General features: G+C 67.9%; 116 protein-coding genes (1 of these 116 running past the window's edge). 54 read left to right on the forward strand and 62 right to left on the reverse strand.

Annotation, left to right across the window (positions count from 1 at the left end; translation table 11 throughout):
- Positions 1–53 precede the first annotated feature (53 nt).
- From AC0IYU_RS22805 to zwf, 6 genes are all read left to right on the forward strand, one after another.
- Entirely contained in the window at positions 54–1,334 is a 1,281-nt protein-coding gene (locus tag AC0IYU_RS22805; protein WP_472121377.1) for an MFS transporter, read from the forward strand.
- The gene (locus AC0IYU_RS22810; protein WP_472121380.1) at positions 1,331–2,494 is read left to right on the forward strand and encodes an SLC13 family permease; all 1,164 of its coding nucleotides are present in this window, start codon (positions 1,331–1,333) and stop codon (positions 2,492–2,494) included. Before AC0IYU_RS22805 ends, AC0IYU_RS22810 begins: the two co-directional genes overlap by 4 nt.
- A gap of 50 nt (positions 2,495–2,544) precedes the next feature.
- Entirely contained in the window at positions 2,545–3,105 is a 561-nt protein-coding gene (locus AC0IYU_RS22815; RefSeq protein ID WP_472121382.1) for a hypothetical protein, read from the forward strand.
- Positions 3,106–3,355: 250 nt separating this feature from the next.
- Entirely contained in the window at positions 3,356–4,195 is an 840-nt protein-coding gene (locus AC0IYU_RS22820; RefSeq protein WP_472121384.1) for a DMT family transporter, read from the forward strand.
- Between the two features lie 75 nt (positions 4,196–4,270).
- Complete coding sequence (locus AC0IYU_RS22825) at positions 4,271–4,588, forward strand: hypothetical protein (protein ID WP_435437688.1); 318 nt, start codon at positions 4,271–4,273, stop codon at positions 4,586–4,588.
- 72 nt (positions 4,589–4,660) lie between these two features.
- Entirely contained in the window at positions 4,661–6,124 is a 1,464-nt protein-coding gene (gene zwf, locus AC0IYU_RS22830; RefSeq protein WP_472121387.1) for a glucose-6-phosphate dehydrogenase, read from the forward strand.
- 10 nt (positions 6,125–6,134) lie between these two features.
- On the opposite strand, the gene AC0IYU_RS22835 is transcribed toward zwf, so the two are convergent.
- From AC0IYU_RS22835 to AC0IYU_RS22880, 10 genes are all read right to left on the reverse strand, one after another.
- Complete coding sequence (locus tag AC0IYU_RS22835; protein ID WP_472121390.1) at positions 6,135–7,178, reverse strand: NADP-dependent oxidoreductase; 1,044 nt, start codon at positions 7,176–7,178, stop codon at positions 6,135–6,137.
- A 100-nt stretch (positions 7,179–7,278) separates the two neighbouring features.
- A complete protein-coding gene (locus AC0IYU_RS22840; RefSeq protein WP_472121393.1) occupies positions 7,279–8,700 on the reverse strand; it encodes a HAMP domain-containing sensor histidine kinase in 1,422 nt (473 codons plus the stop codon).
- 126 nt (positions 8,701–8,826) lie between these two features.
- Positions 8,827–9,519, reverse strand: a complete 693-nt coding sequence (locus tag AC0IYU_RS22845) for a response regulator transcription factor (protein WP_472121396.1) — start codon at positions 9,517–9,519, stop codon at positions 8,827–8,829.
- Positions 9,520–9,658: 139 nt separating this feature from the next.
- Positions 9,659–10,057, reverse strand: a complete 399-nt coding sequence (locus tag AC0IYU_RS22850; RefSeq protein ID WP_435437683.1) for a DUF4260 domain-containing protein — start codon at positions 10,055–10,057, stop codon at positions 9,659–9,661.
- Between the two features lie 94 nt (positions 10,058–10,151).
- Positions 10,152–10,616 carry a Spy/CpxP family protein refolding chaperone gene (locus AC0IYU_RS22855; RefSeq protein ID WP_435487322.1) on the reverse strand — a complete coding sequence of 155 codons (465 nt, stop codon included), beginning with the start codon at positions 10,614–10,616 and terminating at the stop codon, positions 10,152–10,154.
- Between the two features lie 130 nt (positions 10,617–10,746).
- On the reverse strand, positions 10,747–11,133 hold the full coding sequence (locus tag AC0IYU_RS22860) for a DUF4148 domain-containing protein (RefSeq protein ID WP_472121399.1): 387 nt from the start codon (positions 11,131–11,133) through the stop codon (positions 10,747–10,749).
- Positions 11,134–11,263: 130 nt separating this feature from the next.
- A complete protein-coding gene (gene ptsP, locus AC0IYU_RS22865) occupies positions 11,264–13,066 on the reverse strand; it encodes a phosphoenolpyruvate--protein phosphotransferase (protein WP_472121401.1) in 1,803 nt (600 codons plus the stop codon).
- 10 nt (positions 13,067–13,076) lie between these two features.
- Complete coding sequence (locus tag AC0IYU_RS22870) at positions 13,077–13,346, reverse strand: HPr family phosphocarrier protein (protein ID WP_472121404.1); 270 nt, start codon at positions 13,344–13,346, stop codon at positions 13,077–13,079.
- Entirely contained in the window at positions 13,315–13,770 is a 456-nt protein-coding gene (locus tag AC0IYU_RS22875; protein WP_435437679.1) for a PTS sugar transporter subunit IIA, read from the reverse strand. Before AC0IYU_RS22875 ends, AC0IYU_RS22870 begins: the two co-directional genes overlap by 32 nt.
- 121 nt (positions 13,771–13,891) lie before the next feature.
- Positions 13,892–14,431 (reverse strand): hypothetical protein, encoded by a 540-nt coding sequence (locus AC0IYU_RS22880; protein ID WP_472121408.1) that lies wholly within the window; start codon positions 14,429–14,431, stop codon positions 13,892–13,894.
- A gap of 110 nt (positions 14,432–14,541) precedes the next feature.
- On the opposite strand from AC0IYU_RS22880, the gene AC0IYU_RS22885 reads away from it, so the two are divergent.
- Both AC0IYU_RS22885 and AC0IYU_RS22890 read left to right on the forward strand, forming a co-directional pair.
- Positions 14,542–15,039, forward strand: a complete 498-nt coding sequence (locus tag AC0IYU_RS22885; protein WP_435437677.1) for a TlpA disulfide reductase family protein — start codon at positions 14,542–14,544, stop codon at positions 15,037–15,039.
- Between the two features lie 148 nt (positions 15,040–15,187).
- Positions 15,188–15,775: a GNAT family N-acetyltransferase gene (locus AC0IYU_RS22890; protein WP_435487318.1), complete on the forward strand. Its 588-nt coding sequence runs from the start codon at positions 15,188–15,190 to the stop codon at positions 15,773–15,775.
- 6 nt (positions 15,776–15,781) lie between these two features.
- Here AC0IYU_RS22890 and AC0IYU_RS22895 read toward each other — a convergent pair whose 3' ends face one another.
- The 23 genes from AC0IYU_RS22895 to AC0IYU_RS23005 all read right to left on the reverse strand — a co-directional run bounded on the left by AC0IYU_RS22895 (position 15,782) and on the right by AC0IYU_RS23005 (position 32,873).
- Entirely contained in the window at positions 15,782–16,288 is a 507-nt protein-coding gene (locus AC0IYU_RS22895; protein ID WP_435487317.1) for a peroxiredoxin, read from the reverse strand.
- 81 nt (positions 16,289–16,369) lie between these two features.
- Entirely contained in the window at positions 16,370–16,639 is a 270-nt protein-coding gene (gene rpsQ, locus AC0IYU_RS22900) for a 30S ribosomal protein S17 (protein WP_435437674.1), read from the reverse strand.
- 9 nt (positions 16,640–16,648) lie between these two features.
- The gene (gene rpmC / locus AC0IYU_RS22905; RefSeq protein WP_435437713.1) at positions 16,649–16,858 is read right to left on the reverse strand and encodes a 50S ribosomal protein L29; all 210 of its coding nucleotides are present in this window, start codon (positions 16,856–16,858) and stop codon (positions 16,649–16,651) included.
- 55 nt (positions 16,859–16,913) lie between these two features.
- Positions 16,914–17,330 carry a 50S ribosomal protein L16 gene (gene rplP, locus AC0IYU_RS22910; RefSeq protein ID WP_093136308.1) on the reverse strand — a complete coding sequence of 139 codons (417 nt, stop codon included), beginning with the start codon at positions 17,328–17,330 and terminating at the stop codon, positions 16,914–16,916.
- 52 nt (positions 17,331–17,382) lie between these two features.
- A complete protein-coding gene (rpsC, locus tag AC0IYU_RS22915; protein WP_435437673.1) occupies positions 17,383–18,297 on the reverse strand; it encodes a 30S ribosomal protein S3 in 915 nt (304 codons plus the stop codon).
- A gap of 17 nt (positions 18,298–18,314) precedes the next feature.
- The gene (rplV, locus tag AC0IYU_RS22920) at positions 18,315–18,647 is read right to left on the reverse strand and encodes a 50S ribosomal protein L22 (RefSeq protein WP_007838134.1); all 333 of its coding nucleotides are present in this window, start codon (positions 18,645–18,647) and stop codon (positions 18,315–18,317) included.
- Between the two features lie 9 nt (positions 18,648–18,656).
- The gene (gene rpsS, locus AC0IYU_RS22925) at positions 18,657–18,935 is read right to left on the reverse strand and encodes a 30S ribosomal protein S19 (RefSeq protein ID WP_007838132.1); all 279 of its coding nucleotides are present in this window, start codon (positions 18,933–18,935) and stop codon (positions 18,657–18,659) included.
- Between the two features lie 10 nt (positions 18,936–18,945).
- Positions 18,946–19,770: a 50S ribosomal protein L2 gene (rplB, locus tag AC0IYU_RS22930; protein ID WP_093057772.1), complete on the reverse strand. Its 825-nt coding sequence runs from the start codon at positions 19,768–19,770 to the stop codon at positions 18,946–18,948.
- A 2-nt stretch (positions 19,771–19,772) separates the two neighbouring features.
- Positions 19,773–20,108, reverse strand: a complete 336-nt coding sequence (gene rplW / locus AC0IYU_RS22935) for a 50S ribosomal protein L23 (RefSeq protein ID WP_007838129.1) — start codon at positions 20,106–20,108, stop codon at positions 19,773–19,775.
- On the reverse strand, positions 20,105–20,725 hold the full coding sequence (gene rplD, locus AC0IYU_RS22940) for a 50S ribosomal protein L4 (protein ID WP_093218836.1): 621 nt from the start codon (positions 20,723–20,725) through the stop codon (positions 20,105–20,107). Before rplD ends, rplW begins: the two co-directional genes overlap by 4 nt.
- The gene (rplC, locus tag AC0IYU_RS22945) at positions 20,725–21,405 is read right to left on the reverse strand and encodes a 50S ribosomal protein L3 (protein WP_116913568.1); all 681 of its coding nucleotides are present in this window, start codon (positions 21,403–21,405) and stop codon (positions 20,725–20,727) included. Before rplC ends, rplD begins: the two co-directional genes overlap by 1 nt.
- 225 nt (positions 21,406–21,630) lie before the next feature.
- Positions 21,631–22,197, reverse strand: coding sequence for a hypothetical protein (locus AC0IYU_RS22950; RefSeq protein ID WP_472121410.1), 567 nt, complete (start codon positions 22,195–22,197; stop codon positions 21,631–21,633).
- Between the two features lie 14 nt (positions 22,198–22,211).
- Positions 22,212–23,801 (reverse strand): hypothetical protein, encoded by a 1,590-nt coding sequence (locus AC0IYU_RS22955; RefSeq protein ID WP_472121413.1) that lies wholly within the window; start codon positions 23,799–23,801, stop codon positions 22,212–22,214.
- Positions 23,802–23,943: 142 nt separating this feature from the next.
- The gene (rpsJ, locus tag AC0IYU_RS22960) at positions 23,944–24,258 is read right to left on the reverse strand and encodes a 30S ribosomal protein S10 (RefSeq protein ID WP_007838118.1); all 315 of its coding nucleotides are present in this window, start codon (positions 24,256–24,258) and stop codon (positions 23,944–23,946) included.
- Positions 24,259–24,279: 21 nt separating this feature from the next.
- Positions 24,280–25,473, reverse strand: a complete 1,194-nt coding sequence (gene tuf / locus AC0IYU_RS22965; protein WP_472120489.1) for an elongation factor Tu — start codon at positions 25,471–25,473, stop codon at positions 24,280–24,282.
- A gap of 141 nt (positions 25,474–25,614) precedes the next feature.
- The gene (gene fusA, locus AC0IYU_RS22970; RefSeq protein ID WP_435437669.1) at positions 25,615–27,714 is read right to left on the reverse strand and encodes an elongation factor G; all 2,100 of its coding nucleotides are present in this window, start codon (positions 27,712–27,714) and stop codon (positions 25,615–25,617) included.
- A 96-nt stretch (positions 27,715–27,810) separates the two neighbouring features.
- On the reverse strand, positions 27,811–28,284 hold the full coding sequence (gene rpsG, locus AC0IYU_RS22975; protein ID WP_101491328.1) for a 30S ribosomal protein S7: 474 nt from the start codon (positions 28,282–28,284) through the stop codon (positions 27,811–27,813).
- 146 nt (positions 28,285–28,430) lie between these two features.
- Positions 28,431–28,808: a 30S ribosomal protein S12 gene (gene rpsL / locus AC0IYU_RS22980; protein WP_013543948.1), complete on the reverse strand. Its 378-nt coding sequence runs from the start codon at positions 28,806–28,808 to the stop codon at positions 28,431–28,433.
- 194 nt (positions 28,809–29,002) lie between these two features.
- Positions 29,003–30,172: a D-alanyl-D-alanine carboxypeptidase family protein gene (locus tag AC0IYU_RS22985; RefSeq protein ID WP_472121416.1), complete on the reverse strand. Its 1,170-nt coding sequence runs from the start codon at positions 30,170–30,172 to the stop codon at positions 29,003–29,005.
- A 36-nt stretch (positions 30,173–30,208) separates the two neighbouring features.
- Complete coding sequence (locus tag AC0IYU_RS22990; protein WP_472121419.1) at positions 30,209–30,841, reverse strand: alpha/beta hydrolase; 633 nt, start codon at positions 30,839–30,841, stop codon at positions 30,209–30,211.
- Positions 30,842–30,886: 45 nt separating this feature from the next.
- The gene (locus AC0IYU_RS22995; RefSeq protein WP_472121422.1) at positions 30,887–31,240 is read right to left on the reverse strand and encodes a (2Fe-2S) ferredoxin domain-containing protein; all 354 of its coding nucleotides are present in this window, start codon (positions 31,238–31,240) and stop codon (positions 30,887–30,889) included.
- A gap of 62 nt (positions 31,241–31,302) precedes the next feature.
- Positions 31,303–32,430, reverse strand: a complete 1,128-nt coding sequence (locus tag AC0IYU_RS23000; protein WP_472121425.1) for a VanZ family protein — start codon at positions 32,428–32,430, stop codon at positions 31,303–31,305.
- Between the two features lie 14 nt (positions 32,431–32,444).
- Positions 32,445–32,873, reverse strand: a complete 429-nt coding sequence (locus tag AC0IYU_RS23005) for a CopD family protein (protein WP_435437664.1) — start codon at positions 32,871–32,873, stop codon at positions 32,445–32,447.
- A 369-nt stretch (positions 32,874–33,242) separates the two neighbouring features.
- On the opposite strand from AC0IYU_RS23005, the gene hemB reads away from it, so the two are divergent.
- Positions 33,243–34,229, forward strand: a complete 987-nt coding sequence (gene hemB / locus AC0IYU_RS23010) for a porphobilinogen synthase (RefSeq protein WP_472121428.1) — start codon at positions 33,243–33,245, stop codon at positions 34,227–34,229.
- A gap of 18 nt (positions 34,230–34,247) precedes the next feature.
- Positions 34,248–35,408 carry a magnesium transporter CorA family protein gene (locus tag AC0IYU_RS23015; RefSeq protein WP_472121431.1) on the forward strand — a complete coding sequence of 387 codons (1,161 nt, stop codon included), beginning with the start codon at positions 34,248–34,250 and terminating at the stop codon, positions 35,406–35,408.
- A 92-nt stretch (positions 35,409–35,500) separates the two neighbouring features.
- Here AC0IYU_RS23015 and AC0IYU_RS23020 read toward each other — a convergent pair whose 3' ends face one another.
- Together AC0IYU_RS23020 and AC0IYU_RS23025 are read right to left on the reverse strand one after the other, a co-directional pair.
- Complete coding sequence (locus AC0IYU_RS23020; RefSeq protein ID WP_472121434.1) at positions 35,501–35,869, reverse strand: DUF4148 domain-containing protein; 369 nt, start codon at positions 35,867–35,869, stop codon at positions 35,501–35,503.
- Positions 35,870–36,083: 214 nt separating this feature from the next.
- Positions 36,084–36,410 (reverse strand): alpha/beta hydrolase, encoded by a 327-nt coding sequence (locus tag AC0IYU_RS23025; protein ID WP_472121437.1) that lies wholly within the window; start codon positions 36,408–36,410, stop codon positions 36,084–36,086.
- A 136-nt stretch (positions 36,411–36,546) separates the two neighbouring features.
- Between AC0IYU_RS23025 and AC0IYU_RS23030 the strand changes: the two genes are divergently transcribed.
- The gene (locus AC0IYU_RS23030) at positions 36,547–37,461 is read left to right on the forward strand and encodes a LysR family transcriptional regulator (RefSeq protein ID WP_435445377.1); all 915 of its coding nucleotides are present in this window, start codon (positions 36,547–36,549) and stop codon (positions 37,459–37,461) included.
- A gap of 42 nt (positions 37,462–37,503) precedes the next feature.
- Here the strand turns inward: AC0IYU_RS23030 and AC0IYU_RS23035 are convergent, their stop codons facing one another.
- Complete coding sequence (locus tag AC0IYU_RS23035) at positions 37,504–38,187, reverse strand: dienelactone hydrolase family protein (RefSeq protein WP_472121439.1); 684 nt, start codon at positions 38,185–38,187, stop codon at positions 37,504–37,506.
- Between the two features lie 52 nt (positions 38,188–38,239).
- Complete coding sequence (locus tag AC0IYU_RS23040; RefSeq protein WP_472121442.1) at positions 38,240–38,845, reverse strand: DsbA family protein; 606 nt, start codon at positions 38,843–38,845, stop codon at positions 38,240–38,242.
- A gap of 72 nt (positions 38,846–38,917) precedes the next feature.
- Here AC0IYU_RS23040 and AC0IYU_RS23045 point away from each other — a divergent pair, with 72 nt between their 5' ends.
- Both AC0IYU_RS23045 and AC0IYU_RS23050 read left to right on the forward strand, forming a co-directional pair.
- Positions 38,918–39,664, forward strand: a complete 747-nt coding sequence (locus tag AC0IYU_RS23045) for an SDR family oxidoreductase (protein WP_435488087.1) — start codon at positions 38,918–38,920, stop codon at positions 39,662–39,664.
- 4 nt (positions 39,665–39,668) lie between these two features.
- Positions 39,669–40,322: a MarC family protein gene (locus AC0IYU_RS23050; RefSeq protein WP_435488086.1), complete on the forward strand. Its 654-nt coding sequence runs from the start codon at positions 39,669–39,671 to the stop codon at positions 40,320–40,322.
- A gap of 2 nt (positions 40,323–40,324) precedes the next feature.
- On the opposite strand, the gene AC0IYU_RS23055 is transcribed toward AC0IYU_RS23050, so the two are convergent.
- Positions 40,325–41,278: a LysR family transcriptional regulator gene (locus AC0IYU_RS23055; RefSeq protein WP_472121444.1), complete on the reverse strand. Its 954-nt coding sequence runs from the start codon at positions 41,276–41,278 to the stop codon at positions 40,325–40,327.
- A 144-nt stretch (positions 41,279–41,422) separates the two neighbouring features.
- Between AC0IYU_RS23055 and AC0IYU_RS23060 the strand changes: the two genes are divergently transcribed.
- From AC0IYU_RS23060 to AC0IYU_RS23070, 3 genes are read left to right on the forward strand one after another with little or no spacing between them, the layout of a single operon-like run.
- On the forward strand, positions 41,423–42,628 hold the full coding sequence (locus tag AC0IYU_RS23060) for a pyridoxal phosphate-dependent aminotransferase (protein WP_472121447.1): 1,206 nt from the start codon (positions 41,423–41,425) through the stop codon (positions 42,626–42,628).
- Between the two features lie 38 nt (positions 42,629–42,666).
- Positions 42,667–43,650 carry a Bug family tripartite tricarboxylate transporter substrate binding protein gene (locus tag AC0IYU_RS23065; protein ID WP_472121450.1) on the forward strand — a complete coding sequence of 328 codons (984 nt, stop codon included), beginning with the start codon at positions 42,667–42,669 and terminating at the stop codon, positions 43,648–43,650.
- A gap of 2 nt (positions 43,651–43,652) precedes the next feature.
- Positions 43,653–44,345 (forward strand): RraA family protein, encoded by a 693-nt coding sequence (locus tag AC0IYU_RS23070; protein WP_472121453.1) that lies wholly within the window; start codon positions 43,653–43,655, stop codon positions 44,343–44,345.
- Positions 44,346–44,378: 33 nt separating this feature from the next.
- On the opposite strand, the gene AC0IYU_RS23075 is transcribed toward AC0IYU_RS23070, so the two are convergent.
- The 10 genes from AC0IYU_RS23075 to purT all read right to left on the reverse strand — a co-directional run bounded on the left by AC0IYU_RS23075 (position 44,379) and on the right by purT (position 55,256).
- A complete protein-coding gene (locus AC0IYU_RS23075) occupies positions 44,379–44,852 on the reverse strand; it encodes an EVE domain-containing protein (RefSeq protein WP_472121456.1) in 474 nt (157 codons plus the stop codon).
- A gap of 7 nt (positions 44,853–44,859) precedes the next feature.
- Positions 44,860–46,023: an ABC transporter substrate-binding protein gene (locus tag AC0IYU_RS23080; RefSeq protein WP_472121458.1), complete on the reverse strand. Its 1,164-nt coding sequence runs from the start codon at positions 46,021–46,023 to the stop codon at positions 44,860–44,862.
- Positions 46,024–46,066: 43 nt separating this feature from the next.
- Positions 46,067–47,923 carry an AMP-dependent synthetase/ligase gene (locus AC0IYU_RS23085; RefSeq protein WP_472121461.1) on the reverse strand — a complete coding sequence of 619 codons (1,857 nt, stop codon included), beginning with the start codon at positions 47,921–47,923 and terminating at the stop codon, positions 46,067–46,069.
- A 5-nt stretch (positions 47,924–47,928) separates the two neighbouring features.
- A complete protein-coding gene (locus AC0IYU_RS23090; protein WP_435437651.1) occupies positions 47,929–48,702 on the reverse strand; it encodes an ABC transporter ATP-binding protein in 774 nt (257 codons plus the stop codon).
- Positions 48,703–49,159: 457 nt separating this feature from the next.
- Complete coding sequence (locus tag AC0IYU_RS23095) at positions 49,160–49,978, reverse strand: ABC transporter ATP-binding protein (protein ID WP_472121464.1); 819 nt, start codon at positions 49,976–49,978, stop codon at positions 49,160–49,162.
- On the reverse strand, positions 49,975–51,051 hold the full coding sequence (locus tag AC0IYU_RS23100; protein ID WP_472121467.1) for a branched-chain amino acid ABC transporter permease: 1,077 nt from the start codon (positions 51,049–51,051) through the stop codon (positions 49,975–49,977). Before AC0IYU_RS23100 ends, AC0IYU_RS23095 begins: the two co-directional genes overlap by 4 nt.
- A 92-nt stretch (positions 51,052–51,143) precedes the next feature.
- Positions 51,144–52,019: a branched-chain amino acid ABC transporter permease gene (locus tag AC0IYU_RS23105; protein WP_435437648.1), complete on the reverse strand. Its 876-nt coding sequence runs from the start codon at positions 52,017–52,019 to the stop codon at positions 51,144–51,146.
- Between the two features lie 19 nt (positions 52,020–52,038).
- Positions 52,039–52,869, reverse strand: a complete 831-nt coding sequence (locus tag AC0IYU_RS23110; protein WP_472121470.1) for a helix-turn-helix domain-containing protein — start codon at positions 52,867–52,869, stop codon at positions 52,039–52,041.
- A gap of 109 nt (positions 52,870–52,978) precedes the next feature.
- Positions 52,979–53,920: an alpha/beta hydrolase gene (locus tag AC0IYU_RS23115; RefSeq protein ID WP_472121473.1), complete on the reverse strand. Its 942-nt coding sequence runs from the start codon at positions 53,918–53,920 to the stop codon at positions 52,979–52,981.
- A 133-nt stretch (positions 53,921–54,053) separates the two neighbouring features.
- On the reverse strand, positions 54,054–55,256 hold the full coding sequence (gene purT, locus AC0IYU_RS23120) for a formate-dependent phosphoribosylglycinamide formyltransferase (RefSeq protein WP_472121476.1): 1,203 nt from the start codon (positions 55,254–55,256) through the stop codon (positions 54,054–54,056).
- A 184-nt stretch (positions 55,257–55,440) separates the two neighbouring features.
- On the opposite strand from purT, the gene AC0IYU_RS23125 reads away from it, so the two are divergent.
- The 3 genes from AC0IYU_RS23125 to AC0IYU_RS23135 are packed head-to-tail and all read left to right on the forward strand — an operon-like array spanning position 55,441 to position 58,501.
- Positions 55,441–56,289 carry a 3-hydroxybutyryl-CoA dehydrogenase gene (locus tag AC0IYU_RS23125; RefSeq protein WP_435488074.1) on the forward strand — a complete coding sequence of 283 codons (849 nt, stop codon included), beginning with the start codon at positions 55,441–55,443 and terminating at the stop codon, positions 56,287–56,289.
- Between the two features lie 47 nt (positions 56,290–56,336).
- On the forward strand, positions 56,337–57,152 hold the full coding sequence (locus AC0IYU_RS23130; RefSeq protein WP_435488073.1) for a crotonase/enoyl-CoA hydratase family protein: 816 nt from the start codon (positions 56,337–56,339) through the stop codon (positions 57,150–57,152).
- A gap of 20 nt (positions 57,153–57,172) precedes the next feature.
- Complete coding sequence (locus AC0IYU_RS23135; RefSeq protein WP_472121479.1) at positions 57,173–58,501, forward strand: serine hydrolase domain-containing protein; 1,329 nt, start codon at positions 57,173–57,175, stop codon at positions 58,499–58,501.
- Between the two features lie 12 nt (positions 58,502–58,513).
- On the opposite strand, the gene AC0IYU_RS23140 is transcribed toward AC0IYU_RS23135, so the two are convergent.
- On the reverse strand, positions 58,514–59,299 hold the full coding sequence (locus tag AC0IYU_RS23140) for a type III pantothenate kinase (RefSeq protein ID WP_472121482.1): 786 nt from the start codon (positions 59,297–59,299) through the stop codon (positions 58,514–58,516).
- Positions 59,300–59,448: 149 nt separating this feature from the next.
- On the opposite strand from AC0IYU_RS23140, the gene lysM reads away from it, so the two are divergent.
- The 3 genes from lysM (at position 59,449) to AC0IYU_RS23155 (ending at position 61,150) form a co-directional block, all read left to right on the forward strand.
- Complete coding sequence (lysM, locus tag AC0IYU_RS23145) at positions 59,449–59,922, forward strand: peptidoglycan-binding protein LysM (protein WP_472121485.1); 474 nt, start codon at positions 59,449–59,451, stop codon at positions 59,920–59,922.
- 222 nt (positions 59,923–60,144) lie between these two features.
- A complete protein-coding gene (locus AC0IYU_RS23150) occupies positions 60,145–60,753 on the forward strand; it encodes a nucleotidyltransferase domain-containing protein (RefSeq protein WP_472121488.1) in 609 nt (202 codons plus the stop codon).
- Positions 60,701–61,150 carry a DNA-binding protein gene (locus AC0IYU_RS23155; RefSeq protein WP_435488069.1) on the forward strand — a complete coding sequence of 150 codons (450 nt, stop codon included), beginning with the start codon at positions 60,701–60,703 and terminating at the stop codon, positions 61,148–61,150. Before AC0IYU_RS23150 ends, AC0IYU_RS23155 begins: the two co-directional genes overlap by 53 nt.
- A gap of 117 nt (positions 61,151–61,267) precedes the next feature.
- Here AC0IYU_RS23155 and AC0IYU_RS23160 read toward each other — a convergent pair whose 3' ends face one another.
- The 3 genes from AC0IYU_RS23160 to AC0IYU_RS23170 form a co-directional block, all read right to left on the reverse strand.
- Positions 61,268–61,678, reverse strand: coding sequence for a rhodanese-like domain-containing protein (locus tag AC0IYU_RS23160; protein ID WP_435488068.1), 411 nt, complete (start codon positions 61,676–61,678; stop codon positions 61,268–61,270).
- 73 nt (positions 61,679–61,751) lie between these two features.
- Positions 61,752–62,165: a hypothetical protein gene (locus tag AC0IYU_RS23165; protein WP_472121490.1), complete on the reverse strand. Its 414-nt coding sequence runs from the start codon at positions 62,163–62,165 to the stop codon at positions 61,752–61,754.
- 202 nt (positions 62,166–62,367) lie between these two features.
- Positions 62,368–64,413: a PEP/pyruvate-binding domain-containing protein gene (locus AC0IYU_RS23170; protein ID WP_472121492.1), complete on the reverse strand. Its 2,046-nt coding sequence runs from the start codon at positions 64,411–64,413 to the stop codon at positions 62,368–62,370.
- Between the two features lie 148 nt (positions 64,414–64,561).
- Here AC0IYU_RS23170 and gorA point away from each other — a divergent pair, with 148 nt between their 5' ends.
- Positions 64,562–65,923, forward strand: coding sequence for a glutathione-disulfide reductase (gene gorA, locus AC0IYU_RS23175; protein WP_472121495.1), 1,362 nt, complete (start codon positions 64,562–64,564; stop codon positions 65,921–65,923).
- Here the strand turns inward: gorA and AC0IYU_RS23180 are convergent.
- Positions 65,920–66,828: a ketopantoate reductase family protein gene (locus AC0IYU_RS23180; protein WP_472121498.1), complete on the reverse strand. Its 909-nt coding sequence runs from the start codon at positions 66,826–66,828 to the stop codon at positions 65,920–65,922. The two genes, gorA and AC0IYU_RS23180, sit on opposite strands and share 4 nt — an antisense overlap.
- 28 nt (positions 66,829–66,856) lie before the next feature.
- A complete protein-coding gene (locus AC0IYU_RS23185; RefSeq protein ID WP_435437634.1) occupies positions 66,857–67,771 on the reverse strand; it encodes a LysR substrate-binding domain-containing protein in 915 nt (304 codons plus the stop codon).
- A gap of 187 nt (positions 67,772–67,958) precedes the next feature.
- Between AC0IYU_RS23185 and AC0IYU_RS23190 the strand changes: the two genes are divergently transcribed.
- The 8 genes from AC0IYU_RS23190 to AC0IYU_RS23225 all read left to right on the forward strand — a co-directional run bounded on the left by AC0IYU_RS23190 (position 67,959) and on the right by AC0IYU_RS23225 (position 76,042).
- The gene (locus tag AC0IYU_RS23190) at positions 67,959–68,726 is read left to right on the forward strand and encodes an ABC transporter permease (protein ID WP_435488063.1); all 768 of its coding nucleotides are present in this window, start codon (positions 67,959–67,961) and stop codon (positions 68,724–68,726) included.
- 7 nt (positions 68,727–68,733) lie between these two features.
- Positions 68,734–69,762 carry an ABC transporter ATP-binding protein gene (locus tag AC0IYU_RS23195; protein ID WP_472121501.1) on the forward strand — a complete coding sequence of 343 codons (1,029 nt, stop codon included), beginning with the start codon at positions 68,734–68,736 and terminating at the stop codon, positions 69,760–69,762.
- A gap of 36 nt (positions 69,763–69,798) precedes the next feature.
- Positions 69,799–70,878 (forward strand): extracellular solute-binding protein, encoded by a 1,080-nt coding sequence (locus tag AC0IYU_RS23200; RefSeq protein WP_472121503.1) that lies wholly within the window; start codon positions 69,799–69,801, stop codon positions 70,876–70,878.
- Between the two features lie 19 nt (positions 70,879–70,897).
- Positions 70,898–71,719 carry an ABC transporter permease gene (locus AC0IYU_RS23205; RefSeq protein WP_472121506.1) on the forward strand — a complete coding sequence of 274 codons (822 nt, stop codon included), beginning with the start codon at positions 70,898–70,900 and terminating at the stop codon, positions 71,717–71,719.
- The gene (locus AC0IYU_RS23210; RefSeq protein WP_472121509.1) at positions 71,670–72,218 is read left to right on the forward strand and encodes a TIGR00725 family protein; all 549 of its coding nucleotides are present in this window, start codon (positions 71,670–71,672) and stop codon (positions 72,216–72,218) included. Before AC0IYU_RS23205 ends, AC0IYU_RS23210 begins: the two co-directional genes overlap by 50 nt.
- Before the next feature lie 34 nt (positions 72,219–72,252).
- Positions 72,253–73,770 carry an AMP nucleosidase gene (locus AC0IYU_RS23215; protein ID WP_472121512.1) on the forward strand — a complete coding sequence of 506 codons (1,518 nt, stop codon included), beginning with the start codon at positions 72,253–72,255 and terminating at the stop codon, positions 73,768–73,770.
- Positions 73,771–73,898: 128 nt separating this feature from the next.
- Complete coding sequence (locus AC0IYU_RS23220) at positions 73,899–74,909, forward strand: Bug family tripartite tricarboxylate transporter substrate binding protein (protein WP_472121515.1); 1,011 nt, start codon at positions 73,899–73,901, stop codon at positions 74,907–74,909.
- Positions 74,910–75,046: 137 nt separating this feature from the next.
- Positions 75,047–76,042 (forward strand): Bug family tripartite tricarboxylate transporter substrate binding protein, encoded by a 996-nt coding sequence (locus tag AC0IYU_RS23225; RefSeq protein WP_472121517.1) that lies wholly within the window; start codon positions 75,047–75,049, stop codon positions 76,040–76,042.
- Positions 76,043–76,063: 21 nt separating this feature from the next.
- Here the strand turns inward: AC0IYU_RS23225 and AC0IYU_RS23230 are convergent, their stop codons facing one another.
- Positions 76,064–76,765: an ArsR/SmtB family transcription factor gene (locus AC0IYU_RS23230; RefSeq protein WP_435488057.1), complete on the reverse strand. Its 702-nt coding sequence runs from the start codon at positions 76,763–76,765 to the stop codon at positions 76,064–76,066.
- Positions 76,766–76,847: 82 nt separating this feature from the next.
- Here AC0IYU_RS23230 and AC0IYU_RS23235 point away from each other — a divergent pair, with 82 nt between their 5' ends.
- Positions 76,848–78,002 carry a cytochrome P450 gene (locus tag AC0IYU_RS23235; RefSeq protein WP_472121520.1) on the forward strand — a complete coding sequence of 385 codons (1,155 nt, stop codon included), beginning with the start codon at positions 76,848–76,850 and terminating at the stop codon, positions 78,000–78,002.
- Here the strand turns inward: AC0IYU_RS23235 and AC0IYU_RS23240 are convergent.
- Positions 77,960–78,958, reverse strand: coding sequence for a flavin-nucleotide-binding protein (locus tag AC0IYU_RS23240; RefSeq protein WP_472121523.1), 999 nt, complete (start codon positions 78,956–78,958; stop codon positions 77,960–77,962). The two genes, AC0IYU_RS23235 and AC0IYU_RS23240, sit on opposite strands and share 43 nt — an antisense overlap.
- The gene (locus tag AC0IYU_RS23245) at positions 78,955–79,611 is read right to left on the reverse strand and encodes a glutathione S-transferase family protein (protein ID WP_472121526.1); all 657 of its coding nucleotides are present in this window, start codon (positions 79,609–79,611) and stop codon (positions 78,955–78,957) included. Before AC0IYU_RS23245 ends, AC0IYU_RS23240 begins: the two co-directional genes overlap by 4 nt.
- Before the next feature lie 122 nt (positions 79,612–79,733).
- On the opposite strand from AC0IYU_RS23245, the gene AC0IYU_RS23250 reads away from it, so the two are divergent.
- The gene (locus AC0IYU_RS23250) at positions 79,734–80,624 is read left to right on the forward strand and encodes a LysR family transcriptional regulator (RefSeq protein WP_472121529.1); all 891 of its coding nucleotides are present in this window, start codon (positions 79,734–79,736) and stop codon (positions 80,622–80,624) included.
- Here AC0IYU_RS23250 and AC0IYU_RS23255 read toward each other — a convergent pair.
- The 3 genes from AC0IYU_RS23255 to AC0IYU_RS23265 are packed head-to-tail and all read right to left on the reverse strand — an operon-like array spanning position 80,621 to position 82,751.
- Positions 80,621–81,244 carry a hypothetical protein gene (locus AC0IYU_RS23255; protein WP_472121532.1) on the reverse strand — a complete coding sequence of 208 codons (624 nt, stop codon included), beginning with the start codon at positions 81,242–81,244 and terminating at the stop codon, positions 80,621–80,623. The two genes, AC0IYU_RS23250 and AC0IYU_RS23255, sit on opposite strands and share 4 nt — an antisense overlap.
- Entirely contained in the window at positions 81,241–81,888 is a 648-nt protein-coding gene (locus AC0IYU_RS23260; protein WP_472121534.1) for a hypothetical protein, read from the reverse strand. Before AC0IYU_RS23260 ends, AC0IYU_RS23255 begins: the two co-directional genes overlap by 4 nt.
- Before the next feature lie 20 nt (positions 81,889–81,908).
- Complete coding sequence (locus tag AC0IYU_RS23265; protein ID WP_472121536.1) at positions 81,909–82,751, reverse strand: hypothetical protein; 843 nt, start codon at positions 82,749–82,751, stop codon at positions 81,909–81,911.
- 82 nt (positions 82,752–82,833) lie between these two features.
- Here AC0IYU_RS23265 and AC0IYU_RS23270 point away from each other — a divergent pair, with 82 nt between their 5' ends.
- The 10 genes from AC0IYU_RS23270 (at position 82,834) to AC0IYU_RS23315 (ending at position 92,745) form a co-directional block, all read left to right on the forward strand.
- The gene (locus AC0IYU_RS23270) at positions 82,834–83,829 is read left to right on the forward strand and encodes an ATP-binding cassette domain-containing protein (protein WP_472121539.1); all 996 of its coding nucleotides are present in this window, start codon (positions 82,834–82,836) and stop codon (positions 83,827–83,829) included.
- 3 nt (positions 83,830–83,832) lie between these two features.
- A complete protein-coding gene (locus AC0IYU_RS23275; RefSeq protein WP_472121542.1) occupies positions 83,833–84,660 on the forward strand; it encodes an ABC transporter permease in 828 nt (275 codons plus the stop codon).
- Positions 84,661–84,772: 112 nt separating this feature from the next.
- Positions 84,773–85,507: a DUF3348 domain-containing protein gene (locus AC0IYU_RS23280; RefSeq protein WP_472121545.1), complete on the forward strand. Its 735-nt coding sequence runs from the start codon at positions 84,773–84,775 to the stop codon at positions 85,505–85,507.
- Positions 85,504–88,074, forward strand: a complete 2,571-nt coding sequence (locus tag AC0IYU_RS23285) for a DUF802 domain-containing protein (protein WP_472121548.1) — start codon at positions 85,504–85,506, stop codon at positions 88,072–88,074. Before AC0IYU_RS23280 ends, AC0IYU_RS23285 begins: the two co-directional genes overlap by 4 nt.
- Positions 88,074–88,745, forward strand: a complete 672-nt coding sequence (locus tag AC0IYU_RS23290) for an OmpA family protein (protein WP_435437614.1) — start codon at positions 88,074–88,076, stop codon at positions 88,743–88,745. The genes AC0IYU_RS23285 and AC0IYU_RS23290 overlap by 1 nt, the downstream gene beginning before the upstream one ends.
- Positions 88,738–89,382, forward strand: a complete 645-nt coding sequence (locus AC0IYU_RS23295) for a DUF2894 domain-containing protein (protein WP_472121551.1) — start codon at positions 88,738–88,740, stop codon at positions 89,380–89,382. The genes AC0IYU_RS23290 and AC0IYU_RS23295 overlap by 8 nt, the downstream gene beginning before the upstream one ends.
- Positions 89,383–89,461: 79 nt before the next feature.
- Positions 89,462–89,917: a MarR family winged helix-turn-helix transcriptional regulator gene (locus AC0IYU_RS23300; RefSeq protein ID WP_435437612.1), complete on the forward strand. Its 456-nt coding sequence runs from the start codon at positions 89,462–89,464 to the stop codon at positions 89,915–89,917.
- 63 nt (positions 89,918–89,980) lie between these two features.
- Positions 89,981–90,406: an organic hydroperoxide resistance protein gene (locus AC0IYU_RS23305; RefSeq protein ID WP_435437611.1), complete on the forward strand. Its 426-nt coding sequence runs from the start codon at positions 89,981–89,983 to the stop codon at positions 90,404–90,406.
- Between the two features lie 155 nt (positions 90,407–90,561).
- On the forward strand, positions 90,562–91,677 hold the full coding sequence (locus AC0IYU_RS23310; RefSeq protein ID WP_472121553.1) for a DUF2855 family protein: 1,116 nt from the start codon (positions 90,562–90,564) through the stop codon (positions 91,675–91,677).
- 33 nt (positions 91,678–91,710) lie between these two features.
- Positions 91,711–92,745 carry a serine/threonine protein kinase gene (locus AC0IYU_RS23315; RefSeq protein WP_472121556.1) on the forward strand — a complete coding sequence of 345 codons (1,035 nt, stop codon included), beginning with the start codon at positions 91,711–91,713 and terminating at the stop codon, positions 92,743–92,745.
- Here AC0IYU_RS23315 and AC0IYU_RS23320 read toward each other — a convergent pair.
- Positions 92,736–93,638, reverse strand: a complete 903-nt coding sequence (locus tag AC0IYU_RS23320) for a LysR family transcriptional regulator (RefSeq protein ID WP_472121559.1) — start codon at positions 93,636–93,638, stop codon at positions 92,736–92,738. The two genes, AC0IYU_RS23315 and AC0IYU_RS23320, sit on opposite strands and share 10 nt — an antisense overlap.
- A gap of 92 nt (positions 93,639–93,730) precedes the next feature.
- Between AC0IYU_RS23320 and AC0IYU_RS23325 the strand changes: the two genes are divergently transcribed.
- The 3 genes from AC0IYU_RS23325 to AC0IYU_RS23335 are packed head-to-tail and all read left to right on the forward strand — an operon-like array spanning position 93,731 to position 97,646.
- On the forward strand, positions 93,731–95,467 hold the full coding sequence (locus tag AC0IYU_RS23325) for an acyl-CoA dehydrogenase family protein (RefSeq protein WP_472121562.1): 1,737 nt from the start codon (positions 93,731–93,733) through the stop codon (positions 95,465–95,467).
- 33 nt (positions 95,468–95,500) lie between these two features.
- Entirely contained in the window at positions 95,501–96,481 is a 981-nt protein-coding gene (locus tag AC0IYU_RS23330) for a Bug family tripartite tricarboxylate transporter substrate binding protein (RefSeq protein ID WP_472121565.1), read from the forward strand.
- 28 nt (positions 96,482–96,509) lie between these two features.
- Positions 96,510–97,646 carry a CaiB/BaiF CoA transferase family protein gene (locus tag AC0IYU_RS23335; RefSeq protein ID WP_472121568.1) on the forward strand — a complete coding sequence of 379 codons (1,137 nt, stop codon included), beginning with the start codon at positions 96,510–96,512 and terminating at the stop codon, positions 97,644–97,646.
- Here AC0IYU_RS23335 and AC0IYU_RS23340 read toward each other — a convergent pair whose 3' ends face one another.
- Positions 97,647–98,987 (reverse strand): UDP-glucose dehydrogenase family protein, encoded by a 1,341-nt coding sequence (locus AC0IYU_RS23340; protein ID WP_472121571.1) that lies wholly within the window; start codon positions 98,985–98,987, stop codon positions 97,647–97,649.
- Positions 98,988–99,083: 96 nt separating this feature from the next.
- On the opposite strand from AC0IYU_RS23340, the gene AC0IYU_RS23345 reads away from it, so the two are divergent.
- The 8 genes from AC0IYU_RS23345 to AC0IYU_RS23380 form a co-directional block, all read left to right on the forward strand.
- Positions 99,084–100,109 (forward strand): glycosyltransferase family 2 protein, encoded by a 1,026-nt coding sequence (locus AC0IYU_RS23345; RefSeq protein ID WP_472121575.1) that lies wholly within the window; start codon positions 99,084–99,086, stop codon positions 100,107–100,109.
- 40 nt (positions 100,110–100,149) lie between these two features.
- A complete protein-coding gene (locus AC0IYU_RS23350; RefSeq protein ID WP_472121578.1) occupies positions 100,150–101,196 on the forward strand; it encodes a hypothetical protein in 1,047 nt (348 codons plus the stop codon).
- A complete protein-coding gene (locus AC0IYU_RS23355) occupies positions 101,186–101,947 on the forward strand; it encodes a hypothetical protein (RefSeq protein WP_472121581.1) in 762 nt (253 codons plus the stop codon). The genes AC0IYU_RS23350 and AC0IYU_RS23355 overlap by 11 nt, the downstream gene beginning before the upstream one ends.
- 3 nt (positions 101,948–101,950) lie before the next feature.
- Positions 101,951–103,072 (forward strand): glycosyltransferase family protein, encoded by a 1,122-nt coding sequence (locus AC0IYU_RS23360; protein ID WP_472121584.1) that lies wholly within the window; start codon positions 101,951–101,953, stop codon positions 103,070–103,072.
- Positions 103,073–103,425: 353 nt separating this feature from the next.
- Positions 103,426–106,506: a T6SS effector BTH_I2691 family protein gene (locus AC0IYU_RS23365; RefSeq protein ID WP_472121587.1), complete on the forward strand. Its 3,081-nt coding sequence runs from the start codon at positions 103,426–103,428 to the stop codon at positions 106,504–106,506.
- Positions 106,503–107,489, forward strand: coding sequence for a DUF6708 domain-containing protein (locus tag AC0IYU_RS23370; RefSeq protein WP_472121589.1), 987 nt, complete (start codon positions 106,503–106,505; stop codon positions 107,487–107,489). The genes AC0IYU_RS23365 and AC0IYU_RS23370 overlap by 4 nt, the downstream gene beginning before the upstream one ends.
- Before the next feature lie 18 nt (positions 107,490–107,507).
- The gene (locus AC0IYU_RS23375) at positions 107,508–108,491 is read left to right on the forward strand and encodes a DUF6708 domain-containing protein (protein ID WP_472121592.1); all 984 of its coding nucleotides are present in this window, start codon (positions 107,508–107,510) and stop codon (positions 108,489–108,491) included.
- An 18-nt stretch (positions 108,492–108,509) separates the two neighbouring features.
- A protein-coding gene (locus tag AC0IYU_RS23380; RefSeq protein WP_472121595.1) for a DUF6708 domain-containing protein crosses the window boundary here: on the forward strand, positions 108,510–109,178 show its 5' portion. The gene runs 351 nt beyond the window's last position; 669 of the gene's 1,020 nt are visible here — the first part of the coding sequence; its start codon is at positions 108,510–108,512; its stop codon lies beyond the right edge, outside the window.

Consider the following 109,178-nt stretch of genomic DNA (forward strand, 5'->3'; position numbering starts at 1 on the left):
GATGGCGCCCCCGGCCCCGCTGCCGGCGTCCTGATCCGCCAGGCCCGCCCGCCATGACCACCGACGCCGCCACCCCCGCACCGTCGCGCCGCAGCCTGCGCGCGCTCGACGCACTGGCCTTCTTCGCGCCCGACATCCAGGGCGGCGTCGGGCCGTTCCTGATCGTCTTCATGGCCGGCACGCTGGCCTGGGACCCGCAACGCATCGGCACCGTGATGTTCGTCTCGGCGCTGGTGGGCCTGGTGGTGCAGGCGCCGGCCGGCGCGCTGATCGACAGCGTGCGTCACAAGCCGCGCTGGATCGCGGGGGCCATCGCGCTCATCGCGGCGTGCCTGGTGGTCATGGCGAACTGGCCGGGCTACGGCGTGATCCTGGCGGGCCAGTCGCTCATCGGCGCGGCGGGCACGCTGGTGGCGCCCGCCATCGCGGCCACCAGCCTGGGCATGGTGGGGCGCGCCGGGCTGGACGCGCGCGTCGGCCGCAACGCGGCCATCACCGCGGGCGGCACGGTGCTGTGGGCGCTGGGCACCGGCTGGGTCGGCCACGCCTTCGGTCCGCATGCGATGTTCTTCTACGCGGTGGCGATGGCGCTGCCGACGGTGGTGGCTGCCATGCTGATCCGCCAGCGCGACGTCGATCCGCGGCTGGCGCGCGGCGCCGATGCCGATGCCGATGCCGACCGCGAGGCCGGCGCCGCGCCATCCACCGCCCGCTGGTACGACCGCCGCCTGGTCGTGCTGCTGGTCTGCGCCTTCCTGTTCCACCTGGCCAACGCCGCCATGCTCACGCTGGTGGCGCAGAAGGTCGGCAGCCGGGCCGGCACCTCGGCCACGCTGTGGCTGTCGGGCGGCGTGATCGTCACGCAGCTGGTCACCATTCCGATCGCGCTGGCGGTCGGGCGCTGGGCGCCGCGGCTGGCGCGCAAGCCGCTCTTTCTCGTCGGCTTCGCGGTGCTGCCGGTGCGCGGGCTGCTCTACCTGCTGGCCGACAGCCCGGCCGCGCTGCTGTCGCTGCAGGTGCTCGACGGCATCGGCGCGGGCATCTTCGGCGTGATGCTGACCCTGATGATCGGGGACCTCACGCGCGGCAGCGGCCACTTCAACCTTGCGCTGGGCATCGGTGCGGCCTGCGTGGGGCTGGGCGCGGCGCTCAGCAACCTGGTGGCGGGCACGGTGGCGCACCTGGCCGGCTACGGCACGGCCTTCGTGATGCTGGCGGGCGTCGCGGCCTGTGCGCTGACGCTGTTCGCACTGGCCATGCCGGAAACTCGCGACCGGCGCCGTTCGATCGCGAACGCGCCCACCGACTCCGCACTGACCCCCGCCGCTCCATGACCAAAGACACCGTGTCCGCCCTGCCCCCTTCTTCCTCATCTGCCCTTGCGGACAGCCAGAGCCCGCCGCCCCACGAAGGCGGCGGCAACGGCCTGCTCTGGGTGCTGGTGGCGGTCGCCGTGCTGTTCGCCTTCCTGCGACCGCGCGCGCCGATGGACTGGCTGAAGCTGGTCGACTGGCAGACCGTGGGCGCGCTGGCCGGGCTGCTCGCCATCACGCAGGGCGTGGAGAAGAGCGGCATGCTGCAGGCGGCCGCCCAGCGCCTGCTGGCGCGCACCACCAACCTGCGCCAGCTCGCGCTGCTGCTCACCGCCACCGCCGCCGTGCTGTCGGCGCTGGTCACCAACGACGTGAGCCTGTTCCTGCTGGTGCCGCTCACGCGCGTGCTGGCCACCCAAGCGCACCTGCCGCTGGCGCGGCTGGTGGTGCTGCAGGCCCTGGCGGTGAACGCGGGCTCGGCGCTCACGCCCATCGGCAATCCGCAGAACCTGTACCTGTGGCACCGCACCGGCGAGAGCTTCGGCGGCTTCATGGCCATGATGGCGCCCACCGTGCTGGTCATGCTGTTCTGGCTGTTCGTGGCCGTGTGGCTGCTGGTGCCGCGCACGGCCATCGCGCTCAAGCCCTCTGCCGAGGCCGCGCCGGTGCAGCCGCGCCTGCTGGCGCTGTCCGGCGTGCTGTTCGTGGGTTTCGTCGTCGCGCTCGACCGGCACTGGCTGCTGGCGGGCCTGGCGGTGGTGTTCGTCGCCTACCTGCTGTTCCAGCGCCGCGTGCTGCTGGGCGTGGACTGGGCGCTGCTGGCCATCATCGCGCTGATGTTCGTGGACCTGCGCCAGCTGGCGGAGCTGCCGTCGGTGGCCGCGCTGGTGGGGCAGTGGCCCATTGCCGAAGGCTGGCGCGCGTACCTGGCGGCCATCGTCACCTCGCAGTTCATCAGCAACGTGCCGGCCACCATCCTGCTGGACCGCTACGTGCACGACCTGCCCGCGCTGGCGGCAGGCGTGAGCGTGGGCGGCTTCGGCTGCGTGCTGGGCTCGCTCGCGAACCTCATCGCGCTGCGGCTGGCCAAGGTGCCGCACGGGCTGCGCGAGTTTCACCGCATCAGCATTCCTTTCCTGATCGTGTGCGCGGCGTCTGCGGTGCTGCTGCGGCTCGGTTGAAACGCGCTTTTTCCTGTTCCACAACCACTCTCACAAGGGACTTTCATTCCATGCCACATCCTCACGAAACCCATGACACCCTGGACGTCTGGTCGGTCGAAGGCCGTTTCCAGCACCTGGTGTACAGCCCCAAGGGCGGCGTCGAAGGCGTGCTGATCGACACCGACGGCGTGCTCACGCAGTTCGTGTTCGACCGCCACGACGAAGGCGCCGCGTCCGCCTTCGCGGGCCTGCAGGCCGGCCAGGCGCTGGTGATCGAGGGCACCGAAGAAGGCCCCTCCCCCAAGGGCGAGGCCGGGCACACGGTCTACCGCTTCGAGCGGCTCGCCTCGGTCGACGGCCAGGCACCGCGCCACACGGACGCCGAAGCGGACATCGCGGGCACGGTGGCACGCTTCAACTACGCGCGCCATGGCGAGGCCAACGGCGTGGTGCTGGACACCGGCGACTTCGTCCACACCCGGCCCGACGGCTTCGCGCGGCTGGGCCTGAAGGTCGGCGACAAGGTGCGCGCCGAGGGCCATGCCCAGCCGCTGGCCGCGGGCGAGGGGCGCGTGGTCGAGGCCGTGAAGGTCAACGGCCGGCCGGTGCGGGACGCAGAAAAGGGCTGAAGCGCTTGTCTTTGTCTTTCTCCCTCCCCTCCCGGGGGAGGGCTGGGGTGGGGGCACGACGGCCTCTGAACAAGCGCGGCGCCTGATCGAAGGCTTGCCCCCATCCCAGCCTTCCCCCGGGAGGGGAAGGAGCAAAACCGGTCGCGCGCCGTCCGCTGTGTATTTCTCCCTCCCCTCCCGGAAGAGCGCCGGGGTGGGCGCACGGCGGCCTCCGAAAAAGCGCGGACCGGATCGCGTAGTCTCGCGGCCCATGTCATCTACCGTCTATGCCCTGCTCGCCATCGCGCTCTGGACCACCCTCGCCTCGCTGGGCACCGCCCTGTCGCACCTGCCGCCGTTCCTGCTCACCGGGCTGGCGCTGGTCATCGGCAGCGTGCCGAGCTGGCCGCTCGTGCTGCGCGACCGCCGCGCCTGGACGGTGCCGCCGCGCACGCTGGCGCTGGGCGTGTACGGCCTGTTCGGCTACCACTTCCTGCTGTTCATCGCGTTGCGCTACGCGCCGCCGGTCGAGGCCAACCTGGTCAACTACCTCTGGCCGCTGCTCATGGTGGTGCTGGCGCCGGCGCTGCTGCCGGGCGTGACACTGCGCCCGCTGCACCTGGTGGCGGGACTGCTGGGGTTCGCGGGCGCGGCCGCCGCGATCCTCGGCGCGGGCGGCGGCGCGGCCACTTCCACAGGCTACTGGGGCTTCCTGCCGGCGCTGGCCTCGGCCTTCGTGTGGGCCAGCTACTCGCTCGGCACGAAACGCGTCGCACCCTTCCCGACCTCGGCCATCGGCCTGTTCGGGCTGGTCTCGGGCGTGCTGTCGCTGGCCTGCCACGCAGTGCTCGAGCCCTCGGTGGCGTTGTCGGGGCGCGACGGGCTGTTGCTCCTGGTGTGCGGGCTGGGCCCGCTGGGCGCGGCCTTCTTCGCGTGGGACGCGGCACTCAAGCGCGGCGACGCGCGCCAGATCGGCATCCTGAGCTACCTCACGCCGCTGGGCTCGACCGCGCTGCTGCTGCTGGTGACCGGCCGGCCGCTGACCTGGACCATTGCGCTCGCGGCGTTGCTCATCATCTCGGCGGCGATCATGGGCACGCGCGCACGCTGAATCAGGCTGTATCCGACGAGCCCGGCCGTTTTTTGTGGCTAGAGTGGAGGCTCAGGAAAAAAAGGAGCCACACCCATGCAAAACAAGAACGAGGATTTCGAGATCACGCCCAAGCTGGTGTTCGACCTGAACCTGGCGCTGTACCTCGACCTGGTGGCCGCGTTGGAGAGCGCGGGCGCCGTCACCTACCGCCAGATGGCGGCGCGGGTGCTGAACGTGAGCATGGACGCCCGTGCCGACGGCGAAGTCGGCCTGTCGACGGTGCTCGAAGGCGTCGCCAAGGGCTTTGCCGGCCAGAGCGACGGCATGTCGATCGAACTGCTGAAGGCCGCGCACGGCCTGCGCGACGACGAGGCGCTGGGCGACGTGCCCATGCGGCCCGCCACCGACTGACCCGCACCGCCGGCGCCAGGGCTGGCACCGAAATCGCTTGGGGCCCGGGTACAACAGCTCCAAGGTGACAACATGGCGAAGATCCCTCCCGGTGTCGGTCCGCGTTTTCCGCAGGTGGTGGTCCTGGTGGGCGCCACCGGCGACCTGGCAAGGCGAAAACTTCTGCCGGGGCTGTTCCACCTGTGCAGCGCCGGCTTCATTCCGGGCTGCCGCGTCATCGGCGTGTCCCTCGATGAACTCGACGTCGACGGCTTTCGCGCCGCCGCCCGCGCGGCCCTCGACGAGTTCGGCAGCCGCAAGACCCAGCCCGCCGACTGGGAAGCCTTCGCCGCCACGCTCGACTACGTGCCCCTGTCGGCCGGCGCCGCCGCATTGCGCGCCGCGGTCGACCGCGCCGAAGCCTCGCTGGGCACCGAGTGCCGGCGCCTGCACTACCTGAGCGTGCCGCCCAGCGCGGCGCTGACCGTGGTGCGCACCCTGGGCGAGGCCGGGCTGGTGGAGCGCTCGCGCATCGTCATGGAAAAGCCCTTCGGCACCGACCTGGCCAGCGCCGTCGCGCTCAACGGCAAGCTGCACGAGGTGTTCCAGGAAGAGCAGATCTTTCGCATCGACCACTTCCTGGGCAAGGAGCCGGCGCAGAACATCCTGGCCTTCCGCTTCGCCAACGGGCTGTTCGAGCCCATCTGGAACCGCAACTTCATCGACCACGTGCAGATCGACGTGCCCGAAACACTGGGCCTGGGCAAGCGCGCGGGCTTCTACGAACAGACCGGCGCCTACCGCGACATGGTGGTCACGCACCTGTTCCAGATCCTGGCCTTCATGGCCATGGAGCCGCCCACCGCGCTGGAGCCCGCGCCCATCAGCGAGGAAAAGAACAAGGTCTTTCGCAGCATGGAGCCGATCCGGCCCGCCGACGTGGTGCGCGGCCAGTACAGCGGCTACCGCGCCGAGGAAGGCGTGGACCCCGACTCCGACACCGAGACCTTCATTGCGCTGAAGTGCCACATCGACAACTGGCGCTGGGCCGGCGTGCCCTTCTATTTGCGCACCGGCAAGCGCATGGCCGAGGGCCAGCGCATCATTTCCATCGCGTTCCGCGAGCCGCCCAAGAGCATGTTTCCACCGGGCTCGGGCGTGGGCGCGCAGGGGCCCGACCACCTGACCTTCGACCTGGCGGACGCTTCGAAGATGTCGCTGTCCTTCTACGGCAAGCGCCCCGGCCCCGGCATGCGGCTGGACAAGCTGAGCCTGCAGTTCGCCATGCGCGACACCGGCATGGCCGGCGAGGTGCTGGAGGCCTACGAGCGCTTGATACTCGACGCGATGCGCGGCGACCGCACGCTGTTCACCACGGCCGAGGGCATCGAGCGGCTGTGGGAGGTGTCGACCGCGCTGCTCGAATCGCCGCCGCCGGTGCGGCTCTACGAGCAGGGCTCATGGGGGCCGAAGCCGGTGCACCAGCTGATTGCGCCGCATGCGTGGCGGCTGCCGTTCGAGCGCGCCTGGCGCGATCCGAACAAGACCGGCAACTGAAAGACGCCGCTCAGGCCTGCGCCACCTCCAGCACCAGCTTGCCGAAGTTCTCTCCCGCGAACAGCTTGTTGAGCGACTCGGGGAAGGTGTCGAGCCCCTTCACCACGTCTTCCTTGCTCTTCATGCGGCCGTCCTTCAGGTAGCCGGCCATCTCGGCGATGGCGATGTGATAGCGGTCGGCGTAGTCGAACACCACGATGCCTTCCATGCGCGCGCGGTTCACCAGCAGGCTCAGGTAGTTGCGCGGGCCGGCCGAGGGCATGCTGTTCGCGTTGTTGTACTGGCTGATGGCGCCGCAGATGATGATGCGGGCCTTGCGCGCCAGCTTGGCCAGCACGTGGTCGAGGATCTCGCCGCCGACGTTGTCGAAGTACACGTCCACGCCCTTGGGGCAGTGCTCCTTCAGGCCCGCGCGCACCGCGCCCTCGCCGGCCTTGTAGTCGATGCAGGCGTCGAAGCCCAGCTCCTTCACCACCCACTCGCACTTGGCCGCGCCGCCCGCGATGCCGACCACGCGGCAGCCCTTGAGCTTGGCGAGCTGGCCCACGGTCTGGCCCACGGCGCCGGCCGCGCCCGACACCACCACGGTCTCGCCGGGTTGGGGCTGGCCCACGTCCATCAGGCCGAAGTAGCCGGTCATGCCCGGCATGCCGAGCACGTTGAGCCACTGGCCGATGGTGCCGACGTTCAGGTCGATCTTCACCAGGCCGTTGCGCTTCAGGTCTTCCTGCGCGATGAGGATGTATTCCTGCACGCCCAGCGTGCCGTACACCGTGTCGCCCACCGCGAACCCGGGGTTCTTCGAGGCGACGACGCGGCCGACGCCGCCGGCGCGCATCACCTCGTCGATGGCCACCGGCGGGATGTAGCTCCTGGCGTCGTTGAGCCAGCCGCGCATGGCGGGGTCCAGCGACAGCGACAGCGTCTTGACCAGCACGCCGCCCTCGGCCGGCTCGCCGACGGGCTCGGTGGTGAACTTCCAGTTCTCGCGGGTGGCGGCGCCTTCGGGGCGCTTGGCGAGTCGGACCTGGTGGTTGGTGAGGGGGCTGCTCATGGTGTCTCCTTGATGGGCCGATGCGGGCTGGGAGGCGCATCGTAGCCGCGCCCCCCGTCACGGCTGGTAGCGCAGGCGACAGCCCCCGCCGCCCGATCGCTCAAGCCAGCCGGACGATGATCTGCAGCCCCGGCCCGGCGTTGCGCACAGTCAGCTCGCCGCCGTGCGCCTCGGCGATCAGCCGGCACAGGTACATGCCCAGGCCCACGCCGCCGGTGGCGCGCGCGCGCGCGCCGTCGGTGCGATAGAAGGGCTCGGTCAGCCGCTCGAGCTGCTCTTCGCCTACGCCGGGGCCGTGGTCTCGCACCTCGATCTCCACGCCCTGCTTCCTGCCGTCGAGCACCGCGCGCAGCGACACGCAGGGCGGCCGAGGTGCGTCGGTGCTGTAGCGCAGCGCGTTGTCCAGCAGGTTGCGCACCAGCAGGCGGATGCGCATGCGGTCGACGGCATGCGGGGGCAGGCCTTCGGCCAGGTCGAGGTGCACGTGCTGCGCATCGGGCATCTCGGCCACCGTCTCGCGGATCAGCACGGACAGGTCGACCGGCTCGCGCAGCAGCGCCACGTGCGGGCTTGCCAGGCGCTCGCTTTCGAGCAGGTCGCTGATGAGGTCGCGCATCTCGTTCAGGTCGCGCAGCAGCGCCTCGCGCTCGGGCTGGCCTTCGGGCGTGGCCGGCAGCAGCTCGGCATTGAGCCGGGCGCGGGTGAGCGGCGAGCGCAGCTCGTGGCTCAGTGCGAGCAGCAGGCCGCGCTTGGCGTCGAGCATGGCCTGGATGTCGTCGGCCATGGTGTTGATGCGCTCCGCGAGGTCGCCCAGGTCGTCGTTGCGCCGCACGGGAATGGGCTGTGCGAACTCGCCGCGGCCGAAGCGCTGCGCGCCTTCGCGGATGTCGATCAGCGGGCGCAGCAGCCGGTTCACGTAGGCATAGGCCAGCAGCACGCACGACAGCAGCAGGGCGAGCGTGGCCCAGCCGATGACGCGCGGCGCCAGCTGCCACAGCTTGGGCGCCCAGCCGAAGATCACGCGGTGGCCGTCGGCCGTGGAGCGGATGAACCACTTGTCGCCGCCGAAGACGTCGTCGCGGTCGTGCATCCAGCCGCCGGGGCCGTTCGCGCCGCCAGGGTTGGAGTCCCAGTTGACCGTGGGGCCGACGATGCGGATGGTGATGGGCAGCCGGGCCACCAGCGCCTGCGCCCGCGCCACGTCGGGCGGCGTGCCGATCTCGGCCACCAGGCGGTCGGTGTAGTCGGTGAGCATGGGCTTGGCGGCCTCGGCCCAGCCGGTGGAGAACGACTTCTTCATGCCGCCCATGAACACCGCCGCCATCACCAGCGCGAGCATCACGAACATCAGCACCAGCCGCACGCGCAGCGAGCGGCGCCAGCGGCGCTTGCCCTGCACCTTCTCGTTCCAGCGGGCGTGCCACTGCGTGCGCCATTCCTCGCGTGACATGTCCTCGCGGCAGGCCATGCGCTGCCGCATCTCGCGCATCACCGCACGGTGGTCCCTGCGGTTCAAGCTCATCGGAAGACCTCCGCGCTACGCGCTGCGGTGCGAGCTTGCTTGGGGCGGCCCGGCGCGGCGCTCATCGGAGAACCTCCGCGCTACGCGCTGCGGTGCGAGCTTGCTTGGGGCGGCCCGGCGCGGCGCTCATGCAGGCTCGCTGCGCGCAACGGCCAGCGCGTAGCCCGCATTGCGCAGCGTCTTGATGCAGTCCAGCGGCTCCAGCTTCTTGCGCAGGCGGCTCACCACGATGTCGACCGCGCGCGTATAGAGCTCGGCCTCGTGGCCGCGCAGGCGGTTGAGGATGTCGTCGCGGCTGAACACCTTGCCGGGCTCGGCCGCCAGCAGCGCCAGCAGCTCGAACTCGGTGCCGGTGAGCTCCACGCGCTCGCCGTGGCGCAGCACCTGGCGCCGGTCGAGGTCGATCGACAGGCCGTCGAACACACGCTGCTGCGTGCCGGCGGCCGCGGGCGGTGCGCTGCGCTGGCGCCGCAAGATGGTCTGCACGCGCGCCACCAGTTCGCGCGGCTCGAAGGGCTTGGGCACGTAGTCGTCGGCGCCCAGTTCGAGGCCGACCACGCGGTCCATCACCTCGCCGCGGGCGGTGAGCATGACGATGGGAATGTCGCTTTCCTTGCGGATCTCGCGGCACAGCGCAAAGCCATCCATCTCGGGGAGCATCACGTCGAGGATGGCGGCGTCGTAATGGCCGGCGCGCAGCTTGGCGAGACCTTCGCTCGGGCGCACCGCGCTGTCGAGCGTGCAGCCGAAGCGTGCGAAGTAGGTGGTCAGCGGCGCGGCGAGGTGTTCGTCGTCGTCGATCAGCAGGATGCGCGGCATGGCGGGATTGTGCCTCCTGGCAAGGAAATGGCGGATGACTTCGCTGACCATCAGACCGGGTGGCATCGCACGGCCCAGGTGATGACAGCCGCCGGGTGCACCGTGCGCGGCCGCGAAGGAAACACAGGCATCGCGCGCTTCACCATGGATCGGCCCGGCCGATGCGCCCGAGGTGCGTGAAGGCGAAGCCCGCGGCGTACTTCAGCCCGTAGCCCAGTGCGCGGTCCAGCCCGATGTGGGTCAGCCAGATGAGGCCGCCGGCCACCGCCCACGGCAGGGCCGCGAACACGCCGAGCGCCAGCAGCAGCACCGGCCCGACGTACGAATGCGCCGCGTTGTAGAGCGCCGCGCCCACGCGCGGGCCCGCGAGGTAGCCCAGCAGCGAGAGGTCGGGCGCCAGCAGCCAGAGCGCGAACACGCCCCAGCCCGCGCCGAACTGGGCGTAGGCAGCAAGGGCCACGCCGAGCACCACGGTGCCTTCGAGCCGCAGCAGCCCCCGCACGCCGCCCGCGGCGCCGAGGCTCTGTTCGCGAGACACCGTGGAACCGGCTTCGCCGGGCCACGGGTGTCGCCCCCTGGAAGAGGGTTGGCGAAGCGACACGAAGTGCGCGAAGACCGAGGGTGAATCAAGGTCAGCCACGATGGCTCCAGCGGCGTCCGCCGCGGTCCATGAAGTCGCGCACCTTCTGCTGCTGGGCGGCATTCAGGTGGTCGTAGAAGTCTGCCGCGGCCGCGATGATCTCGGGGCTGCCGTTGCGCACGGCGGCGGTCTTCTCGTCGACCAGTCGCGTGGCGCCGGCCTGGTCGAGCTTGTTGCCCGCGAACAGCGCCTTGAACTGCGAGCGCGGGTCGCCCGAGCCGCCTGCGCCGCGCATCGCTTCGCGCTGTGCCTGCAGCTTCTCGGCCAGCACGGTGAGCTTCTGCTTCTGGCTGGCGTCGAGCTCGAGCTTGCTGCCCACGCGCTCGACCATCTTCGCGCGGAACTCGGCGCTGTCGCCGCTCCAGCCGTGGCGTTGGCCGGCACAGCCGGCGATGCTGCCGGCCACCATGGCGGCGCCTGCAAAACCGAAGAGAGTGCGTTTGATCCAGTGCTTCATATCAAGTCCTTGATGTTGTGTGGTGAGGAGGAAGCTCGATGGTGCGAGGTGCGCCGAGCCAAGTCCTCTCGCCGGGGTATCGGCGTGTTTCGTTTGATTGCGACGGGCGTGGCAACCGCGCAGGGGCTGCTTACAGCCGGCTGCTCTTGGCGTTGATGGCCGCGGCGCGTGCGTCGACGGGGTTCTGCAGGGTCGAGATGACCTTGCTGTTCACGCGCGAGCCGGAGGACACGTTCTGGTCGGGCGCGGCGGCGGCACGCACGGCTTCGGCGACGACGCGGTCGCGCTCCATCGACACGGCCATGGTCTCCGGGCCGCGCGAGCCGCGCACCACGTTCTGGTTGGGTGCCGACGCGGTGCGCACGGCTTCGGCGTTCACATCGGCACGGCTCTTGGCCGACACGGCGGGTTGCACGCCCTTGTAGCTTTCGGCCTTGGCGCCCGCAGCGGCGAGCATGGCGAACGAGCTGATCGCGATGATCTGGGAGAAGGAGACGGAGGTGGAGACGAACTTCATGATGCAGGCCTTTCTTTCGGGGTTGGAAGAGAAGACCTGATCGTGCTTGCGGGCGCCCCGCAAGTCCTTTCGCCGCGGTTGCGGCATGTATCGATTCTTTTCACTCGCCCGCCAGGGCGAGTGAAAACGTTCAGCCCGCCATGGTGGCGGCGGGGTCGTCGGACTCGAGCACGCGCTGGGCCCAGGCCTCGAGCTTGCTGGTGTCGGCACGCAGCACTTCCTGCTTGACCGCGAGGATGCGCGAGGGATGCATCGAGAAGCTGCGCAGGCCCAGCCCCAGCAGCAGCCGTGTGAAGGCCACGTCGCCGGCCATCTCGCCGCACACCGACACGCCCTTGCCCTGGCGGCGGCACTCGGTGATGGTGTCTGCCACGAGGCGCAGCACGGCCGGGTGCGCGGGGTCGTACAAATGCGCCACCGATTCGTCGGCACGGTCGATGGCCAGCGTGTACTGGATCAGGTCGTTGGTGCCGATCGACAGGAAGTCGAAGTGCTTCAGGAAGATGCGCAGCGTGAGCGCAGCTGCCGGAATCTCGATCATGGCGCCGAGCTTCACCTGGCCGTACACCGCGCCGCGGTTGTCGAGCTCGGTGCGCGCGAAGTCGATCAGCGACAGCGTCTGGCGGATCTCGCTGGCGTGCGCGAGCATGGGAATCAGCAGGTGGATCTCGCCGTGCGCGGCCGCGCGAAGAATGGCGCGCAGCTGCGTGAGGAACATGGCCGGGTCAGCCAGGCTCCAGCGGATGGCGCGCAGGCCGAGCGCGGGGTTCAGGTGCTCCTGCTTGTTGGACGACTTGCTGTCCAGCGGCTTGTCTGCCCCCACGTCGATGGTGCGGATGGTCACGGGCATGCCCTGCATGCCCTCGACCGCCCGCTTGTAGGCCTGGTACTGCTCTTCCTCGTCGGGCAGGCGCGTCTGGCGCGTGGACGACTCGCGGCCCATGAAAAGGAACTCGCTGCGGAAAAGGCCCACGCCCACGGCGCCGGCCTTGACGGCGCCCACGGTGTCTTCCGGCATCTCGATGTTGGCGAGCAGCTCGACACGCTGGCCGTCGAGCGTGACGGCGGGCTTGTGGCGCAGCCGCGCGAGCCGGCCGCGTTCGAGGTCGCCCTGGCGCTGCTTGAAGCCGTACTCGGCCAGGATGATCGGCGACGGGTCGACGATCACCACGCCGGCATCGCCGTCGATGATGACCCAGTCGTCCTGGCGCACCAGCTGGCTGGCGGTGCGCGCGCCGACCACGGCCGGAATGTCCATGCTGCGCGCGACGATGGCGGTGTGCGAGGTGCGCCCGCCCACGTCGGTCACGAACCCGGCGAACACGCTCTTCTTGAACTGCAGCATGTCGGCCGGAGACAGGTCGTGCGCGATGAGCACCAGGGGCACGTCGATGCCGTCACCCGCAGTGGGGTCGTCCGCGTCGTCGTCCGTGGCGGCGGCGCGCTTGCGCCGCGGCGGGCTCGGCGCGAGCACGGCGGCCGTGCCCTTCATGCGGTGCAGCAGGCGCTCGACCACCTGTTCGAGGTCGGCCTTGCGTTCGCGCAAGTAGGCGTCTTCCATTTCGTCGAACTGGCGCGCGATGATTTCCAGCTGCGTGGTCAGCGCCCATTCGGCGTTGTAGAGCCGCTCGCTGATCCAGTGCTTCACGCCGGTGCTGAGGGCCTCGTCCTGCAGCAGCATCTGGTGCACCTCGAGCAGCGCGGACAGTTCGTGCGGCGCGTCGTTCGGGCCCATCAGCGCGACATTGGCCTGCAGCTTGATGAGCTCGTCGGCCACCGCGTTGCGCGCGGTGCGCACGCGGTCGATCTCGGTCTCGATTTCTTCGGGCTTGATGAAGTAGTGGGCCACGTCGATGCGGCTCGACACCACCAGCACCGCGCGCCCGATGGCAATGCCACGGGCAACGGGAAGGCCGTGGACTGCGAAGGTCATGGCAGGGTCCTTACTCGCCTTCGCCGAACTTGTCGTCCATGAGGTGGACGATGGCGTTCATCGCTTCTTCTTCCTGCGGGCCGTTGGTTTCGACCTCCACCGTGGAGCCGAGCCCGGCGGCCAGCATCATCACGCCCATGATGCTCTTGGCGTTGATGCGGCGGTCGCCGCGCGAGAGCCACACCTCGCAGGGAAAGCTGCCTGCGAGCTTGGTCAGCTTGGCCGATGCGCGTGCGTGCAGGCCCAGCTTATTGCTGATGGTCACGGATTTCTTGATCACTGTGCTTTCTCTTCGCCTGGTTCTGGGGAGCCGCCACCGCCACCTGCATGACGCCCGCGGTGCCGCCCGCAAGGGCGCGCTGCACCAGCGTCTCCAGCGGCTCGTGCCGGTAGGTGACGGCGCGCAGCAGCATCGGCAGGTTGACCCCCGCCACCAGCCGCGAACGGGCGCCGTCCACGAGTTTTTGCGCCACGTTGCAGGGCGTGGCGCCGAACACGTCGGCCAGCACCAGCACCTGCGAGCGCGGTGCGCGCAACTGCTGCTCGAGCGTGATGCGCGCGGCGGCCAGCGTTTCCTCGGGCGACACGTTGGGCAACACGTCGAGCGCGACGATGGCGTGTTCGCAATCGGGGAACACATGCAGCGCACACTGCCGCAGCGCATGGGCAAACGGTGAGTGGGCGATGATGAGAATGCTGTTCATGCGGGACGGAGGACGACGCGTCGATTATGCGGGGCCGCCCAGGGTAAGTAGATATGTGACACAACGCGGCAGCCCGGAAAAGCGGCCAGTGTTGCGCCCGTACCCACGCAAAGCGCCGCCCTCATGGCAGGCGCAGGCCCTCGAAGAAGGTTCTGGACGCCTCGCCCGAGGAGGGCGTCCCCAGCACGGTGGCCTGGTAGAGCGCCACGGTGCCGTCCTTTTGCGACTGGGCGAACCAGAGGATCTGCACGGGTGCGGCACCCTGCTTGCGCCCGTCGAGCCGCAGCGGAGCAGGCGTGGCTGTTGCGCGTTGAAGCGCCGCGGGCGTTTCCGTCACCTGCACCTCACCGGCTCCCTCCAGTTGGCCGCGGGTGGCGGTGCGCCAGGCGTTGAGCCAAGCCTCGGCCTGCACCGGGCCGTTGGCCGACGCATGAGCGATGGCGAAGGTGGCGCCACCGGCGTCACAGCCCGTCATGTCGACCTGTACCGATTCGGCGCCCAGCGGCAGCGCGCGGTTCGCGCGGTCGGCCTTGCAGGGCAGCAGCGCGATCAGGCCGGCTTCGGCTATGGGCACCTCGCGCCAGTTGAAGGTGGGGCTGCAGGCGGCAACCAGGGCTGCAATGGCCAGCGCGAGCCAGGGGCGGGGGACGGACGACGGCATGGGGGAGGAATTATCGAGCCGCGATGCGCTGCCGAGGGGCACCGTGGCGCCGCCAGCACGAATCGGGCGGGCGGAACTAAAATCGCGCCGCCCTTCTCATCTGTAAAGCCATGAAGAAATACATCGCCGCTGCCTCCGTCGTCCTCGCGCTGGCCGTCGGCGTGGGCGTGTACTTCGGCTCCGGCGCCACCGCTGCGCCGGCCTCGACTTTCGTGCTGCTCGACGGCACGCAAAAGAGCACCGCGGACCTGAAGGGCAAGGTCACCCTGGTCAACTTCTGGGCCACGAGCTGCGTGACCTGTGTTGGCGAAATGCCCAAGGTGATCGCCACCTACGACAAGTACAAGGCGCAGGGTTACGACACCCTGGCCGTGGCCATGAGCTACGACCCGCCGAGCTACGTGGTCAACTTCGCCGAAACACGCAAGCTGCCGTTCAAGGTGGCGATCGACAACACCGGCAGCGTGGCGCAGGCCTGGGGCGACGTGAAGCTCACGCCCACCACCTACCTGGTCAACAAGCGCGGCGAGATCGTGAAGCGCTATGTGGGCGAGCCGGACTTTGCCGAACTGCACAAGCTGATCGAAAAGCTGCTGGCCGAAGCCTGACGCGGACTGCGCGCAGGCGCTTTTCCGTTCGAAGGGCTGCACTAGCAACAACCCCGATCAGCGTGCGGCCCGGACTTTGCTAACCTGCGCCTTCCGCCGCATCGGCCCCTGGGGCCCCTTCTTCGATGACAGACTCTTTCGTGGCCGCATGAGCTTTTCCGTCTCGCGCCCCCTGCCGCTGTCGGCCATGCCGGCGGTTGTGCTGCTCGCGCCTGAAGAAGCGCACGAGTTCGACGCCACGCGCGCGATCTTTCGCGACTACGCCGCCTCGCTGGGCATCGACCTGGGATTCCAGGATTTCGACGGCGAACTGGCCGGCCTGCCTGGCAACTACGCCGAACCGCGGGGCATGCTGTTGCTGGCGTTGGTCGATCCCGCCAATGTGAAGGAAGAAACCGGCCGCCAGACGCCAACGCTCCGGCGCGCCGATGGCACGCTGGCGCACGTGGCGGGCTGCTGCGCGCTGCGTCCGCTGGACAACGCGGACTACGCGAACGCCGCGGAAATGAAGCGCCTCTACGTGCGCCCCGGTTTCCGCGGGCTTGGCCTGGGCCGGCAGCTGGCCGAGGCCATCCTGGACGCCGCACGCGGCGCGGGCTACGGCTGCGTGCTGCTCGACACCCTCGACGACATGGAGTCGGCGCGGGCCCTCTACGAAGACCTGGGCTTTGCGGAGGTGCCGCCCTACTATCACAACCCCGTCGCCGGGGCGCACTACCTGAAGGCGGATCTCTAGCCGGGCTCAGCCGCGGGCTTGCGCCAGCAGCGTTTCGGCGTCGCTGACTTCGAACTTGCCCGGGCCTTCGACGTTGAGCGTGGCGACCTTGCCGTCTTTCACGAGCATCGAATAGCGGTTGCTGCGCACGCCCATGCCGCGCGCGGTCAGGTCGAGCGTCAGGCCGGTGGCCTTGGCGAAGTCGGCGCTGCCGTCGCCTAGCATGCGCACCTTGCTGCCGGTCTTCTGGTCGCGTGCCCACGCACCCATCACGAAAGCGTCATTCACGCTCACGCACCAGATCTCGTCCACGCCGGCGGCCTTGAAGTCGTCGAAGTGCTGCACATAGCCCGGCACGTGCTTGGCCGAGCAGGTCGGCGTGAAGGCGCCAGGCAGGGCGAACAGCGCGATCGTCTTGCCGGCCGATGCCTTGGTCACGTCCACGGCGTTCGGGCCGATGCTGCAGCCCTCTCCCTCGACTTCGGAATATTCCTGCAGGGTGGCCGAGGGAAGGGTGTCGCCGACTTTGATCATGTGAGTGCTCCGGAAAAAGAAAAACGGCCCACATTGTGGGCCGTTTTCGGATGGGCTGTCTCGAGCCGGGTATCTGATCGGTCAGACCAGAACGGCCTTCTCGACCAGACGGGTCACAACCCAGTTCTTGGTCTTCGAGATCGGACGGCTTTCCGTGATCTCGATGGTGTCGCCCAGCTTGTACTGACCATTTTCGTCATGGGCGTGGTACTTGCTCGTCTTGGCCACGATCTTGCCGTAGAGCTCGTGCTTCACACGGCGCTCGACCAGCACGGTCACGGTCTTGGCACGCTTGTCGCTGACCACCTTGCCAATCAAGGTGCGCTTGAGGGATTTTTTAGGTTCCGTCATGTTCATTCCTTATTTGGCGGCGGCGGTTTCTTGCTGCTTCTGCGCAAGAATGGTCTTGGCGCGCGCGATGTCGCGGCGCGTCACGCGCAGCGTCGAGGTGTTCGACAGCTGTTGCGTGGCTTTTTGCATGCGCAGGCCGAAATGGGCCTTTTGCAGTTCCTTGACTTCGGTCTTCAGCGCGTCGACATCTTTCGTGCGCAGCGTTGCAGCCTTGGTCACCTTGGCCGGAGCCACGGTTTCTTTTTTCTTACGGGTTGCCATGGGTGTTCTCCTCTCAGGCGCCGAGCTGGCGAGCGACGAACGTCGTGCGCAGCGGAAGCTTGGCGGCCGCCAGGCGGAACGCTTCGCGGGCGAGTTCTTCGGGCACGCCGACGATCTCGAACACGATCTTGCCAGGCTGGATTTCAGCGACGTAGTACTCGGGATTGCCCTTACCGTTACCCATCCGCACTTCAGCGGGCTTGGTAGAGATGGGCTTGTCCGGGAACACGCGGATCCAGATACGGCCACCGCGCTTCACGTGACGCGAAATCGCGCGACGAGCGGCTTCGATCTGGCGTGCCGTGAGGCGGCCGCGATCGGTGCATTTGAGACCGAAATCACCGAACGCAACCGAGTTACCCGTGGTTGCGACGCCGGTGTTGCGGCCCTTTTGTTCCTTGCGGAACTTTCTGCGTGCAGGTTGCAGCATGTTTTATTACTCCGTGAGGGCCCCAGGCGCTTTCGCGCCCGGGAGCGACCGATTACTCGGTCTTGGCACCGTCCGCTGCTGCAGCGGGCGCGGCTTTGCGGACGCGCTTAACGGCGGGTTTCGAGTCACCGGCACCGCCGGTTGCTTCTGCGGGCTTGTCGCTGCCATCGGCGGGAGCGGTGTTGCCACCGATCGGGCCGCGGGCACCGGCGCGGGGGCCGGAGCTGGGACCACGACGGTCGCCACCCGGACGGTCGCCAGGGCGACCATCACGGCGGGGACCACGCGGACGACGTTCTTCTTCAGGACGCGGCGTTTCGACGGCCGGCAGGTCGTTACGACCCAGCGTGTCGCCCTTGTAGACCCAGACCTTGACGCCGATGACGCCGTAGGTGGTCTTGGCTTCCGAGGTGCCGTAGTCGATGTCGGCGCGCAGCGTGTGAAGCGGCACGCGACCTTCGCGGTACCACTCGCAACGAGCGATTTCGATACCGTTCAGGCGACCCGACGACATGATCTTGATGCCCAGGGCACCCAGACGCATGGCGTTTTGCATGGCGCGCTTCATGGCACGGCGGAACATGATCCGCTTTTCGAGCTGTTGCGTGATGCTGTCGGCGATCAGCTGTGCATCGATTTCGGGCTTGCGCACTTCTTCGATGTTCACTGCCACCGGCACGCCGAGCTGCTTGCCCAGTTCGCGCTTGAGGTTCTCGATGTCTTCACCCTTCTTGCCGATCACGACGCCCGGACGTGCCGAGTAGATCGTGATGCGTGCATTCTTGGCGGGACGTTCGATCATGACGCGCGACACCGAAGCGTTCTTCAGCTTCTTCTTCAGGTATTCGCGAACCTTGATGTCTTCGGCCAGCATGCCCGCGAAATCGCGGTCGCTTGCGTACCAGCGGCTGGACCAGTTACGGGTAACCGCAAGGCGGAACCCGGTTGGGTGGATTTTCTGTCCCATATTTCTTCCAGGCCTTCTTAGTTGCCAACCGTCACGTACACATGGCACGTGGGCTTGCTGATGCGATTGCCGCGACCCTTGGCCCGCGCGGTGAAGCGCTTGAGCGTTGCACCTTGCTCGACGTAGATGGTCTTGACCTTCAGCTCGTCGATGTCGGCACCGTCGTTGTGCTCGGCGTTGGCAATTGCCGACTCCAGCACCTTCTTGATGATCACAGCGGCCTTTTTCTGCGTGAACTGCAGAACGTTGAGCGCTTGATCGACCTTCTTGCCGCGGATCAGGTCCGCGACCAGACGGCCCTTGTCGACCGACAGGCGGACACCGCGGAGGACTGCACGTGTTTCAGACATGGTCGTTCCTTACTTCTTCTGGACTTTTTTGTCCGCGGGGTGCCCCTTGAACGTGCGCGTGAGCGCAAATTCGCCGAGCTTGTGGCCGACCATCTGGTCGGTGATGTACACGGGCACGTGTTGCTTGCCGTTGTGCACAGCGATGGTCAGACCGATGAATTCGGGCAGGACCATCGAGCGGCGCGACCAGGTCTTGATCGGCTTCTTGTCCTTGGTCGTCACGGCCTTGTCGGCCTTGGCCACCAGGTGGTGGTCGACGAAAGGACCCTTTTTGAGAGAGCGAGTCATTGGCTATCCCTTACTTCTTGCGACGCGACACGATGAAGACCTGCGTGCGCTTGTTGTTACGGGTGCGATAGCCCTTGGTCAGATTGCCCCATGGGTCGACAGGATGGCGGCCTTCGCCAGTCTTGCCTTCGCCGCCACCGTGCGGGTGGTCGACCGGGTTCATCACGACGCCGCGAACGGTCGGGCGAATGCCCTTCCAGCGCTTGGCGCCTGCCTTGCCGAGTTGGCGCAGGCTGTGCTCTTCGTTGGCCACTTCGCCGATGGTTGCGCGGCATTCGATGTGGATGCGACGCACCTCACCCGAACGCATGCGGACCTGGGCGTAGACGCCTTCGCGAGCCAGCAGCGTGGCCGACGTACCGGCGGAACGCGCGATCTGCGCGCCCTTGCCGGGTTGCAGTTCGATGCAGTGGATCGTCGAGCCGACCGGAATGTTGCGGATCGGCAGGGTGTTGCCGGCGCGGATCGGGGCTTCGGCGCCCGACAGCAGCGTTGCACCGGCTTCAAGACCGCGCGGGGCGATGATGTAGCGGCGCTCGCCGTCGGCGTAGCAGACCAGAGCGATGTGGGCGGTGCGGTTCGGGTCGTACTCGATGCGTTCGACCTTGGCCGGGATGCCGTCCTTGTTGCGCACGAAGTCGACAACGCGGTAGTGGTGCTTGGAACCACCGCCACGGTGACGGATCGTGATGTGACCGTTGTTGTTACGGCCGGCCTTCTGGAACTGGGGTTCCAGCAGGGCTGCGTGAGGAGCACCCTTGAACAGGTGATCACGCGAAATCTTCACCGCGCCGCGTTGGCCCGGCGAAGTGGGTTTCATCTTGATGACGGCCATGATTAAGCGCCTTCCCCGACGAGGTTGAGCTCTTGACCCGGCTTCAGGGTCACATAGGCCTTGCGAACGTTGTCGCGGCGGCCGATGGACTTGCCAAAGCGCTTGGTCTTGCCCTTGGTGTTGAGCACCGACACGCCCTGGACTTCGACCTTGAACATCAGTTCAACAGCGGCCTTGATCTCGGGCTTGGTGGCGTCTTGCAGCACCTTGAAAGTGACAGCGTTCGACTTCTCGCCGACCATCGTGGCCTTTTCGGACACGATCGGGGCGACCAGCACCGCCATCAGGCGGCCTTCTTCGAACGTACGTTCAGCGGCGGTAGGGTTCACGCGGCTCATGCGAACATCTCCTTGAGCTTGTCGACGGCACCCTTGGTGACCAGCACCTTCTTGTAGTGAACCAGCGACACCGGATCGGCGTAACGGGGTTCGACCACGAGGATGTTGACCAGATTGCGCGAGGCAAGGTACAGGTTTTCGTCGACTTCTTCGGCGATCACGAGCACGGACTCGAGATTCATTGCCTTGAAACGGGCTGCCAGCGGCTTCGTCTTGGGCGAATCCACGGTCAGCGAATCCACCACGGCCAGACGGCCTTCGCGAGCGAGCTGCGAGAAGATGGCGGCCATGCCGGCGCGGTACATCTTCTTGTTGATCTTTTGCGAGAAGTTTTCGTCAGGCATGTTCGGGAAGATCCGGCCACCCCCGCGCCACAGCGGCGAGGACGTCATACCGGCACGGGCGCGGCCCGTTCCCTTTTGCTTGAAAGGCTTCTTGGTCGAGTGCTTGACCTGCTCGCGGTCCTTCTGGGCGCGCGTGCCTTGGCGGGCGTTGGCCTGGAATGCAACGACGATCTGGTGGACCAGGTCTTCGTTGTAGTCGCGGCCGAACACGGTCTCGGGGGCGTCGTACTTCGACGCGGCCTGGCCTTGTTCGTTCAGGAGTTCGAGTTCCATTACTTCGCTCCTTCAGCCGCTTGCGGCTTGGCCTTGATGGCGGGACGCACGGTGACGAAGCCACCCTTCGAACCCGGAATCGCGCCCTTGATGAGCAGCAGTTGACGTGCTTCGTCGATGCGGAACACGTCGAGGTTTTGCGTCGTGCGGGTGACGTCGCCGAGGTGGCCCGTCATGCGCTTGCCGGGGAACACGCGACCGGGGTCTTGTGCCATGCCGATCGAGCCGGGAACGTTGTGCGAACGGCTGTTACCGTGCGACGCGCGTTGCGAGCTCATGTTGTGACGCTTGATCGTGCCTGCGAAACCCTTGCCGATGGAAGTGCCTTGCACGTCCACCTTCTGGCCCACGGAAAACACGCTGCTCGCAGCGATCACGCCGCCAGCCTTGTGCTGACCTGCGGTATCTGCGGTGACGCGGAATTCCTGGATGATTTCGCCAGCTTCGACACCTGCCTTGGCAAGGTGGCCGGCTTGGGGCTTGGTCACGCGCGATGCTTTGCGCGACCCGAACGTCACCTGCAGGGCGACGTAGCCATCGGTCTCTTGGGACTTGATCTGGGTCACACGGTTGTTGGACACATCCACCACCGTGACAGGAACTGCGTCCCCGTCATCGGTGAAGAGACGCATCATCCCCACCTTGCGGCCCAGCAACCCGAGGGAGTTGCTCAGACTCATATGTTTTCTCCAAAAATGGAAATCCTCTTCCGCCACTGCCACTTCAATTGGCAACAGCGTTTGCCAGATTTCTCCGGCTACGGAAGAAGGTTGATAAATCTCCGCCTACACAACATCCTTGCGGACGCAACAAGGGCAGAGCCAGCGATTATAGACCGCGATGGGGGCGCGGTGCAAGTACCGCCATGGCGCCTGTTTGGCAAGCGCGAAGACCCCGTTTCAGGGCTATCTGGCGGGCTCTTTGGGCTCTTTTGGCTCTTTGGCGGGCAGCGAGATGATCTTTTCACCGTCCGCCGACGACTTCATGTCGCCTGTTGACTTGGTCGCCAGGGTGCCAGAACCGGTCTGCACGGGAATCGCCACGATGCTCATGGCCCCGTTCTGCGTCACGAAGACGTTCAGGTAGGCGAGGCCTTCGCGGCTGCTCGTCACCGTTGCGGTGGCATTCGTGCGCTGGCCGGCCGGCAGCACCAGCCTGCTGTTCGTCGCCAGCGCGAGGCCGGCATCGGTGGTCAGTTGCACCGTGGCTCCGGCCGGATCGGTCACGCCGTCGAACTGCAGGTAGACCGAAACCGGCCGGCCGGCCTGGGCCACGCCCTCGACCCGGTACTGGATCGCCACGCCCGAATCATTCGCTTTGCGCACCGCGACTGTCATGGGCGCATGAGAAGCCGATGCCACACGCTTGCCCACGCGCGGCGCCGGCACGCCGTCCGCAAGAGCGGACGCGGGCGCGACCGCGAGCGTCAGCCACGCCGCCGCGACGATCATCGAGCTGGGACGGAGATTCATGGCGGCCCCCATTGCTATTGGATGGTCACGCCGAAACAGGTGTTCGCGGCGGAGTTGTTGAGGTCGTTGATCACCAGGACATAGGCACCCGCCGACAGGTTGACCGAGCCAGGATTGCGGCTGACCACGCCCCCTTGGTAGATCGCCGCATTGGCACTGGCTCCCGCTGGCGGCGTGATCCCGAACTGGTACGTGCGACTGGTCGGCGCAGAGAAAGTCAGGTAGGCAAAACTGCCCAGCTTGTTGCCGTCGCGCCTCGGATCCGCGGCGTTCGTCACGCAAGCCTGGGTGCTCGCGCCACCGATGGCAGCCGGCTTGTACATCGGCACCGCGATCGACACGCCGCCGTTGTTGCCTTCCTGGTCGCCATAGGCATCGTTGGCAGCCGCGCTGATGTTCTGCCCCGTCAGCAAGGAGGCGAGCACCGACGCGCTGCCGGGTGACGCCACGTTGAAGACCGCGGTGAAAGGATGGATCGACGTGACCGGTACACCGCCGCGGAACAGGGCGCTGGTCATCGTGTCGTGGATCGGCTTGAACCCGACCTGCTGGTTGAGGTTCCAGAAGATCGACTGGATCGAGGTCTCACGGAACCAGCCCGGATTGGAGGGCGGCCCCTTCGAAAGATCGAGATTCGTCCCCTGCGATTGGCCGGGGCCACCCGAATCGACATAGTTGCTCCGCCCGAGCGCGATGCCCGACCAGGCGTTGCCCCAGCCTTCGGAGAAGGCAAGCCGCCGATCGACCAGGTCGCTTGTGGCGTGCTCGCCGCCGGTCGAATCGTCGCGACTGAAGGAGGCCTGGTAGTAGTGCCCCCACTCGTGGGCGACCACGGGCGTATCGAATTCGTCGGTGTCCACGTTTTCCTTGCCGAGCACATAGATCTCGGCGCCCGAACTCCGGGCGATGAAGAACGTGGTGCCGATTTGCCCCAGCGCAACGCTGCCGGACGCATTCGTGTTGTTGACGCTCCAGAACACTTTCAGCGCAGGAAACGCCGTCGCGGGCGCCACCGACACCACCTTCTGCATCGCGGTGTAGACCGTGTCCATCACCGCGAACGGCGCGGACACGCGCTCGCTCGTGTAGCTCGAGCCGCCCCAACCGCTGCCGGCGCGCACGTCGCGGGTCAACGCCGCGGTTCCCGTCGAGAACGCAGACGACTGCATGGAATAGATCGCGTTGGAGCGGGTGTTGTCGCGCACCGTGACATCCCAACTCGCGCCGGGCCCCGGACGCGTCAGTTGGGCACGCACGCGTACGACGACGCTCGTGTTGCCGGGAACACTCACGGCGTAGCCTCCGCTATCGTCCGTCGAGGTCACGACCAGCTGGTTGCCGCTGGCGTCGAGCACTTCGACATAGGCGCCACGCACCGGCTTGGCAGTGATGTTGGCGTACTGAAGGGCGCCGCTTTCGTTGGGCACCGACTCGTAGGTTGCCGTTCCGCTCAAATTGACAGGGCTGGTCGACGGCGCCACGACGACGGGCAGGAAGGGAATCCCGCCGCCGCCTCCGCCGCCGCCCCCTCCACACGCAGCCAGCAAGACCGTGGCCGCAAAGCACGCCACGATTCCCGACACAAAAGAGAACTTTTGCCTCATAGCTTGTGCGGCCCTCATTTCAGCCCCGGCAAATGCATTGAAGAATACCGGTGCGCGAGGATGCCACAGCCACATGACAAAAGACAAAGCCCGCCTGCATTTCTGCAGGCGGGCTTTTGTCAGAACACGACGCGAGGTCGGATTACTGCAGCTTGATCTCGACGTCCACGCCGGCCGGCAGGTCGAGCTTCATCAGCGCGTCCACGGTCTTGTCGGTCGGGTCGACGATGTCCATCAGGCGCTGGTGCGTGCGAATTTCCAGCTGGTCGCGCGACGTCTTGTTGACGTGCGGCGAACGCAGGATGTCGAAACGCTTCATGCGGGTCGGCAGGGGCACCGGGCCCTTGACGATCGCGCCGGTGCGCTTGGCGGTGTCCACGATTTCAGCGGCCGATTGGTCGATCAGCTTGTAGTCGAACGCCTTCAGGCGAATGCGGATTTTTTGCTTGGTTGCCATGATGATTCCTTTGCGTTCGGCTTAGATGTCGAGGATCTTGGCCACAACGCCCGAACCCACGGTACGGCCGCCTTCACGGATGGCGAAGCGCAGGCCTTCTTCCATCGCGATCGGATTGATCAGCTTCACGGTGATGCTGACGTTGTCGCCAGGCATGACCATTTCCTTGTCCTTGGGCAGCTCGATCGCACCGGTCACGTCCGTCGTACGGAAGTAGAACTGCGGGCGATAGTTGTTGAAGAACGGCGTGTGACGGCCGCCTTCGTCCTTCGACAGCACATACACCTCGGCGGTGAAGTGCGTGTGCGGCTTGATCGAACCCGGCTTGCACAGCACTTGGCCGCGCTCGACGTCTTCGCGCTTGGTGCCGCGCAGCAGCACGCCCACGTTGTCGCCAGCTTGACCCTGGTCCAGCAGCTTGCGGAACATTTCCACGCCGGTGCAGGTGGTCTTGACCGTCGGGCGGATGCCCACGATTTCGATTTCTTCACCAACCTTGATCACGCCACGCTCCACGGCGCCGGTCACCACGGTGCCGCGACCCGAGATCGAGAACACGTCTTCGACGGGCATCAGGAAGGCACCGTCCACGGCGCGCTCGGGCGTCGGGATGTAGGTGTCCAGCGCATCGGCCAGCTTCATGATGGCTTCTTCGCCCAGCTTGCCCTTGTCGCCTTCGAGGGCGAGCTTGGCCGAGCCGTGGATGATGGGGGTGTCGTCGCCAGGGAACTCGTACTTGTCGAGCAGCTCGCGCACTTCCATTTCAACGAGTTCGAGCAGCTCGGCGTCGTCGACCATGTCGCACTTGTTCAGGAAAACGATGATGTAGCCCACACCCACCTGGCGTGCCAGCAGGATGTGCTCACGCGTCTGGGGCATCGGGCCGTCAGCGGCCGAGCACACCAGGATGGCGCCGTCCATCTGAGCGGCGCCCGTGATCATGTTCTTCACATAGTCGGCGTGACCGGGGCAGTCGACGTGTGCGTAGTGGCGGTTGGCCGTTTCGTACTCGACGTGCGCGGTGTTGATCGTGATGCCGCGGGCCTTTTCTTCAGGCGCTGCGTCGATCTGGTCGTAGGCCTTGGCTTCGCCGCCGAACTTGGCCGACAGCACCGTCGCGATCGCAGCCGTCAGCGTGGTCTTGCCGTGGTCGACGTGACCGATCGTGCCCACGTTCACGTGGGGCTTGGTGCGGGTGAATTTACCTTTTGCCATTTTTCAATCCTTGAAAGAGCACTGCCCGTGATGGGTTTAATGTCTGCATCGCGTTGCTGGTTCCTTCGCCACGGGCAGCGGAGGGCACACGATCGCAGACAAGAAGGGCCGCGCACTGCGCGGCCCCGCATTCTTGAAAACTTACTTGGCGCGAGCAGCCACGATGGCTTCGGCAACGTTACGGGGAGCTTCGGCGTAGTGCTTGAACTCCATCGTGTACGTTGCGCGGCCTTGCGACATCGAGCGCAGGGTGGTCGAGTAGCCGAACATTTCCGACAGCGGCACTTCGGCCTTGATGGACTTGCCGCCACCGATCATGTCGTCCATGCCTTGCACCATGCCGCGACGCGAGGACAGGTCGCCCATCACGTTGCCGGCGTAGTCTTCAGGCGTTTCGACTTCCACGGCCATCATCGGCTCCAGGATCACGGGGCTGGCCTTGCGGGCGCCTTCCTTGAAACCGAAGATCGCGGCCATCTTGAACGCCATTTCGTTCGAGTCCACGTCGTGGTACGAGCCGAAGTGCAGCGTGACCTTGACGTCCACGACGGGGTAGCCCGCCAGCACGCCTTGCGTCAGTGCTTCCACAACGCCCTTTTCCACCGCGGGGATGTATTCGCGAGGAACCACACCGCCCTTGATGGCGTCGACGAACTCGAAGCCCTTGCCCGCTTCTTGCGGCTCGAGCTTCAGGATGACGTGGCCGTACTGGCCCTTGCCGCCCGACTGGCGAACGAACTTGCCTTCGGCGTCTTCGACGGTCTTGCGGATCGTTTCGCGGTAGGCCACTTGCGGCTTGCCCACGTTGGCTTCCACGCCGAATTCGCGCTTCATGCGGTCCACGATGATTTCAAGGTGGAGCTCGCCCATGCCGGCGATGATGGTCTGGCCCGATTCTTCGTCGGTCTTCACGCGGAACGAAGGATCTTCCTGAGCCAGGCGTTGCAGGGCGATGCCCATCTTTTCCTGGTCGGCCTTGGTCTTCGGCTCGACGGCCTGCGAGATCACCGATTCCGGGAACACCATGCGCTCGAGCGTCACGATGGCCGACGGATCGCACAGGGTTTCGCCCGTGGTCACTTCCTTCAGGCCCACGCAGGCGGCGATGTCGCCGGCGCGGATTTCGTTGACTTCTTCGCGGTTGTTCGCGTGCATCTGCACGATACGGCCGATACGCTCTTTCTTGCCGCGCACCGGGTTGTAGACGCTGTCGCCCTTGGTCAGCACGCCGGAGTAGACGCGCACGAACGTCAACTGGCCCACGAACGGGTCGGTCATCAGCTTGAATGCCAGGGCCGAGAACTTCTCGCTGTCGTCAGCCTTGCGGATCACGGGCGCTTCGTCTTCGTCCAGGCCATTGACCGGAGGAATGTCGGTCGGAGCGGGCATGTATTCGACGACGGCGTCGAGCATGGCCTGCACGCCCTTGTTCTTGAAGGCCGAGCCGCACAGCATCGGCTGGATTTCACCGGCGATGGTGCGCTGGCGAATGGCCGCCTTGATTTCTTCCTCGGTCAGTTCGTTGCCTTCGAGGTACTTGTTCATCAGCTCTTCGCTGGCTTCGGCAGCCGCTTCGACGAGCTTTTCGCGGTATTCGTTGCAGACGTCGGTCAGGTTGGCGGGGATCTCGCCGTACTGGAAGGTCACGCCCTTGTCTTCGTCCCAGATGATCGCCTTCATCTTCACGAGGTCGACGATGCCCTGGAAATGCTCTTCGGCACCGATCGGGATCTGGATCACGACGGGGTTGGCCTTCAGGCGGTCCACCATCATCTGGCGCACGCGCAGGAAGTCGGCGCCGGTACGGTCCATCTTGTTGACGAACGCGAGACGGGGCACCTTGTACTTGTTGGCCTGGCGCCAGACGGTTTCCGACTGGGGCTGCACGCCGCCGACGGCGTCGTACACCATGACAGCACCGTCCAGCACGCGCATCGAGCGCTCGACTTCAATGGTGAAGTCCACGTGGCCGGGGGTGTCGATGATGTTGATGCGGTGTTCGTCGAACTTGCCAGCCATGCCCTTCCAGAAGCAGGTGGTGGCAGCGGACGTGATCGTGATGCCGCGCTCTTGCTCTTGCTCCATCCAGTCCATCGTGGCGGCGCCGTCGTGCACTTCACCGATCTTGTGGTTCACACCGGTGTAGAACAGGATACGTTCGGTCGTCGTGGTCTTGCCGGCGTCGATGTGCGCGGAGATGCCGATGTTGCGGTAGCGCTCGATGGGGGTCTTGCGGGACATGATTTACTTTCGGGTTGAAATGCGTTGAGCGCTGGGCCCCGAGCACGGGCACAACGCCCGACACCCGACACCCAACGCCCAAGCGAAGTTTGATTTTTAGAAGCGGAAGTGGCTGAACGCCCGATTGGCTTCTGCCATGCGGTGCACTTCGTCGCGCTTCTTCATGGCACCGCCACGGCCTTCCGTGGCTTCCATCAGTTCGTTGGCCAAACGCAGGGCCATCGACTTTTCACCGCGCTTGCGGGCAGCTTCCTTGATCCAGCGCATCGACAGGGCGAGGCGACGCACAGGACGCACTTCGACCGGCACTTGATAGTTCGCACCGCCCACGCGGCGCGACTTCACTTCGACCATCGGCTTCACGTTGTTGATGGCAACGGTGAAAGCTTCGAGAGGGTCCTTGTCCGGATTCTTCTTTTCGATGAACTCGAGGGCACCGTAGATGATGCGCTCGGCAACAGCCTTCTTGCCGCCTTCCATGATCACGTTCATGAACTTCGACAGCTCGACATTGCCGTACTTGGGATCCGGCAGGATTTCACGTTTGGGGACTTCGCGACGACGTGGCATTTTTTAACCTCTTTGCTTCAGTTGGCACCGTTTCCGGTACCGCGAGAGCCAGTCAGGACTCTCACTTACTCGACCCGACATTGGGTCACTTCGTTCGATGTGCCAGCCAAGGCAACCGAACACCGCTTGTTTTTCGACAGAAAGGCTTAAGCCTTCTTGGGACGCTTCGCGCCGTACTTGGAACGCGACTGCTTGCGGTCTTTCACGCCTTGCAAGTCGAGCGAACCGCGCACGATGTGGTAACGCACACCGGGCAAGTCCTTGACACGACCGCCGCGAACCAGCACGACGCTGTGTTCCTGCAGGTTGTGGCCTTCGCCGCCGATGTAGGAGATGACTTCGAAGCCATTGGTCAGACGGACCTTGGCAACTTTACGAAGCGCCGAGTTGGGCTTCTTTGGCGTCGTGGTGTAGACGCGGGTGCAGACACCGCGACGTTGCGGCGAGTTCTGCATGGCAGGGCTCTTCGAATTGATCTTTTCGACCGTTCGACCCTGACGCACCAGTTGATTGATGGTTGGCATGAATGAATAAGTCCCAAAACGCCCCGGCCCTGGTGGTGAAACCGCCCCTGTCGTGACGCAGGGAAGCCGGGAGATGACGAAAACGTGAAACCCTTCGGAAAATTCCGAAAAGCCCACGAGTATAGCAAACAAGCCTGAAACAGCAAAGCCCGCGCGACGCTAGTGCGCCGAAGGCCCCGGGACCGCCCGCAGGCTTACTTGATCCAGAGACGCACGGCGTCCCACGCACGGCCGAGAATCCCGGCCTGCTCCACCGCTTCCAGGGCCACCAGCGGCACGTCGGCCACCGGCTGGTCGTCCAGGGTGACCTTGAGCGAGCCGACCGACTGGTACTTGGTGAAGGGCGCCACCAGCGGATCGGGGCGCGACACCTGCGTCTTGATCTTGCTGGCGCTGCCGGCAGGCACGGCGACCACGATGGCTTCGGGGCGGCCCAGCTTCAGCGTGTCGGCCGCGCCCTTCCAGACCGCCGGAGTGGCGACCGGTTGGCCCGCGTCGAACAGGCGAACGGCGTCGTAGGCGGTGTAACCCCAGTTCAGCAGCTTCTGCGACTCGTTGGCCCGCGCCGTCTCGCCCGCAGCACCCAGCACGATCGACAGCAGGCGCCGCCCGCCCGTCAGGTTGGGGAAGTCGCGCCTGGCGGTGGCGATCATGCAGTAGCCGGCGGCTTCCGTATGGCCGGTCTTCAGCCCGTCGACGGTCGGGTCGCGGAACAGCAGCAGGTTGCGGTTGGTGTCATTGGTCGACGGCGTGCCCGGGTAGCGGTACTTCTTGATCGCGTAGTACTTGGCTTCTTCGGGGAAGTCACGGACCAGCCGGGTCGCCAGGATGCTCAGGTCGCGGGCCGTGGTCGTGTGGCCCGGTGCCGTCAGGCCTTCAGGGTTCTTGTAGCTGGTGTTTTTCATGCCCAGGGCCTTGGCCTGGGCATTCATCAGCTCGACGAAGTGCTCCACCGTGCCGCCCACGCCTTCGGCCAGCACCACCGTGGCGTCGTTGCCCGACTGCACGATCAGCCCCTTGATCAGGTCCTCCACCGGCACCTGCATCTTGGGGTCGATGAACATGCGCGAGCCGGGCATCTTCCAGGCGCGCGGGCTGACCGGAAGCGTCTGCGTCAGCGTGATCTTCTTGGCCCGCAGCGCGTCGAAAACGATGTACGCCGACATCAGCTTGGTCAAGGAAGCCGGCTCGACGGGGCTGTCGATGTCCTTCTGCGCCAGGATCTGGTTCGCGGTCACGTCCATCAGCAGGTAGCTGCGCGCGGCGATCTCGGGCGGTGCCGGCACTTGGGCTGCGGCGATCAGGCTGACGGATGCGAAGGCGGCAAAGACCAGCGCACGGAGCGCGCCAACAAAACGATTCATGGAAGTTGGAAAGACGAAAACAAGCCTGCGAGGCTTTCAGACAATGCCGGCGCGCAGATGGCGGGCAACGAGACTTTTGAGCAGCGGCAATTGTCCGTGAAAGAAGTGGCCGCCCCCGGGGATGACTGTGACAGGAAGTGACTGCGGGCGCGCCCAGTCCATCACGGCGGACAGCGCCACCGTGTCGTCCGCCTCGCCGTGGACCACCAGCGCGCGCTCGTGCGCTTCGGGCGGCAGCGCGGGCACGGTGTTGCGCGCCGCGGCCGTACCGACCAGCACGATCTGCCGCAGGTCGCGCTCGCTCCAGAGCTGCTGGACCGCACCGCTCGCAACGAAGGCGCCAAACGAGAAACCGGCAATCGCCAACGGACCTTCGGGGGCCAGTTGACCCACGACATCCAGCATGTCTTCGAGCTCGCCGCGCCCTTCGTCGTGCACGCCCTCGCTGGCGCCCACGCCACGGAAATTGAAACGCACCGTGGTCCACCCGCACGCGACGAAGGCACGCGCCAGGGTCTGCACGACCTTGTTGTCCATGGTTCCGCCGAACAGCGGATGCGGATGGGCGATCACGGCAATGCCGCGCGCGGCTTCGGCAGGCTGGTCGCGCTGGACCTCGATCGCGCCGGCGGCGCCCTGGAGGCTGAGTTTTTCGGTCTGGGAGTTCATTGGCACAAGGTACGCGCGGTACGAGCGGGGGCGTATCGGAAAAGTTCAGCGGCCGACATCGGCCGACAGCACCAGGCGCTCGACGACCTTGCCGTTCTTCAGGTGCGACTCGACGATCTCGTCGATGTCTTCTCCGTCGACAAAGGTGTACCAGACGGCCTCGGGATACACCACCGCCACCGGCCCGCCCGCGCAGCGGTCGAGGCAGCCGGCCTTGTTGACGCGCACCTTGCCGGGCCCGGACAGGCCCTCGGCCTTGACCTTCGCCTTGCAGCGGTCGAAGCCTTCCTGCGCGTTGTGCAGGGCGCAGGAGTCTTCGCCGTTCTTGCGCTCGTTGAGGCAGAAGAAGATGTGGCGGCCGTAGTAGCCGGACGGTGTGGCGGGGGTGGGGCTGGACATCGACCGATTTTAGTGACCGGTCCTCCACGCCGGCCGTGTCCTGACCCCCGCGCCCCTCGCTCTCATGCCGTCGTGCCGCCGTCCGGCCGGCTCCGGCGCGACAGTGCCGCCATCACGTACGCCAGCACCGCGAACGGCCACACCCACCCCAGCCACTGCGCCAGCCCGTGGAAGCGAATGAAGCGCCCCTGCTCCCACGTGGCCAGCGTCTGTGCGAAGTACGCGCTCTCAGGCGCCTGGTTCAACAGGCTCAGTTGCAACACGAGCCCCACCAGCAGCAAGGCCGCGCAAAGGCGGCGCGGCGCGAACAGCAGCACCACGCCGGCAAACAGCGCGGCGGCCATGCCGACCTGCACCGGCAGGTCGAGCCATGCCCAGGCATGGTCGGGCCCGTAGCTCAGCGCCGCGGACAACGCGGATGCCGCAAGGCCGCTCAGCAGGATCAACGGCAGCAGAACCGCGCGCTGCACCACCGAGCGCGCCACCAGGTAGCCCAGCAGGCACGGCACCAGCGCCCCCAGCAGCACGCACAACAGCTCGACCGCGGGCACAAGCGGCTCCAGTTCGAACTGGCGCATGGGCAGCCAGTCGATGAAGGGCGTGTCGAGCAGCCACTCGGAGATGGCCACCTCGAGCCGCTCGAACACCTGCCCCAACCCGAAAGTGACGGCCGCCGGAAACAGCAGCGCGAACGGCCAGAGCGCCAGCAGCACCAAGCCGCCGCGCGCATCCTCGACGAACCACTGCGAGCGCGCCCGGCTCCAGTGCGCGACCGCGCCCATCCGCTCGAGCCCCGCCGCCAGCACCGCGCCCAGAACGGCGCCCGTGGTGTTCAGTCCCAGGTCCACATTGGAAGGAATGCGCGCCGGCAGGTAGCTCTGCAGGGTTTCCATGGCAAAGGCGATGGCCGCCCCCGCCGCGGTGGCACGCAGCAACGCACGCCACACGCCGGCGCCCGGGCGCGTGCGCAGCACCACCAGCGCGCACAGGAACCCGAAGGGCACGTAGCCCGCGACGTTGATCGCGAAGTCGAAGCCCGTCCAGTACTTGGGCCAGGGCGCCGACAGGTAGGCCCAGGGGGCGATCCCCTGGTCTCGCCAGTCGGCGAAGGGGTACAGGCTGGCGTAGACGATCAGCGCCGCATAGGCGAGCGCAAGGGGAAGCGCAGCGGACTTGTGCGGTCTCTCCACCGTGCGCACCGGGCTCAGAACGGCTTCACGACCACCAGAATCACGATCAGCAGCAGCAACACCACCGGCAGCTCGTTGAACCAGCGGTACCAGCGGTCGCTGCGCCGGTTCTGTCCCGCCACGAAGCGGCGCAGCAGCACGCCGCAGCCATGGTGGTAGCCGATGGCCACCAGCACCAGCGCCAGCTTGGCGTGCATCCATGCATTGCCCGGCCCGCGGCCGATGCCGTAGCCCAACCAGAGCCACAGGCCGAACCCGATCGCGGGAACCGCCAGCATCGTGGTGAACCGCATGAGCTTGCGCGCCATCAGCAGCAGCCGCTCGCGCTCGGCCACCGACTCGGGCGGCACCATGGCAAGGTTGACGAAGATTCGGGGCAGGTAGAACAGCCCCGCGAACCAGCTGGCGATGAAGACGATGTGAAGTGATTTGACCCAGAGCATGCGGGCCAGTTTAGTGGCGCACCTCGCACCACCCCCCGGTTTCGCCCACGCGCGCCCGGACGACAGGCAAAAAAAAGCCCGACGTCTGCACGTCGGGCTGGGAAGCCCTTTTGCTGTCACACATCAAGGCACCCGCTCAGGGAGGAAAAGCGGGGAGCGGCAAGCCGCCCGCTTCAGAATTTAACAAAGACGAAACAAGGTTTCAAGCGAATGAGGCATTTTCTTTAACATTTCAAACAAAAAAATGAGAACCTTGGTTCTATGGTTTTCCGTGGTTGTCGGACAACTGGACGCTTGGCGCAAAGTGCCCCGGAATGTGGCTTCAGGCACAATTTTGGGCTTATGACGTCTTCCACTTCTCCCCTGGCCATGTTTCCCGCCGGTCGGCCGCGTCGCTTGCGCCGCGACGCATTCACCCGCAACCTGGTGCGAGAGCATGCGCTCACTGCTCATGACCTGATCTATCCGGTGTTCGTGCAGGAAGGCGAGAAGCGACGCGATGCCGTCGCTTCCATGCCCGGGGTCGATCGCCTGAGCCTCGACCTGCTTCTGCCGGTGGCCGAGCAGTGTGTGAAAGCCGGCATTCCGGTGATGGCGCTGTTTCCCGTGATCGACGCCGGCCTGAAGACCCCCAACGGCGACGAAGCCTTCAACCCCGACGGGCTGATTCCCCGCGTGGTGGCGGCCCTGAAGGCGCGCTTTCCCGAACTGGGCGTGATGACCGACGTTGCGCTCGACCCCTACACCAGCCACGGCCAGGACGGCCTGCTCGACGACACCGGCTACATCCTCAACGAGCCGACCATCGAGGTGCTGGTGAAGCAGGCGCTCGCCCAATCGCAGGCCGGCGTGGACATCGTGGCGCCCAGCGACATGATGGACGGGCGCATCGGCGCCATCCGCACCGCGCTCGAAGCCCGCGGCGACATCCACACGCGAATCATGGCCTACAGCGCCAAGTACGCCAGCGCCTTCTACGGCCCCTTCCGCGACGCCGTCGGCTCGGCCTCCATGCTGGGCAAGGCCGACAAGAAGGTCTACCAGATGGACCCCGGCAACAGCGACGAGGCCCTGCGCGAAGTGGCGCTCGACATTGCCGAAGGCGCCGACATGGTGATGGTGAAGCCCGGCATGCCCTACCTGGACATCGTGCGCCGCGTGAAGGACGAGTTCCATGTGCCGACCTTCGCCTACCAGGTGAGCGGCGAGTACGCCATGCTCAAGGCCGCCGCGCAGAACGGCTGGCTCGACCACGACGCCGTGGTGCTCGAAAGCCTGCTGGCCTTCAAGCGCGCCGGCGCCGACGGCGTGCTGACCTATTTCGCGCTCGACGCCGCCCGGCTGCTGCAGAAGTAGCAGCGCGCTGGCACCGGCATGCGCGTCTTCGAAATCAACCGCTCGCAGGTCAGCGAGCACCAAGCGCTGGCACCGCTGGGCGTGCCGGGCGCGTGCGGCGCCGGCGGCTATCTCTGGATCTCGCTCACCCGCGAGGAATTCCGCGGCTCGCTGGCGGACGTGCAGCAGATCCTGCAGACCCTGTGCCTGACACAGCTGGTCGACCTGCACGTGGCCGACCTGCTCAACGACCAATTGCCGTCGCACTACGACTACACCTCGCTGTACGACGTGCTGGTGTTTCGGCGACTGGCGAACGGGCAAGGGCAAGACCTGAACCAGGCGGCAGCGGGCAACGGCAGCGAGACTCGCCCAGGGCCGCCCCCACCCCGCAGCGGCCCGCCGGTGCTGCGCCGCGTGGACACCCGCCCGGTCGGCTTCGCCGTGTTCGACCGGGTGCTGCTCTCCGTGCATCCTGAAGACGGCGCGGTGCGCGACAGCTTCGCCGCGCGGCTGCTGGCCGCCGGCTCGCCCGACGGCCGCGGCGCCCCGGCGCTGGACGCGCGCGCCACCTCGGCCCGCCTGCCGGCCAGCCCGTCGGACCTGATGCTGCGCGTCATCAACCAGATCGTCGACGGCTACCTCGACCTGCGGCGCGAGCTCACCAGGCAGCTCGACCACTGGCAGACCGAACTGATCGACCCGCGCAGCCGCTTCACCAACTGGGGTGCGCTGATGGAGGCGCGCCAGTCGCTGCACCACCTCGACGAGATCTGCGAGGACCAGCGCGCCGCCATGCAGGACTGGATCGACTCGCTCGAGACGCTGCCGCCGCCCAAGGGCGAAGCGGAGCAGCGCGAGCGCGAGCTCATCCTGATCCGCAGCCGCGACGTGCTCGAGCACATCGAGCGCGTGGTGCACCATGTGCACCGGCTGGAGCAGAACGCGGAAACGGCGGTGCAGATGCACTTCAGCGTGCAGGGCCACCGCGCCAACGACATCATGCGGGTGCTCACGGTGCTCACCGCCGTGTTCCTGCCGCTCAACCTGATTGCGGGCATCTTCGGCATGAACTTCGAGTTCATCCCGCTGGTGCACAAGGCCGACGGCTTCTGGATCGCGATGACGTCGATGCTGGTCATCGCGGTGCTGCTGGTCCTGATCTTCTGGCGCAAGCGCTACCTGGCGCGCACGCGCTGAGCGCACGCCGACCGGCCACCCAAAAGAAAGAGGGCCACGCTTTCGCGTGGCCCTCTTTTGATTTCAGCGAAGCCCCGAAGGGCCTGCTTCAATTACTTGGCGGTTGCGCCCGTGCCTTGCTGGGCTTGAACGCGTGCGTCCATCGGATGCTGCATGGTCGAGATGACCTTGCTGTTCACGCGCGAACCCGAGCTCACGTTCTGGTCCGGTGCGTAGGCGGTGCGAACGGCTTCGGCTTCGACCAGCGAGCGGTCCTTCGACACGGCGACCGTTTCCGGGCCGCGCGAACCGCGGGTCACGTTCTGGTTCGGAGCCGATGCGGCGCGCACGGCTTCTGCGTTCACGTCGTCACGGCTCTTGGTCGAGACGGCGGTGTTCACGCCTTGGTACGTTTCAGCTTGGGCGCCGGTAGCGGCAAGCAGGGTCAGGGCGGCAGCGGCGATGATTTGCGAGGTCTTCATTGTCAGTTCTCCTAGTGTGTTCGGATGGTTCGTCCACCAGGCTTGCTGGTTCGCTTGCCTGTGCGGCGAGTTTCCGGGCGAACGGGCACACCAGAACACGCCGTTCAGAGACACCGTGTTTCCTCTATTGAAACAATCGCGTCATGAAGGCATGCAAGCAACAAAAAGCCGGGCCCGGTTCGCACCGGCCCGGCCTGTCGAAGAGAGTTTGGGGTCAGGGCCGTGCGGCCTTGAACTGCGGCGGCACTTCGCTGTTGACGAAGGCGCGGCGGTCCAGGTTCTGATTCGGCGCGTGGGCGGCGGCCACCGCCTCGGCGCGGATCGACGCACGGTCACGCGAGCTTGGCCGCGACGTCAACGGCGCCGCGACGACATCGCCATAGACATTGCCACCGCGGGCCGCGGCATCGGCACCCGCCAGGACATCGGCCCTGCCGGTCACGGCCGCCAGCGGCTGCACCGGGGCAAAGCCCTGGGCCCGCGCGCCGGAGGCGGCGAGCAACGACAGGACAGCAGCGGCAAGGAGTTTCGAGGTTTTCATTTCAGTTCTTTCCAACGACCCAACCTGGCTGGCGTCGTCGTCGGCGTGTAACCGAAGTGTCGCCCGAACCGGTCGGTAAAAACGCGGGAGAATCGAACCATCGCGTTCTCCAAACGGAAACAATGGGCTCATTCACATGGACAGTCTCGACCTGATCAGAACCTTCCGGGAAGTCGCCTCGCACGGCAGCTTTTCCCAGGCAGCCAAGAGGCTCGACATGTCGAAGGCCACCGTCAGCAAGTATGTGGCCGAGCTGGAAACCCGCTTCGGCGTGCGCCTTCTCAACCGCTCCACGCGCTCCGTGAGCCTCACCGACGCCGGCCAGCTTTTGCTGGAGCGCAGCACCCCGATGCTCGAGATGATCGAGCTCACCCAGTCCGAGCTGCAGGACCGCGCCAGCCAGCCCGGCGGGCGGCTGCGCATCTCGGCCCCGCACGGCATGGGCAGCGGCGAGTTCCCGAACCTGCTGGCCGACTTCATGCGCTACTACCCCGACGTGACGATCAGCCTGCAGCTGACCAACCGCACCGTCGACCTGGCCGAGGAAGGCATCGACGTCGAACTGCGCAGCGGCCCCGTGGAAGACGCCAACCTCATCGTGCGCAAGCTGCGCCTCATGAACATGGTGGTGTGCGCCTCGCCGGTCTACTGGAAAAAGCACGGCAAGCCCGAGCATCCGCGCGACCTGGCCACCCACGAGGCGCTGACTTTCTCGCTGCTGGGCCAGCAGCCGGTCTGGCGCTTCGACGACAACGGCACGCCGCTCGACGTGCCGGTGAAAAGCCGCATGGACTGCACCGAGGGCGCGCCGCTGATCCGCGTGGCCATGCACGGCTTCGGCGTGATCTACCTGCCGTCGATCCTGGTGCAAACGCACCTGGACCACGGCGAACTGGTGCCGGTGCTGCAGGACTATGCGCGCAAGGACATGTGGCTGTCGGCCGCCTACCTGCAGCGGCGCCACAACAGCGCCGCGCTGCGCGCCCTGCTCGACTTCCTGCAGACCCGCGTGGGCCCGGGCAGCACGCCGCGCAAACCGAGCCACGCATGAAAAAACCCGGCAGCGCCGGGTTTTTTCATGGCGCCGCCGGGATCAGCCGACGTACTTGGCGAAGAACGCCAGCGTGCGCTCGCGCGCCAGCTTGGCCGCGTCGGCGTCGTAGGAGCCGCGCTGGTCGCAGTTGAAGCCGTGGCCGACCGGGTACACGTGCACTTCCACTTCGGGATGCGCCTTCTTGAAACTCTCGATGGTGTCCAGCGGAATCCAGTGGTCCTGGTTGCCGAAGTGCGCCAGCACCGGCACCTTCGGCTCGCGCGCCGTTTCTTCCGGCGAGGTCATGCCGCCGCCGTAGTACGGCGCAGCCGCCGCCAGGCCCGGCAGCAGTGCGGCAGAGCGCCACACCAGCAGGCCGCCCCAGCAGTAACCCACGATGCCGACCTTGCCGGCCTTCGATGCATAGGCGATCGACGCCTCGATGTCCTGCAGCACACCGGGCGCGGGCAGCGCCTCGACCGCGGTCTTCAGGCCGAAGCCGTTCTTCATGTCGTCGTCCGAGTAACCCAGCTCCACGCCGGCCTTCACGCGGTGGAAGGTCGCGGGTGCCACGGCCAGGTAGCCCTCGGCCGCATAGCCGTCGGCCACCGAACGGATGTGCGAGTTCACGCCGAAGATTTCCTGCACCACGACCACCGCGCCGCGCGGCTTGCCCGCAGGCTCGGCCACGTAGGCGGGGAAGGTGAAACCGTCCTTGGCGGTGAGATCGATGAATTGACCCATGTCGTCTTGCTCCTTGATGGCGAATCAATGAATGAATGCCGGGGTTGCTGAATTAAGGACGCAGGGCCCGCTCGACGAAGTCGAGCCGGTCCTGCCCCCAGAAGATTTCGCCGTCGATCACATAGCTCGGCGCGCCGAACACCTGGATGTCGATGGCCTCCTGCGTATAGGCCTCGTAGCGCTCCTGCACCGCCTGGCTCTGCGACTGCTCCGCGCGCTTGGCCGGCAGGCCGCATTCCGCGACCAGCGCGTCGAGCACGTTCGGGTCGCCGATGTTGCGCTCCTGCACCCACACGGCCGCGAACACCGCGGCGCACATGCGCAGCGCCGCCTCGGTGCCGTCGTGCAGGTCGACCGCGATGATGGCGCGTGCCGCGTCGTCACCCGCCACCGGGAAGAACTTGGGCCTGGGATTCAAAGGCAGGCCGAGATGGCGCGAAAAGCGCACCAGGTCGACCAGCCGGTAGGCCTGGCGCTGCGGCGCGCGCTTGCCCAGCGGCAGCCCGCCCGACACCGGGAACACGCTGCCCAGGTCGATCGGCCGCACGCGCACCGTGGCGCCGGCGGCCGCGGCAATCGCCGCGAAGCGGGAATGTCCCAGATAGGTCCACGGGCTCTGTGGCGCAAAGTAGTAGTCAACCGTCTTGCCGATGCTCATGCCTGTGTCCCCGATGATGTAATCCAGCCGACGGTTTTAACTGACACGCAGTTTCTCTGCAGGAGGTAGGTTTTGGACCAGGTGCTCTTGATCACGGGCGGCGGGCGCGGCATCGGTGCCGCCACCGCCTTGCTCGCCGCGAAGCGCGGCTACGCGGTGGCCGTCAACTACGCCAGCAACTCGCTGGCCGCCGACGAGGTGGTGCGCACCATACGGACGGGCGGCGGCACCGCCATGGCGGTGCAGGCCGACGTGGGCGACGAGGCGCAGGTGCTCGCCATGTTCGAGAAGATCGACGCCAAGTTCGGCCGCCTCACCGCGCTGGTCAACAACGCCGGCGTGGTCGACGTGCAGGCGCGCGTCGACGAGATGAGCGTGGCCCGGCTGGAGCGCATGTTCCGCATCAACGTGATCGGCAGCTTCGTCTGCGCGCGCGAAGCCGTGCGCCGCATGAGCACGAAGCACGGCGGCGCGGGCGGCGCCATCGTCAACATCTCCAGCGGCGCGGCTCGGCTGGGCTCGCCCGGCCAGTACGTGGACTACGCCGCCAGCAAGGCGGCCATCGACACCTTCACCATCGGCCTGGCCAAGGAAGTGGCCGACGAGGGCATCCGGGTGAACGCGGTGCGCCCGGGCCTCATCGACACCGAGATCCATGCCTCCGGCGGCATGCCCGACCGCGCCTTCGAGCTGGCGCCCAGCGTGCCCATGAAGCGCACCGGCACCGCCGACGAGATCGCGGGTGCCATCCTGTGGCTGCTGTCCGCCGAGGCGAGCTACACCACCATGGCCCTGCTCGACGTCACCGGCGGACGGTAGTCGCATGAGCACCTCGATGGACCTCATCAAGCCGCTGGTCACGCTGGTGGCCATCGTCAACCCGCTGGCCATCGTGCCGTTCTTCATCCACTACACGCAGGGCTACAGCGACGCGCAGCGCCGCCACACGGTGCGCATGTCGGCCTTCAGCGCGTTCGTGGTCATCGCGGTGAGCGCGCTGCTCGGGCTGCAGCTGCTGTCGTTCTTCGGCATTTCCATCGCGAGCTTCCAGGTCGGCGGCGGCCTGCTGCTGCTCATGAGCTCGCTGTCGATGCTCAACGCCAAGCCGGCCGAGAGCAAGACCAACGTGGAGGAAATGCGCGCCACCGAGGTCAAGGCCTCGATGGGCGCCTCCATCGCGGTGGTGCCGCTCACCATTCCGCTGCTCACCGGCCCGGCCACCATCTCCACCGTGGTCATCTATGCCGAAAAGACGCAGCACCTCTGGGAGCTGGCCGTGCTGGTGGGCTATGGCGTGGTGGTGGCGCTGGCCACGGCGCTGGCCTTCTCGCTCGCGCAACCCATCGCGCGCGTGCTCGGCAAGACGGGCATCAACATCATGACGCGGCTCATGGGCCTGATCCTGGCCGCGCTCGCGGTCGAGGTGATGGCCGACGGGCTCGGCAAGCTGTTTCCGATCCTGACGAAAGTGGCCTGAGATCAACCGGCGCCGCGTCGGCGGCGCGGCTTCGCGGCGGCAACGCCGTGCCCCTGTGCGTTCGCGCGCAACGAGAAATCGCAGGTCTCGGTGGCCAGCGCGACCATGCGCTCCAGCGCCGGGCTGAAATTGTCGTTGCGGTAGACGGCGCTGTAGACCATGGGTGGCGGCATCGGGTCGCTGCGCACGATGCGCAGCAGCCCGGCCTCGATGTCCGGGCGCGCATAGTCCAGCGCGAGCTGGCTGATGCCGAAGCCGCTGATCGTCAGCTCGCGCAGCACCGTCGTGCTGTTGGTCGCGAAGACCTTGTTGAAGCGAAAGCCGTGTTCGGCCAGCCAGGGTTCGTAGAACTTGTTCTTGGCGGCACCGGTCGACTGCTCCAGGATCGGGTACAGCGCGAACTCGTGCGGCTTGAGCGCGCGCCGGGGCAGCTTCAGGCTCGGGCTGGCCATCCACAGGTCCTGCACCTGCCCCACCCTGGTGGTGGTGTACGCATGGCCCCAGAACGTGCCCGGCATGACCGCCAGGTCGATCTTGTTCGACTCCAGGCCCTGAAACAGGGTCAGCCCGGCATCGATCACCGGCTCCAGCACGAGTTCGGGGTGCAGTTCCTGCAGCCGCTTGATGAAGCGCGTGAGCCATGTCATGGCGATCAGTTCGGTCACGCCGATGCGGAAGGTGCCGCGCAGCGTCTGGTCGGCGCTGACCTCGGTCTCGATGCGCTGCCACAGGCGCTGCGAGTCCTCGGCCAGCGGCAGCAGCTGGCGCCCGGCCTGCGTGATCTCCAGCCCGCGCGGCGTGCGGTGCAGCAAGGACACGCCCAGCGTGTCCTCCAGCTCGGCCACGCGCTTGGAGATGGCCGACTGGGTGGTGTGCAGCTTCTGCGCGGCGGCACTGAAGCTCTGGAGCCGCGCGCTGAAGCAAAAAGCCTCCAGCTGCTTGAAGGTCAGGTTCATTCCGAATCAATGTAACGCAGGCCGCGTGCCCAGGAAAAAAAGGAATGGCATCGCCTGCCAATTTCTCGTTTGGCGCCTGAAAAGTGCCGCCGGATACTGCGCCCCACTCCTGCGCCACTTTTCACTTTCCACGCCCTTTTCCCCATGCTCCATATCGCCCCGCGCCTGCAGCGCATCAAGCCTTCGCCCAGTTCGATGGCCGGCCAGAAAGCCCGCGAACTTCGCGCCCAGGGCCGCGACATCGTCAGCCTCACCGCGGGCGAACCGGACTTCGAGACCCCGCAGCACATCAAGGAAGCGGCCAACCGCGCCATGGCCGAAGGACGCACGCGCTACACCGACGTGGGCGGCACGCCCGAGCTCAAGCAAGCCGTGGCGCACAAGTTCCGCACGGAGAACGGCCTGGACTACAAGTCCGACGAGATCATCGTCGGCACCGGCGCCAAGCAGGTGATCTTCAACGCACTGATGTGCACGGTCGCCAGCGGCGACGAGGTGATCGTTCCCGCGCCCTATTGGGTCTCGTACCCGGACATCGCGCTGCTCGCCGGCGGCGTCCCGGTGTTCGTGGACTGCCCGGCCGAGCGGGGCTTCAAGCTGCAACCCGCGGACCTGGAGCGCGCCATCACGCCGCGCTCGCGCTGGCTGGTGCTGAACTCGCCCAACAACCCGAGCGGCGCCACCTACACGCGCGAAGAACTGCTCGCGCTGGCAGAGGTGCTCAAGCGCCACCCCCAGGTGTGGGTGCTGACCGACGACATCTACGAACACCTGGTCTACGAAGACCGCCGGTTCGCCACCATCGCCCAGGTGGCGCCCGAGCTGAAAGAGCGCACCCTCACCGTCAACGGCGTCTCCAAGGCCTATGCCATGACGGGTTGGCGCATCGGCTACGGTGGCGCGCCGGCCGCGCTGGTGAAAGCCATGGTCAAGCTGCAGTCGCAAAGCACGTCGGGCGCCAGCTCGCTCGGCCAGGCCGCCGCCGTGGCGGCACTGACGGGCCCGCAGGACTTCATCGCGTCCAACAGGAACGTCTTCCGGCAGCGCCGCGACACCGTGGTGGCCGCGCTCAACGCGATCGACGGCATCCGGTGCCATGCGCCCGAAGGCGCGTTCTACGTGTTCGCCTCGTGCAGCGCCCTGTTCGGGTTGTGCACGCCGGGCGGCACGGTGCTGCGCAGCAGCGACGACTGGATCATGCATCTGCTCGACGCGCAGGACCTGGCGGCCCTGCAAGGCAGCGCCTACGGCGTGCCCTCGCACTTTCGCCTTTCGTTCGCCGCCTCGACCGAACACCTGCTCGAGGGTTGCCGCCGCATAGCGCAGGCGCGCGCCCAACTCGTTGCCTGACCTCATCGCTCCCTTCCACCTCACCTCAAGAAGCGCCCATGAACACGAGATCTTTTCTGAAACTGCTGCCGCTGCTGACGCTCATGGCACTGGCGAAGGGCGGCGGCGCGCAGGCCGCCGACGCCTTCCCCAGCAAACCGGTGCGCATCGTCGTGGGCTTCGCGCCCGGCGGCTCCAACGACATCGTGGCGCGCCTGATCGGCCCCAAGCTCGCCGAAGGACTGGGCCAGCAGGTGATCATCGACAACCGCCCCGGCGCGGGCGGCAACATCGCCGCGTCCGCGATGCTGTCCGCGCCGGCGGACGGCCACACGCTGGTGATGTGCACCACGGGCACGCTGTCGATCATGCCGCACCTGCTCAAGAGCATGCCGTTCAACACCGACACCGACATCGTGCCGGTGACGCAGGTGGCCAACGCGCCCTACCTGCTGCTGGTGAACGCCGAGCTTCCCGTGAAGAACGTGAAGGAACTGATTGCCTACGCCAAGGCCAAGCCCGGCGTGATCAACTTCGCGTCCTCGGGCAACGGCACGGGCGGCCACCTGGCCGGCGAAATGCTGAAGTCGCGCGCCGACATCGACATCGTGCACATCGCGTACAAGGGCACCGGCCAGGCCATGTCTGACCTGCTCGGCGGCCAGGTCGCCATGATCTTCGACCAGCCCGTCAGCTCCATGTCGTACGTGCGCTCCGGCAAGCTGCGCGTGCTGGCCGTGGCCAGCAGCCACCGGCTTTCGAGCTTGCCCGACGTGCCCACCGTGTCGGAATCGGGCGTTGCCAATTTCGAACCCGTGACCTGGACCGGCCTGTGCGCCGCCAAGGGCACGCCGGCGGCAGCCATCGAGCGCATCCAGCGCGAGACCGCCAAGGTGCTGGCCATGCCCGACATCGCGCGGCGGATGACGCAGGACGGTCTGGAGCCGGTAGGCAGCACACCCGAGCAGTTCCGTGCGTTCCTGGCCGCCGACCGGCGCAAATGGGGCACGGTCATCAAGGACGCGAACATCAAGGCCGAATGAACATGACCGCACTTGCCGAACCCGATGTGCTGCGCAACTTTCCGCGGCCGCCCGCCGACGTCGTCGCCTCCGCCGCGAAGTTCGCGCCGGCCATCCTGGCCGACGTGGCCGGCCGCCGGGGCGCCCTGCACGGGCGCATCGCCGCGCTGCACCCGGCCATGCGCTTCGCGGGCACCGCCTTCACCGTCGAGGTGCGGCCCGGGGACAACCTCATGATCCATGCCGCCATGGCGCTGGCGCGGCCGGGCGACGTTCTGGTGGTGGACGGCAAGGCCGACCAGACCAGCGCGCTCATGGGCGAAATCATGATCAGCGCCTGCCGGCAATTGGGCCTGGCCGGCGTCGTGGTCGACGGCGCGGTGCGCGACAGCGACGTGCTGCGCGACCTTGGCTTTCCGGTGTTCTGCTTCGGCACCAACCCCAACGGCCCGACGAAGAACATTCCGGGCCGCATCAATCACCCGGTCAGCGTGGGCGGCGTGGTGGTGCGCCCCGGCGACTTCATCAGCGGCGACGCCGACGGCGTGGTGGTGGTCGAGCGTGAAAAGATCGAGGCCCTGCTGCCGCTGGCGCAACAGAAGGTGGCGGACGAAGCCCGGCGCATCGAGGCCATCGGGCGGGGCGTCACCAGCGCCCCCTGGCTGGAGGCCGCGCTGCAGCGCGCGGGCGTGCTGGCCGCGGGCGAGAAGCTCTGAACGCCCGGCCGACGGACCGGCCGACCGTGGCGGTCAGCCCAGCATCTTCTCGATGACCTTCCAGTGCGCGGGCTCCACCGGCGTGATCGACAGCCGGTTGCCCTTGCGCAGCACCACCAGCTCGGCCAGCTCGGGCTTTTCGCGCAGCTCGGGCAAGGCCAGCAGGCGCGTCTTGCGCAGCGCCTGCACGTCCACCAGCAGCCAGCGCGGATCGTCGGGCTTCGACTTGGCGTCGTAGTACGGCGACTTCGCATCGAACTGCGTCGGGTCGGGCTTCACGCCAGAGGCCACGCGCGCGATGCCGGCGATGCCCGGTTCCGGGCAGCTCGAGTGATAGAACAGCACGCCGTCGCCGACGGCCATGCCGTCGCGCATGAAGTTGCGTGCCTGGTAGTTGCGCACGCCCGTCCACGCCACGGTGGCGCCGGGCGCGGCGAGCGCATCGTCGATCGAGACCTCGTCGGGCTCGGACTTCATCAACCAGTAGTTCGGGGAATGGGTGGGCATGGTCCCGTCATGGTGTCACATAGTCCGACACCACCACCCACTTGCCGTCCTTGATCTGCGACAGCCGCGACTGGTCGTTGCCCAGGCGCTTGGTGGCGGTGTAGGTGCTCTTCGGGCTGCCGAACATGTCGGGCTCGAAGGTGATGCTGTCCATCGCCTTGATGAAGCTGTCGGTCGTGAGGTTGGGGCCGGCCTTGGTCGCCGCCTTGATGAACGAATCGACGATCACATAGCCGTACACCGAGAACACCGTCGGGTCTTCGTTGAACTTGGTCTTGTACTTGTTGGCCCAGAAGCGCAGCGGCTGCGACTGCTCGTCGGTGTAGGGGTTCTGCACGGTCATGGTGGCGTACACGCCGTCCATCGCCTTGCCGCCCAGCTTGTGGATGAGGTCGGTGTAGGCCGCGCTGGAGCCGATGAAGGTCGGGTTGAAGCCCGTCTTGCGCGCCTCGCCCACGGTGCCGATGGTCTCGCGGATGATGGTGCCCAGCACCACGAGGTCGCAGCTGGCGGCCTTCATCTTCGCGACCTGCGAGCTGAAGTCGGTGGCGCCGCGCTTGAACGAGGTCTTCTCGGCCAGCTCCATGCCCGCGGCCTTCAGGCCGGCCTCGGCGCCGCGCTGCACCTCCAGGCCGAACTCGTCGTCCTGGTAGATGGTGCAGACCTTCTTGGCGCCCTTGTCCTTGATCATCTTGGGCAGGGCCAGGCGGATCTGGTCGTAGTAGGTGGCGGCGAACGAGTACTTCAGCCGGTTCAGCGGCTCGTACATTTCGCGCGCCGCGGTGATGGGCATGTAGTTGATGATGTTCTTGTCGAACTGCACCGGCATCGCCGCCATGTTCTGCGCCGTGCCGATGTGGCCGGCCATGATGAAGATCTTTTCCTGGTTCACCAGCTTCTGCGCCGCCAGCACCGCCTTCTTCGGGTCGTAGCCCGAGTCCTCCACGAACAGCTTGAGCTTGCGCCCGTTCACGTCGCCCTGCTCGTTGAGTTCGTCCACGCGCAGCTGCATGCCGTTGCGCGCCTGCTTGCCGAAGCCCGCCAGCGGACCCGACAGGTCCTGGATGGTGCCGATGCGGATCTCGTCCTTGCTCACGCCCTGCTGCTGCGCAAACGCGTGCGTCGCGACCAGGCCCCCCACGGCCAGCGTCGTCAGTGTCTTGAGCTTCATGCGGTTGTCTCCTCGGGTTGACGAAAAAAACAGGCCGGCGACGTCACCGGTACATGGCGTCGATGCGCTCGGCGTACTTGGTCTGCACCAGCTTGCGCTTGAGCTTCATCGTGGGCGTGAGCTCCTCGTCCTCGGCGCTGAGCTGCGTCTCGAGCAGAAAGAACTTCTTGATCTGCTCGACGCGCGCGAACCTGGCGTTGACGCGGTCGATCTCGCCCTGGATCAGGTCCTGCACTTCGCGCGTGCGCGTCAGGCTCTCGTAGTTGCTGAACGGCACGTCGTTGTCCTGCGCGAACTTCTCGACGTTCTCCTGGTCGATCATGACGATCACCGTGAGGTAGGGCTTCTTGTCGCCGATGACCACGGCATCGGTGATGTAGAGGCTGAACTTGAGCTCGTTCTCCAGCTCGCTGGGCGTCACGTTCTTTCCCCCCGCCGTGATGATGATGTCTTTCATCCGGTCGGTGATGCGGAAATACCCGTCCTCGTCCATCACGCCCACGTCGCCGGTGTGCAGCCAGCCGTCGGCGTCGATGGTCTCGGCGGTCTTCTCGGGCAGGTTGAGGTAGCCCATGAAGACATTGGGGCCGCGCACCAGGATCTCGCCGGTGGCGGCGTCGATGCGCACCTCGTTGTAGCCCGTGGCCGGACCGATGGAGCCGGGCTTGATGCGGCTGGCCGGCACCGCGGTCGAGGCGCCGCACGACTCGGTCATGCCCCACACCTCCAGCATGGGCACGCCCAGGGCCAGGTACCACTTCACGAGTTCGGGCGAAATCGGCGCCGCGCCGGTCACCAGGAAGCGCGCGCGGTGAATGCCGATGAGCTTGCGCGCGTTGTCCAGCGCCAGCACCCGCGCCAGCCTGAACTTCAACTTGAGCGCCGCGCCCACGGGCTCGCCCGCCAGCACGCGCGCGGCAATCTCCTCGCCCACGCCGATGCTCCACCGGTAGGCGGCCTGCTGCAGCGGGCCGGCTTCCTTCAGCGCGATCATCACGCCCGAATAGAACTTCTCCCACACGCGCGGCACGGCGGTGAACACCGTAGGCGCGATCTCGCGCACGTTCTCCGGCACCGTCTCGGGGTTCTCGACGAAGTTGAGGATGGAGCCGGTGTACATGGCGAAGTACTCGCCGCCCATGCGCTCGGCGATGTGGCACAGCGGCAGGAAGCACATGCGCTCGTCGGTCTCGTCCTGCGCAATGAGCGTGTTGTAGCCGCGCGCGGTGTACACCAGCCCGGCGTGGCTGTGCATCGCGCCCTTGGGCTTGCCGGTGGTGCCCGAGGTGTAGACCAGGATGGCCAGGTCCTCGGGCCGGCAGGCCGCCACGGTGCGCTCGACGCACTGCGGGTCGGCGGCCAGCCGCGCGCGGCCGAGGGCGCGCAGCGCGTCCAGGCTCATCACGGCCGCATCGTCGAGCTCGCGCAGGCCCTCCATGTCGAACACCACGATGCGGCGCAGGCCCGGCAGGCCGGCGCGCACCTCGAGCGCCTTGTCGAGCTGCTCGTCGTCTTCCACGAAGAGCACGGTGGTGCGCGAGTCTTCGCAGAGGTAGTGCACCTGCGAAGCCGCGTCGGTCGGATAGATGCCGTTGGACACGCCGCCGCAGCTGAGCACGGCCAGGTCGGCGAGCACCCATTCGATGACGGTGTTCGACAGGATGGAAGCGCACTCGCCGGGCACGAAGCCGATGGCCTGCAGGCCGGCCGCGATCTCGCGCACGGCGTCGGCCGTCTGGTGCCAGCTCCAGGTGCGCCAGATGCCCAGCTCTTTTTGCCGCATCCAGACGGTGTCGCCGCGTTGCTTCACCGCGTTCCAGAACATGGCGGAGAGGGTGTCGCCGGGCACGACGACGTCGAGCCGGGGGGCGAAGGTGTCGAGGTCCCAGAGTCCTTGCATGGCGGCTATCTCCAGGTCTTCTTCTTTTTCCAGCGCCGCTCGCCGCGCACGCCGTCGTCCTTCACGCCGAGGTAGAACTCCTTGATATCGTCCTTCTCCCTCAGGCGTTCGCAGGTGTCTTCCATCACGATGCGGCCGTTCTCCAGCACATAGCCGTGGTCGGCTGCGTTGAGCGCCATGTTGGCGTTCTGCTCGACCAGCAGGATGGTGGTGCCGCGCTCGCGGTTGATGCGCACGACGATCTCGAAGATTTCCTTCGTCAGCTTGGGGCTCAGGCCGAGGCTCGGTTCGTCGAGCAGGATCAGGTGCGGTGCGGCCATGATGGCGCGCGAAATCGCAAGCATCTGCTGCTGGCCGCCGGAGAGCAGACCGGCGTCCTGCGTGGCGCGCTCCCTGAGGATCGGGAAATAGGTGTAGACGGTCTCCATGTCCCGTGCCACGCCGTCGCGGTCCTTGCGGGTGTAGGCGCCCATCAGCAGGTTGTCCTTCACCGACAGCAGCGGGAACACTTCTCGGCCTTCGGGCACGTGGCTGAGGCCCTGCTGCACGATGTAGGCCGGGTCCTTGGCGGTGATGTCCTTGCCCTGGAACTCGATGCTGCCTTTTCGGGGGTCGATGATTCCGGAGATGGTCTTGAGGATGGTTGTCTTGCCTGCGCCGTTCGAGCCGAGCACCGTCGCTATTTCGCCCTGTCTTACTTTCAGGCTCACACCCCGGATGGCCTTGATGGGGCCGTAGGCGCTTTCCACGTTCAGGAGTTGGAGGACTGCGTCGCTCATTTCACGGTTCCCTCGGTCGGGGAGCGGCGTTGGGGCACCTGTCCCTTGCGGGCCGACGTCACCGGCCCTTCGGGCTTCCCTGCGCTGCTCACGACGGGCGGGGTCTCGCAGAACTCGCTTCGCTCAAACAGCTGCGAGCCCTGATCCGCCCGTCGCTGCGCTGCTCGGCGGTGCCTCAACGGCCCGCAAGGGACAGGTGCCCCAACGCCGTGGACACGCACAGGGCGAACACTCCACCGCCGGAGCCCGGTGTGCGGTGCGGCGTGGGCGCCCCCTCTGTGCCGCTGAGGAGCGCAGCTTTCCGCGGACAAGGGCCCGCCCTTGTTTGAGCGAAGCGAGTTTGGGCGGGACCCCGCGGAAAGCGAGCACCGCAAGGGAGCCCGAAGGGCCGGCATAGTGGGGGCGACTGCGCCGCACCGCATACCGGGCGTCTCCAAAGAGGTAACGAACGAAGCATTCACGCCGCCACCCTCCTCAAGCTGCTCACGTCGTCCACGGTCCCCAGGTAAGCCTCGACCACTCGCGGATCGGCTTGCACCTCCCCAGGAGACCCGGTAGCCAGCACCTCGCCCATGTTCATGGCAAGCACGCGATCAGACACCTTGGAAACCAGCGACATGTCGTGCTCGACCATCAACACCGACACCCCCAGCTCATGCTGGATGTCCTGGATCCAGAACGCCATGTCCGCCGTCTCCTCCACGTTAAGCCCCGACGATGGCTCGTCGAGCAGCAGCAGCTTGGGCTCGGTGCACAAGGCACGCGCCAACTCGACCACCTTGCGCACGCCGTAAGGCAAGCCCGCCACCATCGAATCGCGGTGATGCTGCAGATCGAGCAGCTCGATCACCTGCTCCGCCTTCTCGCGCGCCGCCATCTCTGCACGCCGCGTGGCGGGCGTGAAGAACACCTCGCTCCAGAAGCCCGTCTGCCGGTGCGTGTGACGGCCGATCAGCAGGTTGTGCAGCACCGTGGCGTGTTCGAACAGCTCGATGTTCTGGAAGGTGCGCGCAATGCCCAGCGCGGCAATCGCATGCGGTGCCTGCTGCGTCAGCGCGATCGGCCCGCGCGCTTCGCCGTGCCACGTAATCTCGCCCGTGGTCGGCGTGTAGATGCGGCTGATCAGGTTGAACACCGTCGTCTTGCCCGCGCCGTTCGGGCCGATCAGCGTGAACACCTCGCCGCGGCGAACATCGAAGCTCACCTTGTTCACCGCGAGCACGCCGCCGAAGCGCACGCTCAGCTCCCGGGCCGAAAGAAGAATGTCGTCGCTCATCGCAACCGGTCCGACTTGGCGAAGGACTTCTGCCGCTTGAACAGGCCCTTGCGGTAGAACGGAAAGAGCTGCAGCCAGGTGCGGATCTTCAGCCAGCGACCGTACAGGCCCAACGGCTCGAACAGCACGAACGCGATCAGCACCAGCCCGTACACCAGCCCCTGCAACCCCGGCGCCTGCCCCACGACCGCCGGCAGCCAGTCCTTGCCCATCGAGATGAGCTGCGGCATCGCAATGAGAAAGACCGCACCCAGGAACGCACCGTGCACCGAGCCGAGCCCGCCGATCACCACCATCAGCAGCAGGTCGATCGACTGCAGGATGCTGAACTGGTCGGGCGAGATGAAGCTCAGCTTGTGCGCGTACAGCGCACCGCCCAGCCCCGCGAGCGCCGCCGAGATCGCGAACGACATCGTCTTGTAGCGCGCCAGGTGAATGCCCATGCTCTGCGCCGAGATCTCCGAATCGCGGATCGCCACGAAGGCGCGCCCCGTGGGCGAGCGCAGCAGGTTCAGGATGCCCAGCGTGCTGAGCACCGCCACCACCAGGCACAGGAAGTAGAAGCCGTCGCCAGAGCCCAGCGACCAGCCGAAGAGCTGCGGCGACTTCACGTGCAACCCCGCGTTGCCGCCCGTCACGCTCTCCCACCGCGCGAACACCTCCTCGACGATGAAGCCGAACGACAGCGTCGCGATGCCCAGGTAGATGCCCTTCACGCGCAGCGCGGGCAACGCGACCACCACGCCCACCGCCGCCGAGAGCGCCGCCGCCGCGATCAGCGCGAGCGGAAACGGCACGCCCAGGTTCGTCAGCACGCCTTGCGTGTATGCACCGGTGCCGAGGAACGCCGCATGCCCGATGGAGAACTGCCCCGTGAAGCCGGCCAGCAGCATCAGGCCCAGTCCGACGATGCCGTAGATCAGCACGAAGGTCAGCTGCGCCAGCCAGTACTCCTCGATGATCCACGGCGCGGCAATGAGGAACGCGACGAGCAGGCCGTACCAGAACACATGGCCGCCATGCCGCGCGAGGCGGATGTCCTGGTCGTAGCTGGTCTTGAAGATGAAGCGCATATCAGGTCCGCCGCCGGGCCGCCCCAAGGCGGACCTGCACCCCCTCGGGGGGCAGCGAGTACACGAAGCGACGAGCGTGGGGGCGCATCTTTTTAGACCTTCTTGCGCAGCTTTTCGCCGAACAGGCCGTTGGGCTTGATCATCAGCATCAGCAGCACCACGATGTACGGCGCCGTGTCCTTGAAACCGTCGGGCAGGTAGAAGCCCGCGAACGACTCGACGATGCCGATGACCAGCCCACCGACGATGGCGCCCGGCAGGCTGCCGAAGCCGCCCACCACCGCGGCCGGAAAGGCCTTCAACCCGATGAAGCCCATGTTCGCGTGCACGAAGGTGATGGGCGCGAGCAGCATGCCGGCAATCGCGGCGACGGCGGCCGCCAGCCCCCACACCAGCCCGTTGAGCCGCTTCACCGGAATGCCCATGTAGTAGGCCGCCAGCTGGTTCTGCGAAGACGCCTGCATCGCGATCCCCAGCTTGCTGTAGCGGAACATCGCGAACAGCAGGCCGCACAGGATGGCCGTGGCGATGATGATCGCCAGCTGCTCCAGGTTGACCACCAGCTCGCCCAGCTTCCAGATCTGGTCCTTGTAGGGCACGGCCAGCGTGTGGGTCTCGGTGCCGATGCCCGGCACCATGGTGATGAGGCCGCGCGCCACGTATGCGATGCCGATGGTCAGCATCACGATGGTGAACTGCGGTTGCCCCAGGATCGGGCGGATCACCACCAGCTCCAGCAGCACGCCGAAGGCCGCCATCGCCACGATCGCCAGGATGGCCGCAAGCCAGAACGGCAGGCCGAACAGCGACATGCCCGCGAACGCCCCGAAGGCGCCGAGCATCATCAGGTCGCCCTGCGCGAAGCTCACGGTTTCGGTGGCCTTGTAGATCAGCACGAAGCCCAGCGCGATCAGCCCGTAGATGCAACCTTGCGCAATGCCCGAGAGCAGGAGTTGAAGGATCTGCATGGGGCTCGTCTTCCTGCGCTCAGTGCCTGAAGCCGCCGGCCGCGTCGTGCAGCGCCAGGCGGCGCGAGCCGGCCAGGATGTCGCTGGGTTTCAGGCCGTACACCTGGCGGATCGAATGGCTGAAGTGCGTCGAGTCGGGGTAGCCGGTGTCCAGCGCAATGTCGGTCAGCGTGCTGGCCTGGCGCACGTAGCGCAGCAGGCTGCGCGCGCGCTTCCAGGCGCGGAACGCACGGAAGGCCATGCCCGTCTCCTGCTTGAACAGGTGCAGGAAGCGCGAGAACGACAGGTGCACCGAGGCCGCGCAGTCCTCGGCCGACATGGGGGCGGCGGGGTCGGCGTTGATGGCGTCGGCCACCTTGCGTATGCGTGCATCGAGCATGCGCGGCGCGAGGCTTTCGCCGAAGAACATCGCATCGAAGTCGAAGCCCTCGAAGTCGGTGCCGCGGCCCGAAGCCGCCAGCAGGTGCGCATGCGCATCGCGCACACGCTGCACGAAGGCCGGTGCCTCGACCGGGCCGCAGTGCTGCAAGAAGGCGGGCATGCGCGCCGGGTCGACCGACTCCGATTCGATGAGCAGGCTGAAGATGAGCGGGTGCGCGCTCTCCACCTGGTGCGGCACGTGCGGGGGCACCACGATGAGCTCGCCCGTCTGCCAGGCGCCGCCGCCGATGCGGATGCGGTTGAGCGGCGCGCCGGCGGGCGACACGCACACGCCGTGGCCGCCCATCGTGCGCTCGGCTGCCGCGCCGAGCAGGCCTGCATAGAACACGCGGTGCGGCGTGAGCCACATCAGGCGTTCGCCCTGCCTTGCGGCGCCGCTCGGGGGCGGCGTCGTCCTCGTTCGCTGCATGGTTTGTCTCCTGCAATCGGTGGACTGCCACGCTGCGGTGGCGTCTGGGTTGGCTGGATCGTAGCGGCGCGGGCCGCTCGCGCGATATCGATTTGCGCGGGGACTTTCCCTAGGCCTGCGCGAACGCGCGCCGCAGTTCCGAGGCACACAGCGCGACCGCGGTGTTGGCCTCGTCGAGCACCTTGCCCATGGTGATGAAGCCATGGATCTGGCGCTCGAAGCACACGTACGCGGCGTGGTTGCCGGCGGCGGTGAGCGCTTGCGCATACGCCGCGCCTTCGTCGCGCAGCGGGTCGTAGCCGGCGGTGATCACCAGCGCCGGCGGCAGCGCCGACAGGTCGGCGTGCAGCAGCGGCGAGGCGCGCCAGTCGAGGTCGTGCGCGGGCTCGGTGATGTAGTGGTCGTGAAAGTACGCCATCGTGTCGCGGGTCAGCAGGTAGCCCTGCCCGTTCGCCTGGTGCGACGGATGGCCGCGGCGCATGTCGGTGGCGGGGTAGATCAGCAGCTGGTACATGAGGGGCAGGTCGCCCGCATCGCGCGCGGCGATCGCCACCACCGCCGCGAGGTTGCCGCCCGCGCTGTCGCCGCCCACGGCCATGCGGCTCGCGTCCAGCCCCAGCGTGGCGGCCTCGCGGCGCACCCAGCGGGTGGCGGCGAGCACGTCGTCCACCGCGGCGGGAAAGCGGTGCTCCGGCCCCATGCGGTAGTCGACCGCCACCACCGCGCAACCGGCGCCGTTGGCCAGCTCGCGGCACAGCACGTCGTGCGTGTCGAGGTCGCCGATGACCCAGCCGCCGCCGTGGTAGTACACCAGCACCGGCAGCGGGCCGGCGCCCGAACCCAGGGGCCGGTACATCCGCACCGGGATGGGGCCGTGCGGTCCGTCGGCGGCAAGGTCGCGCACCTCGGCCACTTCGGCGGGCAGCGGTTGCGTGGCGGTGCGGCGCTCGCGGTAGAAGGCCCGCGCGTCGGCGGGCGAGAGGGTGTGGGTCGGCGGAATGCCGCGCGCCTCGATGAAGTCGAGCAAGGCGCGCGCCTGGGGATGCAGCATGGTGTCTCCGGGAGGGGCTGGTGGGTGTCCCTCGATCTTCCCGCACCATGCCCGCGCCGTTGCGGCGCGGCTTGCGAAAACTGGCTACCCGCCTGCGGTGCGCGGGTTCATCCTTAGCAACCGCAGTGCGCGATCAGGCCTTGCGCGGCTTCACCCGGGATGCGGCTTCCTTGGCGAGCTTGCGTGCGGTGTCGGTGTCGGCCGCATGCACCAGCGCCACGCCCATGCGGCGCTTGATGAAGCTCTCGGGCTTGCCGAACAGGCGGATGTCGCTGCCGGGCACCTGCAGCGCCTCGGCCACGCCGTCGAAGGCGATGCCGGCGGCGTCCACGCCGCCGTAGATCACCGCGCTGGCGCCCGGGCTCTTGAGCGAGGTGTCGACCGGCAGGCCGAGGATGGCGCGCGCATGCAGCTCGAACTCGTTCTGCCACTGCGTGGCCATGGTGACCATGCCGGTGTCGTGCGGGCGCGGGCTGACCTCGCTGAACCAGACCTCGTCGCCCTTCACGAAGAGTTCGACCCCGAACAGGCCCTGGCCGCCCAGGTCGGCCGTGACGGCCTGCGCGATCTGCTGCGCCTTGTGCAGCGCGGCGGGCGCCATGGGGTGCGGCTGCCAGCTTTCCACGTAGTCGCCGCTCACCTGCACGTGGCCGATGGGGTCGCAGAACTTCGTTTCCACGGCGCCCGCGCCATCCTGGGCGCGCACGGTCAGCAGCGTGATCTCGTAGTCGAAGTCGATGAAGCCCTCGACGATCACGCGGCCGTGGCTCACGCGGCCGCCGGCCATGGCGTAGTCCCAGGCCTTCTGCACGTCGGCCGGGCCGTCGATCTTGCTCTGGCCCTTGCCGGAGCTGCTCATCACGGGCTTCACGATGCAGGGGTAGCCGATGCCGGCATCGATGGCGGCCTGCAGCTCGGCCAGCGAGTCGCAGAACTTGTAGGGACTGGTGGGCACGCCCAGCGTCTCGGCGGCCAGGCGGCGGATGCCTTCGCGGTCCATCGTGAGGCGGGCGGCGCGGGCGGTGGGAATCACGCGCACCGCGCCGGCGTCTTCCAGCTCCTGCAGCGTCTGCGTGGCGATGGCCTCGATCTCGGGCACCACCAGCGTGGGCTTCTCGGCCTCGATCAGCGCCTTGAGCTGCGCGGGGTCGCTCATGGTGATGGTGCGCGCGTGGTGCGCGACCTGCTGGCCGGGCGCGTTCTCGTAGCGATCCACCGCGATGGTCTCGACGCCGAGGCGCTGCAGGGCGATCAGCACCTCCTTGCCGAGTTCACCGGAGCCGAGCAGCATCACGCGGGTGGCGGAGGGGGAAAGGGGGGTGCCGAGGGTGGTCATGGTCGGAAGTCGGGAAGAGAGAGGAGAGGAGAGGGGAAAAAGCAACCGCAGGACTGTAAGCCACCCACGCGCCGGCCGTGTCACACGCGGCAACGGCGCGGCCATGGGGCTGATTCACAATCGACGGCTTGCCGTGGCACCGCCGCGCGCCCCCCTTTTTTTTGTTTCTTCAAGGAGTTTTCTCATGGCTATCCAGACTGTCGGCATCATCGGCGCCGGAACAATGGGCAACGGCATCGCACAGGCCTGCGCGGTGGCCGGCGTGAACGTGGTGATGGTCGACATCGCCCAGGCGGCGGTCGACAAGGGCCTGGCCACCGTGTCGGGCAGCCTCGACCGCCTGATCAAGAAAGAGAAGCTCACCGCCGAGCAGAAGACTGCCGCGCTGGCGCTGATCAAGGGCTCGACCAACTACGACGACCTGAAGGGCGCGCAGCTGGTCATCGAGGCGGCCACCGAGAACCACGCGCTCAAGCTCAAGATCCTGAAGCAGGTCGACGAGCTGCTGGCGCCCGAAGTGATCATCGCGTCGAACACCTCGTCGATCTCCATCACGCAGCTGGCCGCCGCCACCTCGCGCCCCGACCGCTTCATCGGCATGCACTTCTTCAACCCGGTGCCGATGATGGCGCTGGTGGAGCTGATCCGCGGCTACCTCACGAGCGACGCCACGCACGACGCGGTGAAGGCGCTGGCCGTGACGCTGGGCAAGTCGCCCATCACGGTGAAGAACGCGCCGGGCTTCGTGGTCAACCGCATCCTGGTGCCGATGATCAACGAGGCCTTCTTCGTGCTGTCCGAGGGCATTGCCACGGCGGAAGACATCGACGCCGGCATGAAGCTGGGCTGCAACCAGCCCATCGGCCCGCTGGCGCTGGCCGACATGATCGGCCTGGACGTGTGCCTGGCGGTGATGGAGGTCTACCTCGAGCAGTTCGGCGACTCCAAGTACCGCCCCTGCCCGCTGCTGAAGGAAATGGTCGCTGCAGGCCAGCTGGGCCGCAAGACCGGCCGCGGCGTCTACACCTACTGAGCACCTGCCGAGCCGCACGACAAGAACAACCCGGAGACAAAAACACCATGACCGCCACCCCCACCTCCCCGCCCGCCGAAGGCTGCATCGACACCCAGGTGCTCGACCACGTGCTGCTGATCGGCATCAACCGCCCGGCCAAGCGCAACGGCTGGACGCCGCCCATGTTCAAGCAGCTGGCCGAGGCCTACACCCGGCTGGACGACGACCCTGCCCTGCGCGTGGGCGTGCTGCATGCCTTCGGCGACCACTTCACGGCAGGCCTGGACCTGCCCGCGGTCGCCGAATACATGAAGCGCGGCGAGAAGGCCATTCCGCAAGGGCTGGTCGAGCCGCACGACTTCGGCCTCGAGGGCTACCGCCGCCGCACCAAGCCGATGGTGGTGGCCGTGAAGGGCATCTGCTTCACGGTCGGCATCGAGCTGATGCTGGGCGCGGACATCGTGGTGGCGGCCGACAACTGCCGCTTCTCGCAGATGGAGGTGCAGCGCGGCATCATGGCCACGGGCGGCGCCACGCTGCGCATGGCCGAGCGCGCCGGGCTGGGCAACGCGATGCTGCACCTGCTGACGGCCGACGAGTTCGACAGCGCCGAGGCCTACCGCCTGAACTTCGTGCAGAAGGTGGTACCGGCAGGGCAGGAACTCGACGCGGCGCTGGCCATTGCGCAGCGCATCGCGGCACAGGCACCGCTGGCGGTGGTGGCCACGCGGCTCAACGTGCTCAAGGCCATCGAGCACGGCCCGCTGGCCGCGGTGAGCGAGTTCATCGAGACGCAGAAGCGCCTGTCGAACAGCGAAGACGCCGCCGAGGGCGTGCGCTCCTTCGTCGAACGCCGTCCCGCGCGCTTCAGCGGCCGTTGATCTTCTTTGCTCGAAACAACATGTCCCTTTTCATTCGCACGGCGCTCGCCGCCGCGTTCGCCCTGCTCGCAGTGAACACCTCCAACGCCCAGACACCCGCGCCCGCCGCGCTGCCCGACCCCGCGGCCACCTCGGTCGACGCACTGGGCTGGATGAAGGGCTTTCCGCCCCCGCCCGACAAGCTCGTCACCTTCGACAACCCGGCCGGCGGCGTGTTTCCGCGCACGCGCTGGAGCTTCTCGCACGTGCGCGAGACGGTACCCACGGCCAACGTGTGGCGCGGCAGCGGCGCGGCCAGCCCGCTGCCGTCCGCCACGCCGCGCATCCAGATCGAGGCCGTGACCTTCAAGCCCCTGGGCAGCGACCAGACGCTGAACTTCGCCCAGATGATCTCCGGCACCTACACCGACGGCATCCTCGTGATGCACCGCGGCAAGGTGGTCTACGAGAAGTACTTCGGCGCGCTCACGCCCGAGCGCCCGCACATCGCGATGTCGGTCACCAAGTCCTTCGTGGGCACGCTGGCGGCCATCCTCGCGGACGAAGGCAAGCTCGACCCCGCGGCCCTGGTCACCCGGTACATCCCCGAGCTGAAGGACACCGCGTACGGCGACGCCACCGTGCGCCAGGTGATGGACATGACGGTCGGCGTGCACTACTCCGAGAACTACGCCGACCCCAAGGCCGAGATCTGGGACTACGCCCGTGCCGGCGGCATGCTGGTGCAGGGCCCGGGCTATGCGGGGCCCAAGTCGTTCTACGAGTTCCTGGCCACGCTGAAGAAGGAAGGCGAGCACGGCGATGCCTTCGCCTACAAGACGGTCAACGCCGAGGTGCTGGCCTGGGTGCTGCGCCGCGCCAGCAACCAGTCGCTGGCCGACCTGCTGAGCGAGAAGATCTGGCGGCGCATCGGCGCCGAGCAGGACGCCTACTTCATGGTCGACCGCATCGGCACCGAGTCGGGCGGCGGCGGCCTGAACACCGTGCTGCGCGACCTGGCGCGCTTCGGCGAGACCCTGCGCAACGACGGACGTGCCTCCAACGGGCAGCAGGCCATCCCGAAGGCGGTGGTGCAGGACATCCAGCGCGGCGGCGACCCGGCGAAGTTCGTCAAGGCCGGCTACCCGCTGCTGCAGGGCTGGTCGTACCGCGACATGTGGTGGGTGTCGCACAACCCGCACGGCGCGTACATGGCGCGCGGCATCCACGGCCAGAGCATCTACGTGGACCCGAAGGCCGAGATGGTGATCGTGCGCTACGCGGCGCACCCGGTGGCGGCCAACGGCGCCAACGACCCGCTCACGCTGCCCGCGTTCCAGGCGATGGGCGAGGCGCTGATGCGGCCCTGAGCCGCAGGCGGTTCAGGCGGCCGCCCGTTCGCGGGCGATCACCAGCAGCCCGTCCATGATCAGGCTCTCGACCAGCTCGAAGTGCCCGTTCATGACGGGCGCCATCTTCCAGCCCGCGCCGCCGGTCATGTAGCAGGCCGGCTCGGCGCCGCAGTGCGAGCGCACGTGCTGCACCATGCGCTCGACCGCGCCGGCAATGGCATAGGTGCCGCCGCTGGTGAGCGCGTCGCTGGTGTTGGTGGGAAATTCGCGCACCTCGCCGGTCGGCACATGCAACCCCGCCGTGCCCGACTCCAGCGCGCGCAGCATGATGCCGTGGCCCGGCAGGATCAGCCCGCCCAGGAACTTGCCGTCGGCGTCGATGGCCTCGACCGTCACCGCGGTGCCGATCATCACCACCACCATCGGCAGCGGCGGGCCACCGGCCTGTTCGGCCAGCATGCGGTGGCGCGCGCCGATCATGGCCACGAAGCGGTCGGCGCCCAGGCGCGTGGGGTGGTCGTAGCCGTTGACGATGCCGGCCTCGCCCGCGCTCGGCATTACCCAGCGGGGCGTGCAGTCGAAACGCTCGCCGATCTGTTCTTCGGCGCGGCGGCGCACCGCGTCGCCGGCCACCACGCAGCCCAGCATGGACGCGGGCGCCGGCAGGTCGGCCCAGGGGCCTTCGGCCAGCCGTTCGATGTGGTCGAGAAATTCGGCGCCCTGCGCCTGCAACGCGGCACCGGGGCGGGCCGAGTCGTAGAGCGCCCATTTGAGGCGGGTGTTGCCGATGTCGATGGCGAGGAAGGGGGAAGACATGCGCGGGATTATTGCGACTTTGTGCCCGGCCCTGCCGGCGGGCTGGTCGCATACGCGGCATGGGCCTACGAGCGGGCACCGCGTTACGCGCCTACATTCGACTTTCAAAGGCTTCCACCTTCCATCCACCACGGCACAAGGAGAACACCATGGGATTGCTCAGCTTCATCAAGGAGGCCGGTGAAAAACTGTTCGGCGGATCGTCGGCCCACGCCGCCACCCCGGACGCACCGGACGCGAACACGGCCGCAGCGGCGGCCATCAAGACCTACATCGAGACCCAGAACCTCGGCCTCACCGCGCTTGTGGTGACCTACACGGCCAGCAGCGGCGTGGTCACCCTGGCGGGCAACGCGCCGTCGCAGGAAGCCAGCGAGAAGGCCTCGCTGGCCGCGGGCAACGTGGCCAACGTGACCAGCGTCGACAACGACCTGGTGGCCCCGGCCGCGCCGCCCGCGCAGTACCACGACGTGGTGCGCGGCGACACGCTGTCGGCCATCTCGAAGAAGTACTACGGCGACGCCAACAAGTACAACGCGATCTTCGAGGCGAACAAGCCGATGCTGAGCAACCCGGACAAGATCTATCCGGGGCAGAAGCTGCGGATTCCGCCGCTGAGCTGACGCACGCTCAGTTGTCTTTGCAAGGGCCTGCCGGGAGATCGGTGGGCCTGTTTTGTTTCTGCTGTGTGTTTTTGACGCTGCTGTTCGGGGCGCGAGCGGCAAGTCATCGGAGCCTGAGCTTTTGCGCGGCCAGACCAATGCACCGCATTTGATGCGGCAGGCCTTGTTGAATGTCGCCTTATTAGCAACAATCGTCGCCTAATGAGCAACGACCCCCCCCTGATGGACCTGCTGTTCCCCGCCGCGCGGCAGCGCGTGCTGGCGGTGCTGCTGCTGCAGCCGCAGTCGGCCTTTCATCTGCGGGAGCTTGCGCGACTGACCGACAGCCATGCGGGCACGCTGGCGCGAGAAGTCGACAAGCTGGCGCGCACCGGCCTGCTGCTGCGCAGCGAACAAGGCAATCAGGTGCGTTACAACGCCAACACGCGCCACCCCCTGTTCGAGGATCTGGCGGCACTGTTTCGCAAGACGCATGGCGTGGTGCCTGCCGTGCGCGAGGCGCTGGCGCCGCTGGATGCGCAGATCCGGTTGGCGCTGGTGTTTGGCTCGGTGGCGCGCGGCACGCCCTCGCCGGGCAGCGATGTGGACCTGCTGGTGTTGGGCAGCGTGGATTTCATGACGCTGGCACAGGCGGTGTTTCCTCTGCATGCGGCGCTGGGTCGCGAGGTGAACACGGTGCTCTACACACCCGAGGAGTTTGCGCAACGCGCGCGCAGTGGCGACGCATTCGCGCGCGACATACTGGCCAAACCAAAATTGCTTGTGAAGGGAGGAGCCGATGAGCTTGCAGAACTTGCTGGCGATCGGGCGGCTGCAGGCCCACCAGCCTGATGCCGCGGGCATCGCCAAACTGCGTCAGGCGGCGCGGCGAAATCTGGCCGACGCGCATATTGCACAACTCAGCACCGACAACCGGTTCGATGCGGCCTACAAATGCATCATGCAATGCGCGATGCTGGCTTTGTGGGCCAACGGTTACCGCACGTCCACCAGCCAACCCGGCCACCATCAGACGGCCATACAGAGCCTGGGCCTCACGATGGGCGTGGCGCAGCCGGACATCATCGTGCTCGATGCGCTGCGTCGGCAACGCAATGTGAGCGACTATGAAGGCGACCCGGTTTCCACCGCCACGCTGCAGGCCTGCATCGACCAAGCCACGAAATTGCTGGCCGGCGCCGAAAACTGGCTCCGAGCCCATCGCCCCGATCTCCTGACCCCGCCATGAGCGCGTACGCGATGGGCTGAAGGACATCCTGCCCGGCCCTGCACAGCTGTACGAGGCGCTGCGCGCATGGTCAAGCAGCGCAGACGCAAGGCCGTCGGCCTCGCAGCAGACGCGCGTTCAGTTCTGCTTCCAGGGCAGCCCGCGCTTGCGCCAGCCTCCGACCTGCCCCCGGTGCCCGTGTTCGTCGGGGTTGCCCTCGAAGCCTTCGAGGATGTTGTAGGCCTCCACACCGAGTTCGGTCGCGCGCCTGGCAGCGGCCACGGAACGCACGCCGCTGCGGCACAGCAGCACGACCTTCCTGCCATCGGCAGCCGCGGCGCGCACCCCGTCGTCGAACGCGGGGTTCATCGCCATGCCCGGCCACTGCTTCCAGGCCAACGGCACGCCGCCCGGCACGTAGCCGACCCATTCGCGTTCGGCGTCGGTGCGCACGTCGACCAGCACGGCCTCGCCGCTGGCCATCCACTGGGCGGCCTGCTCTGGCGTCACGTCGCCGGCGTAGCCCTTGTTCTCCACGGGTTCTGTCATCTCTTTGCTTTCTTGCAGTGCGGGTGTCAACCATCGGGGTTTTCACCGCTTCGTGAAAACCCTGGTTGCCACTCTACAAGGAGGGCCCGGCGGCCAGCAACCCGGCGCGCCGCATGCCTTCGCGCAGGGCCTGCGCAACGTCGGGCTTCGTCGGGTTCCGGGGGTCCAGCGAGCTTGCATCGCCGGCGGCCGACCTGGCGACGATGGTGTCGGCCTGGGCGTCCCGCAGCCGCCGCAGGTACAGGTCGAAGGCCTCGTGGAAGCCGAGCGGAAGCATCTGCACGCCGTCCTGCATGCCCTCTTCGTCCCTGCGGTAGCGCGGCCCGGGGTAGAACGCCGACTTCCATTCGACACGCACCGTGACGCCCCCGGCGCACACCACGCGGGCACCGACGAACACCGCACCGTCGGCAAACATGCGCAGTTCGCCGTGCGCCTCGAAATGCCTGGACTCCTGGAAATCTTCAGTGCCGTTCCCATGGTCCATTTTTTTCCCCCTCTTCCCCTCCGGCGACGTGGCGCAGGTCCAGTGGTGCGCGAGCACCCTCGGTGTGTGACAGGCTCATGCGCGGAGCCTAGGTCCATCGGCACCGCAGCGCCACGATAGAAATTCGATCTGGAGCACGCGATTCCGGCTGCAACGGATTCAAAAACTATCGTGGCATCGCGCGGCCACATCGACGGTCACATCAGCGCCGCCGCTCCACATACGGCCGCGCCTGCAGCAGCACGATGCGCTCGCCCACCGTCGCCCACTCGATGTCCTGGTCCACCGCTTGGAAGGTGCGCTTCACCGCCGCACCCACATTGGCGAGCCGCACCACCAGTTCGTCGGTCAGCACGTTGCGCCCCGCTTCGACCGGCACCTCCTTCACGCCGCCGTCCTTGTCGAGCTGCAGCGCCGTGTCTTCCGCCGACCGGCTCAACACCTGCACGGCCTTCGACCAGCTCGAATACATCACCTGCTCCGCCACACGCTGCCCCTCGACCACGCGAATGCCGATGCCGCGCTTGGCCGAAATGTAGGTGACGTGCGGATGGCCCGCGTCGAACGGGTCGCGCGTGATCATCACGCCGGCGTTGGTGGCGTCGATGGCGGTCTGCACGAACACGCCCATCCGCACCGTCTCGGCGCCGAAGCCCGCGGCGCTGCGCGCCTCCCAGGCCTCGGGGTTGAACACCGAGGCCCAGACCTTCTTCACCGCCGCTTCGAGCCCGTCGCCGGTCTTGACGTTGGGCACCGTGGTGTAGAGCCCCGCACCGCTGAAGCCGGGCAGGTCTTCGGAGTTGGACGAACTGCGAACGAACACCCCGCCACCGCCCAGCTGCGACTGCCACGCGGCGCGCCATGCGGCCGCGGTGGGCGCGTCCACCGGCCACTGCACGATCTCGTCGCGCAGTTGCGCCAGCGCCTTCTGCCGCTGCTGCGGGTCGCTCGAAAAGCCCGGTTGCTGCTGCATGCGCGCGATGCGCCCGGCCAGGCCGTGGGTGCGCATGAAGCGCTCGTAGTGCGCGAACGGAATGCAGAAGCCGTCGGGCACCGACGTGCCCGCAATGTGCGCGGCCTGCAGCGCGCCGAGGTTCGCGGCCTTCACGCCGCATTGCGCGCTGTGGCGTGCGCGCAGCGCGGCCAGCGGCAGCAGGCGGGTTTCGCGCAGGTCGGGCTGGATGGCGCGCGCGCTGCCGGGCACCGCCCCGGTGGCGGCCGCACGCGCGGCACGCGGCGGCAGCGCGGCAACCTCTTCGGGCGTGAGCCGGCGCACCTGGTAGCCCGAGGCCGCCACCTTCAGCGCCACCCACTGGCCGGCGTGTTCTTTCAGCACCGTGGCCGCGTCGCGCACATAGGCGTTCGGAATGCCCCAGCCCTTGGCCAGCAGGTTGACGTGCGACAGCGCGGTCGACGCGCGCTCGGTCAGCACGCCGGCCACCGGCGGCAGGTTGATCGGCACCTGGCGCAGCACGGCGATGTCGTCGGGCAGCAGTGCATTGAGGCCCGAGGGGTCGTCCACGATGCGCACGCGGCCGGTCGCGGTGCCCAGGTTCATCGGCAGGTAGGGCTGCTCGCGGATCAGCGCCTCCTGGCTCACGAAGTCGATGCCGGTTTCTTTCGCCACGCGCTCGTGCAGCGTGGAGTTGGTCTTGAACTTCACGGGCGCGAAGAAGCTGGCCTTCACCTGCGCGTCGGCCTGCCGCAGCAGCGCCGCGGTGAGCCGGTCGCCTTCCCAGAACTCGTAGGTGAAGCTGCCGATGTTCTGCTGCCAGCTCAGCGTGCCGAACAGGAAGCGGCGCTCGGGCACGAGGTAGTTGCGGTCGATCTCGCGCTTGACGGTGTTCGGCACGAGCCGCGTATCGCGCAGGAAGCGCACATGCAGCTGGTAGCGCGGCGTGTCGATGTAGTGCATGCGCGGCGGCCTGGCCTGCCGGTCGATGGCGAACAGCACGTGCGCCAGCTGCATCGGCGTGCCGGGGTCGTAGACGCGCGCCAGCCGGTCGAAGTCGCCCTGGCTGCGCAGCGCGGGCAGCGACGACGGCACCGACGGGCGCGGCACCGGCTGCGCGGCGGGGCCCTCGGGTTGCGGCTGGTTCTGCTGCTGGTAGTAAGAGGGCTTGCGCGCAAGTTGGGCGGCAGCGGGCGTGGCCGCCCACATGGTGGCAAGCCCCAGGCACAGCGCCATGGCGCTCCTGTTTCGGGAGCGCCATAGGGCCAATGGACGGGTGTTCTCGTTATTTTTCATGGAAGTTTCCTCCTTGCCACCGGTGGGCAACGGCAGCGGATTCTCGCGTGCCGCAACGCCGGCGCGCCCCACGCGCCGCCGCGCAAGCCCCGCCGGCAACGCCGCCTTCGGCCCGCCGCTACAGTCGTCGGCCTAGGAGCAAGCTTTCATGCGCACATTCGACTTCGATCTCTTCGTCATCGGCGGCGGCAGCGGCGGCGTTCGCGCCGCGCGCATGGCCGCGCAGACCGGCGCCCGCGTCGGCCTGGCCGAGGCCGCCGACCTGGGTGGCACCTGCGTCAACGTGGGCTGCATTCCCAAGAAGCTCTACAGCTATGCCGCAGGCTACGGCGAAGCCTTCGAGGAAGCCGCGGGCTACGGCTGGACGCTGCCCCAAGCACCGAACTTCGACTGGGCGCACCTGAAGAAGCAACGCGCCAAGGAGATCGGCCGGCTCAACGGCATCTACGGCTCGCTGCTGAAGAATTCGGGCGTCACGCTCATCACCGGCTGGGCGCAGCTCATCGACGCCCACACGGTGGAAATCGACGGCAAGCGCCACACCGCGAAGCACCTGCTGGTGGCCACCGGCGGCACGCCCTTCGTGCCCGACATTCCGGGCCGCGAGCACATCGTGACCTCGGATGCGATGTTCGACCTCGAGCCCTTCCCCAAGCGCCTGCTGGTGGTGGGCGGCGGCTACATCGCCTGCGAGTTCGCATCGATCTTCAACGGCCTGGGCGCCAAGGTGACGCAGCTGCACCGCAGAGCGCACCTGCTCACCGGCTTCGACGACGACGTGCGGCAGTTCGTCGCCAACGAGATGGGCAAGGCCGGCGTGGAGATCCGGCTCAACTGCGAGGCTGCATCGGTCGCGCGCAGTGCGCACGGCGGGCTCACCGTCACGCTGGCGCGCGGCCAGCAGGTGGAGGCCGACACGGTGCTCTTCGCCACGGGCCGCGTGCCCAACACCCAGGGCCTGGGCCTGGAGGCCGCGGGCGTGAAGCTGAACGACAAGGGCGCCATCGCGGTCGATGCGCACTACCGCACTTCGGTGCCGTCGATCTACGCGGTGGGCGACGTGTCCACGCGCGTGCAGCTCACGCCGGTGGCGCTGGCCGAGGCGATGGTGGTGGTCGACGAACTGTTCGGCAAGGGAAAGCGCCGGCTCGACTACGAGTTCATTCCCACGGCGGTGTTCACGCACCCGAACATCGGCACCTGCGGCTACAGCGAGATCGATGCGCGCGCGAAGTTCGGCGAAGTGACGGTGTTCTCCAGCGAGTTCAAGTCGCTGCGCCACACGCTGTCGGGCAGCAGCGAGCGCACCTTCATGAAGCTGGTGGTCGACAAGAAGAGCGACCGCGTGGTCGGCCTGCACATGGTGGGCGCGGATGCGGGCGAAGTGGTGCAGGGCTTTGCCGTGGCGATGCGCGCGGGCGCCACCAAGGCGCTGTTCGACAGCACCATCGGCATCCACCCGACGGCTGCGGAAGAGTTCGTGACGATGCGCGAGCCGATGCCAGGCTAGGCACGAACTGCCTGCTGCTTGCCTTCGAGCAGCTTCACCAGCACGAACAGCACGCGGTTGGCGGGCGTGGCCACACCCAGTGCCTCGCCGCGCCGCACGACCAGCCCGTTGAGGTGGTCGATTTCGCTGAGCTTGCCGCGCGCCAGGTCCTGCGCGGTCGATGAATATTGCGAGGGCATGGTCTGCGGAATGCCGCGCACGGCGGCGTCGGTGTCGCCGACCACCTCGATGCCTTCGGCCTTGGCCACGGCCAGGCATTCGGCCACCACGTCGCGGACCACGTCGGTCACGCCGGTGCCCTCGATCAGCACGCCGTAGGGCAGCTGCGCGATGGCCGAGAGCGCGTTGTAGGCGCAGTTGAGCGTGAGCTTGGCCCAGAGCGCGCCGCGCACGTTGCTCGAAAGCTCCGTGGGCACGCCGGCCGCGATCAGGTGCCGCGCCACTTCGTCGCTGCGCCGCGACGGCGCGATCACCAGCTCGCCGCGGCCGTGGTGCTTCACATGGCCCGGCCCCGCCATCTCGGTGGCCACGTAGACCACGGCGGCCGCCACCTCGTTCGACGCCAGCACCGAACGCACGCGCGCGTCGTTGTCCACGCCGTTCTGCAGCGTGAGCACCAGCGCACCGGGCGCGAGGTGCGGCGCGATCTGCGCGGCGGCCGCTTCGGTGTCGGTCGACTTCACGCAGAACAGCACCAGGTCGGCGCCCTGCACCGCGCCGGCTTCGGTGCTTGCGGCGAGCGGCACGTGTTCGTCGAAGGCCCTGGTTTCCAGGCGCAGGCCCTTCGCCTGGACGGCCGCCACATGCGAAGGCCGCCCGATCAGCACCACCTCGTGGCCCGCGCGCGCCAGCATGGCGCCGTAGTAACAGCCGACTGCGCCGGCGCCCATCACTGCGACTTTCATCGGTTCGACCCTTTGGATGTTTCACGGATCATGCCTCGGCCTCCGCGCCGCGCGAGGCCACGCCTTCGTCGAGCAGCCACGCGCGAAACGCCGCGAAGGCCGGCAGGTCGAGCCGGTCCGGCCGGTAGCACAGGTAGTGCCCCTGGTTCACGTTCACCGGCGTGCCGCACGGGCTCAGCAGCGCGCCTTCGGCCAGCTCTTCCTGCACCAGCAGCCTGGGCACCAGGCCGATGCCCAGGCCATTGAGCGCCGCCTGGATCAGCGCCGAGTACTGCGCGAAGCGCGGGCCGGCCACCGTTTGCACCTCGGGCACGCCGTGCTGCGCGGCCCACTGGCGCCAGGCGGTGGGCGCGCCCTCGTGGTGCAGCAGCGTGTGGCCCAGGATGTCGGCGGGCTGGGCAATGCGGTGGCGCCCCTCGACCAGCGTGCGCGCCACGATCAGCACGAACTCGCGCCCCGCGATGTACTCCGACACCACCCCCGGCCAGCCGTCGGGGCCGTAGCGGATGGCGGCGTCCACGCCGGCCGGAATGCCGTCGCTGGGCTCCAGGTGGCGGCTGAAGCTCAACATGACGTGGCGGCTCTTCTGGCTGAAGGCCGGCAGGCGCGGAATGAGCCACTTGGTGAGGAAGGTGGGCACGCTCGCCAGCGTGAGCAGGCCGGCGCCGGCATCGCCCGAGCGCGCCTCGAAGGTGGCGGTCTCGATGGCGCGCAGGCCGCCCGAAATCTTCTGCCAGTACACGCGCCCCTGCGGCGTGAGCTGCACGCCGCGCCCGTTCTTCTGCAGCAGCTCGCGGCCCAGGAAGGCCTCGAGCCCCGCGATCTGCTTGCTGACCGCGCTCACGGTGATGCACAGGGCACCGGCCGCCAGCGTGATGCTCTGGTGCCGCGCCACGGCGTCGAAAGCCAGCAGCTCCTGGATGGTGGGGCAGTCACGCTTCATGCGGCCTGGCCCTCATGTGTGAAAGCTGCGTGAAAAACATTTTCCAATTGCTCAAGTGTCGTCATCCAACATTCACCCATGGGTGCCCATGCGCTTCCTAGAATTCGGGACATTGCTGCGGCACGCCCTGCGCAGACAGTAGCGCATCCGGAAAGTATGCCGGCTGCTCAAGACACTGGAGACAACCTTGGTTCGCGGCATCTCGCTCATCTACGGCCTGTACCTGCTGCTGCCCATCGCGCTGCTGATGATCGGCAGCCTGGGCGGCAACTGGACCAACACGCTGCTGCCCACGGGCATCACGGGGCAGTGGTACGTCGACCTGTGGCTCGACACCTCGTTCCGCAAGGCCTTCGTCAGCAGCCTGGTGGTGGCCATGTCGGCCTGCGCCATCAACACCGTGCTGGCGCTGCCGCTGGCCTATGCGCTGTACCACGGCGCGCGGCGCGGCGGCAGCCTCGCGGCGCGCATCGTGAGCGCCACGCCGGTGGCGGTGCCGCCGATCACCATGGCCTTCGGCTACATGATCGTGTTCAACACCGACCTGGCGCCCTGGCTGGGCTCGATGCCGCTGCTGATCGCGGCGCACGCCATCCTCACGCTGCCCTACCTCACCAACACGCTGCTGGCCGACCTGCGCCACCTCGACCTGGGCCGGCTCGAACAGGCGGCCGCCACGCTCGGTGCCTCGGGCTGGCAGCAGTTCACCGGCATCGTGCTGCCCAGCGTGCGGCAGAGCCTGATCAGCGGGCTGGTGATGGTGGCGGCCATTTCGGTGGGCGAGTTCGGCGTGTCGAACCTGCTCACGAGCTTCCAGAACCGCACCTACCCTGTCGTGCTGCTGCAGGCCTTCTACGGCGCCACGGGCTTCGCCTGCGCGGCCACGGTCATTCTTCTCGTGCTGGCGAGCGCGTCGGCCCTCCTGTCTTCTTCCCTGGTGAAGCAACGCGCGTAACCCTCCCATGAGCCTCCTTCTCGACAACGTCAGCTACAACTACCCCGGCAGCACGCACGGCCTGCACGACGTGTCGCTGGACGTGCGCACCGGCGAACTGGTCGCGGTGATCGGGCCCAGCGGGTCGGGCAAGTCGACGCTGCTGAAGCTGGTGGCGGGCCTGGAGACGGGCCACACCGGGCGCATCGCGCTGGGCGGCGACGACATGTCGCGCACGCCGGTGCACCAGCGCCACATCGGCATGGTGTTCCAGAGCTATGCGCTGTTTCCGCACCTGAGCGTGCTCGACAACGTGGCCTACGGGCTCAAGCTGCGCAAGGTAGCCACCGCCGAGCGCCGCCAGCGCGCGCAGGACCTGCTCGACATCGTGGGGCTGGGCGACTACGCGCAGCGCGGCATCGCGCAACTCTCCGGCGGGCAGCAGCAGCGCGTGGCGCTGGCCCGCGCGCTGGCCATCGACCCGCGCGCCCTGCTGCTCGACGAGCCGCTGTCGGCGCTCGACGCCAGCGTGCGCGGCCACCTGCGCGACCAGATCCGCGCCATCCAGCAGCGCTTCAACGCCACCACGCTGCTGGTCACGCACGACCAGGAAGAAGCGCTGGTGATGGCCGACCGCGTGGCCATGCTGAAAGACGGCCGGCTGCTGCAGATCGCCACGCCGCGCGACATCTACGAGCACCCGGCGAGCCGCGCGGTGGCCGAGTTCGTCGGGCTATCGACGATCCTGCCTGCGAAGGTGAGCGGCCCCGACCGCATCGACCTGGGCTTTGCCGAGCTCGCCGCGCCCACCGGCACACGGGCCTTCGGCGCGGCGGTGCACGTGCTGGTGCGCCCCGAGCACATCCGGCCCGACCCGGCGCCCGGCAGCCTGAACCTGCTGGCGGGCCGCACCGGCGCACAGCGCTACCTGGGCGCGCTCACGCGCTACGACTTCGAGGTGCCGGGCGCGGCCAGGCCCTTCCTCGCCGAGTCGGCAATGCCCGCCGCGCAGGCCATCGCCATCGCGCCCGAACACCTTCGTTTGCTCGACCACTGACGCAGCCTTTTCCTTCATTTCCTCCAAGGAGCCACCATGCAACGCAGACATCTGATCCAGGCCGCAGGCGCACTGTCCCTGTCCACGCTCGCGGCCCGCACCGCCTTCGCCTTCGACGGCCCCGAGCTCTACGCGGGCGAGAAGGCGCTGTACGCCGAGGCGCAGAAGGAAGGCCTGTGCGTGTCCTTCGACACCGGCCCCGAATGGGCCAACTGGAAGTCGCTGTTCGCGGCCTTCAAGAAGCGCTACCCCGAGATCGAGCTGACCTACAACGACATCGGCTCGGCCGCCACCGTGGTCGCGCTCGAAAAGACCAAGCGCCGCCCGCAGGCCGACACCGCCTACTACTTCGCGGCCTCGGGCGTCGATGCCGCGAAGAAGGATGTGGTCGCACCCTTCAAGCCCGCCAACTTCGACAAGCTGCCCCCGGTGTTCCGCGAGGCCGAGGGCCGGTGGTTCACCATCCACACGCTGAACATCGCGTTCCTGGTCAACAAGAAACTGGTGAAGAACGTGCCCACGGGCTGGGCCGACCTGCTCAAGCCCGAATACAAGAGCTCGGTGGTGTACCTCGACCCGCGCTCCACCGGCATCGGCCAGGTGCTGACCTTTGCCGCGGCCTACGCCAACGGCGGCAGCGTGGACAACGTGCAGCCCGGCACCGACTACCTGGGCAAGCTGCACTCCGCCGGCAACGTGCTGCGCGTGGAAGGCACCACGCCGTACGCCAAGTTCCTGAAGGGCGAGATCCCGGTGTGGATCAGCTACGAGAACGACGGCCTGAAGGCCAAGCACGTCGACGGCATGGGCGACGCGGCCGAGGTCGTGATTCCGAAGGAAGCCAGCGTGGCCGCGCCCTACGCCATCAGCCTGGTGAAGAACGGCCCGAACCCCAACGCCGGCAAGCTGTGGCTGAACTTCGTCATGAGCGAGGCGGGCCAGTCGCTGTTCGCGCAGGGCTTCGTGCGCCCCGCCGTGCCGGGCACGCCGCTGTCGGCCGACATCGCGGCCAAGATGCCCGCCGCGCCGCAGATCCGTCCGCTCGACGTGGTGAAGGCCTCGGAGCGCAAGGCCGAGGTCGACAAGCTCTGGGCGCTGGCCGCCCTGGGCAAGTAGGCAGGAAGAACCGGCCGTGATGCGACGCTTTGGCGCCTGGCCCGCATGGGCCTTCATGGCGCTGTTCTTCGCGGTGCCGCTGGCGGCGCTGCTGCCCGAGGCCTTTGCCAACGGCGGCAGCGCCTTCGGGCGGCTGTTCGGCAACGCGCTGTTCTTCGGGGCACTGCGCAACACGCTGGGCCTGGGGCTGGCGGCGGGCGCGGTGTCTGCGCTGGTGGGCACGTGCATCGCGATCGAGCTGGCGCGCCAGCCCGAAGGCCGGCGCCAATGGATGATGACCTTGCTGGGCCTGCCGCTCGCGTTCTCGGGCCTGGTGATCGCCTACGGCTTCATCCTGGCCTTCGGGCGCGCGGGCTTCGTCACGCAACTGCTGGCGGGGCTGGGCGCGGACCCGGCGCTGATCGGCAGCTGGATCTACAGCGTGTCGGGCCTGGGCTTCGCCTATGCCTATTACCTGATTCCGCGCGTGGCGCTGTCGCTGTACCCGGTGTTCGCGAACCTCGACCTGCGCCCGGCGCAGGCGGCGCGCACGCTGGGTGCATCGAAGGCGCGCGCGTTCTGGGACACGGTGGTGCCCGAGGTGATCCCCTCGGTGCTGTCGAACGCCTGCATGGTGGCCGCGATTGCGATGGGCACCTACGGCACGGCGCTGGCGCTGGTTGGCACGCAGCTGAACATCCTGCCGCTGATGCTGCTGGCGCAGGTGGGCGACGGCGGTTCCGATTTCGCGGTGGCGGCGGCCTTGTCGCTGGTGCTGATGGTGGTGTGTGTGATCGTGATGGGAGTGGGCGATGTCTTTACGCGAAGGCGCGAGCGCGGTGCTGTCGGCGCCGGTCACTGAGGCGCTGACGCGCCTGGCGCAGCGGCAGTGGGGGCCCGCGCGCCACCGACAGCCGGTGGCCATCCTCGGCCCGGGCGACGGCGGGCCGGCCGAGTGCGAAGCCGCCTATGCGGTGGCGCACGCGCTGGCCGGCGCGGGCATGGCGGTGGTGTGCGGCGGGCGCGGCGGCGTGATGGCCGCGGCCTCGCGCGGTGCGGTGGAGGCCGGCGGCATTGCGGTGGGCATCCTGCCCGAGGAAGACGACCGCAACGCCAACGAGTGGCTCAGCGTGGCCATCCCCACCGGGATGGGCGAGATGCGCAACGGCATCATCGCGCGCAGCGGCGTGTGCCTGGTCGCCATCGGCGGCAACATGGGCACGCTGTCGGAGATGGCGATGGGGCTGAAATGGGGCAAGCCGGTGTTCGTGATGCACGGCGACGTGGAGCTGCCGGGCGCCGTGCAGGCTGTGGATGTGAACGACATGCTGGTGAAGGTGCTGGGCTGCCTGCTGGACTGAGATGCCGGCACGCGTGGCACTGCACAATGCCGTCATGCCCTACATGCCCACCTTCGTCGCCCCCGCCCGCTTCACCGACGCAGCCGCCGCGCTGGACCAGGTCAAGGCCATCTACCAGGGCGGCATCGCCCACCTTCGCGAGTCGATGCTGCGCTTCGTGGCCGGCGAGGCGCTGCCGGGCCGGGTGCGGGCCTGCTACCCGTTCGTGCGGGTGCACACGCACACCGTCTCGCGCCACACGCCGCCGGCCAACGCCGGCCTGAGCTACGGTTTCGTGGCCGGCCCCGGCCGCTACGAGACCACGCTGACGCGGCCCGACCTGTTCTCGCGCTACTACCTCGACCAGTTCCGCCTGCTGCTGGAAAACCACCAGGTCGAGATCGAGGTGGGCACCAGCACGCAGCCCATTCCCATTCACTTCTCGTTCGCCGAAAACGACCACATCGAAGGCACCATGAGCAACGAGCGCCGCGCGCTCATGCGCGACGTGTTCGACCTGCCCGACCTGGGCGTGATGGACGACGGCATCGCCAACGGCACCTACGAGGCGCGCGACGGCGAGGCGCAGCCGCTGTCGCTGTTCACGGCCGCGCGCGTGGACTACTCGCTGCACCGCCTGCGCCACTACACGGGCACCGCGCCCGAGTGGTTCCAGAACTTCGTGCTGTTCACGAACTACCAGTTCTACATCGACGAGTTCGTGCGCCTGGGCCACGAGGCCATGGCCGACGAGAACAGCGAGTACGTGGCGTTCATCGAGCCCGGCAACGTCATCACGCGCCGGCGCGGGCTGGCGGCCGGCCAGAGCCAGACCTTCGGCCACCTGCTCGACGGCAGCCAGGGCACCGCCCCGCCGCGGCTGCCGCAGATGCCGGCCTACCACCTGGTGCGCGAGGACTACAGCGGCATCACCATGACCAACATCGGCGTCGGTCCGGCCAACGCCAAGACCATCACCGACCACATCGCCGTGCTGCGTCCGCACGCCTGGATGATGCTGGGCCACTGCGCCGGCCTGCGCAACACGCAGCAGCTGGGCGACTACGTGCTGGCCCACGCCTACGTGCGCGAGGACCACGTGCTCGACGAGGAGCTGCCGCTGTGGGTGCCGATTCCGGCGCTCTCGGAGATCCAGCTCGCGCTTGAGCAGGCGGTGGCCGACGTCACGCGCTACGAGGGGCCCGACCTGAAGAAGATCATGCGCACCGGCACCGTGGCCAGCACCGACAACCGCAACTGGGAGCTGCTGCCGGGCAACCAGCCGCAGCGCCGCTTCAGCCAGAGCCGGGCGGTGGCGCTCGACATGGAAAGCGCGACCATCGCGGCCAACGGCTTCCGCTTCCGGGTGCCCTACGGCACCCTGCTGTGCGTGAGCGACAAGCCGCTGCATGGCGAGATCAAGCTGCCCGGCATGGCCAACCACTTCTACCGCGAGCGCGTGGAGCAGCACCTGCGCATCGGCATGCGGGCCATCGAGATCCTGCGCGAAGAGGGCTCCACGCGGCTGCACAGCCGCAAGTTGCGCAGCTTTGCCGAGGTGGCGTTCCAGTAGGAACGACCCTGCGGGCCTGTTGCCGCAGGGCGCGGGCGTCCATCAGGGTTTGTCCCCGCCTGCGGGGGTGGGGGATTGCGGTGTTTCGCGGACATCATCCGGACTACCCACAGTCAACCGGAAAAAAGATGCCGCAGTCGCCTTCCGCCTTTGTCTCGCGCCGACACTTCTCGGCATGGATCGCGGCTTCGGCCGCCGTTGCCGGCACCGGGGGCGCCGCACTGTGGCCCGCCGGCGCGAACGCCGCCGACGCCCCGCTGAGCAACAGGCTGCGCATAGTCATTCCCGCCGAGCCGGGCGGCGGCTGGGACCAGACCGGCCGCGGGCTCGGCGCGGCCATGCTGGCCTCTGGCGCGGTCGGCAGCGTGGTGTACGACAACATCCCCGGCGTGGGCGGCACGCTCGCCCTGGCGAAGTACGTCGAGAAGTACAACGCCGACCCCGACACGGTGCTGATGAGCGGCATGGTCATGGTCGGTGCGCTCGCGCTGCAGAAGCCCGCCGTCACGCTGGCCGACATGACCCCCATCGCCCGCCTCACCAGCGACTACGAGGTGGTGGCGGTGAAGGCCGACTCCCCCCTGAAGAGCACGAGCGACCTGATCGCGCAGCTGCGCGCGGATGCCGCCGCCACCGTCATCGCGGGCGGCTCGGCCGGCGGCGTGGACCACATGTTCGCCGGCCTGCTGGCGCGCGCGGCGGGCGCCTCCGCGTCGCTGGTCTACCTGGCGCACGCAGGCGGCGCACAGGTGGTCGAGGCGCTGGAATCGGGCAAGGCCGCGGCCGGCATCTCGGGCCACAGCGAGTTCGCCGAAGGCCTGGCCAGCGGCAAGCTGCGCGCCATCGGCGTGTCGGCCAAGCGTCCGTTCCTGGGCATTGCGTCGGTGCGCGAACAGGGCGTGGACGCCGACCTCGCCAACTGGCGCGGTGTGTTCACCGGCAAGAAGGTGCCGCCGTACCGCAAGACCGCGCTGCTCGAGGTGGTGCGCCGCGCGACCGCCACCGATGTGTGGCAGAAAACCATCAAAACCAACAACTGGGAAGCCTTCTGGCTGGAGGGCAAGGATTTCGAGAACTTCCTCGCGCTCGACATGGCGGCAGCCGGTCCCTTGATTCAGCAACTCAAGCTGAAAGCCTGATTCCCCAGGCGCATCGAAGCTGCCGGGCAAAGACCGTTGCGGCCCGGTGACCCGGGTTTTCCCTAGGCAATCAATGTGAAGGGCTGACACGGTTTTCGGACATCATCCGGTTACTTTTACAGACAATCGGAAACAAAATGCCGCATTCCGCGCCCGTCGGCCTCTCTCGCCGAAGCCTCGCCGCATGGATGGCCGCAGGTGTGGTGCCCGCCGCGCTCTGGCCCAGGATGTCGGGCGCGGCCGAACCGCAACTGGCACCCAAGCTGCGCATCGTCATTCCTGCCAATGAAGGCGGCGGCTGGGACCAGACCGGCCGCGCGCTCGGCGCGGCCATGGTGGCCGCAGGCGCGGTGGGCGAGGTCAGCTACGAGAACATCGGCGGCAAGGGCGGCACCATCGGCCTGGCGAAATACGTCGAGAAGTACGACGCCGACCCCGACACCCTGCTGATGAGCGGCATGGTCATGGTCGGCGCGGTCGCGCTGCAGAAGCCCGCCGTCACCCTGGCGCAGGTCGCGCCCGTGGCGCGGCTCACCAGCGACTACGAAGTGGTGGCGGTGAAGGCCGACTCGCCCATCAAGACGCCCAAGGACCTGATCGCGCAACTGCGCGCCGACGCCGCGAAGACGGTCATCGCGGGCGGCTCGGCCGGCGGCGTGGACCACATGTACGCGGGCATGCTGGCGCGCGTGGCGGGCAACGCGGGCTCGCTGGCCTACCAGGCGCACCCGGGCGGCGCGCAGGTGGTGGAGGCGCTCGAAACGGGCAAGGCCGCGGCCGGCATCTCGGGCTACAGCGAATTCGCGGACCAACTGGCCAACGGCAAGCTGCGTGCCATCGGCGTGTCGGCCAAGCGCCCCTTCCAGGGCATTCCGTCGGTGCGCGAACAGGGCGTGGACGCCGACCTCGCCAACTGGCGCGGCGTGCTCACCGGCAAGAAAGTGCCCGCCGAACGCCGCGCCGTGCTGCTCGAAGCGGTGCGCCGCGCCACCGCGGCCGACCTCTGGCAAAAAACCATCAAGCGCAACAACTGGGACGCGTACTGGATGGCGGGCAAGGACTTCGAGAGCTTCCTGGACCTGGACACGGCCATGGCCGGGCCGCTGATCTACCTGCTGAAGCTGAAGGCCTGATCCTGCGGCACGCCGTTCGCCTCAGGCGAACAGCTCCGGCATTTCGCGCTGCGCCTTCGGCGTCAGCGTGAGCGCGCGCCCGTCGAGCGCCTGGCGCACCCAGCCCCGGCGCAGCGACAGCTGCAGCCATGCGGCACCCAGCGCGCCGCCCAGATGCGCACGCCGCTCGCTCCAGTCCAGGCAGGCACAGGCGAAGCGGCGGCGCGAGCGGCGCACCGCATCGACGTCGACACCCAGGCTCTGCAGCGCGATCGCGCCTTCGGGCGTCAGCTCGTACGAGCCGCTCTGCAGGCCGCTGAGCCAGCCCTGCGCATGCAGCCGGTCGTGCAGCGCGACGCCGGCCGTGCCCGCCATGTGGTCGTAGCAGGTGCGCGCGCTGCGCAGGCGGCTCGGCGTGCTGGGCTCGAAGGCGGGCGTGCGCGGGGCGCCGGCCAGCACCATCAGGCTTTCGAGCGCGGCGGCGACGTCGTGGCTGGCCAGGCGAAAGTAGCGGTGCTTGCCTTGCACCAGCAGCTCGACCAGCCGCTCTTCCTTCAGCCGTGCCAGGTGCGCGCTCGCTGTGGACGCGGCCACCTCGGCCACGGTGGCGAGCTCGGTCGCGGTGCGCGCGTGGCCGTCCATCAGGCAGCTCAGCATGCGGGCGCGCGCCGGCTCGGCGATGGCGCCGGCCAGGCGGGCCAGCTGGAAGTCGGCGCTGGATGAAGGCGAGTCGGTGGTGTCCATCGGCGCATCGTAGAACGGCGGCGCATCCCACACTTCGCTCGCGGGCGAAGTGTGGCGGCAGTGTCGATCGCACACTGGGCGCATGAACTCTGACACCCCCGCCGACCCGGTCGCGGCCGCCACGCATGCCGACCCCTATCCGTACTACGCAACCCTGCGCGAAGGACCGCCGCTGGCATGGAACGATGCGCTGCGCGTGTGGATCGCGAGCCGCGCGGACGTCGTCGCGCAGGTGCTGCAGGTGCACGGTGCGCTGCGCGTGCGACCGGCGGCGGAACCGGTGCCCCGTGTCCTCTTGGGCAGCGCGGCCGGCGAGGTGTTCGGCCACCTGGTGCGCATGAACGACGGCGCGGCGCATGCGGCGCACCGGCCCGCGCTGCAGCGGGCGCTGGCCGGGCTCGACCTGCACGCGGTGCGAGAGGCCGCCTTGCAGGTGGCACAGCGCGTGCCAGAACGGCAGCCGCTGTCGGACACGCTGTTTTCGATGCCCGTGCAATCGGTGGCGCACCTGCTGGGCTTTGCCGACGTCGCACTGCCGCAGGTCGACCGGTGGATGCGCGACTTCGTCGCCTGCCTGTCGCCGCTGTCCACGGCCGGCCAGCTGCAGGACGCCAGCGCGGCGGCGGGCGCACTGATGACACGCTTCGAAGCGCTGGTGGCCGGCGCGCCGCCGCGGCACGGCACGCTGCTGCACGGCGTGCTGGCCGACAGCGCGCCGCCGTCACGCGCGTTGCTCGCGAACCTGGTCGGCCTGCTGTCGCAGACCTGCGATGCCACGGCGGGCCTGCTCGGCAACAGCCTGGTCGCCGTGATGCGCGAGCCTTCGCTGCGCGAAGCGGTCCGCACGCGCGATGGGCTGCAGGCTGTGGTTGAAGAGACGGCGCGGCACGACCCCTCCGTGCAGAACACGCGGCGCTTTGCAGTGGAGGCCGTCGCCATCGCGGGCACCACGCTGGCCGAAGGCGACGCGGTGCTGGTGCTGCTGGCCTCGGCCCAGCGCGACCCGCTGTTCAACCCCGACCCGGACCGCTTCATGCCAATGCGCGCCCAGCGCCGCATGCTCGGCTTCGGCCATGGCGTGCACGCCTGTCCGGGCCAGGCCCTGGCCTGCACGCTGGCGGCGGCCGGCCTCCAAGCCCTGCTGGCCCGCATGCCCGCGACCGACCTCGCAGCGCAGCGCCTGCGCGGCTGGCGCTACCGGCCGTCGGCCAACGCGCGCATTCCGGTGTTCCACTGACCGGTGCCCGCGAGGTGCGGCGACAGCTGCGCGTCGCTCCAGCGCAGCGGCAATGCCGCCGGGCGGCGCAGCGCGTGCGTCACGTGAAAGCGCATCAGCCGTTCCGCGCCTTCGAAGGCCTCGACCTCAGGCCCGCTCCACACGATCTCGGCCGTCACCGCCACGTGCAGCAGGTCGCCGCTGTCGAAGTCGATGAACAGCAGCCCCGCGCGCGGGTGCGCGGCCAGGTTGCCCAGCGTGTTGAAGAAGCGGTTGCCGTTGAAGTCGGGCACGGTGAGCGTGTCGTCGCCGTCGATGCGCACGAAGCCCGGGCGCCCGCCCCGGTGCGACACGTCGACGCCGTGCGAGCTCGCATCGGCCTCGTCGCCGGCCGCCGCTTCGTTCGGGTAGGCGGTGGCGATGAACAGCGTGTCTGCGCTGCCGATGAGGCGGTGCGCGGCCAGGTCGAGCCTGTCGAGCCACTGCGCCGGCTGCACGGGCAGCGCATTGCCCCGGTTCGAAGCGAGCGCGGGCTCGCGCGCCTGGATGTAGCGCGGGCAGTTGCCGAAGCTCTGCTGCACAGCGACCGTGAAGCCCGCGGCATCGAGCGCCTCGACCGTGCCGTTAATGCGGTTGCGCCGCCGCGTGTGCGGCTCGATGCCGAGCAGGCCCAGCGTGGCGCCTTGCGCCAACGGGCCGGCGAGCGGATCGCCCGCGGCGGGCAAGGCATCGACACGCAGGTGCGTGGCGTCGGGCGAGTGCATGAAGCCGGCCGGTGCGGCCAGCACGCTGGCCCAGGGCTGCAGCCCGGCGTCGAGGCTGCCCACCACGAGGAACGGCAGCTGCGCGAAGAACGCGCGGTGCTGGTCGGGCATGTGGTCGCGGATGACGCGTGGCCCCGCGAACTCCATCTGCTCGCGCGAACCTGCCAACGACTGCAGCGCACGTTCGCCCGCATGAAACGGCGCGGCGATCATGCGACCTCCGCCAGCCCGACGGGCGTGCGCACCATCGGAACAAAGCCGGGCAAGGCCTCCACGCGTTCGAGCCAGCCGCGCACGCTCGGGTAGGTGGCGAGCGACACGCTGCCTTCAGGCGCATGCGCCACATAGGCGTAGTTCGCGATGTCGGCCAGCGTGGCGGCCGGCCCCGCGAGAAAGGCCTGCTGCTGCAGGTGCAGCTCCATCACCGACAGCAGCGCATGCGAGCGCGCGACGGTTTCCGTCGGGTCGGTGGCCAGGCCGAACAGCGCCATGATGCGCGCCGCCGCCGGGCCGTACGCCAGCGGGCCGGCGGCCACCGAGAACCAGCGCTGCACGCGCGCCGCGCCCACCGCGTCGCGCGGCATCCAGCGCGCGGGGTCGCTCGCATAGCGTTCGTTGAGGTAGACCAGGATGGCGTTGGAGTCGGCCAGCGTGAGTTCGCCGTCGTCGATCACCGGCACCTGACCGAAGGGATTGCGCGCCAGGAACTCCGGCGCGCGGTGCTCGCCCCTGCGCATGTCGAGCTCGACGGTCTCGAACGGCAGCCCGAGCATCGTGAGGAACAGGCGCACGCGGTGCACGTGCCCTGAAATTGCAGAGCCGTAGAGCTTGATGGGCTGGGCGGGTCGAGCGGCGGCGGCGTTCATGGAGGGCCTTTCAGGAGTGAGGAGTGCCGGTGGGGGCGTTGTGCCGATTCTTCTCTCTTGCGCTCGATGAATGAATAGCTACTTCTGTATTTGACTGCTGCGTTTTACGGTCTAATCGACGCATGGATCGCTTCAAGGCCATGCAGACCTTCGTTCAGATCGCCGACCAGGGCAGCATGACCCGTGCCGCCGAGGCGCTGGGCGCCTCGCTGCCCGCGGTGGTGCGCGCGCTGGCCGCGCTCGAGGCGCACCTGGGCGTGCGGCTGTTCCACCGCACCACGCGCCGGCTGTCGCTCACCGAAGAGGGCCGCCACTACCTGCCGAGCGCGCGCGACGTGCTGCTCGCGGCCGACGCCGCCGACCTCGCGCTGAGGGCCGAGGCCAGCGAGCCCGCGGGCCAGCTCACCATCACCGCGCCGGTGCTGTTCGGCCACATGTACGTGGCGCCCGCCATCGTGCGCTTCATGCAGCGCCACGAGAAGGTGCGCTGCAGCGTGCGGCTGTACGACCGCAGCGTGAACCTGCTGGAAGAAGGCATCGACGTGGGCATCCGAATCAGCCCGCTGGAAGACTCGTCGCTGGTGGCGCAGACGCTGGGCACCATCCGCCGCGTGGTGGCCGCGAGCCCGGCCTACCTGGCGCAGCACGGCGTGCCGCGGCATCCGCGCGACCTGGAAGGCGCGCCCTGCGTGCGCGGCCGGGTCGACATGCCGTCGCAGTGGGTGTTCCGCGAGGGCGGCAAGGCCATCGGCGTGACACCGAGCGTCCGGCTGGAGTTCAACCACAACGCCCCGGCCATCGAGGCGTGCGCGGCGGGCATGGGCTTCGGCACCTTCTTCTCGTACCAGGTGATGCCGCACGTGGCGCAGGGACGGCTCGCGCTGGTGCTCGAAGACTTCGAGCCGCCGCCGCGCCCGGTGAGCGTGATCTACCCGAACGCGCGGCTGCTGCCGGCGCGCACGCGGGCGTTCATCGCGTGGATGAAGACGGAGTTCAGCGGGCTCAGGCTCTAGCCGGGGCCGCCGGCCCCGCCGGGGGCAGCGGATGGCAGCAGGAAGGGCGCGAGCCAATCCGGTTGCGGCGGCTCGCGGCTGTCGTGCAGGCAGATTTCGGAATCCTGCTTCAGCAGCGGCCAGCCGTCGTGCGCGAGCTGGTCCGTCAATGCCTGCACGCGCGCGCTGAACTCGGCCCACGGCTCGCGGCTGCACAGCGTCACGAAGCAGGTGTCGGCGTCCTCGCGCAGGCTGTCGCGCGACAACTGCGCGCCATGCACCTCGCACAGGCGCCGCAGGTCGGCCATGTCGTGCAGCTGGCGCAGCTTGCCGCGCCACTCGAAATACCGGCCCGGGTGGCCGAAGCGTTCGGAGTCCTGCACCGGGGCGTCGACCTTCACGTCGAGCACGGCCATGCCCGCATGCGCCAGCCACTGCGCCAGCGCCATCGCCTCGGCCCGGGCCTCCTCGAGATCGGCGCGCAGCCAGGCCGTGGCCGAAGGCTGCCGTTGCTGCACCCCGTGGTGGTGGTCGATCAGCAGCGGCCGCAGCCCGACCTGCTCGCACGTCGCGACAAAAAGGGGAATCTGGGAATCGTGCAGCGCGCCGCAGGTCAGGTGCAGTTCCAGCATGCCCTTCATCGCGCCACCGCCGGTTCAGGCAGCGGCTTGCCGTCGCACAGCGCGGCAGCGTCGAGGGCCATGCCGTGCACCGCCTCTTCGAGCCCGAGGTTCAGCACCGACATGAACTCCCCGTTGCCGCTGGCGAAGTTGGTGCGCGTGCCCATGCCGTGGTACTGCCGGCTCGCAGTCTTGCCTTCGGGCAGGCGGAAGCTCACCTGGAGCACGACGTGAGAGACGAGGTTCAGGCCCGCCGACCACGCGTGCGCCAGGCGCAGCGCCACGTCCGCGGTGACCTGCCCCGTGCCGCCGTTTGCAGCGGGTTCGCCGAGCACCGGCTGGAACCCGTAGCGGCGGGTCGACTGCAGCGCGCCGCGCGTCCACGCCGTGGCGTCGCCGCTGCGCAGCGACTGCACCGAGCGGGGCGTGGCATGCACCGTGGGCAGCATCACGGTGAGGTTGCCGGCATTGGCCTTGTTGCTGCGCAGGTCCTCGACGGCCGGCAGGTACAGCGTGCAGCTGCGCACCAGCCGCTGCGATGCGACCGGCGCGCCGTCGGGCCGCTCGGCCGGTTCGGATGCGGGCTCGAACACCATGGGCAGCGGCTCGCTCTCGGTGACCGCACGCGACAGGCCCGGCAGGGCGCACAGCGCGGCCAGGGCCAAGGCGGTTCCTCGCCCGGCCGTCATGGCGCGGCGCTCCGCACCGAATACAGGGCGCCGTCCTGGTCGCGGAACAGCACGCGCCCGGGTTGTTCGTCGAAGCCGGCGCCGGCCAGCGTCACCCACGAGCCGTTGACGTTGAAGCGTGCGGACTTCACGCCGGCGGCACGGGCGCCGTCGATGTCCCTCGCCACGGCGTGCAGGGTCTGCGTCAGCGACTCGCGCATCACGCTGCGCAGCACCTGGCCGTCGTTGGCCGTGAGCCGGCGGATGACGGCGGCGCGCGCCGTGCCGCCGATGGGCGTCTGGAAGATGACCGCGGTGCGGTAGCTCGGCTCGCTGCGCCCGTCCTGCCACAGCAGGGCGGTGGTGCGCGTGGTGAAGGCGCCCAGGCCGGGCTCCAGCGCGTACTGCAGCAGCAGCACCATGTAGCCGGGGCCGTCCCTGGTGGCGGCGATCCGGGCCTCGTGCTCGGCCTTCGGCGGCATGGCTGCCAGCACCTGCGAGGAGCGGACTTTCAGAGGGAACGCGGTCGGCTCGGCCAGCGCCGCATCCAGCGCCTTGCCGGCCTCCACGCGGTAGTCGTAGTCCAGCAGCGGCCCGACGATGGCCTGCACCTCGGCGCTCATGTCCTTCTGGCGCGACTGCTGCACCGAAGAGTCGATGATTGCGCCGATGAGCCCGCCGCCCATGGCCGCGCTCACGCCGGGGGCCTGCGCGGAGAACATGAAGCTCTCCTGCGCGACGACCACGCGCACGTCGACCGCCTGGACCTTGCCGCGGTCCGCGGCGGCCAGGGGCCGATGAAAGGGGGCGCAGGCGCCGAGCAGCAGCAACACCGACAGCGCAAGCCAGAAACGCAGCATCGTTGGGCCTCCCGCCGCGAAATGCAAACTGGCGTCGATTGTGCCGTCGGCCAAGGGCCCAGGTTGCGCGACTTGTCCATCGATGCAAGCAAGGGGAACGGCTGTTGCGTGCCTGCGTCAGAATGGCCGCGTGCCACCCTCCTCACCGTCTTCCCCTCCCCCGCTCTTTCACGTCAGCCACCTGCGCAAGCGCTATGGCGACACCACCGTGGTGGACGACCTGTCGTTCGAGATCGCGCCGGGCGAATGCCTGGGCGTGATCGGCCCGAACGGCGCGGGCAAGACCACCACCATCCGCATGTGCCTTGGCCTCACCGCGCCCGACGGCGGCGAGATCTCCGCGCTGGGCATGCAGATGCCGCGCGACGCGCTGGCCATCAAGGCGCAGCTGGGCGTGGTCACGCAGTTCGACACGCTGGACCCCGACTTCAGCTGCGCCGAGAACCTGGTGGTGTACGGCCGCTACTTCGGCTTCGCCAAGGCCCAGGTGCGCGAGCGCGTGCCGCAGCTGCTGGAGTTCGCGGCGCTCTCGCACAAGGCCGACGCGAAACCGGGCGAGCTGTCGGGCGGCATGCGCCGGCGCCTGTCGCTGGCGCGCGCGCTGGTCAACGACCCCAAGCTGCTGCTGCTCGACGAGCCCACCACCGGCCTCGACCCGCAGGCGCGCCACCTGATGTGGGAGCGGCTGCAGGTGCTGCTGCAGCAGGGCAAGTCGATCCTGCTGACCACGCACTTCATGGACGAGGCCGAGCGCCTGTGCTCGCGCCTGCTGGTGCTCGACCACGGCCGCAAGATCGCCGAAGGCAAGCCGCGCGACCTGATTGCCGAGCACCTGGAGCCCGACGTGGTCGAGGTGTACGGCAACGGCGCGGTGGCGCTGGCCGAGTCGCCCGCGCTGAAGGCGATGGCCGCACGGGTGGAGGTCAGCGGCGAGACCGTGTTCTTCTACACGCAGGATGCGCGGCGCCTGCTGGATGCGCTCACGCAGCACGGCGGGCTGCGCACCTTTCACCGGCCGGCGAACCTGGAAGACCTTTTTCTGAAGCTCACGGGTCGGCAAATCCGCGAGGACGGTTAGACCATGAACACGACAACTCCCGCTACCACGCCTTCCACGCCTTCGGTGTGGCGCGCGCCCGAGCTCTCCATGCGCTGGTGGCCCGTGTTCCTGCGCAACCTGCTGGTGTGGCGCAAGCTGGCCATTCCGAGCCTGATCGGCAACATCGCCGAGCCGCTGATCTGGCTGGTGGCCTTCGGCTACGGCATGGGCGCGCTGGTGGGCCAGGTGGCGGTGGACGGCGTGAAGGTGCCCTACATCCTGTTCCTGGCCAGCGGCTCGATCTGCATGAGCGCCATGAACGCGGCCAGCTTCGAGGCGCTGTACTCGGCCTTCTCGCGCATGCATGTGCAAAAGACCTGGGACGGCATCATGAACGCGCCGGTGGGGCTGGACGACATCGTGCTGGCCGAGATGCTGTGGGCGGCTTTCAAGTCGATCTTCACCGTCACGGCCATCCTGTTCGTGATGCTCGGGCTGGGCATCAGCCACAGCCCCAAGCTCGTCGTCGCGTGGCTGGTGCTCATCGGCGCGGGCATCACCTTCTCGTCGATCGCGCTGATCTTCAACGCGCTGGCCAAGGGCTACGACTTCTTCACCTACTACTTCACGCTGTTCATGACGCCGATGATGTTCCTGAGCGGCGTGTTCTTTCCGCTGGAACAACTGCCCTCGGCCGTGAAGGCGGTGGCCGCCTGGTTGCCGCTGACCAATGCGGTGGCGCTGGTGCGCCCGCTGTTCATGGACCAGTGGCCGGCCGACTGGTGGCTGCACGCGGGCGTGCTGGCGGTGTATGCGGTGGCGGCGTTCTGGCTCGCGCTGGCGCTCACGCGCAAGCGGTTCAGGGGCTGAAGGGCCGGCGAAACGGGCCGTCCCACCGGCGCGTCAGGGGCTGTAACCGGGGCGGCCGGCGCGGGTCTTCGGTGTAGACTGCCAGGTTTTTCGGACTGCGGTATCTGGCTGTATGGCGCAAGTTTCAGGGCGCACAGGATTCAACGGCTCGGCGCTCGTTCGCTTGCTTTCACGGCTCTCCGAAGTCGACGTTCGCGAACCCCGGCAAGTCACCGCCGACCGGCTGAGCCAATGGTTCGGGTGGACCGACGCCATCTCTCTTTCTGCCGCATTGAACGGCAACCCGGCGGCCTCGCCGTCCGGTACACGCGCGTCCTCCAACGCAGAAGAAAACGAATGTAACCGCGTGCGCGCCGCGCTCACGAGCGCCATCGCGCAGGACAGCACCTTCCTGCCGGCACCGGCCTCCACGCTGTTCACCAAGGCCACGCCGTCCAAGGACACCGCCATCGACACTCCGGCCGCACCGACCGCCCCCCTCGACTTCGCACCCTACCGGCAGCGCTACCTGGCCCGCCAACAGGCGATGGACGCGGCCGTGGGCCCATTGCGCGGCCGGCTGCGCGCCAGGCTGGCGGGCACGTCGAGCGCCATGGCGCGGCTGGCCGGGGTGGACGTCGTCATGGAGCAGGTGCTCGGTGCGCAGGAGCGCAGCCTGCTGGCCACCGTGCCCACGCTGCTCGAAAAGCATTTCAAGCGCCTGCGCCAGGCCGCGCCCGACGGCTGGCTCGACGCCTTCCACCGGGACGCACGCGACGTGCTGCTGGCCGAACTGGACCTCCGATTTCAACCGGTCGACGGGCTGCTCGAAGCCCTTCGCACCAGGCACAAAGACCTTCCTCCATGAACAGATTCCTTCATCACGCGGTCCTTGCCGCAGGCCTGGCCATCGTGGTCTGGGCCGGCGCGGGCTACATCGGCTCGAACCCGCTGGCGCTGGGCGTCACGGTGCTCGTCGGCGCGTTCTACATCATGGGCGCGCTGGAGCTGCACCGCTTCCACCAGGCCACGTCCACGCTGACGAAGGCCGTGGCCGACCTGTCCGCGCCGCCGGCCCACCTGGGCGCGTGGCTGGCCCAGCTGCACCCTTCGCTGCAGAACGCGGTGCGCCTGCGCGTCGAAGGCGAGCGCGTGGGCCTGCCCGGCCCGGCGATGACGCCGTACCTCGCGGGCTTCCTCGTGCTGCTGGGCATGCTGGGCACCTTCCTGGGCATGGTCGTCACGCTCAAGGGCACGGGCATCGCACTGGAAAGCTCGACCGACCTGCAGTCGATTCGCGCCTCGCTGTCCGCGCCGGTGAAGGGCCTGGGCCTGGCGTTCGGCACCTCGGTGGCGGGCGTGGCCGCATCGGCCATGCTGGGCTTTGCCTCGGCGCTGAGCCGGCGCGAACGCATGCAGGCCGGGCAGTTGCTCGACACGAAGATCGCGACCACGCTGCGCCCCTACTCGCAGGTTCACCAGCGCGAAGAGTCCTTCAAGCTGCTGCAGCGCCAGGCCGAGGCCATGCCCGAGCTGGTCGGCCAGCTGCAGGCCGTGATGGCGGCCATGGAGCGGCAGAGCCTGGCGCTCAACGAGCGCCTCGCCGCGGGGCAAGACGACTTCCACAGCAGGACCGAGGCCGCCTATATCGGGCTGGCCGCGTCGGTCGACAAGTCGCTGCAGCACAGCCTGACGGAAAGCGCGCGCATCGCGAGCGCGGCGATCCAGCCGGTGGTCGAGGCCACCATGGCGGGCATCGCGCGCGAGACGGCCTCGCTGCACGACACGCTCGCGCAGACCGTGCAGCAGCAGCTCGACGGGCTTTCCACCCGCTTCGAGGCCACCACCGGCCGTGTGGCCGACACCTGGAAGCTCGCACTCGCAGAGCACCAGCGCACGACCGAGGTGTTGTCCAGCGATGTGCGCGGCGCGCACGACCGCCTGGCCGAGGCCTTCGGCGAGCGTTCGGCCGCGCTGGTCGATAGCGTGGCGGCGCGGCTCGAAGGCACCGTGGCCACCGTGTCCGACACCTGGGGCGGCGCACTCGCGCAGCACCGGCTCGCGAGCGAGAAGCTGTCCGCCGACACGCAGCAGGCGCTGACGGCCGCGGCCGCCACCTTCGCGCAGCACTCGGCCTCGCTGCTGGGCAGCGTGGGCCAGGCGCACACCGACCTGCAGACAGAACTCGCGTCGCGCGATGAACAGCGGCTCGCCGCATGGACGCAGTCGCTGGCGTCGATGGCCGGAACGCTTCAAAAAGAGTGGCAGCAAGCCGGCGCCCGCACGCTGGGCCAGCAGCAGCACCTGCTGGACACCATGGCGCAGACCGCGCGCGACATGTCGGCCCAGACCGAAGCGCACGCGAAGAACACCACCGCGGAAATCGCGCAGCTGCTGCAGGCCGCCGCCGAGGCGCCCCGCGTCGCGGGCGAAGTGATGACCGAGCTGCGCCAGAAACTCGCCGACAGCATGGACAGCTGGCAGGCCACGCTGGCCGAGCACCAGCGCACGACCGAGACACTGTCCGCCGATGTGCGCGGCGCGCACGACCGCCTGGCGCAGACCTTCGGCGAGCGCTCGGGCGCGCTGGTCGACAGCGTTGCGGCGCGGCTCGAAAGCGCCGTGGGCGGCGTGGGCCAGGCACACGCCGAACTGCAGACGAAGCTGGCGTCGCACGACGAACAGCGCCTGTCCGCATGGACGCAATCGCTCGCGTCGATGGCGCAGGCGCTGCAGCACGAATGGCAGCAGGCCGGCGCGAACACGCTCGGCCAGCAACAGCAACTGCTGGAGACCATGGCGCAGACCGCACGCGAGATGTCGGCACAGAACGACGCGCATGCGAAGCGCACCACCGCCGAGATCGCCCAGTTGCTGCAGGCGGCTGCGGAGGCGCCGCGCGTCGCGGCCGACGTGGTGGCCGAACTGCGCCAGAAGCTGTCGGACAGCATGGCGCGCGACAACGTGATGCTGGAAGAACGCAGCCGCATCCTGGACACGCTGTCCACGCTGCTGGACGCCGTGAACCACGCCTCCACCGAGCAGCGTGCGGCGGTCGATTCGCTGGTGGCCGCGTCGGCCGACGTGCTGGAGCGCGTGGGCAGCCGCTTCACCGAGAAGATCGACGAGGAAACGCACAAGATGTCGGCCGTGGCCGCGCAGATCACCGGCGGCGCCGTCGAGGTGGCCAGCATGGGCGAGGCCTTCGGCTTCGCGGTGCAGCTGTTCAGCGAGTCGAACGACAAGATGGCCGCGCAGCTGCAACGCATCGAAGGCGCGCTGGGCAAGTCGATCTCGCGCAGCGACGAGCAGCTCGCCTACTACGTGGCGCAGGCGCGCGAGGTGATCGACCTGAGCATCATGTCGCAGAAGCAGATCGTCGAAGACCTGCAGCGCATCGCCGACCGGCAGGCCGCCGTGGGCAGCGAAGCGTGATGCAGGACGAGCTCGACGGCGGCACCCACGGCGTGGACGGCGCAGGGCCCGGCGTGCCGGTGTGGGCAGTGTTCGGCGACCTGATGTCGGGGCTGCTGGGCGCGTTCGTGCTCATCCTGGTGTGCGCGCTGGGCATGCAGCTCGAACTGGCCAGCAAGCTGGAGACCGAGGTGCAGCAGCGCCAGGCCGAGGCCAAGCGCCGGCAGACGCTCGAAGAGGCGCTGGCGGGGCCGCTGGCCGCCGGCCGCGTGACGCTGAACAACGGGCGCATCGGCATCAGCGGCAACGTGCTGTTCGCCTTCAACTCCGCCGACCTGCAGCCCGAAGGCCGGCAGCTGCTCAAGAGCCTGGCGGGCCCGCTGGCCGCGTACCTGCGCTCGCGCGACGAGATCCTGATGGTGAGCGGCTTCACCGACGACCGGCAGATGCGCGACAACGCACGCCAGTTCGCGGACAACTGGGAGCTGTCGGCACAGCGCGCGCTGACCGTGACGCGCGCGCTGATCGAATCCGGCGTGCCATCGTCGTCGATCTTTGCCGCGGCTTTCGGCGCCGAGCAGGCGGTGGCCTCGAACGCCGACGCCGACGGCCGCTCGAAGAACCGGCGCGTGGAGATGGCGCCGACGCCCCGGCCCTCGCGCTCCGGCACGGGCACGAAGGCCCGTGAGTAAGGACGCGGCACCCGACGCAGGCGCGGCGCTGGCTGCGTGGCGCGAGCGTGGCGACGACCGATTCGACCCTGTGCGCTTTCGCTTCATCGAGGCGATGGCGCGCCGCGCTGACGCACACGACGGCGAAGCACGGCGCATGCTCGACGAGCGGATCGCCCGGCTGCTCGCGGCGTACGGCGAGGCGCTCGACAAGCGGCTGGCCGCGATCGCCCCGCCGGAAGACGCATCGCTCGCCCGCAGCGCGTTCGCAGACCTCATCGACCACCTCGCGCAGCATGCGCCGCCCGCCGGCGAAGGCCTTGCCGCGACCGGTGCCACCCCCGACCTGAAGGCCGTCACCTACTTCCGCAGCACCTGGTCCAAGCTCAGCGCCGACCGGCGCCTCACGCAGTCGCTGGCCAAGGTGCCGGACAACGCCGGCCCGCTGAACTCGCACCACCTGGTGCACCGCGCGCTCATCCTGATGCGCGAGCTGTCGCCGGAGTACCTGAACCGGTTCATGTCCTACGTCGATTCCCTGTTGTGGATCGACCAGGCCAATGGCAGCATGGCAGCCGCGGCGGCAGCGAGCACGCCGCGCGCCGACCACCCGAAGAAAACCGGCCGAGAGAAAACGGGCCGCGGCAAGCCGGCCTGAACGCGGCGGGCCTGCCGCTGAAACCGACGCTTTCAATTTTATATTGCACGCAATTCAATTGCTCACTACAATTCAACCCATGCGCTCCACCCCGGTCACCGCCGACGACATGCTCAAGCTGGACAACCAGCTGTGCTTTGCGGTCTATTCCGCCTCGCTGGCCATGACGCGCCTGTACAAGCCGCTGCTCGAAAAGCTACAGCTCACCTACCCGCAATACCTCGTCATGCTCGCCCTCTGGGAGCAGGACGGCCACACCGTCTCCGCGCTCGGCGAGCGGCTGTCGCTCGACTCGGGCACGCTCACGCCGCTGCTCAAGCGCCTCGAGGCCAATGGCTACGTGAGCCGCGTGCGCGACGTGGCCGACGAGCGGCGCGTGCACATCACGCTCACCGCCGCGGGCCGCAAGCTGAAAACCAAGGCCGCCAACGTGCCGGCCTGCCTTCTGGCCGCCACCGAATGCTCGGTGCCGGAACTCATTGCGCTCACGCAGCAGATCCAGACGCTGCGCGACCGCATCAAGAAAGCCGCGTAGCGCCTCCACGCGCGGCGAACGTTCACCCCGTCCCTTCACTTCACTTCATCAAAGGAAATCACCATGACCACCAAGCTCGACAAAGTGCTCTACACCGCAGAAGCCCACACCGTCGGCGGCCGTGACGGCGCAGGCAAGTCCAGCGACGGCGCCATCGACGTCAAGCTGAGCTCGCCCGGCTCCGGCAAGCCCGGCACCAACCCCGAACAGCTGTTCGCGGTCGGCTACGCCGCCTGCTTCATCGGTGCAATGAAGGCTGTCGGCCCGAAGATCGGCGTGAAGGTGCCGGAAGACGTCGCCATCGACTCCAGCGTTTCCCTCGGCCCGACGAACGGCGGCGCCGCTTACGGCATTTCCGTGAAGCTGGCGATCACGCTGCCGGGCCTGGATGCCGACGCCAAGCAGAAGCTGGTCGACACCGCGCACCAGGTGTGCCCGTACTCGAACGCGACCCGCGGCAACATCGACGTCGAACTCACCATCGCCTGAGTTCACGCTCGGTGCATGAAGGGCGGCCCGGCAACGGGCCGCCTTTTTTTGTGCCCGCCGATGTCTCACGGGTGACGCCGGAACGCGCCGCACGGTAGCGCCTTTCATCCAGCTTGGCTAACGTCGCGGGCACATCCACTGCCGGAGCTTCACCCATGAGCACGACCAGCCTCCTGATTCGCAAAGACCAGCTCGCCACCACGCGCCTGCACACCGCCGACGACGAAGCCCTGGCCGACGGCCAGGTGCGCGTGCGCATCGACAGCTTTGCGCTCACGTCGAACAACATCACCTACGCCGCCTTCGGTGATGCGATGAGCTACTGGCAGTTCTACCCGACCGGTGAAGAAGGCTGGGGCAGCATCCCCGTGTGGGGCTTCGCGAGCGTGGTGCAGTCGCTGCACCCCGGCGTGGCGGTGGGCGAGCGGCTGTACGGCTACTGGCCCATGGCCTCCAGCGCGGTGCTCAGCCCCGGACGGCTTTCGCCGGAACGCTTCGCCGACATGGCCGAGCACCGCGCGGCATTGCCGGCCGTCTACAACCAGTACTTCCGCTGCGCGAGCGATGCGCTCTACACGGCCGGCACCGAAGACATCCAGGCGCTGCTGCGCCCGCTGTTCATCACCTCGTGGCTCATCGACGACTTCATGGCCGACAACGACTTCTTCGGTGCGAAGACGATGCTGCTGTCGAGCGCTTCGAGCAAGACGGCCTACGGCACCGCATTCCAGCTGCACCAGCGCGAGGGCATCGAGGTGATCGGCCTCACGTCGCCCGCCAACGTCGCCTTCTGCGAAAGCCTGGGCTGCTACGACCGCGTGCTGACCTACGACGCACTGGACAGCATCGCGGCCGACACGCCCTGCGTGTACGTCGACTTCGCGGGCAACGGGGCGCTGCGCAACGCGGTCCACGAACGCTTCGTCGACCTGAAGTACAGCAGCTCCATCGGCGGCACGCACGTCGAGCAGCTCGCGGCCAAGGGCGCGGGCAAGAACCTGCCCGGCCCGCGCGCCACGCTGTTCTTCGCGCCGGCGCAGATCAAGAAGCGCACGGCGGAGTGGGGCGCGGACGAATTCGGCAAGCGCATGGTCGCGGCCTGGCACGCATTCATCGCCGAGGTCACGCACGCCAAAGGCCCCTGGCTGCATGCCGAACATCACCATGGCGGCGAGGCAGTGGTTGCCGCCTATGCGCAGGTGCTCGCGGGCAAGGGCGACCCGCGCAGCGGCCATGTCCTTTCTCTTTACAAACAACCTGTAGGCGCCTGAGACCGCGGGGCGCCGTGTGGCGACAATCGCCGCATGACCCTTTCCTCTGCAGCGCCCGCGAACACCCATCCTTACGAGAGCCTCACGCCCGACGTGGTGCTCGACGCGCTCGCGACGCTCGGCCTGTACGGCGACGGCCGGCTCACGGGCCTGAACTCCTATGAAAACCGGGTCTACCAGGTGTTTCTGGAAGACCGCAGCGCGGTGGTGGTCAAGTTCTACCGCCCCGGCCGCTGGAGCGAGGCAGAGATTCTCGAAGAGCACGGCTTCTCGCTCGAACTGGCTGCCGGCGAAGTGCCGGCCGTGCCGCCCTTGGCCTTTGACGGCAAGACCCTGCACCACCACGCCGGCTTCGCCTTCAGCGTGAGCCCGTACCGCGGCGGCCGCTCGCCGGAGCTCGACGACTTCGAGGTGCTCGAATGGGTGGGCCGCTTTCTGGCGCGCATCCACACCGTGGGCAGCGCGAAACCTTTCGAAGCCCGCCCCGCGCTCGACCTGCAGACCTTCGGCCTCGATTCGCGCGACTGGCTGCTGGAAAACGACAAGATCCCGCTGGACATGCAGCGCGACTGGGAAAAGACCTGCAACGAGGCGCTGGACATGGTGCGCGCCACAGCGCTTGCGCTGCAGCCGCCGGCCTCCGAATTCAAGCCGCGCAAGCTGCGCCTGCACGGCGACGTGCACCCCGGCAACATCCTGTGGACACCCACCGACCGCCCGGGCGGCGGCCCGCACTTCGTCGACCTGGACGACGCGCGCACCGGCTTCGCCGTGCAGGACCTGTGGATGCTGCTGTCGGGCGACCGCGCGCAGCGCACCTCGCAGCTGTCGGGCCTGCTCGACGGCTACGAGCAGTTCCGCGAATTCGACCGGCGCGAGCTGGCGCTGATCGAGCCGCTGCGCACGCTGCGGCTCATTCACTACAGCGCATGGCTGGCGCGGCGCTGGGAAGACCCGATCTTTCCGATCAACTTTCCGTGGTTCGGCTCCAGCGACTACTGGAAGGGCCAGATCCTGGTGCTGGAAGACCAGTGCGAGCAGATGGCGGAAGAGCCGCTCTACGCCTGAAGCTTCGCGGCGGCCTCGATGCTGTCGGCCACGCCTTGCAGCAGCCGCTCGACCAGCACATTCGCCGGGCCCGAGCGCCAGATGCCATAGGCCTCCGACTGCGCCACCTCCCGGTCGAGCGGGCGAAACACCGCGCCGCGCAGCGCCGAATGCCGCATCGCCTGCGGCACCAGCGCCACGCCCAGCCCCTGCGACACCAGCGACACCACCGCCAGCCAGTGGCGCACCTCGTGGCGCACCTCGGGCAAAAAGCCCGCGTCGGCGCAGATCGACAGGATGCGCTCGTGGTAGTCGGGTGAGGCCTCGCGCGAGAACAGCACGAAGGGCTGGTCGCGCAGGTCGGCCGGGGCCAGCACCCGCTTGCGTGCCAGCGCATGGCCCGCCGGCAGGCAGGCCACGAAGGGCTCGGACAGCAGCAGCCGGTGCTGCAACTCCAGCGGCACGCGGCGCGTGTGGGCAAAGCCCAGGTCGAGCCGGTCGTTCAGCAGCTCGGCGATCTGCACGCCGGAGTTGAGCTCGCTCAGGGTGATGCGCACGGCCGGGTGCTTCGCCTGGAACGTGCGCAGCGCCTGCGGCAGGCCCCGGTACAGCATGGCGCCGACGAAGCCGATGCGCAGCCGCCCCGCCGAGCCCAGCGCCACGTCGCGCGCCTCGATGGCGGCTTCTTCGGCCTGCAGCAGCACGCGCCGCGCCGAGATGCGCAGCGCGTCACCCGCGGGCGTGAGCCGCACCTCCTTGCTGTTGCGCTCGAACAGCCGCGCGCCCACCGACTCCTCGAGCTGCCGGATCGCCACCGACAGCGGCGGCTGCGAGATCGACAGGCGCCGCGCCGCCCGCCCGAAGTGAAGCTCTTCGGCGAGCACGGAGAAATAGCGCAGGTGCCGCAGTTCCATGGATAGTCAGATCGAATAGAACAAGACCAAATCGATATTAGACACAGATCGTCGCGGCTTCAACAATGCGGTGAACCCAGGAGACAAAACGCATGTCCGAGAACGCCGCCGCCATCACCGGTGCCGCGCCAGCAGCCGCGCACGCCCATCCGATTCCCGACCGCCACGGCCAGAACCTGTTCAGCACCGACACCGAGCTGCACGCCCTGCTCGCGCTGTACCTGCCCGACGACCTGCGCCGGCACATGCAGCCGCACTTCGAGCGCCTGGGCGGCCTGGCGGGCGGCCTGCTCGACGAGCTGGCCGGCACTGCCGACCGCAACCCGCCCACGCTGAAGCAGCGCACGCGCACCGGGCTGGACGAGCAGAAGGTCGTCAAGCACCCGGCCTACGTGGAAATGGAGCGCCTCGCGCTCAGCGAGTTCGGCCTGGCGGCCATTTCGCACCGCGACGACACGCTGGGCTGGCAGGGCAAGATGCCGCCGCTCGTGAAATACGTGCTGACCTACCTGTTCGTGCAGGCCGAGTTCGGCCTGTGCTGCCCGGTGTCGATGACCGACTCGCTCACGCGCACGCTGAAGAAGTTCGGCACGCCCGAGCTGGTCGCCCGGTACCTGCCGCGCCTGACCTCGCTCGACTTCGACGAACTGGCCCAGGGCGCGATGTTCATGACCGAGCAGGCCGCCGGCTCCGACATTGCCGCCACCGCCACGCTCGCGCACCAGGAAGCCGACGGCAGCTGGCGCCTGACCGGTGACAAGTGGTTCTGCTCCAACCCCGACGCCGACTTTGCGATGGTGCTCGCGCGCGCCGACGATGGCCTGGCGGGCATGAAGGGCGTGTCGCTGTTCCTGCTGCCGCGCCGGCTGGACGACGGCAGCCTGAACCACTACCGCATCATCCGTTTGAAAGACAAGCTGGGCACGCGCTCGATGGCCAGCGGCGAGATCCGCCTCGAGGGCGCGGTCGCGTACCTCGTGGGCGAGGCCGGTCGCGGCTTCGTGCAGATGGCAGACATGGTCAACAACTCGCGCCTGTCGAACGGTGTGCGCGCCGCGGGCCTGATGCGCCGCGCGGTGGCCGAGGCGGAGTTCATCGCTTCGGAGCGCCGCGCCTTCGGCCGCACGCTGGAACAGATGCCGCTGATGCAGCGCCAGCTCGACAAGCTGCGCCTGCCGGCCGAACAGGCGCGCACGATGGTGTGCCAGACGGCGCTGGCGCTGGCCCGCTCCGATGCCGCCGAGCCCGATGCCTACGCGCTGCTGCGCATCCTCACGCCGCTCATCAAGTTCCGCGCCTGCCGCGATGCGCGCAAGGTGACGGGCGACGCGATGGAAGTGCGCGGCGGCTGCGGCTACATCGAGGAGTGGAGCGACGCGCGGCTGGTGCGCGATGCGCACCTGGGCTCGATCTGGGAAGGCACCAGCAACATCGTGGCGCTGGACGTGATTCGCGCGGTGAAACGCGAAGGCTCGCTGCCGGTGCTGCGTGCGCACTGCGAGAAGCTGCTCGACGACGCGGCGCTCGCGCCCGGCTTCACCTGGGCCTTGCGCGATGCGTTCGCACGCGCCGCGGCCCTGACCGAGACCGCCGCACGCGAAGGCGGCGACGTGCTCGCACGGCAAGCCGCGTCCGCGCTCTACCACTGCACCAGCGCCATCGCCATGGCCTGGGAGGCGGCACGCAGCGGCTCCGCACCGCGCCTGCGCTGGTCGCAGCTGGTGCTGCTGCACCGCGTGCTGCCGCGCGACCCGCTCTCGCCTGACGCCATGCCTGAGGAATGGAACACGACCACCACCGCCGAACGCAACGCCACGGCGCTTGCCTGAGACTTTCGCCCGACAAAAGAAACGGAGACTCCCTTGAAACGCTCGACCTTCCTGCTGGCCGCCTGCGCCGCCACCTTGCTCACCGCATTGCCAGCCGCACAAGCGGCCGATGCCTTCCCTTCCAAGCCGCTGACGCTGGTCATCCCCTTCCCGCCCGGCGGCCCCACCGACGCGATGGCGCGCACGCTGGCCGCCGAGATGAAAGACCGCCTGGGCCAACCCATGATCGTGGAGAACCGCGCGGGCGCGGGCGGCAACATCGGCGCCGAGTACGTGGCCCGTGCCGAGGCCGACGGCCACACGCTGATGTTCGGCACCTCGGGCCCGCTGGCCATCAACAAGAGCCTGTACCGCAAGATCAACTACGACCCGGTGAAGAGCTTTGCGCCCGTCATCCAGGTCGGCTACCTGCCCAACATCCTGGTGGTGAACCCGGCCCTGCCGGTGAAGAACGTGCCCGAACTCGTGGCCTATGCCAAGGCCAACCCGGGCAAGCTGAGCTACGCCTCCTCGGGCAACGGCGCCTCGTCGCACCTGGCGGGCGTGCTGTTCAACTCCGTGGCCGGCACCGACCTGCAGCACATCCCGTACAAGGGCACCGGCCCGGCGCTCAACGACCTGCTGGGCAACCAGGTGAGCATGACCTTCACCGACATCCTCACCGCGCTGCCGTACGTCAAGGCCGGCAAGCTGCGCGCGCTGGGCGTGGCCACCGTCGCGCGCTCGCAGGCGCTGCCCGACGTGCCGACCATTTCCGAGCAGGGCTACAAGGGCTACGACGTGAGCGTGTTCTTCGGCATCGTCGCGCCGGCCGGCACGCCTGCGGACCGCATCGCCAAGCTCAACCACGCGTTTGCGGAGGTGTTGAACTCGCCGAAGGTCAAGCAGATGTTCGCGTCCCAAGGTCTAGAGGCGTCGGCCGATACGTCGCCGCAAAAGCTCGGGCAGTTCATTGCCGCGGAGTCTGTGAAGTGGAAGGACGTGGTGCAGAAGTCTGGGGCGCAGCTCGACTGATTTGCGGCCGCTTACACGGAACACCGAAATGACCCAAGCCCAAGGCGCCCTCGCAGGCATCCGCGTCCTCGACATCTCCCGCATCCTCGGCGGCCCGTACTGCGGCCAGATCCTCGGCGACCACGGTGCCGACGTGCTCAAGGTCGAGCCGCCTCAAGGGGACGACACACGCACCTGGGGCCCGCCCTTCAAGGAGGGCGTGGCCTCGTACTACCACGGCCTGAACCGCAACAAGCGCGTGCAGCACCTCGACTTCTCGACCGAGGAGGGCCGCGACGCACTGCTCGCGCTGGTGGCCGAGGCCGACGTGCTGATCGAGAACTTCAAGACCGGCACCATGGAACGCTGGGGCATCGGCTACGAGACGCTGTCGAAGCGCTTTCCGCGGCTGGTGTGGTGCCGCGTGTCGGGCTTCGGCGCCGACGGCCCGCTGGGTGCGCTGCCCGGCTACGACGCCGCCGTGCAGGCCATGACCGGCATCATGAGCATCAACGGCGAGGCCGACGGCGGACCGCTGCGCGTGGGCCTGCCGGTGGTCGACATGGTGACCGGGCTCAACGCGGTGATCGGCGTGCTGCTCGCGCTGCAGGAACGCAACCGCAGCGGCCGCGGGCAGTTCGTGGAGGCGGCGCTGTACGACAGCGGCCTGTCGCTGCTGCACCCGCATGCGGCCAACTGGTTCATGGACGGCACCGAGCCGCGCCGCACCGGCAACGCGCACCCCAACATCTACCCCTACGACGCGCTCGCCACCGGCACCGACCCCGTGTTCGTGGCCGTGGGCAACGACCGCCAGTTCGCCAGCCTGTGCCGCTGCATCGGCCTGCCCGAACTGTCGGACGATCCGCTCTACCGCACGGCCGGTTCCCGCTCCGTGCACCGCGACGGCCTCAAGCAGCAGCTCGAGGCCGCGATGGCCGCGTTCGACGGCCGCGCGCTGGTCGACCAGCTCATGGCCGCCGGCGTGCCCGCCGCGCCGGTGCTGCCGGTGGACGCCGCGCTGCAGCATCCGCACACGCTGCACCGCGAGATGGTGGTCGAGATGCCGGGCGGCTACCGCGGCATCGGCGCGCCGGTGAAGCTGAGCCGCACACCGGCAAGCTACCGGCATGCGCCGCTCACGCCGGGCGATGCCTTCCTGCCACTGGACACCGCCGCGGAATAATCAACGAAACATTGACGATCGTCCGCGCCCGATGCCGTAGTACGCGATGCCCGCGGACTCGGCCTGCGCCGCGTCGTAGAGGTTGCGGCCGTCGAAGAGGGCCGGCGTGCGCAGCGCCTGCGCAATGCGCGCGAAATCGGGCTGGCGGAACTCCGGCCACTCGGTGACCAGTGCCAGCGCATCGGCGCCCTGCAGCGCCTCGTGCGCCGTGGCGCACCAGCGCACGTCGCCGCGCTCGCCGACGATGCCGCGCGCGGCGGACATCGCCGCCGGGTCGTAGACCTGCACGCGCGCGCCGGCCGCCCACAGGCGCTCCAGCAGCACCAGGCTCGGCGCGTCGCGCATGTCGTCGGTGTCGGGCTTGAAGGCCAGCCCCCACACCGCGATCGTCTTGCCCGCGATGCGGCCTTCGAAGTGGTGCGCCATCAGCTCGAAGAGACGCCCCTTCTGCGCATGGTTCGTCGCCTCCACCGCCGAGAGGATGCGCAGCGTGTGTCCGTCGCGCTCGGCCATGCGCTTCAACGCCCGCACGTCCTTCGCGAGGCACGAGCCCCCGTAGCCCGCGCCCGCCTGCAGAAAGTCGGGCCCGATGCGCCGGTCCGCACCGATGCCGCGCCGCACGCTGTCGATGTCGGCACCCGCCTGCTCGGCCACGCGCGCCATCTCGTTCATGAAGCTGATGCGCGTGGCCAGCATCGCGTTGGCGGCGTACTTGGTGAGCTCGGCGGAGCGGCGGTCCATCACCAGCAACTGCTTCGGGTCGCGGATGAAAGGTGCGTAGAGCCGGGTCAGCAGGTCGATGGCCCAGGGGTCCTGCGAGCCGATCACGATGCGGTCGGGCTGGCGGCAGTCGCGCACCGCCGAGCCTTCGCGCAGGAACTCGGGGTTCACCGCCACCGCGATGCGGTGGTGAGCGCCGCGTTGGGCCAGCTCGCCGGCCAGCACGGCCTCGACCTGGTCGGCCGTGCCCACGGGCGCGGTCGACTTGCACACGACCAGCGCCTCGCGGTCGCGCAGCCGCCCGATGCCGGCGGCCACGGCCATCACATGGCGCAGGTCGACGCGCCCCTGCGCATCGGCCGGCGTGTGGACCACGATGAAGATCACCTCGCCGTGCAGGCAGGCCGCGTGCGCGTCGGCGGTGAAGCGCAACGTGCCGGCGGCCAGGCCGGCCGCCACCAGCGCCTCCAGGTCCGGTTCGTGCAACGGCATCAGGCCGCGCTGCAGGCCCTCGACGCGCGCCAGGTCCGCGTCCGCGCACAGCACCTCGTGGCCCGCCTCGGCCAGGCTGGCGGCGAAGCTCAGGCCCACGTAGCCGGCGCCGAAGAGGCTGACTTTCATGGGCAGGCCCTTGATGTGGCGCAGTGGCCGCTGGCGCGGTTGTGCGATAAAAGCAGGATGGAAACCTTCAAAACCATGTCCGGACAGGAAAATTCGATGATGCCCCATCAAGTTGCCGCGCATTGCGCACTGGTCCTGGAAACCAACAACCTGCGCGGCGGGGCGGACGCCGAGGCCCAGGCAAGCACCAGCCTGCAGCGCCTGGTCGCCCTGCTGGCGAAGCAGAAGCTGCCGCTCAGCGCACTGGCGCAGGTGGTCGTCACGCACGACGGGCTGAGCCCCGCCACCTGCGAGGCCGTGAGCGCGCTCGCGGGCCGCCCGGTCGACTTCGTGCGCATCGACACCACCACCGGCTACTACGACGCCAAGAACGTCGGCTTCGAGGCCACCGATGCGCAGCGCTGCACCCATGTGGTGTTCGCCGACGCCGACTGCCTGCCCGACGACGACTGGCTGCTGCAGATGCTGCTGCCGTTCACGCAGGCCGATGCGCCCGCCGTGGTCGCCGGGCGCACCAGCTACGCGGCCAACGTGGTGGGCACCGCGCTGACGACCATCGACTTCATGTACTTTCCCAACGCGGACCACGCCGGCGCCACGAGCAACTTCTACGCGAACAACGTGGCCTTCCGCCGCGAGGTGTTCGCGCAGCACAGCTACCAGGCGCTGGACGGCGTGTACCGCGCGCACTGCCAGGTGCTGGGCATGCGGCTGAAGGCGGCCGGCGTGCCCATTCACTACGCGGCCCTGGCCCACACCGAGCACCGCCTGCCCGACACGCGCGCCGAGGCGCTCAAGCTGCGCTGGATGCGCGGGCAGGACACCTATTCGCTCACGCCGCACCTGCTGCGCAGCTATGTGTCGCCGCGCTGGCAGTGGCTGGCCCGGAGCGGGCCGATCGGGCCGCTGGCCGTGCTGTTCACGCGGCTGGGATTCAGCGTGAAGGCGCTGAACCACCAAGACCTTCCACCGCTGCGCGGTGTGCGCTGGCTGGCGGGCGTGGCGCTCATCGTGGGCTTCTCGGCGGTCGACATGCTGGGCGCGTTCGCGCGCGGCATCGGCTGGCACACCACCGGGCGCACCCATGCGGACGCACAGGCGCTGTCCTATCACCGCCCCTGAGCGCTGCCCTTCTCCCGCAGAAGAACAACAAGACAAGACCATGCCCATCCGCTCTTCCTTCACCGCCCGGCGCGTCAACCGGCGCATTGCGCTGGGCCTCGCGCTCGCGGGCGCCTGCTCGCTGGCCGGCGCCGCCGACTTCACCGGCCGCGGCGTCTTCCACTTCAGGTCCGACGCGGGCTGCCCCTTCGCCGCGCTGGCAGGCGCCGGCAACGACTGCAACCGCCTCGCGCTGGACGACCCCGACACCCGCGCCGCGCTCGACGGCGCGGCACACACCATTCGCTTCACCAACACGCGCAGCTACGCCGAGAAGACCATCGTCGGCGACGTGCTGCTGCAGGGCTCCGGCCAGGCGCGCAGCGGCCAGCGCGTGCCGCTGAGCTTCCATGCGCTGCTGAGCCGCTCGGGCACCGACTGGTCGGTGAGCAGCCATGCGCACTCGCCCATCGGCGACGAGTTCAGCGACATTCGCATCGACCCGTACCAGGTGGCGGTGAACGACGCCGGCGCCGAGCGGGTGATGCTCACGGCCGACCAGGTCGTCGCCGCGCTCGCCAGGCCCTCGCTCACCGCGCGGCTGGCCAACGTGCTGGTGCAGGTGGACGACAACCGCACCGGCGGCGCGAAGGACGCCGACATCACCATCGGCCTGGGCCTGGGCAAGGCTTCGAAGTCGGTGGCGCGTGCGCGCTTCCGTGCGCCGGCCGCCAGCGGCCGCGCGCTGGCCGATGCGATGCAGCAAGGCAACTGGACGCTGGAGCTGCAGGCGCTGAGCGGCCAGATTCCGCGCCAGGTGGTGCAGCGCGACCTGTTCCTGTACGGGCTCGAGTCGCAGGCGCTGCTGCAGCCGCTGTTGCAGCGCGGCTTCCACAAGAACGAGAAGCTGGTGCTCGGCGCCGCCAACGGCAAGGGCTACGTGCGCTACGACGGGCAGCAGCGCGAGTTCGCGGGCGCCGACGCGGCCGCGCGCGCCTTCCTGCAGGACAGCTTCATCGGGCTGGTGCTGGGCTGGCAGCAACAGCAGCAGCCGCCCGTGCAGGCCACGAGAGCGGACACCGAGAGAGCGAAGGCCGATGGACGCTGACCCTTCCATCGCCGCGCCGGGCTTCGACTGCCTCGCCCCGCCCGCGCTGCGCGGCTGGCCGGCGCTGCAGGCACGGCTGGTGCACCACGTGAAGCGTGCCGCGTTGCGCCAGCTGCACGCGAGCAACGCGGGCGAGATGCTGCTGCTGCGCTTCTACCTGGTGGGTGAGGAATCGTCCGAGCAGGCGCTGCAGCGCGAGCTGCGCATCGCCCCGCCCGACTGGCTGGTGCGCCAGCTCGACCAGCACCTGGCCGACGAGCAATTGCACGCGCGCCTGTTCGCGCAGGCCATCGTCGAACGCGGCGGCCACGCACAAGCCGCCGCATCGCCCGAAGAGGCGCCGCAGCCCGACTGGCTGAGCCGGCGCAAGCTGGCGCGCTGGCAGGCGCTCATTCGCCGCCATGCGCCGCACTTCGCGCACGGCGGGCTGGTGCCGGCCTATGCCATCGGCCTGTCGGCCGAGCAGATGGCCTCGCGCATCCTGCAGCGGCATTGCGCGCTGATCGGCGAGCAGCATGCGCTGCACCCGCTGCTGGCACGCGTGCTGGCCGACGAAGACCGCCACATCCGCCTGTGCAGCCACACGCTGCAGCGCTGCGTGGCGCCGCACGAGCAGGCACGCCTCGCGCAGCTGATGCGCGAGGTGCGCGACACCGAGCGCGGCTTCGGCATCACCGGCGCGCTGGGCATGTGGCTCGCCGGCGCGGCCCTGCGCCTGCGCCCCGGCGCGGCGCGGCCGATGCACGCCTGAGCGATGCCCCCGCGCATCGTCTACCTCGCGACCGCGGACGCGCGCGGCCACCTGATGCGCGCGCAGTTGCTCACGCACGCGCTGCGCGCGGCCGGCGCGCAGGTGCAGGTGCTCACCACGTCCGACGAGGGCGCGCGCTTCCTTGCCGGCTTCGGCATCGACGCGCCGGTGCTCTCGTGCCACTACGCAGTGCAGTTCGACACGCAGCAGAACATGCTGCGCCGCGAGACCGACCGCAACGTGGCGCACTACATGTTCCGCCCCGGGCGCATGCTGCGCGACGTGTGGCGGCTGCGCGCGCATTTCCGCGAGGCGGACCTGGTGGTGAACGACTCCTTCCATCCCGCATTGCTGCTGATGGGCTGGCTGCCGTTCTGGCGGCGCAAGGTGGTGCATGTGTATGGCGCCAGCCTGCGGCGCGCGCTGGAGACGAACTTCCAGGGGCGCATCCCGGGTCCGGTTGCCAAGGTGTTCGGCGGCATCGTGGCCTGGCAGATCGACCGCAGCCGCGCGCGCATCGAGCATGACTTCGCCTACGGCGAGCCGCAGCACGACGGCCGCGGCCGCCACCGGCTGGCCACGCCGGTCGCGGTGGTCGATGCGGTGGACCGCAGCGATGCGGCGCAGCACGTGGCGGCCGTCTACCTCAATCCGCATTTCGAAGACCCGGCGCTGGCCGACGGCCTGGAACAGGGCCTGGACGGCGCGGGCGTGTCGGCGCACCTGGTCGGCGAGGGCTATGCCCGGCGAGCGCACTGGCATGCGCGCGACGAGCACTGGATCGAGGCGGCCGCGCACAGTGCCTTCATCGTTTCCGCGCCGGGCATGGCGGCGCTGTCGATCGCGTCGGTCTACCGCAAGCCCATCCTGCTGCTGCTGACGGACCAGCCCGAGCAGGCGATGAACGCGGGGCGCGCGGCGCAGCTGGGCCTGACGCACCGCGTGGTGGTGTGGCGTGGCGATGCACGGAAGTTCGCGCGCGCCGTAGCTGCGGCGGCGGGTGAATTGCTGGCCTTGCCGCAGAGCCCTTCGAATTCCAACGAAGGCAGGCAGGGGGCCATTGAACGGCTCCGGCATTGGACTGTGCTACTGATCGACCTTGCCGCGCAGTCGCGCACTCCGTGACACTGCGTTAACAGTCCGCGCCCGCCGCCAGCACGCAGTGGCTGAGGTCGGCCGCACGATAACGGGTGCTTTCGCAATCAACGCGCGAGCGTTCGTGAAATGGGTCACAGCGCGTCGACCAGGACTCGCCGACGCGCTCCTAAACTCGGCGCCGCTCCTTCCTGTGCCCCTGCGTGCCCGGCCTGATTTGCATCGCAGCCCTTGGGGTTTCAGGGGGGGTGCCAGGGAGGGTGGTCAAGCGCGGCAACGTCGATTGCCTACAAGCGCAGCTGCCCGTGTTCGCGCCTTCACACACCGGTAGCCATGACAAGAATCAACCGACCCACGCGGCTTTGGAACAGCCTGCACCGCGTATGAACGATTGCAAGATCTGCGACCACAAAAGGGGCCTTTCGATCCTGCTGGTGCGGCCGAGCGCCATCGCGAGCGATGCGGAATTCGCACCCGCCGAAGCCGAGAGGCTGGAGACCCACGAACCCAGTGTCAAAGCGCTGGGTCTGCCGGCCTTGCAGAAATCGCGCTATGCCTTGCGCATGCTGCGGCGGGGCGGCTTCGTCCATGTCTTCTATACCAAGCAGGCCCCGCACATCCTGAACAGGTGGCAGGTCTACCGGGTGCAGGGCAACGGCGCGCTCATTCCGGAAAGCCAGGTCGCCTGGGCCGCGAAGCCGGATTTCGCCTGCCGCATGAGGGAGTCGCATCCGAACGACGTGCGCACCGTCTGCATCCAGTTTCCCAGGCACGGTCAGGCCGACACCGGCCCCGTGTGGATCGGTTTCAGCATGAACTGGTGGGACGATGCCATGCGAAAGAAGGTCGAGGGCCACCCTGCGGCGGCCGGCATGGTGCGCATCGACCCGATGGCCGACCTGGGCGGTGTGCCCCACGCCTTCAAGGCCGACACCGAGCTCATCCACAAGCATGTGGCGGACTTCGCCCTGCGCTCGACGAGCCACGGCGGAATCAAGAAGGGCATCAACTTCACCGAAGGCGGTGTGGCCTCCGCCACGCCGTTCTACGGCGGCACGGACGACGAGACCTACCGAGGCGCAGCCAGGCTGGTCGCCGTCATGCAGAAGCAGGCGGCACAGCACGAACAGACCCGGGGCAAGGAGTTCGTGCTCGTCGTTCCCGACCCCGTGGGCCTGGCCGCGGACCTCAACGGCATCCGCATCGCCCGGGACAAGGCCAACCAGCAGAAATGGGCCAGCACCCCGGATTGGGTGCGCTCAGAGGCTTGCCATACCCTCCTTGAGGGTATGCGCAAGTCGATCACGCTCGCCGGTGTGATCCAGTCGCAGGAATGGGGCACCGCAGCGTCAGAGAAGCAGTGGCGCAGCATCAAGGACCGTGGTGTCCCCTATGAATGGACCCCGGACCCCCGTGGGGTCCATGCCGCAGACGGCAGCCGCGCGGGCCATATGAAGCCCATTGGCCCCGACGCCCGAACCATCGGTGAGCGACTGGACCGGCGCGGCGTGACGCTCGGTGCGCTGCATTGGAAAAAGATCACCGATCAACTGGACATGGGGCGCTACAAAGCCTGGCCCGCCAAACGCGCCGACATCGAAAAACAGCTTGCCGAGGCGCTGGCGCCTTACGAAGCGGACTGGCTGAAGGTGCTCGACAGCAATGCGCTGCGCGACTACTTCAAGCTTCATTTCAACGAAGACGCCAGCTCGGAAATGACAGCGCGCACGTCGCCTGGTTTCATTTATGCCGACGAGAGCCACATCGCCCACTTTCCGCAGCCTTACACCCACCAGCACACCGAACGCTGGACAGGGTTGATTCTCGACCCGGACATCGCAGAACCGCGCGCAATCGCATTGCGCGGGTTCTTCGGCAACCAGCGCAGCGTCATCCAGAAAGTGCGAGCCATCCTGATCGGCAACGCGGATCGCAGTGCAACGCCGGCCAAGGATGGGCAGGGCGAGATCGGCGATATCCGGGACAAGACCTACGACGTGCTCAAGGGTTTGATCACCCATGACATGGGCAAGCGTCTGAACTGGCTGCATCCGCGCCTGATGGCCCTGTCCGCCGGCGGCATGGCCGCCAGCGCAGCGGGTGTGTTCCAGTTGATGGCCATGGCTGCGGGCAAATCCCCCGCCCCCAAGTCGGGCAGCCTCAGGAAGTATGAGGCGATGCTGCCTGCGCTGAGCGCGGCACAACGACAACTGGAGCTTGTCTGTGAAAGCACGCGCCCGGGCGGGGACAAGTCGGCGCTGTCGACGGTGGTGTTGCTCAAGACCCGCGTCAGCAGCGACACGGCCATGCGCATCCTCAGCGGCTACGTCCCGAAAAAAAGTCCGACCATCATCGTCGCGCATGGCGACACGGTGGAACTGCAGGTGCTCACGGACGTGAAGACCGCGTTGGACGTTCGCGAAGGTCGGCTGAAGGCGGAGCACATTCCCGGCCAGCGGGTCGGTGTCGCGCCGACCGGTGGACCGGCGGCCCGAAGTCTGGAGGACCTGCAGCTACAGATGGCAAGGCTCCAGGTCAATCACGCGCTCACACCCGACGATGTGGCGGAGGTGATGCGGCGACAGTCCATGGTGAAAGAACTGAACCTCACCAGCATCGACGGGCGTTTGGCGGTGGGCGCCATGATCGTTCAGTTCCTGGGGCTCTACCAGGCGGTTCCGCAGATGCTGGCCGAACTCGGCAAAAGCCAGCGCCATCAGGGAAAGCTCGTGGAATCGACGTTGAGCGTGGTCGATGGCATGAGCGGATTCCTTGGGGCAACGCTGGAGCGCATGGCGGCCGCGCACAAGGCGGCACTGGTCGTGAAAGACGGCGGTGAGCATCTGGTCGAGGCAAGCGGCAGGTTGGCGGCGTACCGCGTGGGGGCGGCTCTGTTCGGGATGCTGAGCGGGGCGATCATGGCGTATTCGATGAATCAGAAGTCTGCCGCAGCGAAGAGCGAGGGAGATACTGAATCGGCTGGGGGATACACCTACTCCTCAAGAGCGGGGATATGGCTGGTTGCAACGAGCAGCTTCACAGCATCGGACGCTATTGCAAAAGGAGCCGTCAGTCGCGCAGTTGGTAAACATGTACTTTTGCGTCTCGCCGGAGTCGTCGCCACAGAGGCCGCTGTCGCTGGCGCGGCCACGACGATCGCCAGCATCGTGTCGGGGGTGGGCCTCGCATTGTTGGTGGCCGGCGTCGCTGCCTACGTCTACGCTGTGGTGACCGAGCGCGACTCTTACATGCGTTGGGCAGGGCGCTGCTACTTCGGGAAGGACATGGTCAAGCGCTTTGAGAGCGCCAGCGCCGAGGAGAATTGGCTCTTGGCCATCGACTACGAAGCTGACACGCAAGAGGATGTCCGGCGCAAAGCGCAGCAGTACCCCGACCCTGGCCGAAGTTCACCGCCACCGAGCAACCCGATGGTTGATGGGCTGGGTGGAGGGCTGATGCTTTGATCGGCTTCAACACACGTGGAATCAGTACGGACGACGCCCGGCAAGCAAGCCTGATCTCCGGGCTGATTCATCGCTATGGAAAATCGATGCCCGGAGGTGGGCAGGCGGGTCATCAAGGGCGCTTGAGCGAGGTGTACCGCAATGCCGTCGAGTTGAACGGCGGCTCGTTGGTGAGCGCGGGTGGATGGGTGACTGCATACGGCTTGATCGCAGGCCTTCTCGGAACATATGTCGGAAACTGTCTCCTCGGCTTATCTCTGCCGCACGACACCGTAATGGACTACATCGGGGACTTTGTTTCTCAGTTGGCGGGGTGGTCGATCTTCTTCATCGGCATCTACTTCGAGATGTTCAGCCCAAGCGAGACGCCGATCTATCTCGATCGCCTTCAGCGCAAGGTCTACTACGTGCATCAGGGCAAGCGAAAGCGTTTTCTCTTGTTCGGCCCCACGAGCGTTGAGGCGCGCGCTGCCGATTGGTCCCTCGTCGACTGCGAACTGCACGCGCTGATGGGCGGTGGCGCCAACAGCGTGCGACGCACGTACCACCTTCTGTTTCTCGTCCGAGCCAGCAAAGCAGACCCCACCATCGTCGATTCGTTCGTACTGCCCAATGTCGAGTTTCCAGGCGCCATGTGGGAGTACATCCGGGGCTACATGGAACTGGGCATGCCGCCTTTGAAGGCGGGAGAGGTTCCGCCCACCAAGGGCGCGAAAGGCATCAAGGGATTCGACATGGTCGATGCGCTGCGTCAGCGGCGCATCGACTACTGGCGCGACTGGAAGGAGTTTCCTTGGACGCAGTTCTGGCAACACCTCGTGCTGCCGCTCTTCATCGCGTACTTCATCGTCAACCGCTTCGTGGTCTGGACCGCGCAAACAGTGATCTGGCCGAACGACATCCTGGACGCATTGGGTGCGCCGGTCACCGCAGCTGACCTCGACGCCAATGCCGCGCACTCGCTGCGTGCGGCAGCGCCTTGATCACTTGAGGGCGATGCTTTGATCGGTTTCAACACACGTGGAATCAGTACCGACGATGCCCGGCAAGCAAGCCTGATCTCCGGGCTGATTCATCGCTACAGCAAATCGATGCCTGGAGGTGGGCAGGCGGGTCATCAAGGGCGGTTGAGCGAGGTCTATCGCTATGCCATCGAACTGAACGGCGGATCTCTGGTGAGTGCAGGCGGGTGGGTCACTGCGTACGGTTTGTTGGGTGGGCTTATAGGGACGCATATCGCTTGGGACTTACTCCACTCTTTGAGAGTCGAAACGATCTCGGACTACTTCTGGAACTACGGGCCGATTCTGGCGTTGTGGCCCATCTTCTTCATCGGCATCTACTTCGAGATGTTCAGCCCAAGCGAAACGCCGATCTATCTCGATCGCCTTCAGCGTAAGGTCTACTACGTGCATCAGGGCAAGCGAAAGCGTTTTCTCTTGTTCGGCCCCACGAGCGTGGAGGCGCGCGCTGCCGATTGGTCCCTCGTCGACTGCGAACTGCACGCGCTGATGGGCGGTGGCGCCAACAGCGTGCGACGCACGTACCACCTTCTGTTTCTCGTCCGAGCCAGCGAAGCAGACCCCACCATCGTCGATTCGTTCGTACTGCCCAATGTCGAGTTTCCAGGCGCCATGTGGGAGTACATCCGGGGCTACATGGAACTGGGCATGCTGCCGTTGAAGGCGGGAGAGGTTCCGCCCACCAAGGGCGCCAAAGGCATCAAGGGATTCGACATGGTCGAGGCGCTGCGTCAGCGGCGCATCGATTACTGGCGCGACTGGAAGGAGTTTCCTTGGACGCAGTTCTGGCAACACCTCGTGCTGCCGCTCTTCATCGCGTACTTCATCGTCAACCGCTTCGTGGTCTGGACCGCGCAAACAGTGATCTGGCCGAACGACATCCTGGACGCATTGGGTGCGCCGGTCACCGCAGCTGACCTCGACGCCAATGCCGCGCACTCGCTGCGTGCGGCAGCGCCTTGATCACTTGAGGGCGATGCTTTGATCGGTTTCAACACACGTGGAATCAGTACCGACGATGCCCGGCAAGCAAGCCTGATCTCCGGGCTGATTCATCGCTACAGCAAATCGATGCCTGGAGGTGGGCAGGCGGGTCATCAAGGACGCTTGAGCGAGGTCTACCGCAATGCCGTCGAACTGAACGGCGGCTCGTTGGTCAGCGCGGGAGGATTCGTGACGACCGTTGGGCTGTTGGGCGGGCTGGCTACCACCTACTGGGGATATGTAACGGGCCTCACCCTCCAGCCCGAAACGGCCGCACAGTACTTACTGAAAATTCTTGTTTGGATGCTTGTATGGGCACTCTTCTTCATCGGCATCTACTTCGAGATGTTCAGCCCAAGCGAAACGCCGATCTATCTCGACCGCTTGCAGCGCAAGGTCTACTACGTCCATCAAGGCAAGCGAAAGCGTTTTCTCTTGTTCGGCTCCACGAGCGTAGAGGCGCGCGCTGCCGATTGGTCCCTGGTCGACTGCGAACTGCACGCGCTGATGGGCGGCGGCGCCAACAGCGTTCGACGCACCTATCACCTCCTGTTTCTCGTCCGAGCCAGCAAAGCCGACCCCACCATCGTCGATTCCTTCGTGCTGCCCAACGTCGAGTTTCCAGGCGCCATGTGGGAGTACATCCGGGGCTACATGGAACTGGGC

It is taken from the genome of Variovorax sp. AC103 (assembly GCF_979254005.1).

Coding starts and splice junctions, on each gene's coding strand:
- AC0IYU_RS22805 (WP_472121377.1), top strand. CDS start 54: ATGACCACCGACGCCGCCACCCCCGCACCGTCGCGCCGCAGCCTGCGC.
- AC0IYU_RS22810 (WP_472121380.1), top strand. CDS start 1,331: ATGACCAAAGACACCGTGTCCGCCCTGCCCCCTTCTTCCTCATCTGCC.
- AC0IYU_RS22815 (WP_472121382.1), top strand. CDS start 2,545: ATGCCACATCCTCACGAAACCCATGACACCCTGGACGTCTGGTCGGTC.
- AC0IYU_RS22820 (WP_472121384.1), top strand. CDS start 3,356: ATGTCATCTACCGTCTATGCCCTGCTCGCCATCGCGCTCTGGACCACC.
- AC0IYU_RS22825 (WP_435437688.1), top strand. CDS start 4,271: ATGCAAAACAAGAACGAGGATTTCGAGATCACGCCCAAGCTGGTGTTC.
- zwf (WP_472121387.1), top strand. CDS start 4,661: ATGGCGAAGATCCCTCCCGGTGTCGGTCCGCGTTTTCCGCAGGTGGTG.
- AC0IYU_RS22835 (WP_472121390.1), bottom strand. CDS start 7,178: ATGAGCAGCCCCCTCACCAACCACCAGGTCCGACTCGCCAAGCGCCCC.
- AC0IYU_RS22840 (WP_472121393.1), bottom strand. CDS start 8,700: ATGAGCTTGAACCGCAGGGACCACCGTGCGGTGATGCGCGAGATGCGG.
- AC0IYU_RS22845 (WP_472121396.1), bottom strand. CDS start 9,519: ATGCCGCGCATCCTGCTGATCGACGACGACGAACACCTCGCCGCGCCG.
- AC0IYU_RS22855 (WP_435487322.1), bottom strand. CDS start 10,616: ATGAAGCACTGGATCAAACGCACTCTCTTCGGTTTTGCAGGCGCCGCC.
- AC0IYU_RS22860 (WP_472121399.1), bottom strand. CDS start 11,133: ATGAAGTTCGTCTCCACCTCCGTCTCCTTCTCCCAGATCATCGCGATC.
- ptsP (WP_472121401.1), bottom strand. CDS start 13,066: ATGACCTTCGCAGTCCACGGCCTTCCCGTTGCCCGTGGCATTGCCATC.
- AC0IYU_RS22875 (WP_435437679.1), bottom strand. CDS start 13,770: ATGAACAGCATTCTCATCATCGCCCACTCACCGTTTGCCCATGCGCTG.
- AC0IYU_RS22880 (WP_472121408.1), bottom strand. CDS start 14,431: ATGCCGTCGTCCGTCCCCCGCCCCTGGCTCGCGCTGGCCATTGCAGCC.
- AC0IYU_RS22885 (WP_435437677.1), top strand. CDS start 14,542: ATGAAGAAATACATCGCCGCTGCCTCCGTCGTCCTCGCGCTGGCCGTC.
- AC0IYU_RS22890 (WP_435487318.1), top strand. CDS start 15,188: ATGAGCTTTTCCGTCTCGCGCCCCCTGCCGCTGTCGGCCATGCCGGCG.
- AC0IYU_RS22895 (WP_435487317.1), bottom strand. CDS start 16,288: ATGATCAAAGTCGGCGACACCCTTCCCTCGGCCACCCTGCAGGAATAT.
- rpsQ (WP_435437674.1), bottom strand. CDS start 16,639: ATGACGGAACCTAAAAAATCCCTCAAGCGCACCTTGATTGGCAAGGTG.
- rplP (WP_093136308.1), bottom strand. CDS start 17,330: ATGCTGCAACCTGCACGCAGAAAGTTCCGCAAGGAACAAAAGGGCCGC.
- rpsC (WP_435437673.1), bottom strand. CDS start 18,297: ATGGGACAGAAAATCCACCCAACCGGGTTCCGCCTTGCGGTTACCCGT.
- rplV (WP_007838134.1), bottom strand. CDS start 18,647: ATGTCTGAAACACGTGCAGTCCTCCGCGGTGTCCGCCTGTCGGTCGAC.
- rpsS (WP_007838132.1), bottom strand. CDS start 18,935: ATGACTCGCTCTCTCAAAAAGGGTCCTTTCGTCGACCACCACCTGGTG.
- rplB (WP_093057772.1), bottom strand. CDS start 19,770: ATGGCCGTCATCAAGATGAAACCCACTTCGCCGGGCCAACGCGGCGCG.
- rplW (WP_007838129.1), bottom strand. CDS start 20,108: ATGAGCCGCGTGAACCCTACCGCCGCTGAACGTACGTTCGAAGAAGGC.
- rplD (WP_093218836.1), bottom strand. CDS start 20,725: ATGGAACTCGAACTCCTGAACGAACAAGGCCAGGCCGCGTCGAAGTAC.
- rplC (WP_116913568.1), bottom strand. CDS start 21,405: ATGAGTCTGAGCAACTCCCTCGGGTTGCTGGGCCGCAAGGTGGGGATG.
- AC0IYU_RS22950 (WP_472121410.1), bottom strand. CDS start 22,197: ATGAATCTCCGTCCCAGCTCGATGATCGTCGCGGCGGCGTGGCTGACG.
- AC0IYU_RS22955 (WP_472121413.1), bottom strand. CDS start 23,801: ATGAGGCAAAAGTTCTCTTTTGTGTCGGGAATCGTGGCGTGCTTTGCG.
- rpsJ (WP_007838118.1), bottom strand. CDS start 24,258: ATGGCAACCAAGCAAAAAATCCGCATTCGCCTGAAGGCGTTCGACTAC.
- tuf (WP_472120489.1), bottom strand. CDS start 25,473: ATGGCAAAAGGTAAATTCACCCGCACCAAGCCCCACGTGAACGTGGGC.
- fusA (WP_435437669.1), bottom strand. CDS start 27,714: ATGTCCCGCAAGACCCCCATCGAGCGCTACCGCAACATCGGCATCTCC.
- rpsG (WP_101491328.1), bottom strand. CDS start 28,284: ATGCCACGTCGTCGCGAAGTCCCCAAACGTGAAATCCTGCCGGATCCC.
- rpsL (WP_013543948.1), bottom strand. CDS start 28,808: ATGCCAACCATCAATCAACTGGTGCGTCAGGGTCGAACGGTCGAAAAG.
- AC0IYU_RS22985 (WP_472121416.1), bottom strand. CDS start 30,172: ATGAATCGTTTTGTTGGCGCGCTCCGTGCGCTGGTCTTTGCCGCCTTC.
- AC0IYU_RS22990 (WP_472121419.1), bottom strand. CDS start 30,841: ATGAACTCCCAGACCGAAAAACTCAGCCTCCAGGGCGCCGCCGGCGCG.
- AC0IYU_RS22995 (WP_472121422.1), bottom strand. CDS start 31,240: ATGTCCAGCCCCACCCCCGCCACACCGTCCGGCTACTACGGCCGCCAC.
- AC0IYU_RS23005 (WP_435437664.1), bottom strand. CDS start 32,873: ATGCTCTGGGTCAAATCACTTCACATCGTCTTCATCGCCAGCTGGTTC.
- hemB (WP_472121428.1), top strand. CDS start 33,243: ATGTTTCCCGCCGGTCGGCCGCGTCGCTTGCGCCGCGACGCATTCACC.
- AC0IYU_RS23015 (WP_472121431.1), top strand. CDS start 34,248: ATGCGCGTCTTCGAAATCAACCGCTCGCAGGTCAGCGAGCACCAAGCG.
- AC0IYU_RS23020 (WP_472121434.1), bottom strand. CDS start 35,869: ATGAAGACCTCGCAAATCATCGCCGCTGCCGCCCTGACCCTGCTTGCC.
- AC0IYU_RS23025 (WP_472121437.1), bottom strand. CDS start 36,410: ATGAAAACCTCGAAACTCCTTGCCGCTGCTGTCCTGTCGTTGCTCGCC.
- AC0IYU_RS23030 (WP_435445377.1), top strand. CDS start 36,547: ATGGACAGTCTCGACCTGATCAGAACCTTCCGGGAAGTCGCCTCGCAC.
- AC0IYU_RS23035 (WP_472121439.1), bottom strand. CDS start 38,187: ATGGGTCAATTCATCGATCTCACCGCCAAGGACGGTTTCACCTTCCCC.
- AC0IYU_RS23040 (WP_472121442.1), bottom strand. CDS start 38,845: ATGAGCATCGGCAAGACGGTTGACTACTACTTTGCGCCACAGAGCCCG.
- AC0IYU_RS23050 (WP_435488086.1), top strand. CDS start 39,669: ATGAGCACCTCGATGGACCTCATCAAGCCGCTGGTCACGCTGGTGGCC.
- AC0IYU_RS23055 (WP_472121444.1), bottom strand. CDS start 41,278: ATGAACCTGACCTTCAAGCAGCTGGAGGCTTTTTGCTTCAGCGCGCGG.
- AC0IYU_RS23060 (WP_472121447.1), top strand. CDS start 41,423: ATGCTCCATATCGCCCCGCGCCTGCAGCGCATCAAGCCTTCGCCCAGT.
- AC0IYU_RS23065 (WP_472121450.1), top strand. CDS start 42,667: ATGAACACGAGATCTTTTCTGAAACTGCTGCCGCTGCTGACGCTCATG.
- AC0IYU_RS23070 (WP_472121453.1), top strand. CDS start 43,653: ATGACCGCACTTGCCGAACCCGATGTGCTGCGCAACTTTCCGCGGCCG.
- AC0IYU_RS23075 (WP_472121456.1), bottom strand. CDS start 44,852: ATGCCCACCCATTCCCCGAACTACTGGTTGATGAAGTCCGAGCCCGAC.
- AC0IYU_RS23080 (WP_472121458.1), bottom strand. CDS start 46,023: ATGAAGCTCAAGACACTGACGACGCTGGCCGTGGGGGGCCTGGTCGCG.
- AC0IYU_RS23085 (WP_472121461.1), bottom strand. CDS start 47,923: ATGCAAGGACTCTGGGACCTCGACACCTTCGCCCCCCGGCTCGACGTC.
- AC0IYU_RS23090 (WP_435437651.1), bottom strand. CDS start 48,702: ATGAGCGACGCAGTCCTCCAACTCCTGAACGTGGAAAGCGCCTACGGC.
- AC0IYU_RS23095 (WP_472121464.1), bottom strand. CDS start 49,978: ATGAGCGACGACATTCTTCTTTCGGCCCGGGAGCTGAGCGTGCGCTTC.
- AC0IYU_RS23100 (WP_472121467.1), bottom strand. CDS start 51,051: ATGCGCTTCATCTTCAAGACCAGCTACGACCAGGACATCCGCCTCGCG.
- AC0IYU_RS23105 (WP_435437648.1), bottom strand. CDS start 52,019: ATGCAGATCCTTCAACTCCTGCTCTCGGGCATTGCGCAAGGTTGCATC.
- AC0IYU_RS23110 (WP_472121470.1), bottom strand. CDS start 52,869: ATGCAGCGAACGAGGACGACGCCGCCCCCGAGCGGCGCCGCAAGGCAG.
- AC0IYU_RS23115 (WP_472121473.1), bottom strand. CDS start 53,920: ATGCTGCATCCCCAGGCGCGCGCCTTGCTCGACTTCATCGAGGCGCGC.
- purT (WP_472121476.1), bottom strand. CDS start 55,256: ATGACCACCCTCGGCACCCCCCTTTCCCCCTCCGCCACCCGCGTGATG.
- AC0IYU_RS23125 (WP_435488074.1), top strand. CDS start 55,441: ATGGCTATCCAGACTGTCGGCATCATCGGCGCCGGAACAATGGGCAAC.
- AC0IYU_RS23130 (WP_435488073.1), top strand. CDS start 56,337: ATGACCGCCACCCCCACCTCCCCGCCCGCCGAAGGCTGCATCGACACC.
- AC0IYU_RS23135 (WP_472121479.1), top strand. CDS start 57,173: ATGTCCCTTTTCATTCGCACGGCGCTCGCCGCCGCGTTCGCCCTGCTC.
- AC0IYU_RS23140 (WP_472121482.1), bottom strand. CDS start 59,299: ATGTCTTCCCCCTTCCTCGCCATCGACATCGGCAACACCCGCCTCAAA.
- lysM (WP_472121485.1), top strand. CDS start 59,449: ATGGGATTGCTCAGCTTCATCAAGGAGGCCGGTGAAAAACTGTTCGGC.
- AC0IYU_RS23150 (WP_472121488.1), top strand. CDS start 60,145: ATGGACCTGCTGTTCCCCGCCGCGCGGCAGCGCGTGCTGGCGGTGCTG.
- AC0IYU_RS23155 (WP_435488069.1), top strand. CDS start 60,701: ATGAGCTTGCAGAACTTGCTGGCGATCGGGCGGCTGCAGGCCCACCAG.
- AC0IYU_RS23160 (WP_435488068.1), bottom strand. CDS start 61,678: ATGACAGAACCCGTGGAGAACAAGGGCTACGCCGGCGACGTGACGCCA.
- AC0IYU_RS23165 (WP_472121490.1), bottom strand. CDS start 62,165: ATGGACCATGGGAACGGCACTGAAGATTTCCAGGAGTCCAGGCATTTC.
- AC0IYU_RS23170 (WP_472121492.1), bottom strand. CDS start 64,413: ATGAAAAATAACGAGAACACCCGTCCATTGGCCCTATGGCGCTCCCGA.
- gorA (WP_472121495.1), top strand. CDS start 64,562: ATGCGCACATTCGACTTCGATCTCTTCGTCATCGGCGGCGGCAGCGGC.
- AC0IYU_RS23180 (WP_472121498.1), bottom strand. CDS start 66,828: ATGAAAGTCGCAGTGATGGGCGCCGGCGCAGTCGGCTGTTACTACGGC.
- AC0IYU_RS23185 (WP_435437634.1), bottom strand. CDS start 67,771: ATGAAGCGTGACTGCCCCACCATCCAGGAGCTGCTGGCTTTCGACGCC.
- AC0IYU_RS23195 (WP_472121501.1), top strand. CDS start 68,734: ATGAGCCTCCTTCTCGACAACGTCAGCTACAACTACCCCGGCAGCACG.
- AC0IYU_RS23200 (WP_472121503.1), top strand. CDS start 69,799: ATGCAACGCAGACATCTGATCCAGGCCGCAGGCGCACTGTCCCTGTCC.
- AC0IYU_RS23205 (WP_472121506.1), top strand. CDS start 70,898: ATGCGACGCTTTGGCGCCTGGCCCGCATGGGCCTTCATGGCGCTGTTC.
- AC0IYU_RS23210 (WP_472121509.1), top strand. CDS start 71,670: ATGTCTTTACGCGAAGGCGCGAGCGCGGTGCTGTCGGCGCCGGTCACT.
- AC0IYU_RS23215 (WP_472121512.1), top strand. CDS start 72,253: ATGCCCTACATGCCCACCTTCGTCGCCCCCGCCCGCTTCACCGACGCA.
- AC0IYU_RS23220 (WP_472121515.1), top strand. CDS start 73,899: ATGCCGCAGTCGCCTTCCGCCTTTGTCTCGCGCCGACACTTCTCGGCA.
- AC0IYU_RS23225 (WP_472121517.1), top strand. CDS start 75,047: ATGCCGCATTCCGCGCCCGTCGGCCTCTCTCGCCGAAGCCTCGCCGCA.
- AC0IYU_RS23230 (WP_435488057.1), bottom strand. CDS start 76,765: ATGGACACCACCGACTCGCCTTCATCCAGCGCCGACTTCCAGCTGGCC.
- AC0IYU_RS23235 (WP_472121520.1), top strand. CDS start 76,848: ATGAACTCTGACACCCCCGCCGACCCGGTCGCGGCCGCCACGCATGCC.
- AC0IYU_RS23240 (WP_472121523.1), bottom strand. CDS start 78,958: ATGATCGCCGCGCCGTTTCATGCGGGCGAACGTGCGCTGCAGTCGTTG.
- AC0IYU_RS23245 (WP_472121526.1), bottom strand. CDS start 79,611: ATGAACGCCGCCGCCGCTCGACCCGCCCAGCCCATCAAGCTCTACGGC.
- AC0IYU_RS23250 (WP_472121529.1), top strand. CDS start 79,734: ATGGATCGCTTCAAGGCCATGCAGACCTTCGTTCAGATCGCCGACCAG.
- AC0IYU_RS23255 (WP_472121532.1), bottom strand. CDS start 81,244: ATGAAGGGCATGCTGGAACTGCACCTGACCTGCGGCGCGCTGCACGAT.
- AC0IYU_RS23265 (WP_472121536.1), bottom strand. CDS start 82,751: ATGCTGCGTTTCTGGCTTGCGCTGTCGGTGTTGCTGCTGCTCGGCGCC.
- AC0IYU_RS23270 (WP_472121539.1), top strand. CDS start 82,834: ATGCAAGCAAGGGGAACGGCTGTTGCGTGCCTGCGTCAGAATGGCCGC.
- AC0IYU_RS23275 (WP_472121542.1), top strand. CDS start 83,833: ATGAACACGACAACTCCCGCTACCACGCCTTCCACGCCTTCGGTGTGG.
- AC0IYU_RS23280 (WP_472121545.1), top strand. CDS start 84,773: ATGGCGCAAGTTTCAGGGCGCACAGGATTCAACGGCTCGGCGCTCGTT.
- AC0IYU_RS23285 (WP_472121548.1), top strand. CDS start 85,504: ATGAACAGATTCCTTCATCACGCGGTCCTTGCCGCAGGCCTGGCCATC.
- AC0IYU_RS23290 (WP_435437614.1), top strand. CDS start 88,074: ATGCAGGACGAGCTCGACGGCGGCACCCACGGCGTGGACGGCGCAGGG.
- AC0IYU_RS23300 (WP_435437612.1), top strand. CDS start 89,462: ATGCGCTCCACCCCGGTCACCGCCGACGACATGCTCAAGCTGGACAAC.
- AC0IYU_RS23305 (WP_435437611.1), top strand. CDS start 89,981: ATGACCACCAAGCTCGACAAAGTGCTCTACACCGCAGAAGCCCACACC.
- AC0IYU_RS23310 (WP_472121553.1), top strand. CDS start 90,562: ATGAGCACGACCAGCCTCCTGATTCGCAAAGACCAGCTCGCCACCACG.
- AC0IYU_RS23315 (WP_472121556.1), top strand. CDS start 91,711: ATGACCCTTTCCTCTGCAGCGCCCGCGAACACCCATCCTTACGAGAGC.
- AC0IYU_RS23320 (WP_472121559.1), bottom strand. CDS start 93,638: ATGGAACTGCGGCACCTGCGCTATTTCTCCGTGCTCGCCGAAGAGCTT.
- AC0IYU_RS23325 (WP_472121562.1), top strand. CDS start 93,731: ATGTCCGAGAACGCCGCCGCCATCACCGGTGCCGCGCCAGCAGCCGCG.
- AC0IYU_RS23335 (WP_472121568.1), top strand. CDS start 96,510: ATGACCCAAGCCCAAGGCGCCCTCGCAGGCATCCGCGTCCTCGACATC.
- AC0IYU_RS23340 (WP_472121571.1), bottom strand. CDS start 98,987: ATGAAAGTCAGCCTCTTCGGCGCCGGCTACGTGGGCCTGAGCTTCGCC.
- AC0IYU_RS23345 (WP_472121575.1), top strand. CDS start 99,084: ATGATGCCCCATCAAGTTGCCGCGCATTGCGCACTGGTCCTGGAAACC.
- AC0IYU_RS23350 (WP_472121578.1), top strand. CDS start 100,150: ATGCCCATCCGCTCTTCCTTCACCGCCCGGCGCGTCAACCGGCGCATT.
- AC0IYU_RS23355 (WP_472121581.1), top strand. CDS start 101,186: ATGGACGCTGACCCTTCCATCGCCGCGCCGGGCTTCGACTGCCTCGCC.
- AC0IYU_RS23360 (WP_472121584.1), top strand. CDS start 101,951: ATGCCCCCGCGCATCGTCTACCTCGCGACCGCGGACGCGCGCGGCCAC.
- AC0IYU_RS23365 (WP_472121587.1), top strand. CDS start 103,426: ATGAACGATTGCAAGATCTGCGACCACAAAAGGGGCCTTTCGATCCTG.